The sequence below is a fragment of the Anaerofilum hominis genome (assembly GCF_014287275.1).
GTDB classification, from domain to species: Bacteria; Bacillota; Clostridia; order Oscillospirales; family Ruminococcaceae; genus Pygmaiobacter; species Pygmaiobacter hominis.
Map to the genome: position 1 here is coordinate 114,378 of NZ_JACONZ010000004.1, position 113,998 is coordinate 228,375.

The 113,998-nt window shown below is 60.6% G+C and carries 108 protein-coding genes, 1 tRNA gene, 1 pseudogene and 1 CRISPR repeat array (2 of these 111 only partly in view); of the genes and pseudogenes, 68 read left to right on the forward strand and 42 right to left on the reverse strand.

All coding sequences use genetic code 11. The annotated features are described in order from the left end of the window. The 7 genes from cas3 to cas2 all read left to right on the forward strand — a co-directional run. Positions 1-195: the 3' end of a CRISPR-associated helicase Cas3' gene (gene cas3, locus H8S23_RS11060; protein ID WP_186888405.1), read on the forward strand. It extends 1,932 nt beyond the left edge of the window; only the last 195 of its 2,127 coding nucleotides appear in the window; its start codon lies beyond the left edge, outside the window; it ends in the stop codon at positions 193-195. Between the two features lie 387 nt (positions 196-582). After that, positions 583-1,245 (forward strand): type I-C CRISPR-associated protein Cas5c, encoded by a 663-nt coding sequence (cas5c, locus tag H8S23_RS11065; protein WP_186888406.1) that lies wholly within the window; start codon positions 583-585, stop codon positions 1,243-1,245. Beyond that, positions 1,242-3,008: a type I-C CRISPR-associated protein Cas8c/Csd1 gene (gene cas8c, locus H8S23_RS11070; RefSeq protein ID WP_186888407.1), complete on the forward strand. Its 1,767-nt coding sequence runs from the start codon at positions 1,242-1,244 to the stop codon at positions 3,006-3,008. The genes cas5c and cas8c overlap by 4 nt, the downstream gene beginning before the upstream one ends. Continuing rightward, a complete protein-coding gene (gene cas7c, locus H8S23_RS11075; protein ID WP_186888408.1) occupies positions 3,001-3,891 on the forward strand; it encodes a type I-C CRISPR-associated protein Cas7/Csd2 in 891 nt (296 codons plus the stop codon). Before cas8c ends, cas7c begins: the two co-directional genes overlap by 8 nt. Positions 3,892-3,893: 2 nt before the next feature. Beyond that, entirely contained in the window at positions 3,894-4,550 is a 657-nt protein-coding gene (gene cas4, locus H8S23_RS11080) for a CRISPR-associated protein Cas4 (RefSeq protein WP_423717623.1), read from the forward strand. Then, positions 4,547-5,578 (forward strand): type I-C CRISPR-associated endonuclease Cas1c, encoded by a 1,032-nt coding sequence (gene cas1c, locus H8S23_RS11085; protein ID WP_186888409.1) that lies wholly within the window; start codon positions 4,547-4,549, stop codon positions 5,576-5,578. Before cas4 ends, cas1c begins: the two co-directional genes overlap by 4 nt. 11 nt (positions 5,579-5,589) lie before the next feature. Next, positions 5,590-5,880, forward strand: a complete 291-nt coding sequence (cas2, locus tag H8S23_RS11090) for a CRISPR-associated endonuclease Cas2 (RefSeq protein WP_186888410.1) — start codon at positions 5,590-5,592, stop codon at positions 5,878-5,880. Positions 5,881-6,050: 170 nt separating this feature from the next. Next, positions 6,051-7,432: a CRISPR direct-repeat array (repeat unit 33 nt; unit sequence GTCGCCGCTCGCAAGAGCGGCGTGGATTGAAAC). A 173-nt stretch (positions 7,433-7,605) separates the two neighbouring features. Here the strand turns inward: cas2 and H8S23_RS11095 are convergent. The 6 genes from H8S23_RS11095 to H8S23_RS11120 all read right to left on the reverse strand — a co-directional run bounded on the left by H8S23_RS11095 (position 7,606) and on the right by H8S23_RS11120 (position 13,318). Further along, positions 7,606-8,601 (reverse strand): hypothetical protein, encoded by a 996-nt coding sequence (locus H8S23_RS11095; protein WP_186888411.1) that lies wholly within the window; start codon positions 8,599-8,601, stop codon positions 7,606-7,608. Then, a complete protein-coding gene (locus H8S23_RS11100; RefSeq protein WP_186888412.1) occupies positions 8,598-9,329 on the reverse strand; it encodes an SDR family NAD(P)-dependent oxidoreductase in 732 nt (243 codons plus the stop codon). Before H8S23_RS11100 ends, H8S23_RS11095 begins: the two co-directional genes overlap by 4 nt. A gap of 555 nt (positions 9,330-9,884) precedes the next feature. Then, positions 9,885-10,307, reverse strand: coding sequence for a MaoC family dehydratase (locus tag H8S23_RS11105; RefSeq protein WP_341479919.1), 423 nt, complete (start codon positions 10,305-10,307; stop codon positions 9,885-9,887). Positions 10,308-10,416: 109 nt separating this feature from the next. Then, complete coding sequence (locus H8S23_RS11110; protein WP_186888413.1) at positions 10,417-10,659, reverse strand: acyl carrier protein; 243 nt, start codon at positions 10,657-10,659, stop codon at positions 10,417-10,419. 16 nt (positions 10,660-10,675) lie between these two features. Then, entirely contained in the window at positions 10,676-12,451 is a 1,776-nt protein-coding gene (locus tag H8S23_RS11115) for an HAD-IIIC family phosphatase (RefSeq protein WP_186888414.1), read from the reverse strand. Positions 12,452-13,018: 567 nt separating this feature from the next. After that, positions 13,019-13,318 (reverse strand): hypothetical protein, encoded by a 300-nt coding sequence (locus tag H8S23_RS11120; protein ID WP_186888415.1) that lies wholly within the window; start codon positions 13,316-13,318, stop codon positions 13,019-13,021. A 251-nt stretch (positions 13,319-13,569) separates the two neighbouring features. On the opposite strand from H8S23_RS11120, the gene H8S23_RS11125 reads away from it, so the two are divergent. From H8S23_RS11125 to H8S23_RS11210, 18 genes are all read left to right on the forward strand, one after another. Continuing rightward, positions 13,570-15,891: a transglycosylase domain-containing protein gene (locus H8S23_RS11125; RefSeq protein ID WP_186888416.1), complete on the forward strand. Its 2,322-nt coding sequence runs from the start codon at positions 13,570-13,572 to the stop codon at positions 15,889-15,891. Positions 15,892-16,250: 359 nt separating this feature from the next. Then, positions 16,251-16,685, forward strand: a complete 435-nt coding sequence (locus H8S23_RS11130) for an ACT domain-containing protein (RefSeq protein WP_186888417.1) — start codon at positions 16,251-16,253, stop codon at positions 16,683-16,685. Between the two features lie 117 nt (positions 16,686-16,802). Continuing rightward, positions 16,803-18,032, forward strand: coding sequence for a homoserine dehydrogenase (locus H8S23_RS11135; RefSeq protein WP_186888418.1), 1,230 nt, complete (start codon positions 16,803-16,805; stop codon positions 18,030-18,032). Positions 18,033-18,036: 4 nt separating this feature from the next. Continuing rightward, positions 18,037-18,930, forward strand: a complete 894-nt coding sequence (gene thrB, locus H8S23_RS11140; protein WP_186888419.1) for a homoserine kinase — start codon at positions 18,037-18,039, stop codon at positions 18,928-18,930. 82 nt (positions 18,931-19,012) lie between these two features. After that, positions 19,013-20,218 (forward strand): aspartate kinase, encoded by a 1,206-nt coding sequence (locus tag H8S23_RS11145; protein ID WP_186888420.1) that lies wholly within the window; start codon positions 19,013-19,015, stop codon positions 20,216-20,218. Positions 20,219-20,785: 567 nt separating this feature from the next. Further along, on the forward strand, positions 20,786-21,718 hold the full coding sequence (locus tag H8S23_RS11150) for a M15 family metallopeptidase (protein ID WP_186888421.1): 933 nt from the start codon (positions 20,786-20,788) through the stop codon (positions 21,716-21,718). A gap of 162 nt (positions 21,719-21,880) precedes the next feature. After that, positions 21,881-23,152 carry a M16 family metallopeptidase gene (locus H8S23_RS11155; RefSeq protein ID WP_186888422.1) on the forward strand — a complete coding sequence of 424 codons (1,272 nt, stop codon included), beginning with the start codon at positions 21,881-21,883 and terminating at the stop codon, positions 23,150-23,152. Continuing rightward, positions 23,142-24,461, forward strand: a complete 1,320-nt coding sequence (gene yfmH / locus H8S23_RS11160) for an EF-P 5-aminopentanol modification-associated protein YfmH (RefSeq protein WP_186888423.1) — start codon at positions 23,142-23,144, stop codon at positions 24,459-24,461. The genes H8S23_RS11155 and yfmH overlap by 11 nt, the downstream gene beginning before the upstream one ends. Before the next feature lie 45 nt (positions 24,462-24,506). Further along, the gene (gene lgt / locus H8S23_RS11165; protein WP_186888424.1) at positions 24,507-25,556 is read left to right on the forward strand and encodes a prolipoprotein diacylglyceryl transferase; all 1,050 of its coding nucleotides are present in this window, start codon (positions 24,507-24,509) and stop codon (positions 25,554-25,556) included. Beyond that, a complete protein-coding gene (locus tag H8S23_RS11170) occupies positions 25,543-26,394 on the forward strand; it encodes a bifunctional 5,10-methylenetetrahydrofolate dehydrogenase/5,10-methenyltetrahydrofolate cyclohydrolase (protein WP_186888425.1) in 852 nt (283 codons plus the stop codon). Before lgt ends, H8S23_RS11170 begins: the two co-directional genes overlap by 14 nt. A 404-nt stretch (positions 26,395-26,798) precedes the next feature. Beyond that, positions 26,799-27,110 (forward strand): 50S ribosomal protein L21, encoded by a 312-nt coding sequence (gene rplU / locus H8S23_RS11175; RefSeq protein ID WP_186888426.1) that lies wholly within the window; start codon positions 26,799-26,801, stop codon positions 27,108-27,110. Positions 27,111-27,128: 18 nt separating this feature from the next. Further along, the gene (gene rpmA / locus H8S23_RS11180) at positions 27,129-27,380 is read left to right on the forward strand and encodes a 50S ribosomal protein L27 (RefSeq protein ID WP_186888427.1); all 252 of its coding nucleotides are present in this window, start codon (positions 27,129-27,131) and stop codon (positions 27,378-27,380) included. Positions 27,381-27,536: 156 nt separating this feature from the next. Beyond that, positions 27,537-28,802, forward strand: a complete 1,266-nt coding sequence (obgE, locus tag H8S23_RS11185; protein WP_186888428.1) for a GTPase ObgE — start codon at positions 27,537-27,539, stop codon at positions 28,800-28,802. Positions 28,803-28,834: 32 nt separating this feature from the next. Further along, the gene (locus tag H8S23_RS11190) at positions 28,835-29,251 is read left to right on the forward strand and encodes a Mini-ribonuclease 3 (RefSeq protein ID WP_186888429.1); all 417 of its coding nucleotides are present in this window, start codon (positions 28,835-28,837) and stop codon (positions 29,249-29,251) included. A gap of 99 nt (positions 29,252-29,350) precedes the next feature. Continuing rightward, entirely contained in the window at positions 29,351-29,668 is a 318-nt protein-coding gene (locus H8S23_RS11195; protein WP_186888430.1) for a hypothetical protein, read from the forward strand. Between the two features lie 137 nt (positions 29,669-29,805). Beyond that, a complete protein-coding gene (locus H8S23_RS11200) occupies positions 29,806-31,173 on the forward strand; it encodes an NOL1/NOP2/sun family putative RNA methylase (RefSeq protein WP_186888431.1) in 1,368 nt (455 codons plus the stop codon). A 168-nt stretch (positions 31,174-31,341) separates the two neighbouring features. After that, complete coding sequence (locus H8S23_RS11205) at positions 31,342-32,082, forward strand: YebC/PmpR family DNA-binding transcriptional regulator (RefSeq protein WP_186888432.1); 741 nt, start codon at positions 31,342-31,344, stop codon at positions 32,080-32,082. Between the two features lie 92 nt (positions 32,083-32,174). Continuing rightward, on the forward strand, positions 32,175-33,878 hold the full coding sequence (locus H8S23_RS11210) for a protein kinase domain-containing protein (protein WP_186888433.1): 1,704 nt from the start codon (positions 32,175-32,177) through the stop codon (positions 33,876-33,878). Positions 33,879-34,188: 310 nt separating this feature from the next. Here H8S23_RS11210 and H8S23_RS11215 read toward each other — a convergent pair whose 3' ends face one another. The 6 genes from H8S23_RS11215 to H8S23_RS11240 form a co-directional block, all read right to left on the reverse strand. Further along, the gene (locus H8S23_RS11215) at positions 34,189-34,500 is read right to left on the reverse strand and encodes an EAL domain-containing protein (protein ID WP_186888620.1); all 312 of its coding nucleotides are present in this window, start codon (positions 34,498-34,500) and stop codon (positions 34,189-34,191) included. A gap of 181 nt (positions 34,501-34,681) precedes the next feature. Next, positions 34,682-34,936 carry a 30S ribosomal protein S18 gene (gene rpsR, locus H8S23_RS11220; protein ID WP_186888434.1) on the reverse strand — a complete coding sequence of 85 codons (255 nt, stop codon included), beginning with the start codon at positions 34,934-34,936 and terminating at the stop codon, positions 34,682-34,684. A gap of 27 nt (positions 34,937-34,963) precedes the next feature. Beyond that, on the reverse strand, positions 34,964-35,425 hold the full coding sequence (locus H8S23_RS11225; RefSeq protein WP_186888435.1) for a single-stranded DNA-binding protein: 462 nt from the start codon (positions 35,423-35,425) through the stop codon (positions 34,964-34,966). 12 nt (positions 35,426-35,437) lie between these two features. Further along, entirely contained in the window at positions 35,438-35,722 is a 285-nt protein-coding gene (gene rpsF, locus H8S23_RS11230; protein ID WP_186888436.1) for a 30S ribosomal protein S6, read from the reverse strand. A gap of 171 nt (positions 35,723-35,893) precedes the next feature. After that, on the reverse strand, positions 35,894-36,763 hold the full coding sequence (galU, locus tag H8S23_RS11235) for a UTP--glucose-1-phosphate uridylyltransferase GalU (RefSeq protein WP_186888437.1): 870 nt from the start codon (positions 36,761-36,763) through the stop codon (positions 35,894-35,896). A gap of 71 nt (positions 36,764-36,834) precedes the next feature. Continuing rightward, positions 36,835-37,713, reverse strand: coding sequence for an RING finger protein (locus H8S23_RS11240; RefSeq protein ID WP_186888438.1), 879 nt, complete (start codon positions 37,711-37,713; stop codon positions 36,835-36,837). A 335-nt stretch (positions 37,714-38,048) separates the two neighbouring features. Between H8S23_RS11240 and prfB the strand changes: the two genes are divergently transcribed. From prfB to H8S23_RS11260, 4 genes are read left to right on the forward strand one after another with little or no spacing between them, the layout of a single operon-like run. Continuing rightward, positions 38,049-39,170, forward strand: a complete 1,122-nt coding sequence (gene prfB / locus H8S23_RS11245; protein WP_186888439.1) for a peptide chain release factor 2 — start codon at positions 38,049-38,051, stop codon at positions 39,168-39,170. A gap of 46 nt (positions 39,171-39,216) precedes the next feature. Next, entirely contained in the window at positions 39,217-39,372 is a 156-nt protein-coding gene (locus tag H8S23_RS11250; protein ID WP_186888440.1) for a hypothetical protein, read from the forward strand. An 11-nt stretch (positions 39,373-39,383) separates the two neighbouring features. After that, positions 39,384-39,578: a hypothetical protein gene (locus tag H8S23_RS11255; RefSeq protein ID WP_186888441.1), complete on the forward strand. Its 195-nt coding sequence runs from the start codon at positions 39,384-39,386 to the stop codon at positions 39,576-39,578. A 27-nt stretch (positions 39,579-39,605) separates the two neighbouring features. Then, positions 39,606-40,373: a class I SAM-dependent methyltransferase gene (locus H8S23_RS11260; protein ID WP_186888442.1), complete on the forward strand. Its 768-nt coding sequence runs from the start codon at positions 39,606-39,608 to the stop codon at positions 40,371-40,373. 132 nt (positions 40,374-40,505) lie between these two features. Here the strand turns inward: H8S23_RS11260 and H8S23_RS11265 are convergent, their stop codons facing one another. The 8 genes from H8S23_RS11265 to H8S23_RS11300 form a co-directional block, all read right to left on the reverse strand. Beyond that, positions 40,506-42,050 carry a UDP-glucose--hexose-1-phosphate uridylyltransferase gene (locus tag H8S23_RS11265; protein WP_186888443.1) on the reverse strand — a complete coding sequence of 515 codons (1,545 nt, stop codon included), beginning with the start codon at positions 42,048-42,050 and terminating at the stop codon, positions 40,506-40,508. Positions 42,051-42,232: 182 nt separating this feature from the next. Then, the gene (locus tag H8S23_RS11270) at positions 42,233-43,165 is read right to left on the reverse strand and encodes a ketopantoate reductase family protein (RefSeq protein WP_186888444.1); all 933 of its coding nucleotides are present in this window, start codon (positions 43,163-43,165) and stop codon (positions 42,233-42,235) included. A gap of 269 nt (positions 43,166-43,434) precedes the next feature. Then, positions 43,435-44,832: an aminopeptidase gene (locus H8S23_RS11275; protein ID WP_186888445.1), complete on the reverse strand. Its 1,398-nt coding sequence runs from the start codon at positions 44,830-44,832 to the stop codon at positions 43,435-43,437. Between the two features lie 7 nt (positions 44,833-44,839). Further along, complete coding sequence (locus H8S23_RS11280; protein WP_186888446.1) at positions 44,840-45,424, reverse strand: lytic transglycosylase domain-containing protein; 585 nt, start codon at positions 45,422-45,424, stop codon at positions 44,840-44,842. A gap of 3 nt (positions 45,425-45,427) precedes the next feature. Further along, complete coding sequence (gene coaE / locus H8S23_RS11285) at positions 45,428-46,021, reverse strand: dephospho-CoA kinase (protein WP_186888447.1); 594 nt, start codon at positions 46,019-46,021, stop codon at positions 45,428-45,430. Then, positions 46,018-47,037: an L-threonylcarbamoyladenylate synthase gene (locus tag H8S23_RS11290; RefSeq protein WP_186888448.1), complete on the reverse strand. Its 1,020-nt coding sequence runs from the start codon at positions 47,035-47,037 to the stop codon at positions 46,018-46,020. The genes coaE and H8S23_RS11290 overlap by 4 nt, the downstream gene beginning before the upstream one ends. Positions 47,038-47,049: 12 nt before the next feature. Next, positions 47,050-48,126, reverse strand: a complete 1,077-nt coding sequence (gene prfA / locus H8S23_RS11295) for a peptide chain release factor 1 (protein ID WP_186888449.1) — start codon at positions 48,124-48,126, stop codon at positions 47,050-47,052. Between the two features lie 52 nt (positions 48,127-48,178). After that, positions 48,179-48,367, reverse strand: coding sequence for a DUF951 family protein (locus tag H8S23_RS11300; protein WP_186888450.1), 189 nt, complete (start codon positions 48,365-48,367; stop codon positions 48,179-48,181). A gap of 272 nt (positions 48,368-48,639) precedes the next feature. Between H8S23_RS11300 and H8S23_RS11305 the strand changes: the two genes are divergently transcribed. Then, positions 48,640-49,569, forward strand: coding sequence for a S1 RNA-binding domain-containing protein (locus H8S23_RS11305; RefSeq protein WP_186888451.1), 930 nt, complete (start codon positions 48,640-48,642; stop codon positions 49,567-49,569). 141 nt (positions 49,570-49,710) lie between these two features. Continuing rightward, positions 49,711-50,280 carry a DUF4364 family protein gene (locus H8S23_RS11310; protein ID WP_186888452.1) on the forward strand — a complete coding sequence of 190 codons (570 nt, stop codon included), beginning with the start codon at positions 49,711-49,713 and terminating at the stop codon, positions 50,278-50,280. 256 nt (positions 50,281-50,536) lie between these two features. On the opposite strand, the gene H8S23_RS11315 is transcribed toward H8S23_RS11310, so the two are convergent. The 7 genes from H8S23_RS11315 to H8S23_RS11345 form a co-directional block, all read right to left on the reverse strand. After that, complete coding sequence (locus H8S23_RS11315; RefSeq protein ID WP_186888453.1) at positions 50,537-51,043, reverse strand: P-loop NTPase family protein; 507 nt, start codon at positions 51,041-51,043, stop codon at positions 50,537-50,539. Between the two features lie 111 nt (positions 51,044-51,154). Continuing rightward, entirely contained in the window at positions 51,155-51,739 is a 585-nt protein-coding gene (locus H8S23_RS11320) for a sugar transferase (RefSeq protein WP_186888454.1), read from the reverse strand. A 13-nt stretch (positions 51,740-51,752) separates the two neighbouring features. Continuing rightward, the gene (locus H8S23_RS11325) at positions 51,753-53,651 is read right to left on the reverse strand and encodes a polysaccharide biosynthesis protein (RefSeq protein WP_186888455.1); all 1,899 of its coding nucleotides are present in this window, start codon (positions 53,649-53,651) and stop codon (positions 51,753-51,755) included. A gap of 574 nt (positions 53,652-54,225) precedes the next feature. Continuing rightward, the gene (locus H8S23_RS11330; RefSeq protein ID WP_186888456.1) at positions 54,226-55,203 is read right to left on the reverse strand and encodes an ATP-binding protein; all 978 of its coding nucleotides are present in this window, start codon (positions 55,201-55,203) and stop codon (positions 54,226-54,228) included. Then, the gene (locus tag H8S23_RS11335) at positions 55,203-56,120 is read right to left on the reverse strand and encodes a DnaD domain-containing protein (RefSeq protein ID WP_186888457.1); all 918 of its coding nucleotides are present in this window, start codon (positions 56,118-56,120) and stop codon (positions 55,203-55,205) included. Before H8S23_RS11335 ends, H8S23_RS11330 begins: the two co-directional genes overlap by 1 nt. Before the next feature lie 200 nt (positions 56,121-56,320). Then, positions 56,321-56,396: transfer RNA gene (locus H8S23_RS11340), tRNA-Gly, on the reverse strand. Positions 56,397-56,938: 542 nt separating this feature from the next. Continuing rightward, complete coding sequence (locus tag H8S23_RS11345; protein ID WP_186888458.1) at positions 56,939-58,276, reverse strand: amidohydrolase family protein; 1,338 nt, start codon at positions 58,274-58,276, stop codon at positions 56,939-56,941. A 415-nt stretch (positions 58,277-58,691) separates the two neighbouring features. Here H8S23_RS11345 and H8S23_RS11350 point away from each other — a divergent pair, with 415 nt between their 5' ends. From H8S23_RS11350 to H8S23_RS11360, 3 genes are read left to right on the forward strand one after another with little or no spacing between them, the layout of a single operon-like run. Beyond that, positions 58,692-59,309 (forward strand): TetR family transcriptional regulator, encoded by a 618-nt coding sequence (locus H8S23_RS11350; RefSeq protein ID WP_186888459.1) that lies wholly within the window; start codon positions 58,692-58,694, stop codon positions 59,307-59,309. 5 nt (positions 59,310-59,314) lie between these two features. Beyond that, the gene (locus H8S23_RS11355; RefSeq protein WP_186888621.1) at positions 59,315-60,202 is read left to right on the forward strand and encodes an ABC transporter ATP-binding protein; all 888 of its coding nucleotides are present in this window, start codon (positions 59,315-59,317) and stop codon (positions 60,200-60,202) included. Further along, the gene (locus tag H8S23_RS11360) at positions 60,192-60,992 is read left to right on the forward strand and encodes an ABC transporter permease subunit (protein WP_186888460.1); all 801 of its coding nucleotides are present in this window, start codon (positions 60,192-60,194) and stop codon (positions 60,990-60,992) included. Before H8S23_RS11355 ends, H8S23_RS11360 begins: the two co-directional genes overlap by 11 nt. Positions 60,993-61,652: 660 nt before the next feature. On the opposite strand, the gene H8S23_RS11365 is transcribed toward H8S23_RS11360, so the two are convergent. Both H8S23_RS11365 and guaA (H8S23_RS11370) read right to left on the reverse strand, forming a co-directional pair. Further along, positions 61,653-62,387 carry an MBL fold metallo-hydrolase gene (locus H8S23_RS11365; protein WP_186888461.1) on the reverse strand — a complete coding sequence of 245 codons (735 nt, stop codon included), beginning with the start codon at positions 62,385-62,387 and terminating at the stop codon, positions 61,653-61,655. Between the two features lie 102 nt (positions 62,388-62,489). After that, the gene (guaA, locus tag H8S23_RS11370; RefSeq protein ID WP_186888462.1) at positions 62,490-64,016 is read right to left on the reverse strand and encodes a glutamine-hydrolyzing GMP synthase; all 1,527 of its coding nucleotides are present in this window, start codon (positions 64,014-64,016) and stop codon (positions 62,490-62,492) included. A 244-nt stretch (positions 64,017-64,260) separates the two neighbouring features. Here guaA (H8S23_RS11370) and guaA (H8S23_RS11375) point away from each other — a divergent pair, with 244 nt between their 5' ends. After that, complete coding sequence (gene guaA / locus H8S23_RS11375) at positions 64,261-65,559, forward strand: glutamine-hydrolyzing GMP synthase (RefSeq protein WP_186888463.1); 1,299 nt, start codon at positions 64,261-64,263, stop codon at positions 65,557-65,559. Between the two features lie 177 nt (positions 65,560-65,736). Here the strand turns inward: guaA (H8S23_RS11375) and H8S23_RS11380 are convergent, their stop codons facing one another. Further along, on the reverse strand, positions 65,737-66,294 hold the full coding sequence (locus tag H8S23_RS11380; protein ID WP_004010378.1) for a helix-turn-helix domain-containing protein: 558 nt from the start codon (positions 66,292-66,294) through the stop codon (positions 65,737-65,739). A gap of 166 nt (positions 66,295-66,460) precedes the next feature. Between H8S23_RS11380 and H8S23_RS11385 the strand changes: the two genes are divergently transcribed. The 7 genes from H8S23_RS11385 to H8S23_RS11415 all read left to right on the forward strand — a co-directional run bounded on the left by H8S23_RS11385 (position 66,461) and on the right by H8S23_RS11415 (position 73,965). Next, complete coding sequence (locus H8S23_RS11385) at positions 66,461-66,649, forward strand: helix-turn-helix domain-containing protein (RefSeq protein ID WP_004010379.1); 189 nt, start codon at positions 66,461-66,463, stop codon at positions 66,647-66,649. 13 nt (positions 66,650-66,662) lie between these two features. Continuing rightward, entirely contained in the window at positions 66,663-67,739 is a 1,077-nt protein-coding gene (locus H8S23_RS11390; RefSeq protein ID WP_004010380.1) for a site-specific integrase, read from the forward strand. 3 nt (positions 67,740-67,742) lie between these two features. Beyond that, a complete protein-coding gene (locus tag H8S23_RS11395; RefSeq protein WP_004010381.1) occupies positions 67,743-68,063 on the forward strand; it encodes a plasmid mobilization protein in 321 nt (106 codons plus the stop codon). A gap of 3 nt (positions 68,064-68,066) precedes the next feature. Next, the gene (locus H8S23_RS11400; RefSeq protein ID WP_031474225.1) at positions 68,067-69,221 is read left to right on the forward strand and encodes a helicase RepA family protein; all 1,155 of its coding nucleotides are present in this window, start codon (positions 68,067-68,069) and stop codon (positions 69,219-69,221) included. A 446-nt stretch (positions 69,222-69,667) separates the two neighbouring features. Beyond that, the gene (locus H8S23_RS11405; protein ID WP_228275371.1) at positions 69,668-70,855 is read left to right on the forward strand and encodes a plasmid recombination protein; all 1,188 of its coding nucleotides are present in this window, start codon (positions 69,668-69,670) and stop codon (positions 70,853-70,855) included. A gap of 372 nt (positions 70,856-71,227) precedes the next feature. After that, positions 71,228-73,147, forward strand: coding sequence for a tetracycline resistance ribosomal protection protein Tet(W) (gene tet(W), locus H8S23_RS11410; protein WP_031474227.1), 1,920 nt, complete (start codon positions 71,228-71,230; stop codon positions 73,145-73,147). Between the two features lie 50 nt (positions 73,148-73,197). Further along, entirely contained in the window at positions 73,198-73,965 is a 768-nt protein-coding gene (locus tag H8S23_RS11415; RefSeq protein WP_004010385.1) for a class I SAM-dependent methyltransferase, read from the forward strand. A 796-nt stretch (positions 73,966-74,761) separates the two neighbouring features. Here the strand turns inward: H8S23_RS11415 and H8S23_RS14205 are convergent. After that, positions 74,762-75,736, reverse strand: coding sequence for an alpha/beta hydrolase (locus H8S23_RS14205; RefSeq protein ID WP_186888464.1), 975 nt, complete (start codon positions 75,734-75,736; stop codon positions 74,762-74,764). Positions 75,737-76,132: 396 nt separating this feature from the next. Here H8S23_RS14205 and H8S23_RS14210 point away from each other — a divergent pair, with 396 nt between their 5' ends. The 6 genes and pseudogenes from H8S23_RS14210 to H8S23_RS11450 all read left to right on the forward strand — a co-directional run. Continuing rightward, positions 76,133-76,681 carry a hotdog domain-containing protein gene (locus H8S23_RS14210; protein ID WP_186888465.1) on the forward strand — a complete coding sequence of 183 codons (549 nt, stop codon included), beginning with the start codon at positions 76,133-76,135 and terminating at the stop codon, positions 76,679-76,681. Between the two features lie 109 nt (positions 76,682-76,790). After that, entirely contained in the window at positions 76,791-77,624 is an 834-nt protein-coding gene (locus H8S23_RS11430) for a response regulator (protein ID WP_186888466.1), read from the forward strand. A gap of 346 nt (positions 77,625-77,970) precedes the next feature. Continuing rightward, on the forward strand, positions 77,971-78,189 hold the full coding sequence (locus tag H8S23_RS11435) for a DUF6514 family protein (RefSeq protein WP_186888467.1): 219 nt from the start codon (positions 77,971-77,973) through the stop codon (positions 78,187-78,189). A 451-nt stretch (positions 78,190-78,640) separates the two neighbouring features. Next, positions 78,641-79,447 carry a response regulator gene (locus H8S23_RS11440; protein WP_186888468.1) on the forward strand — a complete coding sequence of 269 codons (807 nt, stop codon included), beginning with the start codon at positions 78,641-78,643 and terminating at the stop codon, positions 79,445-79,447. A 329-nt stretch (positions 79,448-79,776) separates the two neighbouring features. After that, on the forward strand, positions 79,777-81,165 hold the full coding sequence (locus H8S23_RS11445) for an ATP-binding protein (protein WP_186888469.1): 1,389 nt from the start codon (positions 79,777-79,779) through the stop codon (positions 81,163-81,165). A 52-nt stretch (positions 81,166-81,217) separates the two neighbouring features. Further along, positions 81,218-81,376: pseudogene (locus H8S23_RS11450) on the forward strand (DUF6514 family protein); the annotation flags it as partial. Positions 81,377-81,651: 275 nt separating this feature from the next. Here the strand turns inward: H8S23_RS11450 and H8S23_RS11455 are convergent. From H8S23_RS11455 to bcp, 6 genes are all read right to left on the reverse strand, one after another. Continuing rightward, the gene (locus tag H8S23_RS11455) at positions 81,652-82,593 is read right to left on the reverse strand and encodes a hypothetical protein (RefSeq protein WP_186888471.1); all 942 of its coding nucleotides are present in this window, start codon (positions 82,591-82,593) and stop codon (positions 81,652-81,654) included. Between the two features lie 283 nt (positions 82,594-82,876). Continuing rightward, positions 82,877-83,653 (reverse strand): TatD family hydrolase, encoded by a 777-nt coding sequence (locus tag H8S23_RS11460; protein WP_186888472.1) that lies wholly within the window; start codon positions 83,651-83,653, stop codon positions 82,877-82,879. Between the two features lie 183 nt (positions 83,654-83,836). Next, positions 83,837-84,919, reverse strand: a complete 1,083-nt coding sequence (locus H8S23_RS11465) for a hypothetical protein (protein WP_207721160.1) — start codon at positions 84,917-84,919, stop codon at positions 83,837-83,839. Between the two features lie 215 nt (positions 84,920-85,134). After that, a complete protein-coding gene (locus H8S23_RS11470; protein ID WP_186888473.1) occupies positions 85,135-85,311 on the reverse strand; it encodes a DUF4250 domain-containing protein in 177 nt (58 codons plus the stop codon). A 51-nt stretch (positions 85,312-85,362) separates the two neighbouring features. After that, positions 85,363-86,118, reverse strand: a complete 756-nt coding sequence (gene yaaA / locus H8S23_RS11475; RefSeq protein WP_186888474.1) for a peroxide stress protein YaaA — start codon at positions 86,116-86,118, stop codon at positions 85,363-85,365. Continuing rightward, on the reverse strand, positions 86,115-86,579 hold the full coding sequence (bcp, locus tag H8S23_RS11480) for a thioredoxin-dependent thiol peroxidase (protein WP_186888475.1): 465 nt from the start codon (positions 86,577-86,579) through the stop codon (positions 86,115-86,117). The genes yaaA and bcp overlap by 4 nt, the downstream gene beginning before the upstream one ends. Before the next feature lie 469 nt (positions 86,580-87,048). Between bcp and H8S23_RS11485 the strand changes: the two genes are divergently transcribed. The 4 genes from H8S23_RS11485 to H8S23_RS11500 all read left to right on the forward strand — a co-directional run bounded on the left by H8S23_RS11485 (position 87,049) and on the right by H8S23_RS11500 (position 90,434). Beyond that, positions 87,049-87,417 carry an ArsR/SmtB family transcription factor gene (locus H8S23_RS11485; RefSeq protein WP_186888476.1) on the forward strand — a complete coding sequence of 123 codons (369 nt, stop codon included), beginning with the start codon at positions 87,049-87,051 and terminating at the stop codon, positions 87,415-87,417. A 14-nt stretch (positions 87,418-87,431) separates the two neighbouring features. Continuing rightward, positions 87,432-87,650 (forward strand): cation transporter, encoded by a 219-nt coding sequence (locus tag H8S23_RS11490; protein ID WP_186888477.1) that lies wholly within the window; start codon positions 87,432-87,434, stop codon positions 87,648-87,650. Positions 87,651-87,781: 131 nt separating this feature from the next. Beyond that, complete coding sequence (locus H8S23_RS11495) at positions 87,782-89,668, forward strand: heavy metal translocating P-type ATPase (protein ID WP_186888478.1); 1,887 nt, start codon at positions 87,782-87,784, stop codon at positions 89,666-89,668. A 181-nt stretch (positions 89,669-89,849) separates the two neighbouring features. After that, positions 89,850-90,434 carry a methyltransferase family protein gene (locus tag H8S23_RS11500; RefSeq protein ID WP_186888479.1) on the forward strand — a complete coding sequence of 195 codons (585 nt, stop codon included), beginning with the start codon at positions 89,850-89,852 and terminating at the stop codon, positions 90,432-90,434. Positions 90,435-91,064: 630 nt separating this feature from the next. Here the strand turns inward: H8S23_RS11500 and H8S23_RS11505 are convergent. Both H8S23_RS11505 and H8S23_RS11510 read right to left on the reverse strand, forming a co-directional pair. Continuing rightward, the gene (locus H8S23_RS11505) at positions 91,065-91,826 is read right to left on the reverse strand and encodes an SDR family NAD(P)-dependent oxidoreductase (RefSeq protein WP_186888480.1); all 762 of its coding nucleotides are present in this window, start codon (positions 91,824-91,826) and stop codon (positions 91,065-91,067) included. Continuing rightward, positions 91,823-92,419: a TetR/AcrR family transcriptional regulator gene (locus H8S23_RS11510; protein WP_186888481.1), complete on the reverse strand. Its 597-nt coding sequence runs from the start codon at positions 92,417-92,419 to the stop codon at positions 91,823-91,825. The genes H8S23_RS11505 and H8S23_RS11510 overlap by 4 nt, the downstream gene beginning before the upstream one ends. 139 nt (positions 92,420-92,558) lie before the next feature. Here H8S23_RS11510 and dapF point away from each other — a divergent pair, with 139 nt between their 5' ends. The 8 genes from dapF (at position 92,559) to H8S23_RS11550 (ending at position 102,095) form a co-directional block, all read left to right on the forward strand. Continuing rightward, a complete protein-coding gene (dapF, locus tag H8S23_RS11515; RefSeq protein WP_186888482.1) occupies positions 92,559-93,425 on the forward strand; it encodes a diaminopimelate epimerase in 867 nt (288 codons plus the stop codon). Between the two features lie 233 nt (positions 93,426-93,658). Next, entirely contained in the window at positions 93,659-95,035 is a 1,377-nt protein-coding gene (locus tag H8S23_RS11520) for an ABC transporter substrate-binding protein (protein WP_186888483.1), read from the forward strand. A 231-nt stretch (positions 95,036-95,266) separates the two neighbouring features. Next, the gene (locus H8S23_RS11525) at positions 95,267-96,121 is read left to right on the forward strand and encodes a carbohydrate ABC transporter permease (RefSeq protein WP_186888484.1); all 855 of its coding nucleotides are present in this window, start codon (positions 95,267-95,269) and stop codon (positions 96,119-96,121) included. Continuing rightward, on the forward strand, positions 96,121-96,960 hold the full coding sequence (locus tag H8S23_RS11530) for a carbohydrate ABC transporter permease (RefSeq protein WP_186888485.1): 840 nt from the start codon (positions 96,121-96,123) through the stop codon (positions 96,958-96,960). Before H8S23_RS11525 ends, H8S23_RS11530 begins: the two co-directional genes overlap by 1 nt. A gap of 391 nt (positions 96,961-97,351) precedes the next feature. Beyond that, on the forward strand, positions 97,352-98,857 hold the full coding sequence (gene malQ, locus H8S23_RS11535) for a 4-alpha-glucanotransferase (protein ID WP_186888486.1): 1,506 nt from the start codon (positions 97,352-97,354) through the stop codon (positions 98,855-98,857). A 467-nt stretch (positions 98,858-99,324) separates the two neighbouring features. Continuing rightward, entirely contained in the window at positions 99,325-99,714 is a 390-nt protein-coding gene (locus H8S23_RS11540; protein ID WP_186888487.1) for a BlaI/MecI/CopY family transcriptional regulator, read from the forward strand. 14 nt (positions 99,715-99,728) lie between these two features. After that, the gene (locus H8S23_RS11545; protein WP_279289091.1) at positions 99,729-101,729 is read left to right on the forward strand and encodes a M56 family metallopeptidase; all 2,001 of its coding nucleotides are present in this window, start codon (positions 99,729-99,731) and stop codon (positions 101,727-101,729) included. Positions 101,730-101,852: 123 nt separating this feature from the next. Next, a complete protein-coding gene (locus H8S23_RS11550) occupies positions 101,853-102,095 on the forward strand; it encodes a hypothetical protein (RefSeq protein WP_186888489.1) in 243 nt (80 codons plus the stop codon). 66 nt (positions 102,096-102,161) lie between these two features. On the opposite strand, the gene H8S23_RS11555 is transcribed toward H8S23_RS11550, so the two are convergent. Then, positions 102,162-102,431 (reverse strand): hypothetical protein, encoded by a 270-nt coding sequence (locus H8S23_RS11555; RefSeq protein ID WP_186888490.1) that lies wholly within the window; start codon positions 102,429-102,431, stop codon positions 102,162-102,164. Positions 102,432-103,075: 644 nt separating this feature from the next. Here H8S23_RS11555 and H8S23_RS11560 point away from each other — a divergent pair. Next, the gene (locus H8S23_RS11560) at positions 103,076-104,053 is read left to right on the forward strand and encodes a nucleoside hydrolase (protein WP_186888491.1); all 978 of its coding nucleotides are present in this window, start codon (positions 103,076-103,078) and stop codon (positions 104,051-104,053) included. A gap of 216 nt (positions 104,054-104,269) precedes the next feature. On the opposite strand, the gene H8S23_RS11565 is transcribed toward H8S23_RS11560, so the two are convergent. Next, positions 104,270-105,553 carry a hemolysin family protein gene (locus tag H8S23_RS11565; protein ID WP_186888492.1) on the reverse strand — a complete coding sequence of 428 codons (1,284 nt, stop codon included), beginning with the start codon at positions 105,551-105,553 and terminating at the stop codon, positions 104,270-104,272. A gap of 91 nt (positions 105,554-105,644) precedes the next feature. Continuing rightward, on the reverse strand, positions 105,645-106,955 hold the full coding sequence (mtaB, locus tag H8S23_RS11570; RefSeq protein ID WP_186888493.1) for a tRNA (N(6)-L-threonylcarbamoyladenosine(37)-C(2))-methylthiotransferase MtaB: 1,311 nt from the start codon (positions 106,953-106,955) through the stop codon (positions 105,645-105,647). 146 nt (positions 106,956-107,101) lie between these two features. Between mtaB and H8S23_RS11575 the strand changes: the two genes are divergently transcribed. The 7 genes from H8S23_RS11575 to der form a co-directional block, all read left to right on the forward strand. Then, positions 107,102-108,319 carry a D-alanyl-D-alanine carboxypeptidase family protein gene (locus tag H8S23_RS11575; protein ID WP_243166004.1) on the forward strand — a complete coding sequence of 406 codons (1,218 nt, stop codon included), beginning with the start codon at positions 107,102-107,104 and terminating at the stop codon, positions 108,317-108,319. Between the two features lie 173 nt (positions 108,320-108,492). Continuing rightward, positions 108,493-109,821, forward strand: a complete 1,329-nt coding sequence (locus H8S23_RS11580) for a glucose-6-phosphate isomerase (RefSeq protein ID WP_186888494.1) — start codon at positions 108,493-108,495, stop codon at positions 109,819-109,821. Positions 109,822-109,922: 101 nt separating this feature from the next. Then, entirely contained in the window at positions 109,923-110,327 is a 405-nt protein-coding gene (locus H8S23_RS11585; RefSeq protein WP_186888495.1) for a hypothetical protein, read from the forward strand. 205 nt (positions 110,328-110,532) lie between these two features. Further along, complete coding sequence (locus H8S23_RS11590) at positions 110,533-111,024, forward strand: YceD family protein (RefSeq protein WP_186888496.1); 492 nt, start codon at positions 110,533-110,535, stop codon at positions 111,022-111,024. Between the two features lie 30 nt (positions 111,025-111,054). Further along, a complete protein-coding gene (gene rpmF, locus H8S23_RS11595) occupies positions 111,055-111,237 on the forward strand; it encodes a 50S ribosomal protein L32 (protein WP_186888497.1) in 183 nt (60 codons plus the stop codon). Positions 111,238-111,329: 92 nt separating this feature from the next. Then, a complete protein-coding gene (locus H8S23_RS11600) occupies positions 111,330-112,682 on the forward strand; it encodes a DUF512 domain-containing protein (protein WP_279289092.1) in 1,353 nt (450 codons plus the stop codon). 74 nt (positions 112,683-112,756) lie between these two features. After that, positions 112,757-113,998: the 5' portion of a ribosome biogenesis GTPase Der gene (der, locus tag H8S23_RS11605; protein ID WP_186888499.1), read on the forward strand. 84 nt of this gene lie beyond the right edge of the window; 1,242 of the gene's 1,326 nt are visible here — the first part of the coding sequence; its start codon is at positions 112,757-112,759; its stop codon lies beyond the right edge, outside the window.

Consider the following 113,998-nt stretch of genomic DNA (forward strand, 5'->3'; position numbering starts at 1 on the left):
TCCGGCGAGCGCAGCAGGGAACTGCTGCGCCGGGCGGGACGGCATATGGTGAATGTGTATCCGGACCATTTCAAGGCCCTGTTCTGTTTGGAGTTCCTGGAAGAAAATCTGGCAGTGCTGACGGATCTGAGCTGGTATGACCGCGATACGGGTTTGAAAATCTCAGCGGACACGGGCGTCGGCATCTTTATCTGACGCCGGGCCGGGCGGTTTTGTTTTGCAAAAAGAGGACAGCCCCGCCGGCAGCGGAGCCATGCGGCTGCGCAGAGTGCATAAAAGCGCTGCCGCGGCCGCTGTTTTTTTCCTCTGTGTCCACGGAAAACGCTTTTTTAGCGGGCCGGTCTCCCGGCCGGGGGGCAAGCGCCGCCGGACTCTCTCCGGCAGCGCAGCGCTTTCCGGCTTTGGAGGGCGCTGTTTCCAACGCCGGATAGGGGCGCGTTTTCAGCAGCTCGTCCCCGGTACGCCACAGAAAGAGAAAGCGCATGGGAGGTGAAAGATGGCAGTGAAAGGGGGCGGGCCGGGCGTTCAGCAGTCCGCCGGCCCTGCGGCAGAGAAGAAAAACAAAAAACGAGGTGAAAAAGTATGAGCTATGGCGTCCAGGTGGAAGTATGGGGCCCTTACGCCCTTTTCAGCCGCCCGGAACTGAAAGCGGAAAGGGTGAGTTACGATGTCATCACACCCTCGGCAGCCAGGGGGCTGATCGAGGCGATTTTCTGGCACCCCGGGCTCCGATACTGCATAGATGCCATCCATGTGTTGAAGCCGGTCCGGTTCACCAGCATCCGCCGCAATGAGGTCAAAAGCAAGGCGTCCGCAAAGGATGCTCTTTCGGCGATGCGGGGCGGGGACAAGCCGCTGGGCATTGTGGCGCCGCAGGATATCCTTCAGCGCGCCGCGATGGTACTGACGGATGTGCACTATGTGCTGGACGCGCATTTTGAGATGACCGAGCGGGCTGCGCCGTCCGACAACCCGGGCAAGTTCAAGGATATTCTGACAAGGCGGCTGGAAAAAGGGCAGTGCTATCATACGCCGTGTTTCGGCTGCCGGGAATTTCCCGCCAGCTTCCGCGCCTGGCAGGGCGGGCGGATCCCCGTGCCGGAGGGCTGCGAGGGCAGGCGCGATCTGGGCCTGATGCTGTATGACATGGACTACTCCAACCCCAGGGACATCCAGCCCCTGTTTTTTCGCGCAGTGATGGAGGAGGGGACGATCCGGGTCGCGGGTGAGGAGGTGTACCGATGATCCTGCAGGCTTTGGAAAATTACTATCAGGTGCTTGCCGCGCGCGGCGAGATCGCCCTGGCGGGCTGGGGGATAGCCGGGGTATCGTTTGCACTGGCGCTCGCACCGGACGGCGCCCTGCTGGGGGTCCAGCCACTCAAGATCACGTCCCTGGATGGAAAAAAGGAGGTACCGCGCCCGCTGCGGGTCCCTGAGCAGGTAAAACGGTCCTCCGGCGTGGCGGCCAATTTTCTGTGCGACAACAGTTCTTATCTGCTGGGGGCCGACGAAAAGGGAAAACCGGCGCGCACCCTGCAATGCTTTGCGGCGGCGCAGGCCCTCCACCACACCGTTCTCGACGGGGTGGACAGCCCCGCCGCAAGGGCGATCCTGGGTTATTTCGACAGCTGGGACCCGCAGACGGCGCTGAGCCATCCCGCCGTGGCGCCCCTGGCCGATCAGCTGATGGCAGGGGCAAATCTGATCTTTTCGGTGGACGGCGTCTGGGCGCAGGAGGACGCCCGCGTCCGCGCAGCCTGGGACGCCTTCAGATCAGGACATGCGGCGGGCAGGGAGATGGTCTGCCTTGTGACGGGCAAACGCGCGCCGGCCGCGCGGCTGCACGCTTCCATCAAAAAGGTGCACGGCGCACAGGCCACAGGGGCTTCCCTTGTCTCTTTCAACGCGCCCGCGCTGGAATCTTTCGGCAAAGAGCAGGCGGACGACACGGGCCAGGGCTGCAATGCCCCTGTCAGCGAGAGCGCTGCCTTTGCCTACACCACCGCGTTGAATCACCTGCTGGCGGACCGCGATCATGTCCAGCGGATCGGGGACACCACCGTCGTCTTTTGGGCAAAAGACGGCGAGCCTGCCTATCAGGACGTATTCGGCGCATCTGTTTTCGGGACGGCGGGCAGCCGGATAACGGAAGAGGATCTGAAGAGCATCTTCAAAAATCTGGCCGGGGGGAATGCAGTGGATTTTGAGGGCATCCCCCTTGACCCGGAAAACCATTTTTATGTGTTGGGGCTTGCACCCAACGCGGCGCGTTTGTCGGTGCGCTTTTTTCTTCAGGACGAGTTTGGAAAGCTGCTGAAGCATGTGGAGGCGCATTATGAGCGGTTGCAGATCGTAAAGCCCGCGTATGAAAAATTTGAGTCGCTGCCGCTCTGGCGGCTGCTGAATGAAACCGTGAATCAGAAAGCCTCTAAAAAAGAAGCCTCGCCGCCCATGGCTGCCGCCGTCACCCGGGCGATCCTGACCGGCGGCGATTACCCTGCCTCGCTGTTGGAGGCCGTTTTGATCCGCATCCGGGCGGAACGGGAGATCACCTACGGCCGGGCGGCGATCCTGAAAGCCTATTTTTTAAAAAATCGCAGCGTTTCGCTGCCGGAGGAGGTCACACTGGTGAGACTGAACGAAGCGTGCAATTATGTCCCTTATCTGCTGGGACGGCTGTTTTCCGTGTATGAAGCCATCCAGCAGGAGGCAAGCCCCGGCATCAATGCCACGATCAAGGACAAGTATTTCAACAGTGCGGCCGCGATGCCCGCCACGGTGTTTCCCGTCCTGATCGGCCTGGCCGACAAGCATCTCAAAAAGATGGAAAAAGGAAAGCGCATCTATTGGGACCGGGTCCTTACCGGGCTGTGGAGCCGTTTTGAGGAGGATCTTCCGGCGCGGCTTGAGGTCAAGGACCAGGGAACGTTCTATCTGGGATACTACTATCAGACACAGCAGCGCTATACAAAAAAGGAAAACAGGGAGGACAGAGAAAATGGCTGAAGCGATCAAAAACAGATATGAATTTGTGGTGCTGTTTGATGTGGAAAATGGCAACCCCAACGGGGACCCTGACGCGGGCAATATGCCGCGTCTTGACCCGGAGACCGGCTATGGCATCGTCACCGACGTGTGCCTGAAACGCAAAATACGCAACTATGTGGAGACCGTCAAGGAGGGGGAACCGGGATACCGCATCTATATCAAGGACGGTGTGCCCCTTAACCGCAGCGACGCGGAAGCCTATGCTTATCTGGGCACGGACGACAAAAAGGTAAAAGAAGACAAGAAAAAAGACCCGCAGCTGGATCGCAAGATCCGCGATTTTATGTGCTGTAATTTTTATGATATCCGCACTTTTGGCGCGGTGATGACCACCTTTGTCAAAGCCGCCCTCAACTGCGGGCAGGTCAGAGGGCCGGTGCAGCTGGGTTTTGCCCGCTCGATTGACCCGCTGATCCCGCAGGAGATCACCATCACCCGCGTGGCCATCACCACAGAGGCGGATGCGGAGAAAAAGGGGACCGAGATGGGCCGCAAATATATCATCCCCTATGGCCTTTACCGGGCAGAGGGCTTTGTCTCGGCCAATCTGGCGCGCAAGACCACCGGCTTTTCCGAAGAGGACCTGGCGCTTTTGTGGCAGGCCATCATCAATATGTTTGAAAACGATCACTCCGCAGCCCGGGGAAAAATGGCGGTGCGGGAGCTGATCGTCTTTAAGCATGACAGCGAACTGGGGAACGCGCCGTCCTACCGGCTCTTTGAAACAGTAAAAGTGACGCGCAGAGAAGAGGTGGCGGCTGCGCGCAGTTATCAGGACTATGAGGTCACCGTGGACACGCAGGCGCTGCCGGAAGGCGTGTGCTGCACCCGAATGATTTGAAGATGGATGACAGTGATTTTTTGATGCTCTCCGAGCTGCAGCATTTTTGCTTTTGCCGGCGGCAGTGGGCGCTGATCCATATTGAGCAGCAGTGGGCGGAAAATCTGCGCACAGTGGACGGACAACTTTTCCACCGGCGCGCTCACGATGAACAGCAGACAGAGCGGCGCGGGGACCTGTTGATCACACGGGGGCTGCGGGTCGTCTCTCACCGGCTGGGCGTTGCCGGCATCTGCGACGTGGTGGAGTTCCGCCGCGCCGAACCCGGCATCACTCTGTTTGGACAGGAGGGCAGATGGCAGCCCTATCCTGTAGAGTATAAAAAAGGGGAACCCAACGCTTTTGGCGCCGACGAACTGCAGCTCTGCGGCCAGGCGCTCTGCCTGGAAGAGATGCTGGCCTGTGAGATACCGGAGGGCAGCCTGTTTTACGGCGAGACACGGCGCAGAAAGCGGGTGCTCTTTGAGCCTGCGCTGCGGGAAAGGGTGGAGGGCATGCTGGGCGAGATGCGCGCTTTGTACGCGCGGGGGCACACGCCGCAGGCAAAACCGTCCCGCTCCTGCAATGCCTGTTCCCTGAAAGAGATCTGTCTGCCCCGGCTGCAGAAAGCGCCCTCCGCATCCCGATATCTGAAAGCCCATCTGGAGGAAGAGACATGAGAAAATTGCTCAATACCCTGTTTGTGCTCTCAGAGGACAGTTATCTGGCGCTGGAGGGAGAAACGGTCATCATCCTTGCGGAGGAGCAAAAACGCGGGCAGTTTCCGCTGCACACATTAGAGGGCATCCTCAGCTTTTCTTATAAGGGGGCAAGTCCCGCGTTGATGGGGGCCTGCGCGGCGCGCGGTGTGGACCTGTGCTTTTTTACGCCGCGCGGCCGCTTTCTGGCGCGCTGTTGTGGGGAAGAGCGCGGCAATGTGCTGCTGCGCCGGACACAGTATCGGGCGGCCGACGACGAGAGGCAAAGCTGCATTGCCGCGCGCAGCTTTATTTTTGGCAAGGTGTACAACGGGCGCTGGTGCCTGGAGCGCACGGCGCGGGACCACAGTATGCAGGTGGATGCAGGGGCCCTCAAAAGTGCCTCCCGCCAAATGGCGCAGCTGCTGCCTCGCATTTTGGAAACAGAGGACCCCGGTGAGCTGAGGGGGCTGGAGGGACAGGCCGCCACGGCCTATTTCAGCGTGTTCGATGAGATGATCTTAAACCAAAAAGAGGACTTCTTTTTTGCCGGGCGCAGCCGGCGGCCGCCCATGGACAACATGAATGCGCTGTTGTCCTTTGCCTACACGCTGCTTGCATCCGACTGCGCGGCGGCGCTGGAGGGCGTCGGCCTGGATCCTTATGTGGGCTTTTTGCACCGGGACCGTCCCGGCCGGGCGTCGCTTGCCCTCGATCTGATGGAGGAGCTGCGGAGCGCGGCGGCGGATCGCTTTGCCATCACGCTGGTCAACAACCGGGTAGTAAACGAGACCCATTTTCAAAAGAGAGAAAATGGGGCGGTGCTGCTGAATGACGATGGGCGCCGTGCATTTTTGACGGCTTGGCAGAACCGCAAAAGAGAGGAGATCACCCACCCCTATCTAAAAGAAAAGATCCCCTGGGGGCTGGTGCCCTATCTGCAGGCATTGCTGCTGGCACGGTATCTGCGCGGAGACCTGGACGCGTATCCCCCCTTTTTGTGGAAATGAGGTGAAGCGATGTGCTGGTGCTCATAACCTATGACGTCAACACCGAAGATGCACAGGGGAAAAGACGGCTGCGCCGGGTGGCGAGAAAATGCGTAGACCACGGGCAGCGTGTGCAGAATTCAGTATTTGAATGCCTGCTCGACGCTTCACAGTGCAAACTGCTGCAGGCGCAGTTGCTCGAGATCATTGACTGCGAAAAGGACAGCCTGAGGTTCTACTATCTGGGCAACAGTTATGCGGCAAAGGTGGAGCATTTCGGGGTCCGTCCAGGATATGAGCCGGAGGGCATCTTGATGATCTAGTGCGAAAGGGAAGCACTCATGGATTTCCGGGGAGGTTCGCACCGGAAAAAGCTTTTGTTTGAAAGGTGATGGTAAAAAAAGAGGCTGTTTTTTTATGTGAAATGCTGAATTATCAAAAGATTTAAGGGAATGTGCACAAAAACAAGAAAGAAAAAATGTGCATATTCGCAGTCGCCGCTCGCAAGAGCGGCGTGGATTGAAACGCGCAGGGCACCCTTATGTGGCGAGTGCGCACAGTCGCCGCTCGCAAGAGCGGCGTGGATTGAAACAGCGGGCTCACAATAGGCCATGCCGCACCACCTTGTCGCCGCTCGCAAGAGCGGCGTGGATTGAAACCTCAAAAAGCTCCATCTGTCGGAGCAGGTCACCCGTCGCCGCTCGCAAGAGCGGCGTGGATTGAAACGTGGGGCGGTCTGCTGATCGTCTGCATTGGGATGGTCGCCGCTCGCAAGAGCGGCGTGGATTGAAACGATTTCGCGCTGGACTACCGCGTCGCCCGCTCGGGTCGCCGCTCGCAAGAGCGGCGTGGATTGAAACGATGCTGTAAGGTGTAGAGAAAAAAGGATAAATGGTCGCCGCTCGCAAGAGCGGCGTGGATTGAAACCTCGCTCAGCCCGATCCCCATCGCGGCTTCCAGCGCGTCGCCGCTCGCAAGAGCGGCGTGGATTGAAACCTGTCACCGGCGTTTTCCCGGTTTGGGCGGGCAGCGTCGCCGCTCGCAAGAGCGGCGTGGATTGAAACTCTGGGTGGATGGAGCGGACACTTCGGGGCCGTAGTCGCCGCTCGCAAGAGCGGCGTGGATTGAAACTAGGGCTATCATACCACACTGCCTGTGAGCCTGTTGTCGCCGCTCGCAAGAGCGGCGTGGATTGAAACCCCCGACAACCAGGACTTTACGCCCGTCTCGGCGGAGTCGCCGCTCGCAAGAGCGGCGTGGATTGAAACCCGGACACATTCAGCGCATTTCGCGCACTTGACGTCGCCGCTCGCAAGAGCGGCGTGGATTGAAACTGGCCTCCACGTGCAGCCTGTAGATACAGGATTTAAGGTCGCCGCTCGCAAGAGCGGCGTGGATTGAAACGAGCTTTCAGCCACGCGCAACATAAACTTAAACAGGTCGCCGCTCGCAAGAGCGGCGTGGATTGAAACGATGCTCAGAGAATCTGCACAATGGTGCACGGTGGTCGCCGCTCGCAAGAGCGGCGTGGATTGAAACAGGTCATCGGCTCACCTCGCTTTCGGTTTGCCGTGTCGCCGCTCGCAAGAGCGGCGTGGATTGAAACGACGCCATGGCGAGATAGGTCAGGTCATATGCTGGTCGCCGCTCGCAAGAGCGGCGTGGATTGAAACTTGGAATACGGAACGAATCGCTGGTGATCGTAAAGTCGCCGCTCGCAAGAGCGGCGTGGATTGAAACTGCGCGATCGAAACAAATGTATGCCGCATCTCATAGTCGCCGCTCGCAAGAGCGGCGTGGATTGAAACAACAGCACGGCGGTGGGGCGGGAAAAATCGGCGGGTCGCCGCTCGCAAGAGCGGCGCGGATTGAAACGTTTTGTGCTTTGAGCGATGTTGCCGGAGCAGCATGTCGACGCTCTTGCGAGCGGCGTGGGTTGAAATGCGCCCGGGTTGTCGTTTCCGTATCCTTCCAAAACAACAAAAAGGAGCCGTTTTCCTTTCGGAAACAGCTCCTTTTTGTTGTTCCTATCGCCAAAGCAGGATCGGTCAGCATTCAATGTTGGGACGGTCCTGGTCACCGTCGGCACGAAACATCACAAACCCTTGTGGGTCGCTGGTGAACAAATAGTATTCCACGTTCTGGATCAGGGGCGGGACAAGATAGTGCGGGATGATGTTTGCGCTGTTTTCCGTCCGCTCGCAGAGACCGGCGGCAGCCATTGTTTGGGCGGAAATGCCCCAACAATAGCAGTCCATATATTCTGCCGCTGACTCTGCCAGCAGGGCATTGAGCGCATTGCCAAAGCAGGGCAAAAGAGCAAGCTCGCCCACTATGTCCACCAGCCGCAGCACATAAGTACCTTTCACAGATACTTTGCGCAGGCAAAATAAAAGGGGACAACTACTGTCCAAAAAACCGCCATAAACCAGATAGCTTTGACGCGGATAGTGAAAGTATCGGCGTTCAAGATACCAGAGATCCTTGAAAGGGTGTGCGTTTTGGGGCGGAACAAAGTTCTCTTTCAGCTCTTCAAAGGTTTCAAAGCGCTTTAAAAAGCCGCTGCCCGAGACCGGCAGAATGGTCCTGTCGGCAACCTGTGCCACAAGATACTCTCTGCGGGGAGACAAACGATAGAAGTGCCCCATCCGCGCGCCGGTATAACCGAGAAATTCGTAAAACGGGATGGTGTTGGGCCGGATGTTGTTGCAGCTCATCCGCTCTGCGCCGGTGAGGGCGGGCAGCTGCGACATCAGCTCCAGGCCGCTGCCCTTGGCTTTTTTATCGGCGCACCAGATGGAGACCCAGATCTCACGGCCATCCCGCGAAGAGGGAATAAAGCCGCAGAGTGCGGCGATCCGCTCATCCTCCAGGCAAAGGGCAAAGTTGAGCAGCTCCGAGTCAGGGTCGCCGTTTTGATAGTAATAGGTAAAATAGTCCGGCAGGTTGACCAGCGGATGCCGGGAACCCCAGTGAAGATTCATAAATTCGATAATGGCCCCGCGATCGGCAGCGGCGGCGCGGCGAAAACGATACCCGCTCAATAGCGTGCCCCTCCTGTCACCGGCAGTTCCGCGCCGCTGATAAAGCCCGCCTCGTCAGAGAGAAGAAACGCCATGGCGGGGACAACGTCTTCCACCCGCGCGTTGCGGCCCATGGGGTTGGCGGCGGCGGAGGCCTCCACGATCAGATCCGGCGTGTCGGTGAGGAACCGGGTCTCCATCATATAAGGGGCGACACAGTTGACGGTCACCCCGGCAGGCGCCGCCTCGGTGGCAAGGCTGCGCGCAAGACCGCGCAGCGCGTTTTTTGCCACGATATAAGCGGTGGTATTCTTTGGCGGGACACCGATGATATAATCGGTGAGCATGAAGAGGATGCGGCCAAATCTGGCTTTCATCATGTCCGGCAGAAATGCCTTGCAGATGCGCAATGCGCTCATCACCTGCACATTGAAATCCAACAGGAAACGCTGCTCGTCAAAATTTTTGAATTTTTTGTTCACTACCCGCAGCGCCGGCAGATGGACGATATGGGTGGGACAGCCGAAATTTTCCCTGACCTCCGCCAGAAACGCCGCCAAAGGAGCCTCCCCGGTCAGGTCCACATCATAGCAATGCAGGCTCCCGCCGCAGAGAGGCCGCAGCTCTTCGAGCAGTTCCAGATCCCCGGCGCCCTGGGCGATCACGATGTCCCCCGGTTTCCACACCCGGCGGATCAAAGCGCTGCCGACGCTGCTGGTGGCACCGGTGATGAGATAGGTATATGGCATAAAATTTCCCCCTGACGCTTATTTGAAAAAATGAAGATCGAGCAAAGATGGAACTTTTGCAGCCAAAGCGCCGCCCGGATCTTTGACGGACGAAGACAAAGAACAGCGGAAACACGGCAGCGGTACGGCTGACATGCGCACCTCCCATGATCAGCCAAGCGACTGCTGCCGGGCAGTCGTTTGGGCGAAAGAGGTCCCCGTTTTGACTCATGCCGCTCTTGCGAACGGTGATGTATTATATCGACAATCCAGACCAAGATACCCAGTTTCAATCCTCGCCGTCCTTACGGACGGCGACACGTTTTGTTGCAGGAGCCGCCGAATGTGTGCTGGTTTCAATCCACGCCGCTCTTGCGAGCGGCGGCCTTTGAGGCGCAGCAAAAGCAACCACCCTCTAAGTTTTAATCCTCGCCGCGGGAGAGCACTGTCGCCGGTCTGCTTTCCTCCGCCGCAGTGCTTGGACTTATGAAAAAATACCGCTTCACTGTGGGCCTGCGCGTTCGGCCCGCTCCTGTCAGCCCGGCGGCAAAACGGCCCGCAGAGGCGCGGGCGCAGCTATTTTGCCAGCCCGGCTTTGATGACCCCGCGGCAGACCTTTTTTCCGTTTTGGTTGGTGATGGTGCCCTTGATGGTCACCTCGCCGAACACCTCGTTCACTTCCTCCACTACGCCGGTGACCGTGAGGACGTCTCCGATGAAAACCGGTTTTGCGAATTTGCTCTCCACGCTGTGCAGCAGACAGTGCTCGCCGGGCAGGTATACCCCGGCGAGGGTGGAGAAAAAGGCAGCCACCAGCATGCCGTAACAGACCCGGCCGGGATAGCCGCGCCCGGCGGCGTAGGTCTCGTCCATATGGATCGGGCTCACATCGCCGGAGAGCGCGCAGAATTGAGCCATTTTTTCTTCGCTGACCGTGACGGTGAAACTCTCGGTCAGGCCCGGTGTCATCTGGTCCAGCGTATAACTTTTGACTTCCACAGAAAATCTCTCCCTCCCGGTATGCGCGGCGGACAAAAAAACGGGAGCCGGGCCCGCGTTTTTCCCGGCCTCCGGCTCCCGTCCGTGCGCTGCCGCTCTGCGCCTGTCCTCAGGCGACCATCCGCTTGACAAGATCCAGCATTGCGCCCACGTTGGGCAGATTTTTGACGTCGTCAAGCTTGAACTTGACAGAGAACTTTTTCTCGATCGCCACCAGCAGATTGATCTGCTCCAGGCTGTCCCAATCCTCGATGTCGTCCGCGGTCATTTCCCGGGTCAGGACGATGCTGTCGTCGTCGAATACGGTGCGGAAGATCTCCTGCACGCTTTCAAAAATTTCCTGTTCGCTCAAAATAGTCCCCTCCTGTTTATTCTTTTGCCGTCACCGCAAGGATATGGTTTTGCTGTTGATAGGCGGCGACATCGAGCGAAAAGACGGTCTCTGCGTCGCTTTCGCTCACTTTTTCAAAGCCCATGGTAGCATAAATCTCTTTTACCAGCAAGTTTTTGGCGGTGGGCAGATACCGGCCCACGATTTTTCTGATCCCGCACGCTGCGCAGCGGCGGACAAACTCGTCCATCATCGCCTGTTCCAAATTGCGCTTGAAGACGCGGCAGCTCATGATCCACAGATCGACGGTGCACACGCCGTCCTCCACGCTGCCGATCATGGCGGAGACCAGGCCGTTGTCGCCGAACTTGTCGGTGAGGCGCCCGTAAAGCGTGACCGCTGCGGGGCTGCCGATGAGGGCCTCCACCTCCTGGGCGGTGTAGCGCCGGGTGGTCAGGTTGAACTGGTTGGTCTTGTTGATCAGCTGGGTGATGCGCTCGGCGTGGGGCTGATCGAAAGCGCCCAGCTCCGCCGTCATCTCCAGGCTGCGCAGATAGTCGTCATAGCTGCCGAAGTTCTGCTGTACGGCCGCCCGCGCCAGATTCTGGCGGTACATCTCGTTGCGCTTGGCGTCGTCTGCCGAAAGGGTGGTGACCTCGAAATAACCCGCCCGGTCCAGCGACGCGATCATGCCCTCCGGCCCGTCAAAGGCGGCCACCGCCACGCCGGGCAGCTGCTGGCGCACGATCTCGCGCTCGGCGGGGTTGTCGTCCACAAAGACCAGACTTTCGGGCAGGATGTTGATCTCCTGGGCGATCTTGGCGATGTTTTCCGATTTGGGCTCCCAGTTGGCTTTAAAGCAGAGAAAATCCTCCCGTTTCAGCGGGCTGTCCTCCCGGGCAAAGCCGCTTTCCGCGGCGGCCTGCTCGTTTTTGCTGGCCACGTTGAGCAGGATGCCCAAACTTTCCAGCTCTTTCAGATACTGCTGAAATTCGCTGTAGGCCATGCCGCCGGGGGTCTCGGTGGAAAGTTCGACCCCCTCCGGCCCCACCTCGCCGATGACGCCGCCCCAAAGGGTGTTGTCCAGATCCAGCACAAGGCCCTTTTTGTTTTTGCCCAGCAGGCTTTTGATGATGTTGGCGATGCTGTGGCACAGCTCGGGTATGTACTGCATCGACACCGCGTACTTATAAAGGTACCATTCCGACTCGGAAAACCAGTTGTCCAGCCCGAAGCGCGCGGCGAGATACGCCAGATCGTTGAGATAAAATCCGTCGTTTTTCGACACGAATGTAGCAATCCGGGCGTTCAGCTCGTTGATAAAGTGAACGCCGCCGCGCGGGTCCACCGCGTCGCGGCTGCCCATCAGCCGATGGGTGGGGGCGTCGAAGCTGTTGACGATCACCGGGCAGCCAAAGCGGCCGGCCGCGGTAAAAGCCGCTTCAAAGCGGGCCCATTCCGCGTCCAGCTTGGCGGCGGCCGCCTCGGCGCTGTCAGAGGGGACGGGCAGGTCTTTGATGTTTTTGCGGCTGGTATGGATGTAGAGAAAATCCGGTTTGAACGCGGCCAGGCTGCCGTCGTCAAACACCAGATTTTCATAAAACAGCCCATAGCCGCCCACATAAAACTCGGGTTTGATGCCGTGATCCAGGAGAAACAGCTCAAGAATGTTTTTGATCTCGCCGATGGTGCTGCCGCTGAGGATCGCAATTTTCTTTTCCACCAGGCCGGGCCGCTGCAGCAGCTCCCGCCGCAGCGAGCGCTTTTTCTGAAGAAGCGCAGCGCCGTCAAAGGGATAATCAAGAAGGCTCAAAGGAGGATCTCCTTTCTTTTTGCTCTGATGCTTTATTTCCTAAATCATACCACATAATCGGTTGTTTGACAATTTCCAGAATGGGGAACGGACGGGGCGGAGACCGTGGTTTTGACGGATAGGGACCGCAGGCCCGGGCGCAGCGCGGCCGCGCGGCCGGGCCCGCCCGCTGTGTTTTGCCGGACAGGCACCTCTGCGGCCGGCAGGCAAGGGGAAAAAGCGGACGGCTGCAGCGCTGCCCCGGCCCCGCGCCCAAAACGGGGGGCGGCCGTACACGAGCGCGTCATGGTACATGCCCGCCGCCCCGGTCCCGAGCGCCACAAACGGCTGCGGCGGAACGCCCCGGCCAGCCGGCGTCCGCCCCTGGGATGGGCGGCGAAAGATCGGCCGGAATGGGGCTGCGCAGGCCATGGAAGTCGTCTGCCCGCCCCCGCGGGCGCGGCAAAAGAATGGCAGCGGAAACAGGCCCCGCGCGCAGTGGGAGAAAAAACGCCCGGCGCGCGGAGAGCCGCAAACTTGATTTTACCTGTGAGAATGGATATAATGGCCGGGAAGCCGGCGGGCCGCTCAGGCCCCGTAATCCTCGATCAGCCGCTGCAGCTGATCGTCGGAGTAGACGTCGATCCCCGCCCGCAGCATGTCCACGTCCACTGCGGGCAGCAGATGGGTGTAGACGTCGTATTGGCGCAGCAGCGAGCCGCTTTCGGCATCGTAAAGCGCCAGACGCCCGCCGTTGTCCCGCAGGACGTAGACGGGGCCCGAGGGCTCTTTTGCCGCCGCCGGGATCGCCAGCGAAGCCACGCTGGCAATGGTGACCGCAAGGCAGAGCGCCATTAAAAAGAGCATCCATTTTTTTCGAACCGACATGGCATACCTCCCCGGGGCCTTTGGTGTGGCGCAGCCGGCCCCGAACAGTCCTATTGTGGGAAAAAAGCGCGCGTGTTATGCGCGCGGCCGCCGCGCCCGTTTTCATTTTGTAATCTGTGAAAAGTGGAAATGAAAGGGAAAGTTGTGGTATACTATAGAAACCCGGCGAAGCAGCGCGGGGACCTGCGTTTATCCGTTAAATTTACATAGTTCAGACAAGAATGATACGAGAGGAAAGGGGAGGAACCTTTTTGAACGAACAGAACCGAAAACCTGCGCCCCGGCGCGGCGCGTCCGCGCGGGGCAGCGGCAGCTCTTCCGGCGCGTCCGCACGTCCCGCCGGCGCGCAGGGCGGCGCCCCCAAAAAGCCGAAAAAGAAAGGCGGCGCCAAAAGGGTGTGGGCCAACATTGGCCGCGTCCTGGTGGTGCTGGTCAGCATAGGGGTCATCGTGGCCTCGGTGCTGGCGGTCATGCTCAGCCTTTATGTGGTCAAGGTGACGGCGAACGACGCTTCGCTGCTCAACCTGGAAAACCTGAAGCTCAGCTATTCCTCCACCATCTATGCGATCGATCCGCAGACCGGCAAGCCGGAGCCGTACCAGCGCCTGGTGGACAACGCCGACCGCATCTGGGTGGATGGCAACCAGATCCCCGATAATCTGAAAAACGCCTTTATCGCCGTGGAGGACAAGACCTTCCGCGAGAACAGCGGCGTCAACTTCAAGCGCACCATTTCGGCCACCGCCAACCTGGTGCTGAGCCGCCTGACCGGCGGCAGGATCACCCTCTATGACACCGAGCAGGGCGCGTCCACCATCACCCAGCAGCTGATCAAGAACATCACCGGCGACGACGACCGCGACCCGCTGCGCAAGGTGCGGGAGATCTTTCGCGCCATCTCGCTGAACGGCCGCTACTCCAAGGACACCATCCTGGAGGCCTATCTCAACACGGTGGGCTTTATGGGCAACACCTGCGGCGTGCAGGCCTGCGCTTACAACCTGTACGACAAGGACGTGGGCCAGCTGACGCTGGCCCAGTGCGCCACCGTGGCGGCCATCACCAACAACCCCACCAAGTACAACCCCCGCACCGAGCCCGAGAACAATCTGCAGCGCCGCAATATGATTTTGGGCATGATGCTGGAGCAGGGGCTGATCACCCAGGCGGACCACGACGCCGCAGTGGCGGAGCCGCTGAACCTGGTCGACCCGTCTGAAAAGCAGAACACCGCCAAGGTGGGCGGCAACAGCTACTTTACCGACATGGTCATCGACGAGGTCATCACCGACCTGGTGAACGAGGGCATCTGCGAGACCCGCAGCGAGGCCAGCGCCCTGCTGTTCAACGGCGGCCTTGCCATCTATTCCACCGTGGACACCAACCTGCAGTCCATCATGGAGGAGGTCATGGCCAAAGAGCCGGGCAACTATTACCCGGACCAGGAGGTCGAGTACAAGGACAAGGCCACCGGCGAGACCAAGACCCAGAATGTGCAGGGTGCGATGATCACCATCGACTATACCGGCGCAGTCAAGGGCGTGGTGGGCGGCCTGGGCGAAAAGACCGCTGACCGCGGCCTCAACCGCGCGGTAGGCTCGCTGCGGCAGACCGGTTCCACCATGAAGCCCATCGGCGCCTATGCGCTGGGCATCGATTACAACTATATCACCTACTCGGACGGCGGCTTTATCGACGACTGGGTGGAGGAGATCAACGACAACGGCACCATGCGCAAGTGGCCCCGAAATTATAGTGGTAAGTATACCGAACAGCGCATGCTGGTCTGCGACGCGCTGGCCAACTCCATCAACACCATCGCGGTGCGGGTCGGCAAGCTGGTGGGGCCGGACGATCTGTTCGACTTTATGACCAACACCCTGGGCATCACCAGCCTGGTGGAGAACAGGACCGAGGCGAATGGTCTGATCTCCAGCGACATCGGGGTCGGTCCGCTGGTGCTGGGGTCGATGACCGACGGCGTCTCGCTGGCCGAGATGGCCCATGCCTATATGATGTTTGGGGACGGCGGCACCGTCACCCCTCTGCACTCCTACACCACGGTGGAAAATGTGCAGACCGGCGAGATCGTGCTGGACAACACCCTGCTGCCCACCACCCGCGCCATCGGCGAGGACACCGCCATGATCATGAACAAGCTGCTGCGTCAGGTCATCACCCGGGGCACTGCGGCTGGAACCGGCACGAATACGATCGCCGGTATGGAGACGGTGGGCAAGACCGGCACCACCAGCGACGACAAGGACCACTGGTTCATCGGGCTGACCCCTTACTATGTCACCGCCACCTGGATGGGCTACGACCAGCCGCAGGAACTGGCCTGGAAAGCCTATGGCAAACACCCGCCGACGCTGGCCTGGAAAGAGGTCATGGAGCGGGCGCAGGAGGGGCTGGAAGCCAAAAACTTCCCCACTGCACCGGCGAACACCGTGGTCACAAAAACCTATTGCACCGAGTCCGGCGGCGAGGCCGGTCCGCTCTGCCCCAGCACCGCCACCGGCTACTATAAGGCGGATCAGCCGCTGGAACCCTGTGACATCCACGTGGGGTAAGCTGCCCGTGAGACAAGGCGCGGGTCCTGCGGCCGCCCGACGCGGCCGTGCCTCGGCCCGGGGATTTTGACGGATCCCGCCCCGGCCTGCCAGCAGGCAGGGTCCATTTCCCTCAGGACCCCGGCGCGCTTTTGAACGGACTGCAAATTGTATTTGAAAACGCCCTGTGAATGGTTCACAGGGCGTTTTTGTCCATGAACAAAAGACAATTGGATTCGTCAAAATCCCCTTTCGGTCTCGCCGGGGCAGAGCACTTTTGTGCAAGAGGGAAAATCTTGAAAAAGGCGCTTGCCCCCCGGGGGAAAAAGTGATATAGTGACGACGTTACAAACAAATGTTTCTGAAAGGCGGACAAAAACGTGGAGAAAAAATTTCTGATCGTGGATCAGGCTGTCCTCCCCGAGGTCTTTTCCAAGGTGCTGCGGGCAAAAGAGCTGCTCGCCAGCGGCGCGGCGAAAAACGTTTCCGCCGCGGCTAAAATGGTCGATCTCTCCCGCAGCGCGTTTTACAAGTACAAGGACAGCGTTTTTGATTTTGAAAACGCAAAGTCCATCGTCACGGTCAAGGCCGTGCTGCTGGACGAGACGGGCGCGCTGCAGGCGCTGCTCAGCGAGCTGTCCGCCTCGGGCGCCAGCATCGTCACCATCAACCAGTCCGCGCCGGAAAACGGCACCGCCGTCGTCTCGGTCACCCTGCGCACCGATTCGATGCCGATGCCCATCGACGACGTGCTGCTGTCGATCCAAAGCCAGCGCACAGTGGTCAGCATCAGGCGCACGATCAAGGAGCTGTAGCGGCGGCAGCGGCGGCCGGGGCGATCGCGCCCGGCCGCTATTCGCTGCGGGGCGGGGCCCTGCGCTTTTGCTCGGGCCCGGCTTTGGCGGCATCAAGAGAAAGAAAGGTGAGATAGTTTGATCAAGATAGCGATTTTGGGATTCGGCACGGTGGGCAGCGGCGTATATGAGGTGCTGCGCAAAAATGCGGCCAGCGCGGCAAAGCGCGCGGGCGAGCCGGTACAGGTGAAATACATCCTCGACATCCGCGATTTTTCCTCTCATCCGGACGCGGCGCTGTTTGTAAACAGCATCGACCCGATCCTGGAGGACCCCGAGATAGACACGGTGGTGGAGACGATCGGCGGCACAAAGCCCGCTTATTTTTATGTCAAATCGGCGCTGGAGGCGGGCAAAAATGTCTGCACCTCCAACAAAGAGCTGGTGGCCACCCATGGCGCAGAGCTGCTGGCCATCGCGGTGCAGCACCGGGTCTGCTTTTTGTTTGAGGCGTCGGTGGGCGGGGGCACGCCGGTCATCACGCCGCTGCACCAGTGCCTGGCGGCCAATGTGATCAGCGAGGTGTGCGGCATCGTCAACGGCACCACAAATTTTATGCTCACAAAGATGGAGCAGGAGGGCATGAGCTTTGACGAGGCGCTGAAAGAGGCCCAAAACCTGGGCTACGCCGAGACCATCGACCCTTCGGCGGATGTGGACGGCATCGACGCGTGCCGCAAGATCGCCATTTTGGCCTCCCTCGTCTTCGGCAGCGAGGTGCACCCCGAAAATATCCCCACCCGCGGCATCCGCGAGGTGACGGCGGAGGACGTTTACTTCACCCAGAAGATGAAGCTGGCCGTCAAGCTGATCGCCTATGCCCGGCGCAATGAAAAGGCCGGCTTTGCCTGCGGGGTAGAACCCATGGTGCTGCCGGCGCAGAGCATGATGGCGGGCGTCAGCGACGTGTACAACGCCGTGCTGGTGCGGGGCGATATGCTGGGGGACACGCTGTTCTACGGCAAGGGCGCGGGCAAGCTGGCCACCGCCAGCGCGGTGGTGGCGGACGTCATCGACGCGGCCAAGTTCGGCCCCTCGGTACACGACTCGCTGTTTTGGGCCCCCACTGCGCCGCAAAAGGGAAAAATCACCGACGAAGCGGAGCACACATATTATGTGAGAGTGAACAACCTGGACGCCGGGACCCTGAAAGCCGATCTCGGCGGCGTGGTGCTCACGCTGCAGCACCACAATCAGACCGCGGTGCTCACCACCCCCATGACGGCAAAGGAACTGGAAAAGCGAAAGGAAAAACTGGAAAGGGACGGCATCCACGTGGCCATTGCGCTGAAGATGCTGGAAGTGTAAAAACATGGAGCAGGTGATATCGGTAAAGGCGCCGGCCTCGGTGGCGAACCTGGGCAGCGGCTTCGATACCATGGGCATCGCGCTTTCGCTGTTCAACACGGTCGAGATGCGGGAGTGGGACGGCGTTGAGGTGTCCACCACCGACGGCACGGTGCCGGTGCAGGGGGAAGAAAACCTCATCTATCGCACCGTCAAAGCCGTGTACGAGGAATGCGGCCGCACGCTGCCGGGCCTCAAGCTGGTGCAGGCCAGCCCCATCCCCCAGGCCCGCGGCCTGGGCAGCAGCAGCGCATGTATCGCCGCCGGCGTCGTGGGCGCGAACCGGCTGCTGGGCGGGGTGCTGACGGAGAACGAGCAGCTCTCGCTGGCGGCCCGTCTGGAGGGGCACCCCGACAATGTGGTGCCCGCCATGCTGGGCGGCTTTGTCACCAGCGTCATGGAGGGCGGCCGGGTCTACACCGTCAAAAAAAAGGTCAGTGAAGAGCTGCGGTTCTGCGCCTTTGTGCCGGATTTTGAGCTGCTCACCGAAAAGGCGCGGGCGGCCCTGCCGCAGCAGGTACCGCACAGGGACGCGGTCTACAACGCGGCGCGGGCAGCCTTGATGGCGGCCGCTTTCTGCGAGGGCAGGCCCGAGCTGTTTGCGGTGGCGTCGGGGGATAAACTGCACCAGCCGTACCGGCTGCCGCTTATCCCGGGCGCGGGACGGGTCCTTGAGATCGCCATGCAGCTGGGCGCGCGGGCGGCGTTCATCAGCGGCGCGGGGCCGACGATCATGGCGGTCTGCGACGCGGGGGACGACACCTTTGTGCCGCGGGCGATCCTGGCGCTGGCGGAGGACGCCGCCACCCGCCGCTTTGCGGTGCACCGCTATCAGGCGCAAAACGCCAGCATGTTCTAGCGTCTCCCAAAAGCCGGGGACCCGCGCCGTCCGCGGGGCCGGCGGGGAAACAGTTCGAGAGGGGATTTGAGGGAGGAAGAGTATGGCACTGATCGTACAGAAGTTCGGCGGTTCCTCGGTCGCGGACCGGGATCGCCTGTTCAATGTTGCCCGCATCGTCGCGGACACCCACAACGCGGGCAACGACGTGATCGTGGTGGTCTCGGCGCAGGGGGACACCACCGACGACCTGCTTGCCAAGGCGGGGGAGATCACCTGCGACGCGTCCGGGCGCGAGATGGATATGCTGCTGGCCGCCGGCGAGCAGATCTCCTGCTCGCTGCTGTGCATGGCCCTGTCGGAGCTGGGCTGCCGGGCGATCTCGCTGCTGGGCTGGCAGGCGGGCTTTATCACCGACCGCAACCACCAGCGGGCGCGCATCCGCAAGGTGGATACCGAGCGGCTGGAATGCGAGATCGGCAAGAACCAGGTGGTGGTGGTGGCGGGCTTTCAGGGCATCAACCGGGCCGACGACCTCACCACCCTGGGGCGCGGGGGCAGCGATACCAGCGCCGTGGCGATCGCGGCGGCGATGAAAGCCGACCTGTGCCAGATCTATACCGACGTGGAGGGCGTGTACACCGCGGATCCGCGCGTGGTGGGCAAGGCCAAAAAGCTTGCGGAGATCAGCTTTGACGAGATGCTGGAGCTGGCCACCCTGGGCGCCCAGGTGCTCAACAACCGCTCGGTGGAGCTGGCAAAAAAATATGCCGTGCGGCTAGAGGTGCTCTCAAGCCTGAATCCCGTGCCCGGAACAATCGTAAAGGAGGTCGCAGCTATGGAAGGTATGATGATCAAGGGGGTCGCAAAAGACGAGAACGTCTCGGCCATTTCGGTGCTCAGCGTGCACGACGTGCCGGGCATCGCGTTCAAGGTGTTCAGCCTGTTGGCGCAGCGCAAGATCAACGTGGACCTGATCCTGCAGAGCGTGGGCCGCGATGGCACCAAGGACCTGTCCTTTACCGTGCCCTCCACCGACCGCAAGGCCGCTGTGGAACTGCTCACCGAGCAGCTGTCCCGCTTTGGCGGCACCGGCGTGCAGTACGACGACGGCGTGGCCAAGGTGTCGGTGGTCGGCGCGGGCATGCAGAGCCATTCCAACGTGGCCTCCACCATGTTTGAGGCGCTGTACGAGAACAACATCAACATCCGCATGATCTCCACCAGCGAGATCAAGATCTCGGTGCTGATCGACGCGAAAGACGCAAACAAGGCGGTAAACGCCATCCACGAGGCGTTTGTCGGCTGACAGCGGGGCGTAGAGACGTTCTTCCGGGGGTGGAAACGGCCCTGACAATGTGTTGTGAAACAGAAAAAAGCGGCGCCGGCTGCAGCGGCCGGCGGCCGCGTTTTTTCTTTTTTGGGGTACAGCGTTTTGGGCCGCGGTATTGGGGGCGCAGAATGTCCTGCCAGTGGGGGCCTCTCAAAAGAGGCGTCCGGGCGGGGGAACTCTTTCCGCCCGCGGCGTTTCGGTTTTTGGGCCTCCAGCCCGCGGAGCGGACGCGGCGCCTGTGTCATGCGCGCCGGTGTTGTCCGCCGCGGCGGAGCGCGGATCACCTGCTGCAGCCGCGCCCCGCGGCAGTGAACCGGGCGGTCCCCGCGCAGCCCGCAGATGCGGAAAGAACAGAAGAAAACGGTCAGATTGAAATAAAACAGGTGCCGGCGGCGTTCCATAGAAAGACCGGAAAATAGCAGGGGGCTGTTTTTGACGGCCCGGCGGCCTGTCCTCAGGCCACAGCAAAGAAAAATAAAAAAACAGGGCGGTCCGCACCGCGCCGCAGGGCAGGGCGCGGACCGCCTGACAGGAGGTCTTGTTTTGCAGGATCATGATCTTGGGCCCCGCAGAGTGGGGCGCGAACCCAATTTGCCGCAGCGCGCCCCGCAGCCCGGCCCGCGTCCGGCGCTGACGCCGGAGCAGCGCCGCAGACGGGCGCAGGCGCGCCGCAAACGGCAGCGCCAGCTGCGCAACCGGCGGCTGGCGGTGCTGGCGGTCACAGCGGTGCTGCTGGTTTTTGCCGCCTGGGGCATCACGCGGCTGCTGCAGGGCGGCGCGCCCGGCGCGGGCAGTTCGGCGGCCGGTGCATCAAACTCCGCGGCCGGGGTGAGCAGCGTGTCCACGGGCGGGGACGTTGCCGCCTCCGGCAGCGCGGCGCAGGGAACCGGCGCGGGCCCTGCGCTGTCCGGGGACGACGAATGGCTGCTGCGGCTGGTCAATCACACCCACCCTCTGCCGGAAAATTTCAGCGTCGAGACAGGGACGCTGCCCAACGGCAAGCAGTTCGACGCCCGGGCCATCGGCCAGCTGCAGCAGATGCTGGCGGACGGCAACGCTACGGGCCTGCAGCTGATGGTGTGCTCCGCCTACCGCAGCGTCGAGCGGCAGGACGAGCTGTTCGAGGAGATGAAGCGGGATTACATGGCCCAGGGCATGAGCGAGCAGGAGGCCTATGACAAGACCGCCACCATCCGCACCCCGCATGGCTGCAGCGAGCATTCCAGCGGTTTGGCGGCCGATATCGTGGCTGTGGATTATCAGATGCTGGACGACGGGTATGCCGAGACCCCGGAGGCGCAGTGGCTGTTGGAACACGCTGCGGATTACGGCTTCATCCTGCGCTATCCGAAAGAAAAAGAGGAGATCACCGGCATCATCTGGGAGCCGTGGCATTTCCGCTATGTGGGAGTAGAAAACGCCGCCAAGATCAAGGAGAGCGGCCTTTGTCTGGAGGAATATCTGGGCGCGGCATGATCCCGCCAAAAGAGCCGCGCGCGGGAAAATGTATCTGTTCACAAAATAAAATTGTACCGGGGCCCACAATCGTCTATAATAAGAAAAGATGACGGCTGGGCCCCGGTTTTTTGCCCGGCCGGGCAGAAAAGACGGATCAAGATCAGGAGATTGCAAAACGACATGCAGCGAAAAGAACTGCGCGGCGGCGCCGCGCTCACCGTGCTGCCGGCGGACCAGTTCAAGACCAGCCGCATCACGATCAATTTTATCCTGCCGTCCCGGCGCGAGACGGCCACGGCCTTTGCCCTGCTGCCGATCGTGCTGGAGCGGGGCTATGCGGGCTGCCCGGACATGACACGGCTCTCGCGGCGTCTGGCTTCGCTTTATGGCGCGGGGCTGTCGGCCGACACTTCGGTGCAGGGCGGGAACCGGGTGGTGAGTATCAGCATCTGCGGCCTGCGCGACCGATATGCCCTGCACGGCGAGGCGCTGTCGGCGGCCTATGCGGACATCCTCTTCGGCACGGCGTTCGACCCCTATCTGGTGGACGGCGCCTTTGAGCCGCAGGCGGTGGAGATCGAAAAGCAAAAGCTGCGCGAGCTGTTGGAGGGTGAGATCAACAATAAGCGCGCCTACTGCGTGCAGCAGGCGCGGCGCCGGTTTTTCGGCGATTCCCCCGCGGGCATCGAGCGCAACGGTTATCTGGACGACCTGGACGGCGTCACCCCGCAGGCGCTTGCCGAAGCTTATGCCGAGATGGTGCGCACGGCGCGGGTAGAGGTGCTGGTACTGGGCGCGGACGCGGGCGAGGTGGAAACGCGGCTGCTGCAAAAGCTGGACGCGCAGCGCCGGGCCCCGGCCCTGCTTTTGCCCGCCGTGGCCATGCCGGCGGCCGAGGCGCGCAGCTATACCGAGCCGGTGGATGCGGTGCAGGGCAAGCTCTGCCTGCTGTTTACCGCCGGCCGCCCCCTCACGGGGCGGGAGCTCACCCATATGCGGCTGGCGGCGGCCCTGTTCGGCGGGCTGCCGTCCTCCAGGCTGTTCCGCAACGTGCGGGAGCGGCAGAGCCTGTGCTATTACTGTTCGTGCGCGTTTTCCTATCTCACCTCGTCCCTCAGCGTGGACAGCGGGGTACAGCCCGAAAACGCCGCCAGGGCGCAGCAGGCCATCCTGCACGAGCTGCAGGCGCTGGCCGCCGGCCCCATTGGGGAACAGGAGCTGCAGGAGACGAAGCTCTCTTATCTGGGAGCGCTGCGCGCGGTGGGGGACAGCCTGAGCTCCATCGAGATGTGGGCGTTCCGGGAGATCCTGCGCGGGACCTTTGAGGATCCGCAGCAGGTAGAGCATGCGGTGCAGCTTGCCACCGCCGACGATCTTTGCAGCGTGCTGTCCCTTTTTACGCTGTCGGTATCTTATCTGCTCACAAAGGAGGGCGCGGCGGATGGGCAATAAGGTCTTGCGGTCGGAGACGCTGCGCTCCGGCCGGGTGGATTTCAGCTATGAAAAGCTCACGCTGGAAAACGGGCTCACCGTTTTTGTGGCCCCCATGGAGGGGTACCGCGCGGTGCAGGCCTGCCTGGCCGTGGGCTTTGGCTCAGTGGACCGGCGCTTTTTGCGGCAGGGCCAGGAGACGGCGCTGCCAGCGGGCGTGGCGCATTTTCTGGAGCACAAGATGTTCGAGAGCGAGGACGGGGACGCGTTTGACCTTTACGCCCGCATCGGGGCCAGCGCCAACGCCTACACCAGTTTTGAAAAGACCTGCTATGTTTTCGGCGCCACAGACCAGGTGGACGAATCGCTGGACGTCCTGCTGGGCTCGGTGTCCCACCCCTGGTTCACAGAGGCCACGGTGGCAAAAGAGCAGGGCATCATCGGGCAGGAGATCCGCATGTATGAGGACTCCCCGGACTGGCGCATCCTGTTTGCGGTCTTTGATTGTCTGTATCACAACTGTCCCATCAAAGAGGATATCGCGGGCACGGTAGAGTCGATCGCGGACATCACCCCTGAGACGCTCTATGCCTGTACGGACGCATTTTATACGCCGGACAATATGGTGCTGGCAGTGGCGGGCAGCGTCACGCGGGCGCAGGTGCTGGCCGCTCTGGACCGGGCGGAACTGCCCCAGGGCGGCGAGACGGGCCAAAAGCTGCGCCGGCCCGAGCCGGAGGAGATCGTGCATGCGGGCGCTGAGCTGGAGATGGCGGTCTCGCAGCCGGTGCTGGGTATCGGCTTCAAAGAGCGGCCGCGCGGCGCGGACGAGCGTCTGCGCTGGGAGGTGCTGGCAGACCTGCTGGGCGAGCTGCTGATCGGAGACACCACCCCGCTTTATCGCAGGCTGTACGACGAGGGGCTGGTCAACAGCGGCTTTTCCAGCGATGTGTTCAGCGGCGAGGGATATTTCTGCATCCTCTTTTCCGGCGAGACGCGCGAGCCCGAGACGGTGCGCGCCGCCCTGCTGCAGGAGATCGCCCGCCTGCGCGCGCAGGGGATCGCGGACGAGGATTTTCAGCTCTGCCGCAATGTGCTGTACGGCGAGGCGGTGAGCGGTTTTGAGAGCCCGGAGGGCGTTGCCGCCGATCTCGCCGCCTGCGGCCTGCGGGACGAGCCGCTCTTTGCCGAGCTGGAGATCCTGGCGGCCCTGACCGCCGAGGATGTGCGCGCCGCGCTGGAAGAACTGCTGCGGGAAGAGCGCAGCGCCGCGGTGGTGCTGCGGCCGCTGGCCGGGCGCGGGCAGACGGCGCGGACGGCGGAGGAATAGACACCCCTGGGCACAGGGATAGAAAAAGTGAGGCGTTCAGCTTTTATGGTTAATCTGGTTCAGTTTCCCGGTCTTGGCCTCTCGTTCGAGGTGGACAGGGTCGCCTTTTCCATCGGCGGGTTCAATATTTACTGGTACGGCATCCTGATCGGCGGCGGTATGCTGCTGGCCATGATCTACGCGTTCCGCTATGCGCCGCGTTTGGGAATCAATGTGGACCGCATGATCGACGTCATTTTTGTGGGGACGATCATGGCGGTGATCTGCGCGCGGGTGTATTATGTGGCGATGGCGCCCTTTGAGTACGCCTCGTTCTGGCAGATGCTGGATATCCGGGACGGCGGTATCGCCATCTACGGCGCGGTGATCGGCGCGTTCGTGTTTGGCGGGCTGGCCTGCAAATGGCGCAAAGTGCCCATTTTGCCGATGTTTGACCTGACTTCCATCGGCTTTTTGATCGGTCAGGCCGTGGGCCGCTGGGGCAATTTTGTCAACCAGGAGGCCTTTGGCACCAACACCACGGCCCCCTGGGGCATGATCAGCCCGCGCACGGTGTCCTATCTTGCCTCGGTGCAGGAAAAACTGGCGGCCGAAGGCGTGATGGTGGACCCCGCCATGCCGGTCCATCCCACATTTCTGTATGAATCGATCTGGTGTCTGGTGGGTTTTATCGCGCTGGCGGTCTACCTGAAGCACCGCAGGTTCCACGGCGAGGTCGCGCTGCTGTACGTCATGTGGTACGGGCTTGGCCGCGCCTGGATCGAGGGCCTGCGCACCGACAGCCTCTATGTGGTGGGCAGCCTGCGGGCCAGCCAGCTGCTGGCGATCCTGTCCTGCCTGGCCGCGTTTGCCGCCTGGCTGGTATTGCGCAGGAAATACCGCGGCCGGCCGGCGCTGGGCTGGGCGGAGCCCGCCCCCGCCGGTGCGGCGGACGGGACAGGAGCGGCGGACGCCCGGCCGGAGGACGGGGACGGCTGCGGCGCAGAGCAGGAGAGCACCGACAGCGCGGCGGAACCCCGGGACGGGCACTGCGCACCGCCGGCCGCAGATGAGCCGGAACAACAGGAACAGGAGGGGCATCATGGAGAGAATTGACGGAAAAGCGCTGGCCGCAAAGGTCAAGGCGCAGGTGGCGGCAGAGGTGGAAGCGCTGCGCGGACAGGGCGTGGTGCCCAAGCTGACGGTGATCCTGGTGGGAGAGGACCCCGCCAGCCAGGTGTATGTGGGGGGCAAGGCCAAAGACTGCGCGCAGTGCGGCATCGACAGCGAGGTGCTGCGCCTGCCGGATTCCACCACCGAAGCGCAGCTGCTTGCCGAGATCGCGGTGCGCAACAGCGACCCCACCGTCAGCGGCCTGCTGGTGCAGCTGCCGCTGCCCCGGCACATCAACGAGAAAAAGGTCATCGAGGCCATCAGCCCGGAAAAGGATGTGGACGGCTTTACACCGGTGAACGTGGGCCGTTTGGTGATCGGGGAGGACTGCTTTTTGCCCTGCACCCCGGCGGGCTGCATCGAGCTGCTGAAAGCCACCGGCGAGCCGCTGGAGGGCAAGCGGGCGGTGGTGCTGGGCCGCAGCAATATCGTGGGCAAGCCCATGGCATTGCTGCTGCTGCGGGAAAACGCCACTGTGACGGTCTGCCATTCCCGCACCCGCGACCTGCCCTCTGTGGTCCGGGAGGCGGATATTTTGGTGGCGGCGATCGGCAAAAAGCGGTTCGTCACGCCGGATATGGTCAAGGAGGGGGCGCTGGTGGTGGACGTGGGCATCAACCGCGGCGAGGATGGAAAGCTGTATGGCGATGTGGATGAGCCGGGCCTTGCGGACAAGGCGGGCCGCATCACCCCGGTGCCGGGCGGCGTGGGCCTGATGACCCGCGCGATGCTGATGGTGAACACCCTCAAGGCGGCAAAGCGGCAGCACGGTTTGGATTGAAACCCGGTCTCCTTTTACCTTTTGTCTCGCAAAAGCAGGTCGCCGTCCGTAAGGACGGCGAGGATTGAAACACCCTTCGCCGGGCCATAAACGCACATTGCCCGCAGTCGCCGCTCGCAAGAGCGGCGAGAACGGAACGCGCCGCGCCCGATGTGCAGCCGCCGCCACGGGCAGAGGCGTGCCCTTGGGCACGGCCGACCGCTGCTTCCGGGGCGCTCGCCGCGCCGGGGGCAAAAGGAGACGCAGGGCGGGGGAGATCGTCTGCACAGGCACGCCGCGGGCCATTTTTGCTTGACATCCCCGGCAAGGATATGGTATAGTATTAAAGCCGCATGTGCAGGGCTTTTCAAGTGGTGTCGTCACCCGCCCGGGGCAGCGAGACTTAAAAAAAGAGGTTATCCAAAATGTACGCAGTTATCGTTACCGGCGGTAAACAGTACCGCGTCCAGAAGGGCGATGTCGTCTACGTGGAAAAGCTTCCGGCGGAGGCCGGCGCAGAGGTCGTCTTTGACCAGGTCCTCGCCGTGGGAGAGGAGGGCGCAGTCAAGTTTGGCGCTCCGGTCGTCGAGGGCGCCAGCGTCAAGGGCACCGTCGAAAAACAGGGCAAGGGCAAAAAGATCCATGTCCTGCGTTATCGTCCCAAAAAGGGCAGCATGCGCAAGATCGGTCATCGCCAGCCCTTCACCAAAGTCACTATCACCGAGATCGTCGGTTAAGCGGGAGGTGTAAACAGCATGGCACATAAAAAAGGCGTAGGTTCTACTAAAAACGGCCGCGATTCCGAGTCCAAGCGTCTGGGCGTCAAGCGCGCCGACGGCCAGTTCGTTCTCGCCGGCAATATCCTCGTCCGCCAGCGCGGCACTCATATCCATCCGGGTGAGAATGTCGGGCAGGGCAGCGACGACACCCTGTTTGCCCTCGCCGACGGCGTGGTTCGTTTTGAGCGTCTCGGTCGGGACCGCAAAAAGGTCAGCGTCAAGCAGTGATCAGCATCTAAAATGCAGAGGGGGCAAAACGCGGCAGCGTTTTACCCCCTTTTTCTGTTTGCGGGGCGGTCTGCGTATGCGGCGCAGCCCTCAGGGCAAGCTATTTTTGCAGGCCGCGCCATACGGGCGCGGCGATCAAAGCGGAGGTGAAGGCCAGTGTTTGTGGATGTGGCAAGGATCACGGTAAAGGCCGGCAGAGGCGGAGACGGGGCGGTCTCGTTCCGTCGGGAAAAGTATGTGGCAGCCGGCGGGCCGGACGGCGGCGACGGCGGGCGCGGTGGGGACGTGATCTTTGTCGCGGACCCCAACCTGTCCACCCTGATGGATTTTCGCTACCAGCGGAAGTATGCCGCCCAAAGCGGGGAGAACGGCAAGTCCAGCAACAGCTACGGAAAATCGGGAGAGGATTTGGTGATCCGGGTACCCCGCGGCACGCTGGTAAAGGACGCTGAGACCGGCGGCCTGATCGCCGACATCTCCGGGGAAGAGCCTGTGATAGTGGCCAGGGGCGGACGCGGGGGGCTGGGTAACCGCCATTTTGCCACCCCGACCCGCCAGATCCCGCGCTTTGCCAAACCGGGGCTGCCGGGCGAAGAATTTACCCTGCAGCTGGAACTGAAGCTGATCGCGGACGTGGGGCTGATCGGCTTCCCCAATGTGGGAAAAAGCACCCTCATCTCGCGCATCAGCGCCGCAAAGCCGAAGATCGCAAATTATCATTTTACCACCCTCTCGCCCGTGCTGGGCGTCGTGCGGGTGGGGGACGAGGCCAGCTTTGTGGCCGCGGACATCCCCGGTCTGATCGAGGGCGCGGCGGAGGGCGTGGGCCTGGGACACGACTTTTTGCGCCATGTGGAGCGCTGCCGCCTGCTGCTGCACGTGGTGGACGTCTCGGGCTGCGAGGGGCGTGACCCGGAAGAGGATTTTGAAAAGATCAACGCAGAACTGGCGCGCTTTTCCCCTGCGCTGGCGCAGCGCCCGCAGATCGTGCTGGGCAACAAATGCGATATTGCGGAACCGGAGCAGGTGGACGCTTTCCGGGCCTTTGTGGAACAGAAAGGGCTGGTGTTCCTGCCGGTGAGCGCAGCCACCGGCAAGGGGCTGGAGACGCTGCCGGGGCTGGTGTTCAGCCGCCTGCGGGAGCTGCCCCCCGTGGCGGTGTTCACCCCGGACTATGTCAAGCCCGCGGCCCGCGGCGCGCGGGATTTTACCGCCCGCAAAGAGGAGGACGGCAGCTTTTATGTGGACGCGCCCTGGCTGGAGCGCATTCTGGAGGGCAGCGACGTGGAGGACTACGAGAGCCTGCAGTATTTCCAGACCCAGCTGGCGGATTTCGGCGTGCTGGATAAGCTGACCGAGCTTGGGGTCAAAGAGGGCGATACCGTGCGCATCGGCGAGTATGAATTCGACTATCTGTTCTGACCGGCCCGTCATGGGGGAAAGGAGGACGGCAATTGCTGTTCACATCAGAAAATGAGATCGATCTTCGTGAGCGCAGCCCGCTGGCCCTCGCTTTTGTGGGGGACGGGGTCTACGAACTGCTGGTGCGCGCGCGCGAGGTCGAGCGCACCCGGCTGAAGCCCAACCGCCTGCACAGCGGCGCGGTGCGCTTTGTCAGCGCCAGGGGCCAGTTTGAGGCGCTGCAATACCTGGAACCCATGCTCACCGAGGCGGAAAAAGATCTGGTGCGCCGCGGCCACAACGCCAGCAAGGCCACTGTGGCCAAAAACGCTTCGCCGGAGGAATATCGCGCCTCTACCGGCTTTGAATGCCTGCTGGGATATCTCTATCTGGAGGGCAGAAACGACCGCATCGAGGAGCTGTTCAACGCGGTGTGGGAGCACTTTTCCCCCCAATGGGCCGTGGGCTGAACAAAAAGGCAAACAGCCGCTTTGAACCCGGTGTTCCGGTTTCAAAACGGCTGTTTGAAAAAACAGTCCGACGCGCCGGCTTAGCGGCAGTTTTTCGCGTTGCGGCTGTTCTGCGAAGCATTCTGCGCGCGGTTGTTGGAGCTGTTGCGCGAGCTGGTGCTGTTGCTGGAGCGATTGCTTGAACTGTTGCTGGAGCTGTTGTTCGAACGGTTGCTGGAACTGTTGTTGGAGCTGTTGTTCGAGCGGTTGCTGGAGCTGTTGCGCGAGCTGGTGCTGTTGTTGCTGGAACGGCTGCTCGAACTATTGCTGGAACGGTTCGAGGCGTTCTGCGCCTTTGAATTGCAGCTCGTGGCCTTGTTCTGGCTTTTGTTTTCCATGATCAAAGGGCCTCCTTTCCGTAGGATGATAGTCGCCTGACCGTCGGGCCGGGCGCAAAGAGCCCGGCTGGCCGTACGCTGTAAAGGTGCGCGCCGTTCTCTTTGATTTTATTATCTGCCCGGACTGCGGCTTTATTCCGGCAGGAAAGAATTTGTAGAAAGGGGGCGGCGGCCCTTATGGACGCACTTTTCATCGAGCGCTGCGACCGGCTGCTGCCGGGCGGCTACCGCGCGTTTTTTCCCCCCGCGGGGGCGCCGTTCCGCGGGGTCACCGTCAACACCCTGCGCCTGCCGACAGAGGCGTTTGGGGCGCACGCGCCTTTCCGGGTGGAAAAAAGCCCTTTTTGTCCCGCCGGCTTTTACCTTTTGGAAGAGGGCGGGGCGGGGCTGCATCCCTACCATCACGCAGGCGTATACTATGTGCAGGAACCGTCCGCCAGCGCACCGGCGGCGCTGCTGGGGGTCCGGCCCGGCGAACGGGTGCTGGACCTGTGCGCCGCGCCCGGGGGTAAAACGGCCCAATTGGGGGCGGCGCTGCAGGGCAAAGGCCTGCTGGTGGCCAACGAGTTCGTCTCCAAACGCGCTGCGGTGCTGCTGTCCAACATCGAGCGCATGGGCATCGCCAACGCGGTGGTCACAAACGAGAGCGCCGAGCGGCTGGCAGAGGCTTTCCCCGGCTACTTTGACCGCATCCTGGTGGATGCGCCCTGCAGCGGGGAGGGGATGTTCCGCAAGGAGCCGGAGGCGCTGCGCCAGCACAGCCAGCGCCTGATCGACAGCTGCGCCGCCCTGCAGCGGGAGCTGCTGGCCTCGGCCGCGGCGGCCCTGCGGCCCGGCGGCGTGCTGGTCTATTCCACCTGCACCTTTTCCCCGGAGGAAAACGAGGGCACGGTGGGTGCGTTTCTGCGCGAACATCTGGATTTTGTGCTGGAGGATACGAGCGCGCAGTTCGGCTGCCCGGGGCATGCGTCCTGCTGCGGCGAGGGGCTGATCGAGGTGGAAAAGGTGCGGCGCATCTATCCCGTACACGGCGGCGAAGGGCAGTTTATGGCCCGCCTGCGCAAAGTGGGGGAGGGGGCTGCGCTTGTGCCGGGCAGGGGCAGGCTCGCGCCGGAAAAACTGCCCCGGGAGGCGCAGCGCTTTTTGGAGTCCAGCTTCCCGGAACTGTGCGGGGCGCCCGCCGCGCGGCACGGCGCAAGGGCGCTTTTGCTGCCCTGGGAGCCGGTATTTCTGCCCAAAAACCTGCGGGTGCTGCGGGCAGGGGTGCTGGCGGGCGAGCTGGTGCCGGGCCGCGGCAGGGACGCCAGGTTTGAGCCGCACCACAGCCTTTATATGGCGTTTGGGGGAAAATGCGCCAACCGGCTGGAACTCCCCGTCCTGGACGCCCGCGTCGCCGCCTGGCTGAGGGGAGAGCAGATCGCAGCCCCCGGTCAGGCGGCGGGCTATGCGGCGGTCACGGTGGACGGGTTCCCGTTGGGATTCGGCAAAGCCGGCGGCGGAAGCTTGAAAAACCACTACCCCAAGGGCCTGCGAAATTTGAAATAATCTGCAGTTTGTGATAGACTAATAAAGTTAAGATGCTATCGGCCGGGTGGCGCGAAAACCGCGTCCCGCGGCCGGTGTTCGGCAGTCTTTTTGTCTTGTGCGCCGCCCGGGGCGGCGGTTTAAATCTGTCCGCCGCGACTGCGGCCGGAGTTCATACGGAGGAAGATTATGTCAGGTCATTCGAAATGGAACAACATCAAGCGCAAAAAAGAAAAAACAGACGGCGCCAAGGCAGCCATCTTTACCAAGATGGCCCGTGAGATTGCGGTGGCGGTCAAAGAGGGCGGCGGCCCGGACCCGGCCAATAACGGCAAGCTGCGCGACGTGATCGCCAAGGCCAAGGCCAACAACGTGCCCAACGACAATATCGCCCGCGCCGTCAAAAAAGCCAGCGACGACGATAAGACCAACTATGAGAGCATCCTGTATGAGGGCTACGGCCCCTCGGGCGTTGCGGTGATGGTGGAGACCCTGACCGATAACCGCAACCGCACGGCCTCTAATGTGCGCCATGCGTTTGACAAATACGGCGCCAGTCTGGGCACCACGGGCTGCGTCTCTTTTCTGTTCACCAAAAAAGGCGTGCTGGTGATCGAGGCCGAGGGCAGGGACGAGGACGCGGTCATGGAGGATTGTTTTGACGTGGGCGCGGAGGACTTTGAGGTGAGCGAGGAGTTCATGCAGATCACCACTGACCCGGCCAATCTGCACGACGTCCGCGAGGCGCTGGAGGCCAAGGGATATAATTTTATCTCGGCAGATGTCCAATATCTGCCATCCACCACCGTCGCCCTGTCCGCAGAGGACGATCTGAAGCGGATGGGACAGCTGCTGGACTTTTTGGAAGAGGACGAGGATGTGCAGAATTTCTGGCACAATCTGGAGAACGAAGAGGACCTGGACCGCTGAACCGGCAGATAAAACCGGCCGGGCGGACCGCTTTCCCAGGCGGGTGTGACGAGGAAAAGAGAAACCCCGTGCAAAGAAAGGGCTGAAGAGTTATGAGCTACGAAAAATACTGCGCCGGCTGCCACGGCACCTTCCCGGCGGGGGAGACCGTCTGCCCCGCCTGCGGGACCGAGCGCCCCAACGACAACCCCGGCGGCACCCTGCCCGCAGGCCTGTTTCTGGCGGAACGCTATGTGATCGGCCGGGTGCTGGAGGTCGACGGAGAGGGCGTCACCTATGAAGCCATTGACCGGGAATCCGGCCTGCCGGTGGTCATCAAGGAATATCTGCCGGTCACGCTCTGTTCCAAACGGGATGAAAACGGGGCGGTGGTGGTAAAATCGGGCAGCGAGGTGCCCTATAAGACCACGCTGGTCGATTTTGTCGATCTGTACAAAAAACTGATGCAGATGGCCGGCAGCCAGGGCCTTACGCGGGTGCAGGCACTTTTTAAGGCGAACAACACCGTTTATGCGGTCTCAGAATATCAAAAGAGCATCTCCCTCACAGACTGGCTCAACCGGCAGACGGAGCTGCTGTCTTTTGAGCGCTGTTACACCCTGCTGACCCCGGTCTTTGCGGGCCTGTCGGCGCTGCACAGCGCGGGGGTCATACACCGCGGCGTCTGCCCGGACAATATCCGCATCACGCCGGACGGGCGCTCGTTTTTAACCGGCTATGCCACCCTGGCCCTGCGTACCCTCAACTCAGAGCTGAAGCCCTGCCTCTATGAGGGCTATTCCGCCCCGGAGCAGTACTCCACCACCGAGTTCCAGGGGCCCTACACGGACGTTTACTCTCTGGCCGCAGTGTTGTATAAGATGCTGGCGGGCACCGCGCCGGTGGCCACTGCCGGACGGGTGGACGGCTGCCCCACCCTTAAGCAGATCGGGGCCGAGGTGTCGTCCCAGGTCTCCCGCGCCATAGATCACGCCATGTGGGGCGATGTGAACCAGCGCACACAGTCGGTCGCGGAACTCCGGCAGGAGCTGGACGGGGACGCCAGATCCGCCGGTTTGGGGGCCACGCGGGTGATGAAGCCCGCGTCCGCGCCGCGTTCCGGGCGCGGGGGCAGCTGGACCGATAACAAGGGCCTGATCGTCGGCGGCTGTATCGCGCTGGGCCTGGTGGTGGTACTGCTCATCTGGATGCTGATCCGCGGCATGGTCCCGCAGGCGAATTCTTCCTCCAGCCTCTCGGGCTCCTCTTCGGCGGCCTCATCTTCCGCTTCGGCCACGCCGCAGCCCTCGCAGGCGCCGGCCCAGACAGTGCCGAACTTTGTGGGACAGCTTTACAGCGACCTGCAGGACAACGCGGAGTACCAGCAAAAATATATCTTCAATGTGACGGAAAAATATTCCGACAATGTGGAAAAAGGCAAAGTCATCAGCCAGACGCCGATCTCCGGCGACGACCTGCCCGCCGACCACAGGATCGATCTGGTGGTCAGCAAGGGCAGGCAGGCGGTGACCATCCCCGAATACCGCAATTACACCCGGGGAGACGTGGTCAACGTGCTCACCGGCGCGGGGATCAAGGCGGAGAATATCAAGTTTGCCGAGGTCGCAAACGACGGCTCCATGGTGCCCGGCGAGTCGGTGAAAGGCGACCGCGAGGTGGGGTCCACGATGAACCCGGAGACCGATACCATCACCGTCTATATGGCGGGGCCGCTGCCGACCCCGACCCCGGCGCCCACGCCGGAGCCGACGCCGGAAAAGATCCCCGACGCCACGCCGGAGCCCCCGCAGGGCTGACGGCTGACTCAAGGGCGGCAGAGGCTGCGGGGAAAGGGCAGGCCTATGTGGGGCCTCCAGGCCCGCAGCAAAAATACCGCAGCAGCAAAAAACAAAGAAAAGAAGCGTTTTTTCGGTTGGCTCAGCCGGAAAAACGCTTCTTTCTGTATAAGGAAAACCACACGCCGGGCAAGGCATTCAAAAGAAGCCTCAGGGCGCTGATGCGGGCAGGAAAGAATTCCTTTGCAAAATAGAAAAGAGTTTGCCAACCGCACAAAAAGCAAAGGGCGGTCCGACAATGAATGGCGCAGACGGTTTATCTCATAGGGAATCAAGCATCCTGGTGCAGAGGGGACAGATTGACCGATACGGGCGGCGGGGCCAGCCCTCCGTCCAGCCAGCCGCGCAGCAGCCTGCAGACGGATTCGAAAACGAACGCATCCAGCCGCAGCACAAAGCCGTTGCGCTCAAACAGCGGGATAAAATCGGCGGGCGGGATCATGCCGCCGTCGGGCCCGCGCCAGCGCATCAGGGCCTCGGCCCCGACCAGGCGCTCTCCGCAGGCGCTGTACTTGGGCTGCAGGCAGGCGATTTCTCTCGACAGACAGGTTCTACCAACGCGGGGCGGCGTGCGTGCCGGTATTCCCGGATTTTACCCGCCTGTGAAAAAGACCTGGCGCTGTCGGAAAATATTTTTTGTGCCGCCCGGGGCCGCCCGCGCGCACCGTGCGGCGGTATCGCGATTGTGCGGCGCGCGTTTTTATTTCGGGAAAACGGCAAAAAAAACCGCCGCGCACACAGCGCGGCGGTTTTTGAAAACTTTTTTAGTCGCTCACAAAGGGGAGCAGGGCCAGATGGCGGGCCCGCTTGATGGCAACGGTCAACTCACGCTGATGCTCGGCACAGGTGCCGGTCACACGGCGGGGGATGATCTTGGAGCGCTCAGAAATATATTTGCGCAGCTTGACGACATCTTTGTAATCGATGTGATCGACGCGGTCGACACAGAAGCTGCAAACCTTTTTGCGGCCCCTTCTCTGGGGACGGCCGCTTCTCTCAGGCCTTTCGGTTCTTTCCAAAGTTCTTACCTCCTTATAAAAGTGGGATCAAAACGGCAGATCCTCGTTGTCATCCACCACGGCAAAATCGTCGGCCGAGCCCTGCGAGAAAGAGGGGGCGGCCGGAGCCGGGGCAGAGGAGTAATCGGGCGCACCGTAGGAGTTGTTGTGCTGTCCGCCCTGAGAAGAACCCTTGGAGTCCGCAAAATAGACGTTATCAGCCGAAATCTCGACAGCCTTGCGCTTATTGCCCTGCTTGTCCTCATAGGAACGGGTCTGGATGCTGCCCTGCACGGCGATCATCTGGCCCTTCCTGAAATATTTGGTGATAAACTCAGCGGTGCTGCGCCAGGCGACCACGTCGATAAAGTCGGTCTGACGCTCTCCGCCCTGCTTCACATAGCTGCGGTTGACCGCAACTGTGAAAGTGGTGACGGAAACGCCGTTGGGGGTCTTGCGGAGCTCGGGGTCCGCCGTCAGGCGGCCGAGCAGTGCCACAACGTTCAGCATAAAACTTCCTCCTTACTCGTCCTTGGCAACGATCAGGGACCGCAGAACGCCGTCGGTGATCTTGTACACGCGGTCGAGCTCAGCCGGGAAATCGGGCTCGCAGCTGAAGTTGACCAGCACATAGTAGCCGTCGTTCTCATCGTTGATGGGGTAGGCCAGACGGCGCTTGCCCCAATCGTCAACAGATTCGACAGTACCGTTTTTCGCGATGAGGTTCTTGAACTTTTCGACCAGAGCCTGCGTCTCCTCCTCAGCGATCGCGGTGGAGAACACCATCACAGTTTCGTACTTCTTCATTCTGTACACCTCCTTTTGGACATATGGCCCCCTTGCGGGGGCAAGGATCGCTGTGCGGGCAAAAGGACGCCTTTGCACAGCACTTTATTATACCCCGGATGGGCAAACAAAGTCAAGAGAAAAAACAAAAGCGGACGAAGAGAAAGAGGGCGGCGGACACGGCGCCGCGTGTTACAGTGTGCGGGAAAGCTCTTTCAGGTAGGCGTGAAACTCTGCCCCGATGTCCGGGTGGGACAGCGCGGTCTCCACCTGGGCCTGCATGACCCCCAGTTTGGAGCCCATGTCATAGCGCTTGCCGGTAAAATCCACCCCCACCATGCCGGAGGTGCGGGCCAGTACGGCCATGGCGTCGGTCAGCTGTATCTCGCCGCCGGCGCCGGGGGCGGTATGGTCGAGGATCTCGTAGATCTCCGGGGTCAGCAGGCAGCGGCCCAGGATGGAGAACAGGCTGAACTCTCTGCCGGGCGCCGGTTTTTCGATCATGTCGGTGATGTTGTAGAGGTTGTCCTGCAGAGGGTCCACTTTCATGGAAGAGTATTTGACGATCGCCTCGGGGGAGACCTCTTTGATGCCGACGCAGGCTTTGCCGTAGGTCTCGTAAGCGCGGATGAGCTGCGCCGCCACGGGGTCCTCTCCCATGATGACGTCGTCGCCGTAAAGCACCACAAAGGGCTCGCCGCCGGTAAAGCTGCGCGCCTTGCTGATGGCGTGGCCCAGGCCCTTGGTCTCCCGCTGGCGGATATAACTGATATTGGCCAGATTGGCGATATCGATGCAGTCGGCCAGCATCTTGTCTTTGCCCCCGTGGGCCAGATTGGCCTCCAGCTCCGGGTTGCGGTCGAAATGGTCCTCAATGATCTCCTTGTTGCGGCCGGTGATGATGAGGATGTCCTCGATGCCGGCGGCCACCGCTTCTTCCACAATATACTGGATGGCGGGCTTGTCCACAATGGGAAGCATCTCCTTGGGCATCGCCTTGGTGGCGGGCAGCACACGGGTGCCAAGGCCCGCGGCAGGGATAACGGCTTTCCTTACTTTCATGAGCAGCTCCTTTTAATGATCGAAATATTGCGCTCCCGCACAGGCAGAAAAGGCGGGGCGGGAAAAGGGCGTCACAGGGCGCCCGCGGCGACAAAGGTGAGAATGGTGGTCAGCGCGTAAAAAACCACCAGGCCGATGAGCACGGCTTTGCTGGGGCCGCCGCGCCTGTGCAGGCGCTCGCGGTAAACGGTCTCGCCCGCGTCCCCGGTCTCCTGACGGATGCGGCGGATGCGGCGGGCGCAGTGCCGCCGGTAAAACCAGGAGGCGAACATGCCCCAGCCCACGATCTGCAGGGCGCCCAGCAGGGCGGAGCAGACCGAGGCGATCACGCCCAGGGTCGCATAGCTGACGGGCAGTGTGAACAGGATGCCGAACTCCGCCAGCATGATCAGGGCCGCGGGCAGGTTGAGCAGCAGATTAAGGGCCGCGGCCAGGATGCCAAGGCCCCACATTTTGCGGTAGAGAAAGTAGATGGGCGCGATAAAGGCCGCGCTGAACACAAAGCCCACCTTGTGCCCGGTGGCGTCCATCCGCTTGAACTGATAAAGATAATAAGGCGCGCTGGGACCGATGAACGCGGCCCAGTCGGCGACGGGGATGCCGTCGATCTCGCCGCTCATCTCTTCGGGGGAAGAGAGCGGGACAGCCCCCTGAACGCCGGGGGAGGGGCGCGGCTCCTCCGTGTGCAGCGGCACGCCGCACTGCTCGCAGAAGATCAGATCGCCGGTGTAAGACGCGCCGCAGTTTGGGCATTTGCCCGGTTTGGGCGCGCTGGCCGGGCGTTTCCACTCAAACCCCGGGCCGTGCATCTCCTCAAAGACGCAGGCTCCCTTGAGCTGGTAACAGGCGCGGTGGTAGGGCGCGCCGCACTCCGGACAGACGACGATATCGTCGGACGGCAAGAATGGTTTCTTGCAGACCGGACAGCTGCAGCCCTCATAAGTGTGCATAGATAGCCTCCCCAACGGTGAAGATAGTTCCGATGCTTGTAAAAGGTATTGTACCGCAAAATGGAAGAAAATGCAAAGGCGACGCGGCGGACAGAGAGAACGTGTACAAACCCGCCGGACAAAAGGACCCGGCCGGCGCGCCGCACGCAGAGGGCAGGGGGAGAGCCGGGCAGAGAAGCCGCAGCTTTTGCCCCGCGCAGGCCGCGCGCCTCTTTACAACCGCCCGCAGGGCCTTTATAATAGTATAGTTAGATATAGCCAGGATAAAACGCAAGCCGGGGCCAGGGCCGCGGCAAAAATACGCACGGCCCCGGGCCGGCATCGGAGTGAACAGCATGATCATTTTGGACGAAGTAAAACACGATCTCTCGGTCTTGGGGCCGGAGGTAACGGATATGGGCGACGCGCTGGCCATCCCCGCCAACAGCCAGCGCTATGAAGAACTGACCCAGAAAAGCTCTGAGCCGGGCTTTTTTGACGACGCCGAAAACAGCCGCAAAGTATTTGCGGAGATGAGCGGCATCAAGGAAAAGCTGGACAAATACGCCGAGCTGCAGCAGCTTTATTCAGACGCCGAGACCTTTGCCGAGCTGGCGCAGGAGATGGGCGACGAGGAGCTGCTGCCCGAGGCGGAAGAGCATGTGGAAAAGGTGCGCGAGAAACTGGAAGAGCTGCGCCTGATCGCGCTGCTTTCGGGCGAGTACGACGACCACAACGCCATCCTCACTTTTCATGCCGGCGCGGGCGGCACCGAGGCGCAGGACTGGGTGGGCATGCTCTACCGCATGTACACCCGTTTTGCGGCCCGGCACGGCTTTGAGGTGGAGGTGCTGGACTATCTGGACGGGGACGAGGCCGGGATCAAAAGCGCCTCCGTCATGGTCAAGGGGACCAACGCCTATGGCTTTTTGAAAAGCGAAAACGGCGTGCACCGGCTGGTGCGCATCTCGCCGTTTGACTCGTCCGGGCGGCGGCATACCAGCTTTGCCTCGCTGGAAGTGATGCCGGAGATCGACGACACCATCGAGATCGATATCCGGCCTGAGGATATCAAGATGGAGGTTTACCGCTCCTCGGGCGCAGGCGGCCAGCACATCAACAAGACCTCCTCGGCCGTCCGTCTGATCCACATCCCCACCGGCATCGTGGTCGCCTGTCAGAACGAGCGCAGCCAGTTCCAGAACAGGGATATGGCGATGAAGATGCTCAAAAGCAAGCTGTTCCAGGTCAAAGAGCGGGAGCATCTGGCCCATATCGAGGACATCAAGGGCGAGCAGCTCCAGATCGCCTGGGGCAGCCAGATCCGCAGTTATGTCTTTATGCCCTATACGCTGGTCAAAGATCATCGCACCGGCTTTGAAAACGGCAACGTCAATGCCGTGATGGACGGCGAGCTGGACGGTTTCATCAACGCCTACCTGAAAGCTGCCAGCCGGGGCGAGCTGGAGGGCAGATGACCCGCTGACCGGCACAACGACACCGCATCCGCGCCTGAAGGCCGGGATGCGGTGTTTTTATAAAGATGAAACGATGATGGCAGGCAGCTTTGGCGGCGGCTCCCGCGAGATCATCACCCCGGCGGACGCCTGTGGCGCGGGCGGGGACTGGTACAGCGTTTGCGTGCTGACCTTTTCCCGGGCCGCGCTGGAAAAACGCTGAAAAGGCTGCCGATGGAAGAGATCACGCGCGTCGTGGACACGAATGGGGCCTCCCCGGTTTATCTGCTGCAAAGAGAGGGCAAAAAATCGTCCTTGCCATGGCGTCGGCCGGGGCGCCCGCAGCAGCGGCTCCTGGGTGAAGAGCCGGAACACGGCCTGCAGTTTGACTGTCTTTGTCCGGCGCTGGAGCTGGCAGCCGCGCTTTGAGTGCGGGGGCAAAAAGGAGGGTGCAGGATGGACCCACGGCTGATCTTTGACGAGGATGCGGACAATTACGACCGGGCGCGGCCCGGCTATCCCGCGGAGCTGTATGCCGCGATTTTTGCTTATTCCGGCGCGGGGGCCGGTGAGCGGGCGCTGGAGATCGGCGTCGGCACGGGGCAGGCGACCCCGCCTTTTCTGGAAAAGGGCTGCAGCGTGACGGCAGTGGAGCTGGGCGCGCGGCTCAGCCACCGCGTGAAACAGAAATTTAGGGACCGCCCGGGCTTTCAGGTGCTGCAGGGAGATTTTCTTGACTGCGAACTGCCCGCCGCCTCTTTTGATCTGGCCTACTGCGCCACCGCCTTTCACTGGCTGCCGGGAAAACGCGCTTACCCCAGGCTGCGGGAGCTTCTGCGCGAGGGGGGAACGCTGGCTCTGTTCTGGAACCATCCGTTCCCCAACCGCGAAGAGGATGAGACCAACCGGGCGAACCGCCGCGTCTACCGCAAATACCGCCCGGACGCAGAAGAACAGCGGGAGTTCTGTGAGGCGGACTGCGCCAAAAGGGCAGAAGAGCTGCGCGCTTATGGCTTCTGCGACGTGCGCGCGTCTCTTTTTCACCGGGTGAGACGGCTCACGGCGGCGGAGTATATCGACCTGCTGAACACCTATTCCGACCACCGGGCGCTGCCTCCCCGGACGCGGGCGGCGTTTGAACAGGATATGAAAACAGCGCTGGGAGCCGCAGGCGGCTTTGTCAATATTTACGACACCGTCGACCTGTATCTGGCGCGGAAATAGCGGAACAGGCCTGCGGCCGGGAGAGATTTTTACAAAGAGAGAGGGCGCGAAACGGTAAACGCTTCGCGCCCTCTCTCTTTTCCGTGCCGCGGGCAGGAGGGGAACGGGCCCCGGACGGCTCCCCAAAATGATTCAGGCCTTTTCACAGCCAATGGAGGCCATGAAGCGGTCGAAAGCCGCAAAGCCGGCCTCGTCCTGCTTGAAGACGCCGGCATGTTCCAGACAGGTCTCAAACTTTGCGCCGATCTCAGCGCGCACCGCCTGTTCTGCGGCTGCGTCCTCCAGGCTGGTACCATACTTTGCGGTGAGAAGATCGATCCATTCCGCATGTTCCGGCGCTTCTTTTTTGACCTCTTCCGCCGCGCGCGCGCCGGTGAGCACCTGGCGGATGGCCTCGCCCTGGGGCTTGAGGCGGCTGGGCAGAATGGCCAGCCCCATGACCTCGATCAGGCCGATGTTTTCCTTTTTGATGTGGTGGATCTCCCGGTGGGGATGGAAGATCCCCTCGGGATGCTCTGGGCTGACGGCATTGTTGCGGGGCACAAGGTCCAGCACATAGTCCTCTTCTGCGGTGTGATGCAGAATGGGGGTGACCGTGTTGTGCGGCACCTGCTGGCCGTTTTCCGTGGTGTAGGCGCGGATCTCAACGCTTTCATCGCTGTAGTCCCGCCAGGCGTCCAGCAGCCGGTCGGCAAAGGCCATCAGCTGGGCGGGGGCGTCGCCCGTGCAGCGCACGGTGGAGACGGGCCAGCAGATGCGGCCGATGCGGATGTCGGGAAAGTCCGCGCAGCGATAGGCCTGCTGCAGCCGGGCGCGCTGCATGGGAAAGGCGTAGTTGCCGCCCTGGAAGTGGTTGTGGGACAGGATGCTGCCGCCCACGATGGGCAGGTCGGCGTTGCTGCCGCAGGTGTAGTGGGGAAATTGGCCCACAAAGTCAAAAATGCGGCGGAAAGTCTCGTGGGTGATGGCCATGGCCTCGTGCTTTTCTCCAAAGACGATGCAGTGCTCGTTATAATAGACATAGGGGGAGTACTGCAGGTACCACTGTTCGCCCATCAGTATGACCGGCACGACCCGGTGTACCTGCCGGGCGGGAAAATTCACGCGCCCGGCATAGCCGATATTTTCAAGGCAGAGCATGCACTTGGGATAGCTGGACGCGGGCTGCAGCCGCTCCAGAGCGATGGTCTTGGGGTCTTTTTCCGGCTTGGTGAGGTTGATGGTCACCTCCAGCGTGCCGTATTTGCAGGGATGCTCCCACTGGATGTTCCGGGCGATCTGAGCGGTGCGGATATAATTGCTGACGATGCACAGATGATAAAAATAATCCGTGGCCGCTTTGGCCCCCTGCGTGCGGCGCAGCTCTTCAAAACGGGCGCAGACCTCGCTCTCACGCGGCATCAGCGCGCCCATAATCCGCGCTTCAAAATTTACCCGCAGCGCGTTTACCTCCCGGTCGTACAGGCCCTGCTCACCGGCAAGGTCCAGCAGCGGCTCCAAGATCGCGGACGGCGTGTCCAGCGCCTCGTCGGGCAGTTCCCCCACATACGGCTCAGCCAGACCGAACAGGTCCAGCAGCGTGTTGCGGGCAACCACGGCGTCCAGCTTGCCCACCAGGCCCTGCTGCAGGCCAAAGCGGATCAGGCGCTCGATGTCGCAGGCGGCGCGTTGATTCATTTATGATTCCTCCCCCTGTAGCGCTAAAGCTTTTCCGCCTTTTATTATAGTGCTTTGCGGGAATGGGAGACATGCAAAATTGTTGCAGCCGCATGAAAGAAACGGGAAATAAAAAGGCCTCCCGACAGATGCCGGGAGGCCTTTGCACAGATTGCACAAAATTTGTTTCGTCTCTTTGATGGTCAGGACAGCACCTGGCCGTCGTAGTTCTGTTCAATGGTGCGGATGAGCAGGTACATCGTCTCATTGTAGGGGACCGGGATCCCCAGCGCCCGCGCTTTCTGCACCACGCCGCCGTTGATGGAGCCGATCTCGGTGGGCCGCTTTGCCAGAACATCCTGCTCGGTGCTGGTCAGGTGGGTGCGCATCTCCGCCATCAGGGAGAAAATACCGCTTTTCAGCTGTTCGCCGTCCAGCGCGGTGCCCTCCGCACCGGCCACGGCGACGATCTCATCCACGATATGGCAGGCCAGTTCTCCGGCCTCGGGGGTGTCCACAAGCACGCCACAGCGCAGCCGGCAGACCGCCGTGATGCTGTTGGCGGTGGCGTTCACCGCCACCTTGCTCCAGATGGTCTTCATGATATCGGGCGTGATGGTGCAGCCCAGCCCCGCGCCGTCAAAAAGGCTGCAGACCTGCTGCAAAAAGGGCGTTTCGCCCCCCTCGGCGGTCATGATGGAGGTGTGGCCGTCTCCCAGTGAGCGGATGTGCCCGATCGAGATGAGATCGCTGGGAAAATCCGTGGTGCCCAGAATGATGCGCTTTCTGGGCACGAATTCACTGACCCGCTCCAGGTTGCCCAGCCCGTTCTGCAGGCTCATCACGACCGTGCGGCTGTCCATAAAGCGCCGTGCGCTCTCCAGCGCCGCGCGGGAGTAGAGCGACTTGGTGAACAGGATCACCAGATCGGCGATAAAGGGCACGTCCTGCGCCAGATACGCTTCCACCGGGGCCCGGTGTACGCCGTCCTGCAATTCCAGCACCAGTCCGTCCCGGCGCATGGACTCCACCGCTTCCGGCACCACGTCCACCATGGTCACTTCCGCGCCCGCAAGGGCCAGTTTGCCGCCGAAGAGCGTACCCATCGCCCCGGCGCCGATCACTACGATTTTCAATGAGATCCCCTCCTGGATGGGCGGGGCGGCGTTTGCAATGCGCCCTGCGCCCCGCTCTGTTTGCCGCCGCGCGGCCGCGGCGGGCAGAAAAAAGGGTACAGGGGTTTTTCTCCTGTACCACATTGTACCCTGTATATTATAGCACACGGCCGCAAAAATACTACCCGTCTCAAAAAAATCGCGGCCGCCGCAGGCCCGCGCTTCAAAAGCGCCCCTGAGGCGCTTCGGCGCGGACAGCGGCAGCCGCTGTCATTTTTTTGGGCTGTGTTTTATTCCGCAAAAGCGCTGAAAGCCAGATAGCACATATAGATATCTGCCTTGGCGGCCACCTCATAGGGCGCGTGCATCGACAGCAGGGGGACGCCGATATCCACCACGTCGATATTGTGGTTTGCCACATATTTTGCCACCGTGCCGCCGCCGCCCAGGTCCACCTTGCCCAGCTCGCCGGTCTGCCACAAGACGCCGTGGCTGTCCAGGATATCGGCAAAAAGCGCCATCGTCTCCGCCGAGGCGTCTGAGGTGCCGCTTTTGCCCCGCGCGCCGGTGTACTTGGTCACCACCACGCCCTTGTTCAGCCGGGCGACGTTGTTTTCCTCAAACACATCGGAGAAAGAGGGATCATAGGCCGCATTGACGTCCGCGGACAGGCATTTCGAGTTGGCCAGCACCGCTTTGGAGTCCACGCCCTGGGCCTCGGCCAGATATTCGAGATAATGCAGCAGATAGGCGGAGGCCAGGCCGGTATTGCCGTCCGAGCCGGTCTCCTCTTTGTCAGTCAGGCAGGTCACGGTGGTGTGACGCGGCGCCTTGGCGTCGATCTCGGCGCGCAGCGCCGTATAAGCGCAGACCCGGTCGTCGTGGCCGTAAGCTGCGATCATGCTGCGGTCAAAGCCCAGGTCCCGCGCCGGAAATGCCGGCACGATCTCCAGCTCAGCGCAGGTGAAATCCCGTTCCGTGACGCCGTATTTTTCATGGAGCAGCTGCATGGTGGCCAGCTTGACCCGGTTTTTTACCTCTTCATCCGGGTAGGGAAGCGAGCCGATGAGGATATTCAGCTCTTCTCCCCGCACCCCGTCCGCCAACGGACGGCGGTCCTGTTCTTTGGAGAGGTGGGGCAGTAGATCGCTGATGGTAAAGACGGGGTCGCCCTCCTCCTCACCGATGCAGACCGGGACCGTCTCGCCGCTGCGGCGCACAAAGACCCCGTGCAGGGAAAGGGGGATCGCCGTCCACTGATACTTGCGCAGGCCGCCGTAATAGTGGGTCTTGAAGTAAGAGAGGCCACCTTTTTCGTAAAGCGGGTTCTGCTTCAGGTCCAGGCGCGGAGAATCGATGTGGGCGGCATTGATGCGCACGCCCTCGCTCACCGGCAGGGTCCCAAAGGTCGAGGCCAGCAGGGCCTTGCCGCGGTTGACGCAGTAGACCTTGTCCCCGGGCTGGTAGCTGCGGCCCGGTTCGTACAGGGTATAGCCCGCCTCCTGCAGCAGGGCCGTCGCCCCGGCCACAAATTCGCGCTCTGTTTTTGCCCGGTTGAGAAAGCGGCGGTACTCCTCACAAAAAGCCCAGGCGGGTCCTTTCAGCTCCGGCCTCGCCTCAAACACGTCCGGCGCCTGATAGAGCAGTTCGTCTGCGAGCTGCTGCGCCTGACTTTTTTCCTTTTTCATCCTTTGCTCACTCCTGTTTCTGGCGGTAAAGCCGCTCATATTTTTCAAATGCGCGCCCGACCTTCTGCACATAGCGGGACATCTGCGGGTAGGGGAACTCTTTCAGCGTGTTTTCCCCGTCCGCATAGGTGGGGTCGGCCAGCAGGCTGTCCACGGTCCCCCAGCCGCTGTGATAAGCGGCGCTGGCCGTTGCGAGATTCCCGCCGTAGCGTTCCAGGCAGCGGGACAGGTAGTAGCTGCCGAAGCGGATGTTGACCGACGGGTCCCACAGGTCCTCAAAGGTCAGCGGCTCGTCGTTTGCGATCTTCAGCTTGATCCAGGCAAAGGTCTCCTCGGTGATCTGCATCAGGCCGCGCGCCCCCACGGCGGATTCCGCCGTCTGGTCAAAGCCGCTTTCGGTGCGGATGATGGCGTAGATCATCAGCGGGTCCATCTCAAACTCAGCGGCATAGTGTTCCACCGTGTCTTTGTAGCGGAGAGGGAAGCTGTGCTCTTCAATAACGCGGATCGCCTTGGGCGCCGTCAGCAGGCCCAACAGGCCCACGGCCAGCAGCACCGCCAGCACGATCAGATTTTTTCCTGTTTTTCTCATTGGTCATCCCTTTAGCTGTTGAAGAAGTCGCCCGGCCTTTTGCAGCAGTTCGTCCCTTGTGCCGGTGTTTTCCAGCACAAAGTCCGCCCGGGCGCGCAGCGTCTCAGGCGCGGCCTGCCGGTCCAGACGGTCCAGCGCCGCTTGCTGCGACACGCCGTCCCGCAGGGCGATGCGCCGGGCCTGGGTCTCCCTGTCGCTGAGCACCGCCACAATACTATCACACAACGGCTCGAAAGGCGTGTCGATTATCAGAGCCCCGTCCAGGAACAGCAGCGCGGCCCCCGCCGCCCGGGCGGCGGCGATCCGCCCTTTGATCTCCCGCAGGATCAGCGGCATGGTGACGGCAGTCAGCCGTTTTTGCCCGTCCGGCGTCGCAAAAGCCCGCTCGCCGAGGCTTCGGCGCAGCAGGTTTCCCTGTTCGTCGCAGACCGAGGCGCCAAACTCTTTTACCAGCGCTTTCACATAAGCGCTGCCGGGCGTCGCCAGCTCCCGCGTGACGGCGTCCCCGTCGATGACCGGATATCCCTGGGCGGCCAGCCAGGCGCTCACCGTGCTTTTGCCGCTGCCGGAGGTCCCGGTGATGCCGACCACCCTCACAGCTCGATCACCTGAAAAGCGGCGGCGCGCACCAGCCGGTTATAGACCGCCATGGAGACCCCGTCCTGGGCCGGGCTGTGGGCATACACCACCTGCGCGCCGCGCTCGTCCGCCTCCCGCAGGGCGGCGAACAGCGCGTGCGCCTGGCTGTCGGGGTCGCCTGCCCGGCCGCAGGGGATGCAGGGCACCCCCAGCAGGGGCTGCTCCTCCTCGTAGCACATCGCAAAAACGCCGGCGCCGGCATGCGCCTGCACATATTCTTTATAAGCGGAAAACGGCCCCGACAGCAAGATCACGTCCGCGCGGGGAGAATAATGCTTGTACTTCATGCCCGGCGAGGCCGCCACCTCGCCCTCTGCCAGCTTGTTGAGAATGGCGGAGGAAAGCGCCACCTCGCACCCCAGCGCGGCTTCCAGCTGCTCGCGGGTGATATAGCCGGGGCGCAGCAGGGTAGGGACCTCGCCCGCCACGGTGATCACGGTGGACTCCAGCCCCACCTCGCAGGGGCCGCCGTCCACGATCAGCGGGATGCGGCCGTTCATGTCCTGAAAGGTGTGCCGGGCCGTGGTGGTGCTGGGCAGGCCGGACAGGTTTGCGGAGGGCGCGGCCAGCGGCAGGCCCGCGGCCCGGATGATCTGCCGGGCCACCGGGTGAGAGGGCATGCGCACCGCGACGGTGTCCAGCCCGGCGCTGGTGGCCATGGGGATGGCGTCGCTTTTTTTCATGATGATGGTCAGCGGCCCGGGCCAAAAGGCCTGCGCCAGCTTTTGGGCAGCCGCCGGGATCTCCCGCACCACGGCGGGCAGTTCTTCCATGCCGGCGATGTGCACGATGAGCGGGTTGTCCTGCGGGCGGCCCTTGGCCTCAAAGATCTTTTTCACCGCCGCGGCGTTGGTGGCGTCTGCGGCCAAACCGTAGACGGTCTCGGTGGGGATGCCCACGGCCTCTCCCGCGCGCAGCAGGCGGGCGGCCTCGGCCACAGCCTCGGGCCCCGCGGCAAGCAGTTTTGTATCCATGGTATTCGTCTCCTATTCCTCTGCGGAGGACTTGAGTTTTTCCGCCTGGTCTGCAGTCACAAGCGCGTCGATCACCTCGTCCAGATCGCCGTCCAGCACGGCGTCCAGCTTGTACAGCGTCAGGCCGATGCGGTGATCCGTCACCCGCCCCTGGGGGTAGTTGTAGGTGCGGATGCGGCCGCTGCGGTCGCCCGTGCCCACCTGGCTTCTGCGCTCGGCAGAGATCTCGGCGTGCTGTGCCTCCTGTTTTTGCTGCAGCAGGCGGCTGCGCAGCACCCGCAGGGCCTTGTCCTTGTTTTTGTACTGGCTGCGCTCGTCCTGGCACTCCACCACCATGCCGGTGGGCAGATGAGTCACCCGGATGGCGGAAGAGGTCTTGTTGATGTGCTGGCCGCCCGCGCCCGAGGAGCGGAAAGTGTCGATTTTCAGGTCTTTGGGGTCCAGCTCCAGCTCCACCTCTTCCGCCTCCGGCATCACCGCTACGGTGGCGGCCGAGGTGTGCACCCTGCCCTGGGTCTCGGTCTCCGGCACCCGCTGCACCCGGTGGGTGCCGCCCTCAAACTTCAGCCGGCTGTACGCGCCCTCACCGTTTACGGTGAAGCTGATCTCTTTGATGCCGCCAAGTTCGGTCTCGCTGACGCTGTTGACCTCGATGTTCCAGCGGCGGGCCTCGGCGTACATGGTGTACATGCGGTAGAGGCTGTGGGCAAACAGGGCCGCTTCCTCGCCGCCGGTGCCGCCGCGGATCTCCATGATGATGTTTTTGTCGTCGTTTTCATCCCGCGGCAGCATCAGCACCTTCAGCTCCTGCGCCGCCTGCTCGCAGTGTGCGCGGTTCTCATCGTACTCCGCCTGCACCATCTCTTTGAAATCCGGCTCCAGACCGCCCTCTTCCAGCAGGGCTTTGGCCTCATCAAACGCCTGTTTGGCCCGGCGGTACTCGTCGTATTTTTCTATGAGCGGGGTCAGGTTTTTGTGCTCTTTCATCAGGCTGCGGTAAAGGTTGTTGTCCCGGATCACCCCGGGATCCGTGAGCTGGTTGCCGATCTCTTCATAATGGCGTTTGACCTCGTCCAGTTTGTCCAGCATATCTTTGCGCTCCTTTTTGTTCTGTTCTCAAAACGATACGAAAAGGGCCGCGCTACCGCTCTGCCTCCCGGATGATCTTTTTGATATTGCGCTCGATCTTTGCGCGGGGCGCCATGACCTCCCGCCCGCACTTGACGCAGCGCACGCGGAAATCCATCCCCACCCGCAGCACGGCAAACGAACTGCCGCCGCAGGGATGCGGCTTTTTCATCTGCAAAACGTCTCCTACCTGCACGTCCACGCGCTTCACCCCGACTGTGATTTTCCGCGCCGGACGCGCCCTCAGGCCGCCCGGCAGTCTTATATATTATAGTACATTCGCCCCGCTTGTGCAAATATTCACCGCCGGTGCGGCATATAGTTTAGACGACGGGCAGGGACGGGGATGCCCTCACACGGGCGCGGGCGCTTTCGTGTGAGGGTTTCCGGCTTCCGCCCTTATCACCGGCGCCGCGCCCGGGCATGAGGCCTTTTTCGCCCCGCAGACCGCGCGCTTTTAAGGAGGAAACAAAAATGATCTACGCTGCGGAGGACCGGCTGCCCTGCTGTACCGACTTTACCCTGCGCGAACTGATGGAGGCTGCGGAAAAGCACACGGTCCTGCAGAGCACGGCCCTGCTGTACGACACCGATAAAAGCCTGCACTTCTGTCTGGGCGGCTATCCCGCACTGATGCCCCATGAGGAGTGCGCCGAGGGGATACGCACCGGGCAGGTGCGGGATATTGCAGTGATCACACGGGTGGGGCGCGCCGCCTGTTTTGTCATCACCGAGGCCGTTGGGGGACCGCGGCCCCGGTTCGTCCTCTCCCGCGCAGAGGCCCAGCGCCGCTGCCGGGAGGAGTATCTGGACCGGTTGGAGCCGGGCGACGTCATCCCCTGCACCGCCACCCACATCGAGCCTTTCGGCGTGTTCTGCGACGTGGGATGCGGCATCAGCGCGCTGCTGCCCATCGACTGCCTTTCGGTGTCCCGCATCGCTTCGCCCGCCGACCGGGTGCGGACCGGCCAGCCGCTCACCTGCGTGGTGCGCCAGAGGGACGAGCGCGGGCGCCTGGTGCTGAGCATGAAAGAGCTGCTGGGCAGCTGGCAGGACAATGCCGACCTGTTCCGGGTGGGCATGAGCGTGATGGGCATCGTGCGCAGCGTGGAGGACTACGGCGTTTTTATTGAGCTGACCCCCAATCTGGCCGGCCTTGCGGAGTATACCGACGCCCTGTCCCCGGGGGACGCCGTCAGCGTGTACATCAAAAACATCCTGCCCCAGAAGATGAAGATCAAGCTGGTGGTGCTCAGCCGCCTGCCCGCCCCGGCGGCCCCGGCCCCGCTGCATCTTTTTATCAGCGAGGGGCATCTGGACGAATGGGTCTATTCCTGCCCCGGCGCACGCCGCCTGGTACGCACCGTTTTTTCAGAAGAGATGCCGGCGCGCGGCGGCAGTTGAGTAACCCGCGGGACTGTGCTATACTTAACTCATCCCCCTGATCGCCCCGCGCCGCGTGTGATGTGCGGCGCCGCGTCTCCCGGAAAAGGCGGGGACGGCGGGCGAAAAAAGCAGCTTTATCAAAGGAAGGAGGCCGAACCGATGTCGAACCGGGCATTTACCGGCGGCGTGCGTCCGGGCGGGCTGACGACCTCGACCGAGATCCGCATCCTGTTGTGCTACCTGCTCAAAAGCATCGGCACGCCCCTTACCCGGCAGGAGATCGAAAATGCACTGCTGGGAGAGGAGCTGGTCAATTATTTTGAACTGTCCGATGCGCTTGACAAGCTGTGCGCGCTGGGGCATCTGAAGCTGGAGGACGGCGCGTACCAGGTGACGGCCAGCGGCTCGGACCTGGCGGATACCCTTGAGGGCGAGGTGCCCCGCTCGGTGCGCGAGAGCGCCGTGAACGCGGTGCTCACAGCCCAGCAGTACAAGCGCAAACAGGCGCAGCACAAGGCAGAGGTGACCAGGACCACAGACGGCTGGCAGGTGCGCTGTACCATCGAGGATCTGGGAGAGCAGGTCTTTTCCTTTGAACTTTATCTGCCCGACGAGCTGACCGCAAATGCGGTAAAAGAAAAATTCATCGCGGACGGCGACACGGTGTTCCGCTGCATGCTGGGCCTGCTGACCGATAACCGGCAGCTGCTGTCCGACCTGTTGAAATGAAACCGGCTCTGCCGCAGGGCAGAGATGTAAAAAAGCGCCGCGGCAGGGGAGAGTCTCCCCGCCGCGGCGCTTTTTGTTGCTTTATACTATTTTAAACAGACTTGTTTTCATTCGCCGCGGCCTGAGGACGGGCTGCATAACTATAAAAAGCGAGTTATTTTGCTGGCCTCGCCCTTACCGCTTTGCGGCGGGGGGCGTATGGTTACTAAAAAATATCTTATCTTAATGGCCCCGCCATCGCCGCAAAGCGCGCATGTCACGGACAATGACACTTTATATAGCGCTCCGCTTCCGCCCTGCTGTGCAGGGTGACGGTCTTATCCGGATAGGCCGCCAGCATCTCCTGGATCTCGGGAAGATTGTTCTTTTCAAACGCCGCCGTCCACCGCAGCAGGTCTATCAGCGAACCGAGGGTCTCCCGCTTGCCGCCCTCAAGCCCCAGCTTCCTCTTGAAAAAGCGGCGGATGATCCTGCTCTGGCACACCCTTGCCGGCATTTCCAGCACAAGGATGACGTCCGCCTGCCGGAAACTTTCGGCCAGCCAGGAACAGTAGGCGCCCTCCACGATCCAATCATCCGTGCAGAGGATGTCCCTCAGCAGCCGGTCCCGCTTTTCCGCCGGCATCTTTACGCCGTACCGGCCGGCTGCGTTGTCCCAGAACAGATCGTCCAGCTCATAAACCGGGAGCAGGTATCTGTCCGCCAGCCGCTTTGCCAGATAAGTCTTTCCGGAGCCGCTCCCGCCTATGATGTGGATCTTCACCTTTGCGCCCCCTCCCGGCCCAGGCCGCCGCGCGCGCACCGCAGGCCGAAAAGCGGCCCCTCTGTGCCGCGGCCGCCCCTGCGCCGGGGCAGTCTCAAAAACGGGGGCCGCTCAGTGCTTGCCCTCGACGATCCCTCTCCCGAAAAGCACGTTGGAGATGGTCCTGAAAAAGATCTTCACATCCAGCCAAAAGCTGATGTGGACCGCATAATAGCCGTCCAGCTCCGCTTTGACCGGGATGGGCAGCTCGTCGCGGCCATTGACCTGCGCCCAGCCGGTCAGGCCGGGCGTGAGGGCGTTGACGCCGTATCTGTCCCGCTCGGCGATCAGGTCGTCCTGGTTCCAAAGCGCGGGGCGCGGCCCCACGATGCTCATCTGCCCGGCCAGGATGTTGAACAGCTGGGGCAGTTCGTCCAGGCTGGTCTTGCGCAGAAAGCGGCCCACCGGGGTGATGGCGCTCTCTGCGTTCTGCAGCAGGTGGGTGGGCACGTCCTTTGGGGTGTCCGCCCGCATACTGCGGAATTTCAGGATCTCAAAGTAAGTCTTGTTTTTGCCCACCCGCTTTTGACGGAACAGCACCGGCCCGGGGCTGCCGCACTTGACCAGCAGCGCCAGCACCAGCAGCAGCGGGGAGAGCAGGATGACGCCGAGCAGCGAACAGACAAAATCAAGGATTCGTTTGACGACCGGATACATATGGGCACCGCTCCTAAATCTCGTGATCAAAAGTGGGCACCATCTCGCTGATAAAGGCGAGCAGGCGCTTGCTGTCGTTGGAATAGGCGATCTCTTTGAGGCGGGCCAGATGGGTGAAGAAATTGGGTTTGTCCATCTTGAGCGGCGCGCCGACAAAAATCTTTTTGTTCGCGGTCTTGTGCACGCTCTCCTCGTCCATGGTCAGCTCTTCAAACAGCTTTTCGCCGGGCCGCAGGCCGGTAAAGACGATATCCACATCCCGGTAGGGGATGAAACCCGCCAGCTTGATCAGGTTTTCAGCCAGATCCAGGATGCGCACCGGTTCGCCCATATCCAGCACGAAGATGTTGCCCTTGCCGCTCATGCTGGCGGCCTGCAGCACCAGGCTGACCGCCTCGGGGATGGTCATAAAATAGCGCACGATGTCCGGGTCGGTGACGGTCAGCGGGCCGCCCTCCGCGATCTGTTCCTTAAAAAGCGGCAGCACCGAGCCGTTGGAACCCAGCACGTTGCCGAACCGCACAGCCACAAAATCCGTTTTGCTGGTCTCGGCAATGGTCTGTACGATCATCTCGCAGATGCGCTTGGTGGCCCCCATCACGTTGGTGGGGTTGACCGCTTTGTCGGTGGAGATCAGCACAAACCGCTCAGCGCCGTATTTTTCCGCCGAAAGGGCCACGTTATAGGTGCCGAAGACGTTGTTTTTGACCGCTTCCTCCGGGCTGGTCTCCATCAGGGGCACATGCTTGTGCGCCGCGGCGTGAAACACCAGCGCGGGGCGGTACTCGGCAAACAGGCGGTCCACCTTTTTGCTGTCCCGCACAGAGGCGATCTGGACCTCCAGGTCCAGCCGGTCTGCGTATTTGCGGATCAATTCCTGCTGGATGGAATAGGCGTTGTTCTCATAGATATCCACAATGACCAGCTTGCTGGGCCCGGCCGCGGCGATCTGGCGGCACAGCTCGCTGCCGATGGAACCGCCGCCGCCCGTGACCATGACCACCTTGCCGCTGATCAGGGTGTTGGTGGCCGGGTCCATCTCGATGACCTCGCGGCCCAGCAGATCTTCCACCTTGACGTCGCGGATGCGGGAGGAAAGATCGCGCCCGTCCGCGATCAGCTTGACAAGGTCCGGCATGATGCGCAGGTTGCAGTTGGTCTTGGAGCAGATCGACAGGATGCGGCGCTTGTCGTTTTCTTCAATGGTGGGGATGCACAGCAGGATGGTCTCGATCTCGCAGCGCTCTACCAGGTCCGGGATATCCGCCGTGGTGCCCATGATCTGCACGCCGAGAATGGTGCGGCCGACCTTTTGCGGGGAGTCGTCCACCGCGCAGATGATGTTCATCTCGTCGCTGGGGTTGCGGTTGATCTCGTGCAGCAGCATGCTGGCCGCGTCGCCGGCCCCGATCAGCAGCACCCGGCGGCGCTGCTTGCGGCTGCTTTTGATCTTGGTGTTGCGGTACATGCGGTAGGTCAGGCGCGCCATCAGGGTGAGGATGGTGGCGAACATCGCGCTCATCAGATACACGGCCATGGGGATGCGCCGCTCGGTAAAGATCAGCTGGGAAAGGGTGACAAAGGCCGCCACCGCCAGAAAAGAGGCCACGCAGACGCGGAAGAACTCGATGATCTCCGCGTAGCGCCAAAGGCTGTCGTACATCCCCATAAAGGCATAGATGATAATGTAGCAGCTGACAAACAGAAAGCAGCTGGAAGCCATAAGGCTGAAATACTTTTTGTAAGGGCTGGTCATGACCGCCATGCCCACCATGCTGTCTCCCAGCAGGTCGCTGCCCTGCAGCGTGAGCATCCAGGTGCCGATATAGGAAGCCGCGACCGCCGCCATGTCGAACAGGACGAGAAACAGCCTGCGGTAACGGCGCAGGATCTCGCCAATAGCTCTTGACATCGTATCACCAATCTCTAAATGATGGAAGCGGGATCGCCCGTGAGGCCCGCTTCCATCACTTGAATTTCGACTTTTGAGGCGCGGACGGCGGCCGCTGCCGCTTTCCGCGCTTTTTATTTCTCACCCATTTTACAACATCTTGCGACAATAAGCAAATCCTGATTGCGCGCGCGGGCGCTTTGCGTGCGGTTTGTTTCAGTATGGACCCGCCCCTGCCGCTCTATGCAGCGCCGCGGCTGTGGGGGACGAGCCTCCCTTGCCCGGCCGCCGCAGAGCGAAAAAAAGCGCGGAAAAGCGTTTTCTGCCGCGGCGGGTCGCGGTATCGGAGGCGGGTCCAGTCCGGGCAGAAGCAATGCCTTTGCCCGCAGAACGGCGTGCCGGTGCGCGCAAAAACAGCCGTCTTCTCTGCCGCTGCTTTGGGATGGGCTGCGGCGGCCGTCTGCCGCGGGGATATCCCAGCAGGCACAAACACCCCCGGCAAAGCCGGGGGTGTTTGTGCCTGCTGGCCGGGACGACTGGATAAAAGTCCGGCCGCGGCGGCAGCGGGGGAGAAAGCCTTGCCGCTGTATGGGGCTTATTCGCCGATGCGTCTTTCGGTCAGACGCAGATCTTCCCCCCGAAAATACAGTATCTCGCAGTCGCCGAACAGACGGCTGCCGACTTTTTCCGTGTAGCGGGCGTTCAGGGTCTGCTGGGTCTGGATGTTGCTGGTATAGATGGTGGGCCGGTGGGCGGTCAGGCGGGTGTCCACCAGCCGGTAGATGCAGCTGGAGATATAGGGGGTGAGGTATTCGGTGCCGAGATCGTCCAAAATCAGCAGTTCAGCCTCCAGCATGGCCTGCAGCGTCTCGCCCCCGTCGTCAAAGCGGTCTTTCTCAATGACGCCGAAAGCACTCTGGCTGCTGACGTACAGCACATTGAAGCCCCGCGCCAGCACCACGCCGGCGATGGAGAGCGCCAGATGGGTCTTTCCCAGCCCGGTGTTGCCGGTCATGAAAACACTGGGGCAGTCGGCGCCGAAGTTGTCCGCGTATTGACGGCAGTAATCCAGATTACTGCGCATGACCTCGCGGGGGCTGGTGCGCCGGGGCGGCGTGATGATATCCGGGTAGCGCAGCAGGTCAAAGTTGTCAAAGCGACATTCGGACAGGGGGGCCACCCCCAGCAGCTCCTGCCGGCGCAGGGCGCGGATGCGCTCTTCCACACAGCCGCAAAGGCCGTTTGCGGTGGAGCCGGTGTCCTGGCAGAAACGGCAGTGGAAATGCGGCTGCAGAAAATCGGCCGCAAAGCCGTTTTCGGCCAGCAGCGCGGCCCGCTCGGTCTCGATGGCCTCCAGCGCGGCCCGCTTCTCGGCCAGCAGGTTTTCCGGCGCGCGCGCCGCTGAAAGACGGGCCAGGGCAAGGCCGGTCTCAATGGTCAGGTTGTCCAGCACCAGCAGCCGCGGCACCTTGTCATAGGCGCGCTGTTTGTCGCGCTCGGCCAGTGTGATGGCTCTCTGCCGGCAGGCGCGCACGTCCTCCATGGCTTTGGCGAGCAGTTCTGCGCGGCGCATCAGCGTTCACCTCTTTTTTTGAATTTGGGCATGTGGTCCGGCTCACGCAGCAAAAGGTCGTCTTCCCGGGTGACGATCCTGCCCTGCTCATGGGTGTTGGAGGGGCCTTCCGCGATCAGCTCACCCGGCGAACGGTATCCTTTGGCATTCCACTTTTTCAGCATGGCGTTCAGATAGCGCACCGTGTTTTTGTCCCCGGCGCGCTGACTGGCGGCGCGGATCATCTCGCCGCCATAGCCGTACTCCTCATACCAGCGGGCGATCAGAGTGCGCTCGCTGGAGGTAAAACCCGCGGCGTCCACGCCCAGGATATGCGCGGTCTCCTGCTCATATTTTTCGCGCTGGGCCAGCGTCGACAGATAGCGCTCCATATCCGCGCCGGTGCGGATGCCTTCTTCCCGCCAGGAGAGCAGCACCCGGGCGATATACCGCACGCTGCGGTTGCCCTTGGTCACAAAATGCGCGATCCCGGTGAGGATCAGGTCCACCGGCAGTTTGTCCTGCAGATACAAAGAGGCGAGGACGTTGCCGTCGCTCTCGTTGAGGACGGTACCGAACAGGTTCTGGCTCTCGGTGATGAGAACAGCAACCTGAGGGTCGTTTTCGGCTGCGGCCGTCACCTCCCGCGTCGAGAGGCGGGGCGGACGTTTTTGCAGCGGGCGCTTGGGCGCGGCGGCGGCAGGGCCGGTGGTGGACAGCAGGCCCGCGCCCGCCCAGTAGATCAGATGCTTTTCCAGCGTATCGGCATTGCCCAGGGCGGGAAACTCGGCCAAAAGCGCCTCGGGGCACACCTTGCCGTCCCGCAGGATGGCGAGCGCCACCCGCAGCTGATCCCCGCTGGCCGCCGCGAGACGGCGCAGCACAAGAGAGGGCACCGGGACGGCGTCGCCATTGTTTTTGAGCAGCTGATACTCCATGAAAAGTTCCCCCGGAAATCAAGATAAAAGACACGCCAGGGCGGGCCTGGGCGAAAGGAAAAGATCGGATGCGGTGTTGGTACAGATTTGGTGCAGGCGAGGCCGCTCCGGGCCCGTGCCGGCCCGCGCGGGAGCGGGACAAAAGGATAAGCAAAACGCCCACAAAAGGCCTGTGAAGCCACTTTGTGGGCGTTTTTCTGTGGAGCGGGTTACGAGGCTCGAACTCGCCACCTTCTGCTTGGGAAGCAGACGCTCTACCAGATGAGCTAAACCCGCATCTCCGACATTCAGAGTGCCTTATTATTTTAGCTCGTCCAAACGAAAAAGTCAACGGTTTATTTTGCAGAAAAATGCCGCGCCCGCTTTGGCCAGACCCGGCTTTGGCGGGCAGGACGGTGGAGGCGGGGGAGAAAAGCCCCTGCTTTTGTGCCGGACTGCGGGCGGCGGCCGCTCCAGGCATCTCAGGCCGCCCGCAGAGTCGACGCGAATTGAAACCCACTGCCCATATTTTATAACAGCGGGACGCCGGGACAAAGGGCTGACGCTCCGGCCGGGAAAAAACAGCCGGCGCGGAGGCGCGCGGCCCGCGACCCGTGGGAAAGCGGCAGGCCGCGGGAAAGCGTGCTGCGGGGCCCGTGTCTATTCTGTTTACGCCCATAAATTAAGTCCATAAGTTTTTGCGGCGGGGCCGCCCCGAAAGGAAAAAAACAGCGGGGAGGTCGGCGGAAGAGGGACGATCAAAAAAACAGAGCACGGAAAATGACTCTCCGCACCCTGTCCCCGATCGTTTTTTTTGCGTCCTTTTGCGTCCCCCGCGTTCAGGACAAGGTCGCCACATGGCGGCCGTACACGTCATAAGCGACTTTTTGACCGTTTTTCATGACCTCTTTTACATCCACGGTCTGCAGCGCGCGGTCGCGCACGGTAAATTTGCCCGCGACCATCACGTCGCTGACGTCGCGGCGGCAGGCATTGTAAACGAGGGTCACCACCGGGTCGTGGAACATGGGGGTCAGGTTCGGCCCGGTGATATCCATCAGGATCACGTCCGCCTGCTTGCCTGCTTCCAGGCTGCCCACCTTGTCGCCCAGGCCCAGGGCGCGGGCCGGTTCGATGGTAGAGCGGCGCAGCATGCCGCGGGCGCTGGCCGTCTCATAGTCCACCCCGTGGTGGCGGTTGAGGGCCACGCCGAAGCGCATATTGGTCCACGGGTCCATAGTCAGCCAGTCGGTGCCCAGCACGACGTGGACCCCGGCGGCAAACATCTCTTTCATCGGCGGGAAGTCCCCGTTGCGGCCCAGCCCCTCGGTGCAGTGCAGCAGGTGGGTGCCGCTCTTTGCCAGCAGCTCCACATCCCCGGGCGTGGTATAAATGCAGTGCGCCGCCATCAAATGGTCGCCCAACAGACCGGTCTCCCGCAGAAATTCCACCGGCGTGAGCCCGTAAGCCTCTTTGAGCAGCGCGACCTCACGCTGGCTCTGGGCCACATGGGTGTGAAAACCCACCCCATGCTTTTTGCCCAGTTCCGCGCACTTCTTTGCCAGTTCCATCGAGACGGTATCGGTGGCGTGCGGGCCGAAGCGGCAGGTGATCCGGCCGTTGTCTTTGCCGTGATACTCTTCGATCAGCCGGATATTGTCCTCGACAAAGGCCTCCCCTTTGGCGGGATAACGGGTGTAGTCGTTATAGCGCAGCGCGCCGATATCCACATCCACGATGTTCTGGCTGATGACGGCGCGCAGCCCCACCTCGTCCACTGCCTTTGCCACCGAGAGCACATAGTGATAGATCTCGTTGATGGTGGTAACGCCGGCCTGCATGCACTCCCAGGCGCCCAGGCGGGAAAGATGATAGACGTCTTCCGGCGTCAGCTGGCCCTCCATCGGCAGGGCAAAGCCATAAAAGCCGTTGGGATCGTCCTCCAGCAGGCCCTTGAACAGGCTGCCCGCGACATGGGTGTGAGCGTCCACGATGCCGGGAAGCACCGCCTTGCCGTCCGCATCCACCACGGCGATGCCTGTGCGGTCGCCGGTGTAATCGCCCTCGCCTACGGCGGCGATCCGGTCGTCCTCGACCAGAAGATAGCCTCTGCGGTAAACGCTGTCCCTGTCGTCCACCGTGATGATCAGCCCGTTTTCAAACAATGTTTTATTCAAAAAAGCACCTCCTGAAAAAAGCGCGCCTCCCGCGCCGGACAAAAGGCGCGGAAAGCTGTCGTCTGCACTACCAGTATGTCATAAAAGCGCGCCCGGCGCAAGGGCAAGACCGATTTTCTGCAGCAGGGAATTCAGGAAAAACGCGGGATGCAGGGGCGAGCCATAGAAACAAGGTGTTTTTAGCAGCCATGTGGCCTGTCCTCAAGCCGCGGCAAATGGAAAAAATAGGCGGAGGCTGTTTTTTTCAGCCATCCGCCCAGCTGCCGCACAGCGGCGAGGACAAGGGCATTGAGATAAGTCGTTTTTGATTGCAAAGAAATAAAAATTTGCAGGGGCCTTGCAAATTTGAGTCAATGTATTATGATGGGACCATCGGCCGACCGAATCGGTCAATCGGAGAGAGGGGAGAGCGGCGGTGAACGAAAAGTTTTTTGCCCTGCCGGAGGAAAAGCAGCGGCGCATCGTGAACGCGGCCATGGAGGTCTTTGCCAAAAATGAGTACAAGCGGGCCTCCACCGACGATATTGCGGCGCGGGCGGGCATCTCAAAAGGGCTGCTGTTCCACTATTTCGGCAGCAAAAAGGAACTCTATTTTTATCTGTACCGGTATGTGGAGCAGATGGTCGCGGAGCAGGTGACAGACAAGAAGTTTGCAGAGATCACCGACTTTTTTGAGATGATGGCGCACGGTGCGGAAAAAAAGCTGAAGCTGGTGGCGGAAAGCCCCTATCTGATGGAGTTCACAGTGAGGCTCTGTTCCTCCCGGGATGAGGGGCTGGCCCCCGAACTGGATGCGCGGCTGCAGCAGACGCTGGACAGCGCGGCGAATTATTTTAAAAACATTGATTTTTCCAGGTTCCGGCCGGGGGTCGACCCCATGGAGCTGCTGCGGATGCTCACCTGGATGACGCTGGGGTATCTGGAAGAACTGCGGCGGCGGGGCCTGCCGGTGGAGGTGGACCAGGTGATGCGGGATTACCAGCGCTGGTCGGAGATGTTCCGCAGCATGGCCTATAAGGAGGAGTATTTGTGAGCAGGATGATCGAGGCAGAAAAACTGACCAAAGATTATGGCGGCGGGCGCGGGGTGTTTGACCTCAGCTTTGCGGTGGAAAAGGGGGAAGTGATGGGCTTTTTGGGCCCAAACGGCGCGGGCAAGACCACCACCATCCGGCAGATGATGGGCTTTATCCGACCCGATCAGGGATCGGTGCGGATCGGCGGGCGGGACTGCTTTGCACACGCGGCTCAGATCCAGCGGGAGCTGGGCTATCTGCCGGGCGAGCCCGCCTTTATGGAAGACATGACCGGCGAGGCATTTTTGCATTTTCTGGCGAAGATGAAAGGGATTTCAGATTTTGGCCGCGCGCGGGAATTGATGGAACGCTTTGAACTCGACGGCTCGGCGCGCATCAAGCGCATGTCCAAGGGCACAAAGCAAAAAGTGGCCATCGTGGCTGCTTTTATGGGCGGCCCGGAGCTGCTGATCCTGGACGAGCCGACCAGCGGCCTGGACCCCTTGATGCAGAACCGATTTATCGACCTGGTGCTCGGTGAAAAGCAGCGCGGCGCGACGATCCTGATGTCCTCGCATATCTTTGAGGAGGTGGAGCGCACCTGTGACCGCACCGTCATCATCCGTGAGGGGCGCATCGCCGCCGTCGAGCGGCTGGAAAAGCTGAAAAAAACCAAGCGCAAACTGTTTTCCGTACAGTTCGAGCGCCCGCAGGACGCGGCGGCGTTCGCCGCGTCCTGGCAGAAAGGGGCGCGGCAGCAGGGAGACACGGTACAGGCGGCGGTGACCGGCAGCCCGGACGCTTTCCTCAAGGCTGTGAGCGCCTATTCAGTGAGGGATATCGACCTGCACCGCGAGACGCTGGAAGAGCTTTTTCTGCATTTTTACGGGGGTGAAGCAAATGATCAATAAAACGCTTTTTGCAAGGGAAGTGCGGTCGTCCTACAAACTGCTGCTTATTTTTCTGGCTGTGCTGGCCCTGTACGGCTCTATGATCGTGGTCATGTTCGACCCCAAACTGGGGGACAGCTTGAACCTGATGGCGGAGAGCATGCCCCAGCTTTTTGCCGCCTTTGGGATGCTGGATGTGGGCGCGACGCTGACCCAGTTCATCGTCAATTATCTTTATGGATTTTTGCTCATCGCTTTCCCGCTGGTGTTCATCGTGCTGCTGTCGAACCGGCTGGTGGCGCGGTATGTGGACCGGGGTTCGATGGCTTATCTGCTGGCCACCCCAAACCGGCGCGGCCGGCTGGCCCGCACCCAGGCGCTGGTGCTGCTGCTGGCCTGCCTGTGCATGGTGCTCTGGATGACGGGCCTCTGCTGGGCGCTGTCGTCGGCGCTGTTTCCCGGCGAGCTGGATACCGGGCGGTTTTTGGCCGTCAACGCCGCCCTTTATGCGCTGCTGATCTTTTTGTCGGGTGTGTGTTTTTGCGCTTCCTGCTGCTGCAATGATACCCGCTGGTCCTGCGGCATCGGCGCCGGCGCGGGCATCGCCTTTTTGCTGATCCAGATGATCTCCCAGGCGGGAGAAAAATTTGAGGGGCTCAAGTATATCGACCCGTTGACTTTATTTGCGCCAAAAGAGCTGGTGGCCGGGGAGAGCTGGCCCATATGGGGAGCGCTGGCCCTGGCGGTTTCCGGCCTGGCGCTGATGGGCGCAGGAATCGTGGCATTTTCGCGGCGCGACCTGCCGGTATAAACAAGACGGGGACAGCGCGTTCCATAGATGGGGCATCCACCCCGCGCGCAGGGGCACCCCGCCTGCCCGCCGGCACGGATAAAAACGTGAAAGGGCCGCGCAGAAAGGCCGGAGCAGCCCGGGCGCTGCCTGCCGGGGCAGAGGAAAAGGAGTCAGGGGCAGGAGTTCCGTCCGCAGAGAGGGGGACGCAGGGAGGAGGGCGACAGGGCAGGGGGGCCAAGCTGAAAAGACGAGGTCTTTGCAAAAGCGCGGTTTTGACCTGTGCAGCTCATGCGGGCGACAGCCCGTCATTTCAGCAGATATGTACAGGATGCTTTGTATTTTGATTCATCCATCCCTGCGGACAGCGGCCCAGATCGGGGTGCTCACCGAGCTGGCGCGCTCGTTTTGATCCACGCCGCTCTTGCGAGCGGCGACCAGGCACAACTTGACAAGGAGGTGCAAGCACTTGTTTCAATCCTCGCCGTCCTTGCGGACAGTGACGGGAGAAATATCATTCTGCCGGGTGTCAGTACCTGTTTCAACCCGGTACAGAGCTTTTAAGGGGACTTTTTCACCTCCGCACGGCCGGAAAACGGCGGCCGGGAGCGGCCTGCTGAAAAAGAATATAAAAAGGGCAGGGGAGACTTTTTGAAAAAGCGTCCCCTGCCCTGTATTTTATTAGATGTGGGACGGCGGTTGTTCGTCCAGCCGTTCGCCAAACCAGGCAAACAGCTCGCTGCGCGGCATGGGCATGCCGTGGCCGATAAAGCAATGGGTGAAATCCATCTGCTCCAGTTCCCGCAAAAAAAGTTCCAGCCGGTCCCGGTGGTCCACCCAGTCGTTGCCCACCAGTTCCTGATAAGCTGCGTCCCCCACAAAGAGCGTGCGCTCCTCAGGTAGATGGACCACGACGCCGTCTGGCGCGTGCGGGTTTACCAGCTGCCGCAGCACGGCGCAGCAGCCCCCCAGATCCAGCTGCAGAGTGCCCTCAAACGTGATCTCGGGCAGCGCGACGGTGATCTCCTCCAGCTGTGGATATTCCACCCGCATATGCTCTTCACAGAACTGGGGCACAATGCCCTCGGCCCCATAACGGCGCAGGTCGTCGCTGCTCCAGGAGAGGGCGGCGTCCCGTTCCAGATCGCGCAGGGTGGCTGTGCAGGAGATGGACACGGCGTCCAGCGCGTGCAGCCCATAGCAGTGATCCCAGTGAGAATGGGTCAGCGCCACAAGGCCCGGGCGGGGCAGCCGGGACCGCTCAAGCTGGGTAAGAAACTCCTCGGCGTGCCTGCGCGAGTTGCCCGCGTCGATCATCAAACAGCGGCGGTCGCCGCGCACATAGCCCAGCACAGGCCGGTCGCTGGCCTCATCATGATCCATATACCAGACGCGGCGGGAAAATTGATGGAACATAACGCCTCCTTTGCAAAATAGAGGGTCGGAAATAGAGAGAAATAAGGCTTCCTCCGTCCGAAATATCTATCTTTTGAAGACAAGAAAGTGAATAACGGATTTTCACTCCCACTCGATCGTCGCAGGCGGTTTCGTTGTGACATCGTATACCACGCGGTTGACACCCGGTACTTCGTTCACGATACGGCTGCTGATCTTTTCCAGTACCTCGTAGGGGATGCGCGCCCAATCGCTGGTCATGCCGTCCACGCTGGTAACGGCACGGATCGCCACCGCGTGGCTGTAGGTGCGGCTGTCGCCCATTACACCCACGCTGCGAATATTGGGCAGGACGGTAAAATACTGCCAGATCGCACGGTCCAGCTTTGCGCGGGCGATCTCTTCCCGCAGAATGGCATCCGACTCGCGCACAATAGCAAGCTTTTCCTCCGTCACCTCGCCCAGACAGCGGATCGCCAGGCCCGGCCCCGGGAAAGGCTGCCGGTTGACGATGTGTTCGGGCAGCCCCAGCTCACGGCCCGCGCTGCGCACCTCATCCTTGAACAGCAGACGCAGCGGTTCCAACAGCTTGAACTGCACATCCTCGGGCAGGCCGCCCACGTTGTGGTGGCTTTTGATCACCGCAGCGTCGCCCGCCCCGCTCTCGATCACGTCGGGATAAATGGTCCCCTGCAGCAGATAATCCATCTTGCCCAGCTTGGCCGCTTCGGCATCAAAGACGCGGATGAACTCTTCGCCGATGACCTTGCGTTTGGCCTCCGGCTCGGTGACCCCGGCCAGCTTGCCGAGAAACAGTTCGCGCGCGTTTACCCGGATGACGTTCAAATCAAACTCCCGGGTCAGGGTATCCATCACCTGATCGCCCTCGTCCTTGCGCAGCAGGCCGTGATCCACAAATATGCAGGTCAGACGATCGCCGATGGCCCGGTGTACCAGCACCGCTGCCACGGTGGAATCCACACCGCCCGACAGCGCGCAGAGGACCCGGCGCTCCTCGCCGACCTCAGCGCGCACCGCGGCCACCGCCCGCTCCACAAAACCAGCGCTGGTCCAGTCCCCGGTGCAGCCGCAGACATCGTACAAAAATGCGTGCAGCAGCTCGCGGCCAAAGGCAGTGTGCTGGACCTCGGGATGGAACTGCACCGCATACAGGCCCGCCGCAGCGTTTTCCATCGCCGCCACCGGACAGGTGTTGCTGGTGGCCGTCACAGAAAAGCCCTCGGGGATGGCCTCGATCTGGTCCCCGTGGCTCATCCAGCTGGTGCCCTCGCGCACGACTTTGGCCATCAGGCCGCCGTTGGACTGGATGCGCACCCGGCCATACTCCCTTGCCACCGGGGGCACGACCCGGCCGCCCAGCAGATGGGCCATCAGCTGGGCCCCATAGCAGATGCCCAGCACCGGGATGCCGAGCCCGAAAACTTCCCGGTCCACTGTGGGGGCACCCTCTTCATAAACACTGGCCGGCCCGCCGGTGAAGATGATGCCCTTGGGCCGTTTTGCCTTGATCTCTTCCAGGGCTCTGCCGTAGGGCACGACCTCGCTGTAAACATTGTTTTCCCGCACCCGGCGGGCGATGAGCTGGTTGTACTGGCCGCCGAAATCGACGATGATGACTGTCTCCGACATGGCATTGACTCCGTTTCGTTGATTCAGTGTAAAAGCTACCTCGTTAGTATACCATATTCGCGGCAAAAGCGCACAAAAAATTTTACATTTTTTTGGTCTTTTTGCGAAAATTCGGCTCCCTGCAAAACAGAGGTTTCTTTGTCGCTTGTCGGGCTAAAAACGCTGTGCTATACTGAAAAACAGAAAAAATGATTCGCGCCTTTGCGAAAAAAACGGAAAAGCGCAGGCAGAAAGCAGGAGTAGTATGAAACAGGATATGATCGCGATCCTTGATCTGGGCAGCACCCGCAACACCGACGCGGCGCGCGCGGTGCGGGCGCTCGGCGTTTACAGCGAAATCATCAATTACGACATCACGGCCCAGGAATTGGCAGCGCTGCCCAATCTGCGCGGCATCGTGGCCTGCGGCGGGCCGAACGACATGGTCGACGGCGTGAAGATCCGCTTGGGGGAGCCCGTCCGGAAATCCGGCCTGCCGGTGTTCTTTTTTGACTGCGAGGATGAGGGCGCCAGCATGCCGATGCCCGCAGAAAGCGTCAACATCGAAAACGCGCTGCGCGCTTTCGTGTTCGACCTCTGCCATGCGGAGGCCAACTGGAACATGGAAAATTTCATTGCCGACCAGGTGGAACTGGTGCGCCGCCAGGTGGGGAAGAAAAAAGTGCTGCTTGCCCTTTCGGGCGGTGTGGACAGTTCAGTGGTGGCGGCTCTGCTGCTGCGCGCGATCGGGGAACAACTGACCTGCGTGCACGTCAACCACGGCCTGCTGCGCAAAGGGGAGCCGGAGCAGGTGGTGCAGGTCTTCCGGCACGAGCTGGGGGCCAACCTGGTCTATGTGGATGCCAGCGACCGTTTCCTGGATAAGCTGGCCGGTGTGGCTGATCCGGAGGACAAACGCAAGATCATCGGCGCAGAGTTCATCCGCGTTTTTGAGGAAGAAGCCCGCAAGCTGGACGGCATCGAGTTTTTGGCGCAGGGCACGATCTATCCGGATATCGTGGAAAGCGGGACCAAAACCGCAAAGATGGTCAAGAGCCACCACAACGTGGGCGGCTTGCCCGAGGATCTGCAGTTCTCGCTGGTAGAACCGCTCAAACAACTGTTCAAGGACGAGGTGCGCGCCTGCGGCGTGGCGCTGGGCCTGCCGGATTCCATGGTTTATCGCCAGCCGTTCCCGGGTCCCGGGCTGGGCGTGCGCTGCCTGGGCGCGATCACCCGCGACCGGCTGGAGCTGGTGCGCGCCTCCGACGCTATCCTGCGGGAGGAATTCAGCCGTGCAGGTTTGGACAAGACCGTGTGGCAGTACTTCACGGTGGTACCTGACTTCAAGTCTGTGGGGGTGCGGGACAACGCGCGCTGTTTTGAATATCCCGTTATTCTGCGCGCAGTGAACACTGTGGACGCCATGACCGCCGAGGTGCCCGAATTGGAATGGAAAGTGCTGCGCCGCATCACCCGCCGCATTATGGAAGAAGTCCCGGGCATCAACCGGGTCTGTTTTGATCTGTCGCCGAAGCCCAACGCGACGATCGAGTGGGAATGACGCTCGAAACGGCGAAAACCCGCATGAATACAGGCTTTTTTGCCCGTCCATACTGCTCTTGATACTGGATTGATACTATTTGTGTCCGCCCGGTATTCTCAAGAGAAAAATCCCAAAAGGACAAGCAAAACCGCCCTGCTGAACGACAAATTCAGCAGGGCGGTTTTTTTGCTTGTCTTATTTATTTTTCCGCCAAGGGATATAATATTCGCTTTCCAGGCCATCGTCGCAGGTATGGGGCCAGTTGAGTTTCCATTCAAAATACTCTTCCCTGGTGATCTCCCCGGCGTGTAACTCCTGCTGACGAAAAAGCCATTCCCGCATGAACTCGTCCACAAGGCCATACTGGAAGTACATACCCACGGGAGGGTGTGCGGGCCAGTCATCGCTATCATTGTACCGTACAGCGGTATCATCAGCGGCCCCTGCTCTGCCCGGATTGCGGACAAGTTGGAACAGGCGGATAGCGCCAGGGCTGTCCTCGTCCAGCCAGAAGAATGTCCGCATGAAGTCCTCGGCAGAGCCGGGGGCGATGGTGTAGAAGTTCTGGCGGTCTACCCGCAGCGCCTCGGCCATCTTGTCCAGCAGTTCCCGTTTCGGAACACGGTAATTCGTCTCATACTGGGCGATCCGGTTGTCCGCTCCCTTTTCCTCAAAGCCGATAGCAAGCCCCAATTCCTTTTGTGTCATGCCTCGAAAGGTGCGGATTTTCTTTATCTTGTCTCCGACTGTCATAATATCCCACCGCCTTTGCCAATAGTATAGCGCAAAAAAGCGAAAGATGCAAGATAATCTTTAACAAAAATGCGAAATAAATTCTTGACATTAACACTTATGTTAATGTATAATGAAGATGGTGACATTAACATATTTGCGAAACTAAAATAAGGAGGTGCTGACCATGGAAAAGGAGCTGTTTGTGAGAGCAGAGGAGGTCGCCAGGGAGCTGGGCATTTCCAAGCCCTACGCCTACAAGCTGGTGCGGGAGATGAACGAGGAGCTGAAGAAAAAAGGCTTTCTCACCATTCCCGGACGGGTAAGCAGGCGCTACTTCGAGGAAAAATTCTATGGGCTGCGGGACAGACAATAAGGAGGGAACCACAATGCCGGCATACAAAGACAAGGCAAAGGGCACATGGTATGCGTCCTTTTACTACGAGGACTGGACGGGCAAGAAAGTAAAGAAAATGAAACGGGGCTTTCCCACCAAGCGGGAGGCTCTGGAGTGGGAGCGGACATTCCTGCAACAACAGACCGCCGACCTGGAAATGACCTTTGAAAACTTCGTGGCTGTCTATGTGGCGGACATGAAAGGCCGTATCAAGGAAAACACCTGGGGGACGAAAGAGCATATCCTCTACAAGAAGTTGGTGCCGTACTTCGGCAAGCGGAAGATGTGCGACATTCACTCCAAGGAGGTCATCGCCTGGCAGAATGAAATGCTGGGTTACCGGGACAAGAACGGCAAGCCCTACTCTCCGGTGTACTTAAAAACGCTGCACAATCAGTTGAGCGCCGTGTTCAACCATGCGGTACGGCACTACAATCTAAAGGTCAATCCCGCTGCCCAGGCGGGCAATATGGGAAAGCCAAAGGGACGGGAAATGCTGTTCTGGACAAAGGCGGAGTATCTGAAATTCGCCGAGGCCATGATGGACAAGCCCCTTTCCTATTACGCCTTTGAAATGCTCTACTGGTGCGGCGTCCGGGAGGGGGAGCTGCTGGCCCTCACTCCTGGCGACTTCGACTTTGAGAAACAGACCGTCACCATCTCCAAGTCCTACCAGCGGATTAAGGGCAAGGATGTGATTACCGACCCCAAGACCCCTAAGAGCAACCGGGTCATTCAAATGCCCGCTTTCCTCTGTGAAGAAATGCGAGACTATATCAAGAGCCTGTATGGGGTGAAGCCCACCGACCGCATTTTCACGGTGACAAAATCCTACCTCCACCGGGAGATGGACAGGGGTGCGAAAGAGGCCGGGGTAAAGCGGATCAGAATACACGACCTGAGGCACTCCCACATTTCGCTGCTCATTGACATGGGCTTTACGGCCCTGGCAATCGCTGACCGGGTGGGACATGAAAGCATTGATATTACCTACCGCTACGCCCACCTGTTCCCCACCCGGCAGGCGGAGATGGCGGACAAACTGGACATGGAGCGAAAGGGGGCCTAAATCATGTCAGTGAAAAATCTTGACCGACACAACCGCTGGAGAAACAAAACTGTGGCTTTCCGGGTGTCCCCGGATGAGGACAGGGAAATTGAAACCGCTGTGCGGCTCTCCGGCCTTACCAAACAGGACTACATCACCCGACGGCTGCTGTGCCGGGATGTGGTGGTACAGGGCAACCCCAGGGTGTATAAGGCCCTGCGGAACGAGCTGGCCGCCGTTCTGGAAGAACTGGAGCGTATCGAGGCCGGGAATGGCGTGGATGGGGAGTTGCTGGACACCATCCGGCTGATCGCCGCCATCATGGACGGCATGAGGGAGGATTGATAGATGGATAGATTGCAAGAGAAAACGACTGCCCCATATCCGCCTGTTGGCGCAGACGGGGGACAGTCGCTCTCACAAAAACCTAACCAAAGTATAGCAGAGGGCGTGACAGAACACAAGCCCCCGGAAAGAGATTTGGAGGAAATCCTGCGGCAGATAAGCCGGGTCAATGACCCGGCCTATCTGCCTACCGTGTCTATGAATGACCTCTACGAACAGGTGTACCCCGGCAGACCTCCTGTGGTAGACGGTCTGCTCTATGCGGGGACATATCTCTTTGTGGGCGCTCCCAAGGTGGGCAAGTCCTTTCTCATGGCCCAGCTTGCCTATCATGTGAGTATGGGCCTTTCCCTGTGGGGGTATGAGGTGCGCCAGGGGACAGTCCTCTATCTGGCCCTGGAGGACAACCACCGTCGCTTACAGGAGCGGTTGTACCGGATGTTTGGAGTAGAGAGTACCGGAAACCTGTTCTTTGCCATCGGAGCTAAGCAGCTCGGCGGTGGCCTGGAGGAGCAGCTAAAGGGCTTTGTCCGGGAACACACGGACACCCGGCTTATTATCATCGACACCCTGCAAAAAATCCGGGAGGCCGGGGCAGAGAAGTACAGCTATGCCAACGACTATGAGGTAATCACCAAACTGAAACGGTTTGCCGATATAAGCGGGGTTTGCCTCCTGGTTGTACATCACACCCGCAAGCAGCAGGCCGATGATAAGTTTGATATGATCTCCGGCACCAACGGCTTATTGGGTGCGGCAGACGGGGCCTTTCTGCTCCAAAAGGAGCGGCGGGCAGACAACGCCGCCACCCTGGACATTTCTGGGCGGGATCAGCAAGACCAGCGCCTCTACCTCAAGCGGGACGAGGAACGGCTTGTGTGGGAGCTGGAGCGGCGGGAAACGGAGCTGCGGCAGGAGCCGCCTGACCCGGTGTTGGAGGCTGTTGCCGCCCTGGTAACGGCGGAACGGCCAGAGTGGAGAGGGACGGCCACGGAACTTGTCGCCGCCCTGGGGCTGGATATGAAACCCAATGCCCTGGCTATGCGGCTGAATGTCCGGGCGTGGCGGCTGTCCTATGAGTACCACATCCACTATGAAAGCGCCCGAACCCATGCCGGGCGGAGTATCAAGCTCACGTTGGAGGAACCCCAGGCGTGACGACCGTGACAGCTGTGACAGCTTTTCGGAGTGCGGAGGCGGTGTGTAAAACATCGTCACGGTCGTCACGGCTGTCACGGGGAGCGGGGGCGAAAGTCAAGGGGGGCATACCTGCGGGTGGAGATTGCCGCAAGTCAATACAACCCGTACCCCTTGACTTTCGGCCCACGGAAAACACTTGCCGGGCGGTGGAAAGGCCCCTGGCCTTTCCACCCTGCCCAACGGCGAGTGACAAAGTTTAGGCGGGGTGCAGGGTGCCCTTTTCAAAGGGCGGCCCTGCTGGGGGAGGCAACCGCAGTTGCCGGGGGCAAAGCCCCCACACCACCCCGTAGGGCGCAAATGCGCTTTTGATGGCCGTCAGGCTGTCAAAAGTGCTTTTGCGTTACTTTCGCAGAAAGTAACAAAGGCTCGCCGCTTGCGCGGCGGAAAAGGGAGGAGGGATTGATTTGAAAAGGACAATCAGCGCCATGGTGGGCCAAGGATCGGTGAACCATAACAGTAGAAAATTCCACGCCAAGAACACTGACCCGGAACGCTCCCACTTGAATATAACCTACTGCCAGGAGAATATCAAGGCGGTGTACCATGAACTCTTTGACGAGGCTCTGGAACGGTACAACGCTAAACAAACCAGGGCCGACAGAAGGATAGAGGATTACTATGAGAAGATCCGCTCCGGCAAGCAGGAAAAGCCGTTCCATGAAATCATCCTGCAAGTGGGCAATCGAGATGATATGAGCGCCGACAGCGAGGAGGGACAGCTTGCGGCAGCGGTTTTGGACGAGTACATGAAGGGCTTTCAAGAGCGCAACCCCCAACTCCGGGTGTTCTCTGCCCACCTCCACATGGACGAGGCTACGCCCCATCTGCACATTGACTTTGTACCATTCACCACCGGGAGCAAGCGAGGGCTGGACACGAGGGTATCTTTGAAACAGGCGTTAGCGGCCCAGGGTTTCCAGGGCGGCACCAGAGGGGACACAGAGTGGAGCCAGTGGGTGCGCTCGGAAAAGGAGCAGCTTTCCCTGGTCATGGAGCGCCACGGGATTGAGTGGGAGGACAAAGGCACCCACGACAAGCACTTGTCTGTGCTGGACTACAAGAAAGAGCAGCGGGCAAAGGAGATCGCCGTTCTGGAGACGGTCAAGGCGGAGAAAGAAAACCAGGTGGAGAGCCAGGAACGGCGGCTCAAAGAACTTGCCCCGGCGGTGAAAAATATGGAGCGGTTGGCAGCGGATTTCTCCGCCAATCCGGAGGAGATTTTGCCGGAGCCGGGAACGCTGGAAACAGGCCGGGCCTACCGAGAGAAAAAGGCAAAGCCCCTGCTGGCCCAAATCGTCAAGGTGCTGCGCTCCCTGTATCTGGCCTATGTGGAGCTGCGGGGGAAATTTGAGCGTCTGCAAGGGGACTATGGCCGGGTGAGGGAGAGCAACATCCGCCTGTCTGATCGATTGCAGGAGGTCAAGTTGGAAAACAAGGCCATGCGGCAAGTCTCCGCTGACTATGAGCGGGTCAAAAGGGCCTTTGGCCCAGAACAAGTGGACAGAATATTAGAGGCAGCTTACCAGCAGGAACATGCCGAAAAGGAACGGAAACGGGCCGCAAAGTCAAAAATTCGGATAGACGCACGATAATCACCAAAACCGGAGGGTATTCCAGTGAATACCCTCCGATTTTATTTGTGGAATCGGTAAAATGATTTCTTGTTTTTTAGAGCGTACTATGATATACTGCTATTATCCTGATTTGAGGAGTCTATCAAATATGCGGCAAGGTATTCTTAAATAAAATTTGATAATGGGCGCAAAAATGATTGCCCCTTGCAGGGGCTTGGTTTTTGTACCCAATTTTAAGAATACTTTTGCCTTTTTAGTAAATATCGTGACGGACCGCGGCTTATGTAAGTCGTGTATGTTTCTGTGTGTCCGAAGTCATGATCCCCAGCGGTAAAAGTATTAGCCGCTGGGGATTTTTGCGCCCATTCGGGCCTTGTATGGAGGATAGACATGAACATTATCAATATCGGGATTCTTGCCCATGTAGACGCTGGAAAGACGACCTTGACGGAGAGTCTGCTATATGCCAGTGGAGCCATTTCAGAACCAGGGAGCGTCGAAAAAGGGACAACGAGGACGGACACCTTGTTTTTGGAGCGGCAGCGTGGGATTACCATTCAAGCGGCAGTCACTTCCTTCCAGTGGCACAGATGTAAAGTTAACATTGTGGATACGCCCGGCCACATGGATTTTTTGGCGGAGGTGTACCGCTCTTTGGCTGTTTTAGATGGGGCCATCTTGGTGATCTCCGCGAAAGATGGCGTGCAGGCCCAGACCCGTATTCTGTTCCATGCCCTGCGGAAAATGAACATTCCCACCGTTATCTTTATCAACAAGATCGACCAGGCTGGCGTTGATTTGCAGAGCGTGGTTCAGTCTGTTCGGGATAAGCTCTCCGCCGATATTATCATCAAGCAGACGGTGTCGCTGTCCCCGGAAATAGTCCTGGAGGAAAATACCGACATAGAAGCATGGGATGCGGTCATCGAAAATAACGATGCATTATTGGAAAAGTATATCGCAGGAGAACCAATCAGCCAGGAAAAACTTGCGCGGGAGGAACAGCGGCGGGTTCAAGAAGCCTCCCTGTTTCCGGTCTATCATGGCAGCGCCAAAAAGGGCCTTGGCATTCAACCGTTGATGGATGCGGTGACAGGACTGTTCCAACCGATTGGGGAACAGGGGAGCGCCACCCTATGCGGCAGCGTTTTCAAGGTTGAGTACACCGATTGCGGCCAGCGGCGTGTCTATCTGCGGCTATACAGCGGAACGCTGCGCCTGCGGGATACGGTGGCCCTGGCCGGGAGAGAAAAGCTGAAAATCACAGAGATGCGTATTCCATCCAAAGGGGAAATTGTTCGGACAGACACCGCTTATCCGGGCGAAATTGTTATCCTTCCCAGCGACAGCGTGAGGTTAAACGATGTATTAGGGGATCAAACCCGGCTCCCTCGTAAAAGGTGGCGCGAGGCCCCCCTCCCCATGCTGCGGACGACGATTGCGCCGAAAACGGCAGCGCAAAGAGAACGGCTGCTGGACGCTCTTACGCAACTTGCGGATACTGACCCGCTTTTGCGCTGCGAAGTGGATTCCATCACCCATGAGATCATTCTTTCTTTTTTGGGCCGGGTGCAGTTGGAGGTCGTTTCCGCTTTGCTGTCGGAAAAATACAAGATTGAAACAGTGGTAAAGGAACCCACCGTCATTTATATGGAGCGGCCGCTCAAAGCAGCCAGCCACACCATCCATATCGAGGTGCCGCCCAACCCGTTTTGGGCATCTATCGGACTGTCTGTTACACCACTCCCGCTTGGCTCCGGCGTACAATACGAGAGCCGGGTTTCGCTGGGATACTTGAACCAGAGTTTTCAAAACGCTGTCAGGGATGGTATCCGTTACGGGCTGGAGCAGGGCTTGTTCGGCTGGAACGTAACGGACTGTAAGATTTGCTTTGAATACGGGCTTTATTACAGTCCAGTCAGCACGCCGGCGGACTTCCGCTCATTGGCCCCGATTGTATTGGAACAGGCATTGAAGGAATCGGGGACGCAGCTGCTGGAACCTTATCTCTCCTTCACCCTCTATGCGCCCCAGGAATACCTTTCCAGGGCTTATCATGATGCACCGAAATACTGTGCCACCATCGAAACGGCCCAGGTAAAAAAGGATGAAGTTGTCTTTACTGGCGAGATTCCCGCCCGCTGTATACAGGCATACCGTACTGATCTGGCCTTTTACACCAACGGGCAGAGCGTATGCCTTACAGAGCTAAAAGGGTATCAGGCCGCTGTCGGCCAGCCGGTCATCCAGCCCCGCCGTCCAAACAACCGCCTGGACAAGGTGCGCCATATGTTTCAGAAGGTAATGTAAAGATACATAATCGTCAAGACGGCAACAATCAGAAGTTATGGAGGGTAACAATGGAATATCGTAAGGAAGATTTAATGGAAGCAAAAAAGCAAATTTTGGGAGTGGGAGAGAACATGGGAACAGAGGAAAGTAAAAAAATCTGGGAGGAGAACGCACAATTTTGGGATAATGCAATGGGTGACGAATCTAATGAATTTCACAGAGAGGTAGTGCGTCCCAAAGTAACGGAACTTCTATCTCCTAATCCTGCGGATTATATTTTGGATATTGCGTGTGGCAATGGAAATTATTCTTCGTATCTTGCACAAAGAGGCGCTTCGGTTGTCGCTTTTGATTACAGCAAAAAAATGATAGAATTGGCTAAAAGACGGCAATCACAATATGCAAAACAAATTGAATTTTGTGTGGCGGATGCGACCAATAGAAAAAGTATATTAGAATTAAAAAGAAATCGAGCCTTTACGAAAGCAGTTTCTAATATGGCAATTATGGATATTACGGATATTGAACCACTTCTTATGGCTGTTTATGAACTGTTGCAGGAAAGCGGAATTTTTGTCTTTGCAACGCAACACCCTTGTTTTGTCACGTTGACTGAAAAATATATGACACCGCACAGTTACTATGATATAGCGATTGAAGGGCAACCGAAAGAGCAGATTTATTATCATCGTTCCATACAAGATATTTTTAACCTTTGTTTTAGAGCTGGATTTGTCATTGATGGATTTTATGAAGAATGTTTCAAAACCAACAAAGAAATTCCTATGGTAATGATAGTAAGGCTTAAGAAGGTAAAACGTGATACCTTACAATAAATTCAAGTTTGTCGGGTAAATAGCAAAGCCAGCCGAGCCAGCGGGCGGTCAAGATGAACGGGCTTCGCCCACCGTTGACAGCCCCGCCCGGTTTCGCAGTTAGGCAGTCAAGGAGCGACAGCAAGGAGTGCTGCCGCCCCGCACTATTATTCAGAGAGAGGGAATTTCCATGACAGACCAGAAAGCCTATCAAGAATATATCCAGCGCAGGTACAACGCCTCTTGCAAGGCTGTTATCCGCTGTGCCTGACAGCGTCCGTCCGTGCCGGAATTATGTAGAGCTCCACATAATTCTGTTGTATTTCCCAGCCTTTTGTGATACTATTTTGATACTAATAAACTTTACAGCCGAAAATAGCAGGTGGAATATTAACATATTTGCGAAAGTTTTTCCTGCGAAATCACCTCAAATACACCCTACTATATCTGAATTTGCCGAGTGGGAGTGATCTCCCTCTCTTAGGCCACTTTACAGAGGGCCGATAGTTCTATTTTGCAAAGCTTCTAAAGCAGAAAACCACTCGCCCGGCGAGTGGTTTTCTGCTTTAGAAGAGTCTTTATATCAGGCTGCTGATGTGGTCAACGCAGGCAAAAAGAGAACGCCGGCACGGTCCCTCGGGTGAATATACCGCTTTGCGCTGCCAGCAAGTTTGACTGTGCAGGGCATACGGCGTTTCCGGCGCTTTTCTCCGGGAGAGAAGTAAACTCAGTCTGTGCCGTTCTTTTGCGGGACGCCCAATGTCCGGCCTCATCCCTGCAGAGGAGAAGCGCCTTGCCGCGTCGGGAGCGGGGCTGGTCAAAAGTTCAAACTGGCGGCAAACGCCGAGACTGCTTTTTCATAGGCATCCGGGTCGGTGAGGTAACTGTTCGCGTGGATCGCCCCGCGCGCGATCATCAGCCGCTTGGGGGCGCAGCATGCCTCGTACAGCCGATACCCCATCTCAGTGGGCACATAGGTATCCGCGTCCCCGTGGATGAACAGCACCGGCACCCGTATTTTTTTCACCTGAGCCAGCGTATCAGCCTCTTTAAAGCCATAGCCTGCCCGCCAGCGGCAGAGCAGATCTGCGCCATAGAGGAAAGGGAACGGCGGCAGATGGAAATTGCGCCCCATCTGATAGACGAACTCGTCCCAGGCCGAGGTATAGCCGCAGTCCGCCACGATGCCTTTCACCTGTGGGCACAGCGCGCTCTCCCCGCCCGCCATCAGCACGGTGGCGGACCCCATCGAGATGCCGTGCAGCAGGATCTCACATTCCGGCCCAAAACGCCCGCAAAGATATTCGGTCCAGCGCAGCACGTCAAGCCGGTCCAGCCAGCCAAAGCCGATGTATTTGCCCTCGCTCTCCCCGTGGGCGCGGTTGTCAGGCATCAGCAGGTGGTAGCCGCGCCGGTGGTAGTGATCCGCGTAAAGACCCCACTCTTTCAGTCCATCGCACTTATAACCGTGCACGGCGAGAACGACCTTGCCTGTGGGGACTTGAGCCGGCAGCAGATATCCGTGCAGACGAAGACCGTCCCCGCTGCGGATCTCTACATCCTCCAGCGCGGTCTGGGCCCGCAGCCAGGCTTTGGCACGCAGCTGCGCCTGCTGCTTTTCCTGAAAAGAGCCGCGCGCCGGCGGTGCGTCCCCGTGTTCGGCCGCGGCCGCATGAGGTTTTTGCTTCCGCTTTCGGCGCGGGCGCAGGATCACGAAACAATACATGAAAATGCTGCCTGCTGCCAATACCAGCGCCAAAAGGACGATCACGCCCCATAAAATGACTGTCACTATGCGCCTCCCGCCCGGGGCTTGTGGGGGACCCTGTGGTCCACACTGCGGACCCGGCAGCGCTGCGCTCCGGCACGGTGCCAGGACCCGGGACGCAGTTGTCTGTCCCGCATTCTTTGCTCCTGCCCATTCCCCAAAGCGCTCCTATTTACTGCAGCGCCGGTGCGCGACCGCCTGTCTGCGGCACAAAACCCTTGTTTTTTTCATCATACCATATCCCGGGCTTCTTTTCCACAGGCCAAAACGGCGGCGGGTACAGTCAGGCTGTCCATGCGCCGCGGCGTCCAACGCCCGTTTTCACAGTCGGGTGAAACACACGGGTGCGGAAGAAATTTGTTTTTCCGCTGTTCCTGTGGTAAAATAGCGCCGTCGCGCCCCGGCGGGGCGGACGGTCTTGTGAAAGGGTGGTATCTCATGGCGGCGGTGGACTGGTCCTGCAACTCGCAGCAGGATATGGAACGTTTTCTTTGCTGGTATCTCAAGGGGTTCAACCGGGAATCAGGGGATATTTATTCCCTGCTGCATCCGCATTTTCTGCGCTGCGACTATGCGCAGAAAAGCCTTACCGTGTTTTTTAACGTCAAAGACTGGGCCCTCAACCCGGAGGGCACCATGCACGGCGGCCTGATCTCCACCGTCTTTGACGGCACTTTCGGCGCGCTGTGTCACTATTGGGGCAAACAGCGGTTCATCACGACGGTCAGCCTCTCCACCACCTTTTTAAAGCCGGTGCTGCCCGGTGATACCCTGGTGGTCACCGCAAAGGCCACCTCCATCGGGCGCACCCTGATGAGTATGACCGCAGAGGGCACCACCCGCGGCGGCGAACGCCTGGCGGCAACCTCCTTTACCACTTTTATGTTTTTGGATAAGGAATTCCCCCAAAACGCGTGGGCTACCATCCCGGACGAAAATAGAGATGATCTTTTGCAGCCGCGTGGATGAAGAACCGATTTTTGGTTCCGGGAGGTCTTGCCGTCCGCTTTCAGCCTTTTTTGGCGCGTGTCGGAGGGTCGCCCGCAATGTTTTGCTTTAAGGGGAGGGGAGGACTGTTTTGGCGCCGCATACGATATTGCTGATCGAGGACGATGAAAAGGAATGCAGCCTGTTCGCAGATTACATTGGCAGTATGGAGGATTTTGTGCTGGTGGGTGTTGCGGACGGGCAAGCCAGCGGGCTGACTTTGCTGGTGGAACAGCACCCTGAGATCGTGCTGCTTGATTTAAGGCTTCGGCAGGGAGACGGCACCGGCTTTCTCGCTGCTCTGAAACAGCTGCGTCTGCCTTTCAAACCGCTGGTGATCGTGGCTTCCGGCCTGCTCACCTCGCGCACAGAACAGGCTGTTCTGCGCCTGGGGGCGGACTACTGTATCGGCAAGGACAACAGGGACTGGTCGCCGCGCGGGGTGATCGGCATCCTGCGTAATTTTTTGCCTCTTGTACCCAGCGGCGCGCAGCTGCGTGCCAATGAAGGGGCGATCTCTCCCGACCTGCAGGAGGCCGAGCTGCGGCGGCTGATCTCGCTCACCCTGGCCCGTGTGGGGATCTCCACCGGCGACAAGGCCAACAGGGTCCTGGTGGAGATGATCCTTCCCGTTCGCGAGGCGCTGAAAAAAGGGGCGCCTCCGCCCGACCTCAAAAATACGGTCTATCCTCTGGCGGCCAAACAGCTCGGCAAAAGCCCGGCCACCATGGAGCGCAGTATCCGCGCCGCCCTGAAAAGCGCGTGGAAGACCATCCCTCCCGACGATCTGCGGCAGTATTATGATTTTCCGCTCGGCACATTAGAGGACTATCCCTCCCCGCGGGACTTTATCTTCAATTTTACCAGCGCAAATTTTTGCGGCTGCGCTGTTGCTTCTCGTGCTCCGCAAGACAAAAAAGATTAAGCGGCCGCTGTCTGCGGCTGTCTGTGCCTGTTCACTGCGGTGGACAGGCATTTTTTTATTTAGGTTTTAGTCACGAACACCAATTTTCGATCGCTTTTTACAAATTTTTCTTTACTTTTGTGGGCTGTACGCCAAATTCATTTCGAGTTTTTTCTGGTTATCGTGCATTTTTGCACTTATCCGCGCAAAAACGACAGAAGCCGTTATTTTTGATCCACTTTTATCTTTCATGCATTTTTTGATAGGGTTGGGATGTCTCCCGGAACCAGATGCGTCAACCTTTGTCCCGCTGGTTTTTATATGCGCAAGAAGAGCCAAAAAAGATCAAGAAAAAAGGGGAATGCCGATGTTTGAGTTGGTGTGGGAAATTTTTGAGGATGAAGATGGGCGGCGCACCGCCTGTTACAGCGTGATCAACGCGGCCCTGGGGATACGTGTTCAGGCGCTGTGTACCGACCGTCCCACGGCGGAGAGACTGACAGACCTGCTTAATTCCGGGCAGGTCGCCCGCTGCCATGTCAGGGATGTGATTGAGGATTTTATACAAAAGCTGTATATGATATGACCGGCAGGCCATAAGAGAACGACGCTTTACGGGAGACTGCCGGACTCCTGCGCGGCTGCCGGCGCCGCGCAGCGGGTTCGACTTTTTTGGCGCGAAAAGAGCGGAAAGGCAGCCCTGTACCGTATCGAGGCGGCAGCGGGAACCGCAAAGCCGCCTGAGACGCAGATCGCTTGTTTTGCGCCTTGATCGGGGAAAGCAGTTGTTTCAAGTTTTTACATTTTGCCGTTTTGTACGATGGAAAAATGCTGTGTCGGAAAATGAGAACCCGGATGAGCGGAAAATTCAAAAAGGGTTCTTTTTGATACGGTTTTCATAAAAAGTATTCTTTTTAGACAATATCTTTCCCGTTTTGTACCAGAATGCAGCAAGAATATGGTAAAATATCTGCGTCCGTCTTCCTCCATTTCTGTGTTTTGTGACGGATAAAAAACGGAGAAGGATGTAGGTGCAAGTGAAAGTTTTGCTGTTAGAGGACGACCTTGAAGAAGCAAAGGCGATGGAAGAGTATTTTGAGCAGCTGGAGGATATGGAGCTGCTTGCAACTACCGGCAGCGCGATGCAGGGGTTTACCCTCGCGCTCAAAAACCGGCCGGAAGCCATCATTGTAGATATCCAGCTGGGAGAAGCCATGGACGGCCTTTCTTTTCTGGAAGCACTGGAAGAGGTAAAAAAGGAGTATCGCCCCTTTATCGTCGTTACCTCTTGTGTAAACTCTTTGACAGTGGAACAGAGATGCTATAAACGTGGGGTCCAGTTTTATTGCCGCAAAAGCATGAAAGGATACGGCCCCGCCTATGTGGTGGGAAAAATACGGGAACTGATGCCTTTTATGGACTGCTGCGACGCGCCCCCCTACCTGCTGTACGACCCGCTCCAGGATGAGCGCCGCTTTCGCGCAGAGGCGGAGTTTGTCCTTGCGGAGATGACCATGGACACCGGGAAAGAGGGACCTCGCGCTATCCTGTGCATGCTGCTGATGCTGCTGCGCGCGGAACTGGAAAGCCCGGACATAGCGCCGCCCGATCTGAATGCGATGGATCTTGCTCTGGCGCGCAGGCAGGAAAAAAGCGTCGGGGCCTCCATAAAAGCCGTGCAGTATGCCCTTTCGCAGGCCTGGGCACACTGTTCTGACAGTGTGCTGAAGATGTATTATCCTTTCCCGCTCGCTCCCGACCAGAATTGTCCCTCTGCCAAAGAATTTATCCATAAATTCTACACCGTTATCAAAAAGCGGTTGCTCGATAAAGTGCATTCCTGATGCAGCGTCCTGTCTCCATGCGGCTCCCTTTTTAAATAGGGGGCCTTTCTCTTTGTCTTATTCTGACAAAAAAGGAGAAAAAACCCTGCGGAGATACGCCTATCAACTCCCAACCCGTTCCTGATATCTTGTAGCTATCAAGAAACGGGAAGGGGGCAAGGGACATGAGCTTCTGGGATCGCATTGCTGAGCTCTGGGTCATTCTCTGGAGCTGAGATGACTCCTGCTGTAAGCGTCCCCCCAAATAAGGGGAGGATGCTTACAGCAGGAATCATCTCAGGGAAAAAGGTAATGGTGTGGAATGAAAATATTTAAGGGAGGTTCCCACCATGACAATGTTATTTCCTGTTCTTCGCGCTTTTATGACCCGTTTTGCTTTTTCTATTTTCTTATTTCGAGCAATATCTCTATCGAAACTATCCGCTTTAAAGGTAGTCAAACTTTTTCTTTTGAACGCTGTATTTTCAATTGTAATCGCGGCTTCGCCGGTACATATTCCGAATAATATTAGCTTTCTATTTTTATTCCCCATTTTGGCATTTATACTTTCCAGAGAATTGTCAAAGACTTTTCACTTCATTCTTGCAGAAACGGGGATTTTGTTTATACTTTTTCTTCCACTCTGTATTTGTGAAGTGTTTCTTGCTTTAGCTGTAGAAGTGCTTTTTAGCTCCTATATAACAAATCCAGAACTCCACCATATTATCGCTCTGATTATATTTTGTCCTATTGCTTATTTTGTCGGCTTTCTATTTCCAAAGACTAAACTGGATATGCTCCTTTTTAGAAAGTCGGGAAAAGTTTCCGTATTTTGTGCGGCCATTATAGACGTACTTCTTTTGATACTATCTATTTCCGTGGCGAAAGAAAAACTAATTCGGGATATGTTAACAACTTTTGTTCTCATACTCCTTTCTGCATTTTATGCAATAATTGTCTGGAAACAAACCGTCGAAGATATTGAAGAAATTGCGAAACGCGATGAGGAGATCGACAAGAGCGCCGCTGAGATCCACGACATGAAAAATGCCATGATGGCGCGTGCCCGTGAGGCGGAACGCCTTGCGGGCGATCTGGACGTGTCTCCCGCCGAGGAGATGGCGGCCATCCAAAATCCCGACGACCCGGAGGAAGAGCGAAAGATCATTTTTAATTCTACCGGGTTATTGTTTTTCAACAGCCTGCTTTACAACCACGCCCGCAAGGCGCGCGAGCGCGGCGTCACGCTGGACATCAAAGTCCTGGCCCGGGCAACAACGCTGTTTCTGCGTTACCTGCCGATATGGAAATTCATCCATTATGCCATTGGTAACCTGCTGGAGAATGCCGTCAGCTCGGCGGCTGAAACGGAGCATCCAAACCCGGAGGTCCTGTTTCTTTTTGGATGTTCGCCCAGCGGCGTTTATCAGGTGCTGGTCTCGGACAACGGCCCGGATTTTGAAAAAGAGGTTCTTGAACATTTGGGCGAGCGGGGCAACACCACCAAGGGAAGCGGCCACGGCAACGGCTTTTACAGCATCTTGAAAGTGGTGCGCCTGGCGCGCGCTTCTTTTGTGCTGAGGGAAGGACCGGAAAAGCTTTATCCCTATACCAAACAGATCGGTCTCATCTTCGACGGCGCGGGCCGTATAGAGATCCAAAGCCGGCGGGCGGGAAACCTGCGCCCAAAGGACCCACAGATCATTCTCACGCAGACAGGAGAGGAAGCGTACGTTTAAGGTCACAGAAAGTTTTTTTGAAAGCGGCGAGGGCCGGCGTGTCCGCTGCTACGGTGTGCAGAGCGCCGCATACGGTATCGCTGTACCGCAGATCAGCACCGATCCCCACACCGCTGTCTGCCTGGCTGAACTGCTGAACACCCGCGACGTCTCTCCGTGTCACTTTCGTGATATCATCCAGGATTATATCACGGCCCTCTATCTTGCCTGAATTTTAAACGAATAAGGCCCCCATGCCGGCTGCGGTATGGGAGCCTTGTTTTTTGTATTGGCGATATGGCGGGGCGTTTCGCGGCAGCTTGGCTGCGGAAAAGCGCGCTCGCGTGCGGAAAGGGGCATACCCCCCAAAAACGGGTGTTCCAAAATATTGTTTGGATGATCCTGCTTTTTTGCCGCCGCAGCTGGGACAGGGAAAAGAAGTGATCTTATAGGAGCATCTCTTTCGGCGTCGTGAAAACCATAAAAAAGGGAGGTTCCCGCGGAAACTCAGCACAGCCGCACCAGCAGCGCATAGGTCGGCCCCAGGGCCAGGTAACCGGCCAGCCAGCTGGCAAGGTTGGCCGTGATGCCGTAGGCGGTGCGCCGGGCAGCGGTGCCGCCGTGCAGAAAATGCCGGTAAAGCGCGGTCTCCGCAAGCAGGATGACCAGCTCCATGGGAAAACGCACAAGGTGGGCGGAAAGCGGGCCGCTTGCGAGCAGGACAAAGTGGACGGCCAGCGTGAGGACGGTCTGGGTGGAAAGGTTCACCCACAAAAAAGGCCGCCAGTTTTTTTGCAGGGAAAAGCGGAACAGCAAAAGCAGCACGCCCTCGATCACCAAAGTGGGCAGCAGCGTGAGAAGAAAAGACATCCCCAGCGCGGCGGCGGCAGAGGGCTGCGTCAGAACGCCGGAGGCACAGTCAAAGGTAATGCTTCCCTGCAGCACTTTGCGCTCAAAGGGCTCGGAGATCAGCGTTTTGCCGCTCCCGGTCACCAGGATAAGGCGGCAGACCCGCGGCAGGCCCACATAGCTGAACACATGCACCCGTCCGCTCCCGTCCGCACGGCCCTCCAGATCGCCCCAGAGCGGGGCGCGGGTGCCGCCGCTCAGCGCGGGCGACCAGCCCTCCGGCGCTTCGGCAAAGAGGCGGTCCAGCAGCGCACTGCTGAGCTCCTCCCGCTCCGTTTCACTCAGATTGTCATACAGCTGCTGTCCGTCCGAAAGCTCCGGCTGCCAGAGCAGGTCCAGATAATAGGGTTCTTCGGGCGGGTTTACCAGCCGCACGGTGAGCTGATCTTTGGGCCCCATGTCGGCGCCGACGACCAGCAGGCAGGACAAAAGCAAAAAGATGGAAAAAAGAGCAAGACATTTTTTTCGGCCAAAACCCCAGCCGTCCCGCAGGGCCGCGAGGCAGGCTGCAGAAACAAATTGTTTTTTATGGAAGAGCAATGAAAACACCTCTGATCAGCGGGACGTAAGAAAGGGCGGACCGTGTGAGAGCGATCGATCGTTCCGGGAGCGCGCGGCCCCTGCGCCGGAAGAGCGCTGCAGCGGGGCCGTTTTTGACGGCAGCAGGACAGCCCGAGGCGGCAAAACCGCGCAGACAACGGGAACAGGGGAAGATGAAAGGGCAAAAACTGTCCCGCTGCAGCCGGCCCAAAAGGGAACAGGACGGCATTTACATTTATAAAGGGATAAACAGGGGGAACACAAAATGGACGGCAGGGGTGCCTCAGCAGGAGATCGAGAACAGGCGCATCGCGTTTTCACGCGCGATGTCGGCGACCTGCTGCGGGGTGACGTCGCCCCGCGCCTGCGCCACGGCCTGCACTACATCCTCCAGCATGTCCGAGGTCGCCGTCTCGCCCTCCAGCCGGCAGGGCGGCAAAAAGGGGCAATCAGTCTCCAGCAGCAGCAGCGAGAGCGGCATCTCCCGCACCAGCTGGATGAGTTCGCCCGCGTCCGGGTAAGTGATGGCGGGGCCGATCCCCAGGAAAACGCCCTTTTCCAGAAAGCGCCGGCCATACTCCAGGCCGCTGAAAAAGCGGTGGATCATGGCCCTGGCCGGATATTGCTCCAGCGCGGCGAGCACATCCTCGTCTGCGAGGCAGTCGTGGATGACCACCGGCATGTCCAGCCGCTGGGCAAGCTCCAGCTGGGGCAGGAAAACCGCCTTTTGGGCAGCCTTGTCGGTCTCCGGCAGGCGGTAGTCCAGCCCGATCTCGCCGATGGCAACGGCCCGCGGGTGCGCGGCCATCGCCTCGATCTCCGCCAGCCAGCCCTGCGGCGCCGCGGCGGCACAGAGCGGGAACACGCCGACAGAGGCCCAGATAAAGTCATACTCCTCCGCCAGTGTCAGTGAGCGGCGGGAAGAGGGCAGGTCAGACCCGGAGTTGATGATGGCGCACAGGCCTTTTTCCCTCATGCGCAGCAGGGTCTCGCGGCGGCAGCCGTCGAAGACGGCCTCGTCATAGTGGGTGTGTACGTCGGTCAGATGTGGGATCGTCATGCCTGTCTCCTTTTTTTCAGCAGGCGGCGGCGCGGCACAGGCCGCCCCGGCACGATACCTGCCGAAACCTGTTTTTTTTCAGTATAGCAAGCGCGCGGCCGCGCTGCAAGGGCACCAGGCAAAAAACGCTGCGCCCGCCCCCACGGAAAGGGAGACGGGCACAGGCGTCTGTTGAAAAAAGTGTCAGCAGTACCGCTCGATGATCGCGGCGGTCACTTCGTCGATGCGGGGAAAATCGGCGGCGGCCTTGTAGTACTCCTCAAGCTGGTCATGGTTCTGCTTGGCCTCGGCCTGCAGTTTGGACGCCTGCTGGAACAGATCCATCGCCGCCTTGTGGTTGAACCGCAGGCGGCTGCGGTGCGCGCGCAGCAGCTCGTTGTCGCAGAAACGGGTGCAGTGGATGACCCGCGCGTGTTCGAACGCCATGGGGTGGAAGCGGTTGGAGGTGACAAAGGCCAGCTTGGCCGAGGGGATCAGCAGATGGTCGATCTTGTCGTGCGGGGCCATGGGGCAGTAGCAGGTAATGACGTCATAGCCCTTTTCCACAGCGGCGTCCCGCAACACCTTCATCATCGCGCGGCTGACCGCGCCCCAGTCGTCCTGCAGCACCACAATGGTGTCGGCCACCTTTGCGACGGTGTCCCGGTAGCAGACCGGCCCCTTGAGGGTGTTGGCGGAAAGGATGCGCAGCTCCTCGCTGCCCTCGCCGGAAGCGCCTGTGCGCGGCAGGTATTTCAGCGCCAGATGCGCCGCAAAAGAGCGGGCCGCGGGCAGGTTCGCGGCGGCGAAAGCCACCCGGGCGCTGTCGCTGATCAGGCTGCCTGCGGCAGTGATATAGCGGGCGGCGCGCTCCTGCAAAACGCCGCAGCGGCCGAACAGGTCAAAGACTTCATTCTGATGTTCGCGCATGGCCTCCTCGTCGATGCAGTCGTAGAGGGAAACGACGGTCTCCACCGCCACAGGGCATTTCGGCTCCAGCGAATGGGGGGCCGTGGCGTCCACGATGCTGAATTTGCGGGCGCTGCAGACGACCCCGTCCAGCGAGTCCGGGTCGGAGGAGCAGTGGATCAGTTCCACGGTCTCGCCCTGGCCGGTCAAATGGCCGGCGATCTTGCCCATCATGGTGGATTTTCCGCACCCGGGCCCCGCCTTGATGAGCAGGCTGTGCCAGCCGCTGCGCAGCTTCAGCATCTGGTCAAAATACCCGGCGAACCCTGTGGGAGAAACGGCCCCCAACAGAAAATCCAACTTTTGCCGTTCATCCAAACAAATCACTCCCTTTTAGAAAAACAGGCAAAAGCCCGAAAACGCGCCTTTTTCATTTGCCTGGTTGAACCATGGTATTCTGCAAAGGGGCGGCTTGTTACCGGCGCCCGCCCGCAGCGAACGCCTCAAAAACAAAAAAGCCCGGCCTTTCCGCTTTTTTGCCTGCAGGGCGGAAAGGGCGGACTTTTGACCGGACGGCACAGGACGGGGGACGCCTATCTAAAACGGTTGTGCGCGGGATCGTAGACATAGCCGATCTCCGCAAGACGGCGCACCAGCGCGGCCTTGTCCAGGCCAAGGGTGAGACACAGCTCGTCCAGATCGCTGTGAAAGTCGCGCAGCTGGGTGTTGATATAGCTGAGCAGGATGGCAGGGTCGCGGGGCAGAGACATGACAAACCTCTTTTCCGGGGCGTTTTTTCGCGGGGGAAACGCCCTTTCAGTTCATTCTGCGCCGGCCGGCTCCCGCACAAAGGCCCACCGCGCACAGGTGGAGAGGGCAGGCGCAAAGCGATAGCCGTTCCAGTAGAATTCTTTCAGCTCTTCGGGGTCGCCGGCCCGGCGCCGGGCGATAAAGCGGGCCATCCGCCCGCGGGCCATCTTTGCCGCAGTGGCCCGCATCGCCAGCTTGCCGCCGGGCTTCGGCTCCAAAAAATCCACCGTGATAAAACGGTCCTCTGCGCGCAGATAAGGGGTGAACGCCTTTGTGTATTCCCCTGAACTCAGGTTGATCACGGTCTCACCCGGCGCAAACAGCGCCCGGTAAAGCGCGTCGCCCCAATAGCCGTAAAGATTTTGGCCGAAAAACCGCAGCTTGCCCCCCAATTCCAGCCGGTAGGGCCAGATGCCGTCCAGCGGCCGCAGCAGGCCGTAAAAGCCGCTTACAATGCGCAGATGTTCCTGCAAAAACAGCAGTTCCTCCGCCGAGAGCGTCTCCGGCGCCAGATTCAGATATTGCAGCCCGTGATAGGACAGCAGGGCAGGGGTGCCCGGCTGTGAGAGATCCATATCCGCAAAGTCGGCAAAGGCCCGCTGGGCCAGGGCGTCGTTGATGCGCATCTCGTGCGCCAGCTGCCAGGGGCTGTAACCGCGCAGTTCGGCCAGCAGCTGCCGCGTCTGGGGCAAAAACTGGGGCTCGGTGGGCGGCAGCACGCCGGAGGCCCGGCGCATATTCTTTGCGGGGGAGATGACGGCGATCACGCCTGCCCCTCCAGATAGGCCAGGATCTCAGCGGCGTTGGTGTCGGGCTTGGCGCGCGGGAACACCTTTTCGATCACGCCCTCTTCATTGATGATAAAGGTGGAGCGCACCACCCCCATCGACACTTTGCCGTAGAGCTTTTTTTCCTGCCAGACCCCAAAGGCCTCGATGGCCGCGCGCTCCGGGTCGCTCACCAGCAGAAACGGCAGCGCAAACTTTTCGGCAAATTTCTGATGGCTGCTCTCACTGTCTTTGCTGATGCCGATCACGACGACATCCGAGGAGCGAAAGCCCTCGTAAGCGTTCCGGAAAGCGCAGGCCTGGCGGGTACAGCCGGGCGTGTTATCTTTGGGGTAAAAATAGACGACTACTTTTTTGCCCCGGAAAGCGGCAAGGCTGACCGGGTTGCCGTCCTTGTCCGGCAGGGTGAAATCGGGTGCTTTTTCTCCGGCTTTAAGCATGCTTATGACCTCCATTGTCCGCAAATTTTTGTAATGTTTTGTTACAGGATAGCACAGATAAGACGAAAAGTCTACTAAAAAAGTATTGTTTTAGAGCGGCACAGCAGAGATGCTCCCTCCCCGCCGGTCTGAGCCTGTCGGGCGGCCGCGGGGACGGCTTTGGTTGAGGCGGCGCCTATGCGCCGGTTTGAGAGGCGGCCGTTTCCTGCGGCGCCCCTGCCCTCTGCGATACCCCTCAGCCGCAGCATGATCTGGCCCGGACAAAGGCGGCGCGGGGAACGCCCCTGCCCTCTGCCGCGCCCGCCGGTCCACACGGTTGAAATGGCCGCCGCAGCGCTTTTCAGGAACGCCCTGCGGCGGCCCCATAAAAAGCTTGAAATTTTTGTCCCCGTCCCCCTTGACAGGGAACGAAGATCTGGTATAATGAATACATGAACAGTTGTTCATATGTTGAAAAGGAGGCGCCGCAATGCTGGACAAAAACGGGATCGAACGCTGCGATTATATCCACGCCCACCCGGGCATCATCGAGGCCGCGCAGGCAGCCATGCCGGATGAGGAGCTGCTCTATGACCTTGCAGAGCTGTACAAGGTGTTTGGCGACTCCACCCGGATCAAGATCCTCTATGTGCTGTTCGAGGCGGAGATGTGCGTGTGCGACATCGCCCAGCTGCTGGGGATGACACAGTCCGCCATTTCGCATCAGCTGCGGGTGCTCAAGGGCTCCAAGCTGGTCAAAAACCGGCGGGACGGCAAGACTGTGTTCTACTCGCTGGCCGACGACCACGTGCGCACCATCCTGGGACAGGGCATGGGACATATCACCGAAGAAGATTGAAGGAGTGTTGTCGTATGAAAAAGACCTTTAAGCTGCAGGACCTGGACTGCGCCAACTGCGCGGCAAAGATGGAGAACGCCATCAAAAAGCTGGACGGCGTGACCGACGCCAGCGTCAGCTTTATGACCCAGAAACTGATGCTGGAAGCGGACGATGCGCGTTTTGACGCCATCCTGAAAGAGGTCGTCAAGACCTGCAAAAAGGTAGAGCCGGACTGCACGATCCTGCTGTAAAAGGTTTCTTGCACCGTTTGTGCTGAGAAAATGCAGAAAAAAGCGCGGCCGGCGGAGGGGCCGCCGCGCGGAGAACGCCGGTGCGGGCAGGCGGACGCTGCGCCCGCAGCGGAGAAAAGGGGAATGATCCGATGACCAGAAAGCAGAAAAAGGCATTGCTGCGCATCCTGATCAGCGGGGCGCTTTTTCTGGCGGGGGAACTGCTGCCGCTGGGGGGATGGTGGAAGCTGCTCTTCTTCCTGCCCGCATACCTGATCGTGGGCGGGGATGTCTTGCTGAAAGCCGCGAAAAATATTGCCCACGGCCAGATATTTGATGAGAACTTTCTCATGTGCATCGCCACGGTGGGGGCGTTTGGGCTGGCGCTGTACGACCAGATCACGGGCGCCGAGTCGATGGTGGGCTACGACGAGGCGGTCGCCGTCATGCTGTTCTATCAGGTGGGCGAGCTGTTCCAGAGCTATGCGGTGGGCAAATCCCGCGCTTCTATCGCCAGCCTTATGGATATCCGGCCGGATTACGCCAACATCCGCCGGGACGGCGCGCTGGTGCAGGTGGACCCCGAGTCGGTGGCCATCGGCGACGTGATCGTGGTCAAGGCGGGGGAGAAGATACCGCTGGACGGCACCGTGCTGTCGGGCGAGACCACGGTGGACACCGCGGCCCTCACCGGCGAGTCGGTGCCGCGGGACCTGGGCCCGGGCGGCGAGGCGGTCAGCGGCTGCATCAATCTCACCGGCCTGATCGAGGTGCGGGTCGCCAAGCCCTTTGGCGAGTCGACGGTGGCAAAGATCCTCGATCTGGTCGAAAATGCCAGCAGCAAAAAGGCGAAAGCGGAAAACTTTATCACAAAGTTTGCCCGCTATTACACCCCGGCGGTGGTCCTTGCGGCCGTGCTGCTGGCGGTGGCGCCGCCTCTGTTTTTGGGCGGCTGGGGCGAGTGGATCCACCGGGCGCTGATCTTTTTGGTGGTGTCCTGCCCCTGCGCGCTGGTCATCTCGATCCCGCTGAGCTTTTTTGGGGGCATCGGCGGCGCGTCCAAGCGGGGCATCCTGGTCAAGGGAAGCAACTATCTTGAGGCCCTGGCCGGGGCAGAGACCGTCGTTTTTGACAAGACGGGGACCCTTACCCGGGGCACCTTCAACGTCACCCGCATTGTACCGGAGGCGGGGGTGGAGCCCGCGGACCTGCTGGAAGCGGCGGCCCTGGCGGAGAGCTATTCCGACCATCCCATCTCGCTGTCGCTCAGGCGCGCCTATGGACGGGAGGCCGACGCCGCGCGGGTGGGCAAAGCCGAGGAGATCTCGGGCCACGGGGTGCGCACGCTGGTGGACGGCGCCGAGGTGCTGGCGGGCAACGCCAAGCTGATGAGAGCGGAGGGGATCGACTTTTCCGCCCTGCAAGAGCCGGGCACCGTGGTCTATGTGGCGCGGCAGGGAAGATACCTGGGCGCGATCCTGATCTCGGACGAGGTCAAGGAAGACGCGGCCGCGGCGGTGCGCGCCCTCCGGGAGGCAGGCATCCGCAAAACAGTGATGCTGACCGGGGACGCGAGAGCGGTGGGCGAGGCTGTGGCCCAAAGCTTGGGGCTGGACGAGGTACACGCCGAGCTGCTGCCCGCCGGAAAGGTGGAGGCGGTGGAAGTGCTGCTGGCGGAGAAAAGCGAAAACGGGCGGCTGGTCTTTGTGGGCGACGGCATCAACGACGCGCCGGTGCTCAGCCGCGCGGATATCGGGGTGGCCATGGGCGGCCTGGGCAGCGACGCGGCCATCGAGGCGGCGGATATCGTGCTGATGGACGACAAGCCCTCCGAGCTGGCGGTGGCGATCCGCATTGCGAAAAAAACGCTGGGCATCGTGCGGCAGAACATCGTTTTTGCCCTGGCCGTCAAGCTGGCGGTGCTGCTCCTGTCGGCGCTGGGCATGGCGGGCATGTGGCAGGCCGTTTTTGCGGACGTGGGGGTGTCGGTCATCGCCATCCTGAATGCCTCCCGCGCCCTGAACACAAAAAATCTCTGAAGCACATCCCAAAAACGGCGGACCAAGGCCCGTGGCGGGGCGCGAAAGACCGGGGCCAAAGCCGCCTGGGACCAGAGGGATAAAACGCGGGCCGACGCGCCGGAAGAGCTGAAAAAACAGCCCGGCGCAGCGGCCCGCGTTTTGGCGGACGACAAAAAAGCGAAAGTAGAGGAAAACGGCTTTGGACAGACTGCTCAACTGGATGGGACTGACGGCCTGGGCGCTGTTTTATCTCATTTATTTTGTCAAAAACCTGCTTTTGCGCCGGCACGGCATCCGCGCAAACCGCATCGGCAAGGGGCAAAAAGGCCGCACGGCAGCCCGGGTGGAGCGCCTGCTCGGCCCTGTGACCCTGATGCTGGGCGTCCTGCAGCCCCTCAGCTTTCAGCCGGGCCTGCTGAAGCCGCTGGCGCTGCCGGAAGCGGTGCGCGGGGCGGGGCTTCTGCTGGCCTTTGCGGGGGACGCGGTTTTTCTGCTTTCGGTGATCTGCATGGGGGCAAACTGGCGCGCCGGCGTGGATGCGACCCAGCGCACCGCGCTGGTGACCGGCGGCGTCTATGCCCGCAGCCGCAACCCGGCGTTTCTCGGCTTTGATCTGCTCTATCTGGGGCTTGCCCTGGCCGCGCCGGCCCCGCTGCATCTGGCGCTGGCGGCGCTGGGCGTTTTGGTCCTGCATCTGCAGATCCTGCAGGAGGAGGCTTATCTCACGGCGGTTTTCGGGGACGCATACGAACAGTACCGGCGCAGGGTGCGGCGGTATCTGTAGCAGTCCCGGAAAGCGTTTTGTTTCAGCGATCCGCATGGGGACAGCAGATGTGCCGGCACAGCTGCGCCCTATGCGCCGCAGAGGCACAAAGCAAGGCTACGGCAGAAAAGAGGCGGACGAAAACAGCGTGCCGGGGCGCGCGTCGGCCCTGTGCGCGGGCTGGGCGATGCGGCCCCTCATTTGTGCGGGAAACAGACGGCTGCCTCCAGGCCCTGGAGGCGCTTTGTTTCCGATATCGGAACGCGTTGCAGCCCAAGTCCCCGCCGCTGCCGCGCGGACAGGGCCGGCGGGGCAGCTAAGACCCGCGGTCGGCAAAACGCCCCTGGATGCAGGAGAACATGAAGCCTGCATCCGGGGGCGTTTTGGTTTGTCTGCACAAAATGCAGCGGCATGGGCCCGCTGCCGGTCTGGGAAGGAGGCGCTGGCCCATCTAAGCGGGCTGAGAAGCGTTTCCCCTCTGCGCGCGCAGGCGGACCGCACCCGAAGCATCGTCGGATTTTGGGCGGGAGATGACGGTCTCCCTTGGCGCACGCAGGCGGACCGCATCGCCCGGCACCGCGCACTTTGCGGGACGCGTGCCCCGGACGGCCCGCAAAGCGGGCCCGGCAAACGGAGACGGGCATCTGCGGTTTATTTTGTCCCGCCTGCAGCGCGGGCGATGGCGCGGTCCATCATCGCGCCCATCCGCAGGGGAAACAGATAATTTACCCTCATCAGCAGCTGCTGGCCGGCGCTGTGGCAGAGCAGAAAACTCTTTTTGCCGATGCGCCGCGCCAGACCGGCGCCCACCGTCTCCGGCGGGGTCATAAACTCCGCGGGCACGGGCAGGGGGGCGGCGGAAGCCGTGCGGGTCAGGGGAGGGTGGATCAGATGTACGCTGACGCCGTCCGGCGCGTATTCCAGGCGGAGGCATTTGGCCAGCGCTTCGATCGCGCCCTTGCTGGAGGCGTAGGGGGCGATGCCGGGAAAGCCGGTCACCCCGACGCCGGAACTGGTGAACACCAGCCTGCCGCGGCTTTTGCGCAGATGGGGCAGCGCGGCGCGCGCCAGGTGCAGGGCGCCGAAATAGTTGGTGTCCAGCACCTGGCGAAATGCGGTTTCCCCTGTGGCGCTGAAAGGGCCGAACGTGCACAGGCAGGCGTTGTGTACCGCGCAGTCAAGGCCGCCGAATTCCGCTGCGGCCCGCTCCACGCAGCTGGCCGTCTGCTCCGGGTCCCGCACGTCGCACTGCAGCGCCAGCAGGCCGGGGAACGCTTCTCCCTGACGCTGCAGGGGGGAGAGGTCGAGATCCAGCACCGCCACCCGGCATCCGCTTTGCAGCAGCCCGCGGGCGAGATAAAAGCCGATGCCCTGCGCACCGCCGGTGATCACAAAATTTTTCAGCGTTTTCATGGATGATGCTCCTTTAAAAAATCTTCCAGGTGGCGGCGCACCGCCTCCAGCAGCCGGGCCCGGGCCTCGGCGCTGTCCAGCGGAAACTCCCGCTCATAGAGAAAAAGGATGGGGGCCAGATACAGCAGGGCCAGCCGCTGCTCCTGCCCGGCGGGGAAGCGGCCCGTCTGCGACAGGCGGGCGAACATGCGGGTCTGGAACTGAAGCGGACGGTCAAAATACCATTCCCGGTACAGCGCGGCCAGCGCCGGGTCGTGCTCCCTTTCAATGCGCAGCATCCCAAAAAAAGCGAGGATCTCCGGGTCCAGCAGATAGCCCTGCACATAGCCGGTCCCCACGCGCAGGAACACTTCGTCCTCCAGTTCCGTCAGCTGCGCCATGCCCTCGTCCAGCAGGCTGGTAAAGCGGCCCGCTTTTTCCGCAAAGCGGCCCAGCAGCGCGTCCAGCAGCGCGCGCTTGTTTTTGAAGTGATAATAAAGCGAGCTTTCCCGGATGCCCACCTCGCCGCAGATGTCCCGGATCGACACGGCGTGGTACCCGCGGCGCGAAAACTGCCCCAGCGCCGCCTGCAAGATCTGTTCCCCGGTGTCCATTCTCTGCTGCCCTCATTCTTTTGACCTAACGATCGTTAGGTTCATTGTACCTAACGGTCGTTAGATTGTCAAGCACACATCTTTTATTCTTTTTCTGCGTAAAGATAAAGGGCGGAAAGATCACGGGGGAGGGGTCACTGTGCTGGAGTTTACCAAGATGCAGGGGGCGGGCAACGACTTCATCGTCTTTGACGGGATGGCGCGCACTCTGCCGGAATACGGGCTGTTGGCGCGGGCGGTGTGCAGCCGGCGTTTTGGGATCGGGGCGGACGGGATCCTCGTGGCCCGGGCCAGCGACGATGCGGACCTGGCTATGGTCTATTACAATGCCGACGGCAGCCGGGCCGCCATGTGCGGCAACGGCATGCGCTGCTTTGCCAAATTTGCACGGGAAAACGGCTTGACGGCAAAAAACGTCTTTACGGTCGAGACGCCGGACGGCGTCAAAAAGGTGCGGACCGCGGTGAGCGGCGAGGGAGTCGTGACCCGTGTGACCGTCGACATGGGCAGGCCGGTCTTTTTGCCCTACGAGCTGCCGGTGCTGCTGCCCGGCGAGCGGATCGCCGACCGTCCCCTGGAAGCGGCGGGACGGCGGCTGCGCGTCACCTGTGTGCGGGTGGGGGTGCCCCACACCGTGATCTTCGTGCCCGCGCTCTCGCGGGCGGAGGTGGAGACGGTGGGGCCGGCCGTGGAGCGGCACCCGGCTTTTCCCAGCGGGACCAATGTGGATTTTGTGGAGGTGACGGGCAGAGACCGGCTGAAGATCGCCACCTGGGAGCGCGGCGCCGGCCACACGCTGGCCTGCGGCACCGGCTGCTGCGCCGCGGCTGTGGCGGCGCGCACCGGCGGCAGGGTCATCGGGGACCGGGTGCGGCTGGACACGGAGGGCGGGCCCCTGCAGGTCGGTTTTTTGCCGGACGGCTCGGTGCGGCTGACCGGCGGGGCCGAGACGATATGCACCGGCGTGCTGTCGCCGGGCCTGCTCTGCCGCCGTCCGCGCCCCTGACGCCGCGGCCGCCCGCGGGCTTTTCCGCGCGGTATTCCCGCCGCCCTGCGCCCGGCGCGGCGGACGGGGACGGGCGGCGGGCTGCCCTGTTTGCGGGGCAGGAAATGACAGCTTGATGAAAAAGCGTGCCCGGACCGACTAAAAATTTTTTTTTGTCCCATCCTAACATCGAATCCAAGCGCCGGGCCGGCGAAGACCGCAGACCCGGCAGCGAATGAAATGGGAGGATGGCTATGAACAAGGCAAAAAGGCTCGCGGCCCTGGCTCTGGCGCTGACCCTGGCGGCCGGCGCATTTTCCGGCTGCTGGAACAAGGACGACTCCTCGTCTTCCAGCGGCTCCGGCTCGGCATCGGGCGGGTCGGGCAAAGTTTATTTTTTGAACTTCAAACCGGAGGTGGACGGCGTCTGGCAGACCATCGCCAAGGAGTACACGCAGAAGACCGGCGTGCAGGTCAAGGTGACCACCGCGGCTTCGGGCACCTATGAAGAACAGCTCAAATCGGAGATGGCAAAAAAAGAGGCGCCGACCATCTTTCAGGTCAACGGCCCGGTGGGATACGCCTCCTGGGCGGACTGGTGCGCGGATATCTCGGGCAGCGAACTGGCCGGGCACCTGCGCGAGGGCGTCGGGGTGCTGGGCGACGGGGAAAAGATCTACGGCATCCCCTACACGGTGGAGGGGTACGGCATCATCGTGAACACCGCCATCATGGACCGCTATTTTGCGCTGGAGGGCGCAAAGGCAAAATCGCTGGAGGAGATCAACGGTTTTGAAAAGCTGAAAGAGGTCGTCGAGGACATGCAGGCGAAAAAAGCCGAGCTGGGCATCGACGGCGTGTTCGCCTCCACCTCGCTGCTCTCCGGCGAGGACTGGCGCTGGCAGACCCACCTGGCCAACGTGGCCCTTGCGCCGGAATTCGATGAGCTGGGCGCCGATATGACCGACGCCAAGACCGCGCCCGAGATCTCGTTCAAGTACAGCGAAAATTTTAAAAACCTGTTCGACCTCTATCTGGACAACTCCACCATCGACGCAAAGCTGTCCGGCAGCAAAACGGTGAACGATTCGATGGCGGAGTTCGCCCTGGGCAAGTGCGCCATGGTGCAGAACGGCAACTGGGGCTACAGCCAGATCGCCGGCGTGGACGGCAACGTGGTGAAAGAGAGCGACGTGACCTTTCTGCCCCTGTATATGGGCCTGCCGGGAGAAGAGGACCAGGGCCTTGCCATCGGCACCGAAAACTTTTTGTGCGTCAATGCCCAGGCCTCCGCAGAGGACCAGAAAGCCTCCCTTGATTTTCTCAACTGGCTGTTCACCTCGGACGAGGGCCGCGCCTATGTGAAGGGCGAGCTGGGCTTTATCGCCCCCTTTGACACCTTTACCGCAGAGGACGCCCCGGCCGACCCGCTGGGCCGCGCGGTGGTGGAGTGGCAGAACCGGGACGGCGTCAAAAACACCCCGTGGGACTTCACGATCTTTCCCAGCCAGACCTTCAAGGACAATTTCGGCTCGGCCCTGCTGCGGTATGCTCAGGGCAGCCTCACCTGGGACGACCTGATCGGGTCGGTCGTCGCGGACTGGAAAACGGAAAAAGCCAATATCGCCTGACGGGAGTTTGCCAAAGCGGCCCCGCGCGCTTTGTATTTTTGCGCGGGAACTGTCAAAGATAAACAGCGGGTGCGATGAGGGCGTCGGCGCCCGCGCGCCCGCTGTTTTTTCGCGGCGCCCCTCATGGCCGGCCCGGTCAAAGCCGGGGTCCGGCCGCAAGCTGCGGCCGGCGGCGCGGCGGCAAAAGCCGCCTGCAGCCGGCCATGAAAAATCCGTCTCCGGAGGTCCCCTATGCAAAAAACGCTCAAAAAAGCGCGCTGGTTCACCATTTTCGTCGTCCCCACGCTGCTGGCTTTTCTGGCGTCGTTTCTGGCGCCGTTCCTCATGGGCATCTATCTCTCTTTCTGCAAATTTACCACCGTCACCAATGCCCGCTGGGTGGGGGTGGACAATTACCTGAGGGTGTTTACCGACCCGGGTGGAGACTTTGTGCGCGCGCTGAGCTTTACGGCGCTGTTCACAGTGGTGTCGGTGGTCACGGTCAATCTGTTCGCCTTTGCGCTGGCGCTGCTGCTGACGCGCGGGCTGCGGGGCACCAACCTGTTCCGCACCGTGTTTTTCATGCCAAACCTCATCGGCGGCATCGTGCTGGGTTATATCTGGCAGATCATCATCAACGGGGTGCTGCTGGGCTTTGGGGTGGACATCACCTTTGACGCGAAATACGGCTTTTGGGGCCTGGTGGTGCTGATGAACTGGCAGCTCATCGGCTATATGATGATCATCTATGTCGCCGGGCTGCAGAACGTGCCGCCCGAGCTGATCGAGGCGGCCGAGATCGACGGCGCGTCCGGCTGGCAGACGCTGATCCACGTCACGCTGCCCAACGTGATGCCCTCGGTGACCATCTGCACTTTTCTCACCCTGACCAACAGTTTCAAGCTGTTCGACCAGAACCTGGCCCTCACCGGCGGCGCGCCGGGCAAGCAGACGGCCATGCTGGCGCTGGACATCTATAACACCTTTTATAAGCGCACGGGCTGGGAGGGCGTGGGCCAGGCCAAGGCGGTGCTTTTCTTTTTAATGGTGGGCGCCATCGCTTTTATCCAGCTGCGCCTTACCCGCTCAAAGGAGGTGGAGAACTGATGGAAAGGGATACAAAGGGCCTGCGGGTCCTGCTGACAGTGCTGCTGCTGGCCATCGCGGCGCTGTTTATCGCGCCGGTGGTCATTGTGGTGATGAACTCTTTCAAGGGCAACCTGCATATCTCCAGCGCTCCCTTTGCGTGGCCCACGGCGGAGTCCTCGGTGGGGCTGACAAATTATCTCACCGGCTTTGTGAAGATCGGATTTTTGCGCGCTTTCGGCTGGTCGCTGTTCATCACCGTGTGCAGCGTGGCGCTGATCCTGCTCTTTTCGGGCATGGCCGCCTGGTATCTGGCGCGGGTCAAAACATGGTACGCCTCGCTGCTCTATTATCTGTTCGTATTCAGTATGATCGTGCCGTTCCAGATGGTCATGTTCCCCATGAGCAAGCTGGCAAACCTGCTCTCGCTGAGCAACCCGCTGGGCATCCTGTTCATTTATCTGGGTTTTGGGGCGGGGCTGTCCATCTTTCTTTTCACCGGCTTTGTCAAAAGCATTCCGCTGGAGATCGAAGAGGCGGCCACCATCGACGGCTGCGGGCCCTGGCAGACCTATTTTCTTATCGTGCTGCCGATCTTGAAGCCCACCTCCATCACTGTGGCCATCCTCAACGCCATGTGGGTCTGGAACGACTACCTGCTGCCCACGCTGGTGCTGGGGGGAGGGTATATGACCCTGCCCCGGGCCATCCAGGGCGTGCTCACCGGCAGCTACGGCGGCCGGGACATGGGCGCGCTGATGGCCATGCTGGTGCTGTCCATCCTGCCCATCATCGCTTTTTATCTGGTCTGTCAGAAATATATCATCCGCGGCGTGGTGGCAGGGGCGGTGAAAGGTTGACAAAGCGGCGGCTTTGGGTCAAAATGAGTTTATGAGCAGCCGCGGCGCAGGACGGCGCGGCGCGCGCCTTTGCAGCGGCGGAGCTAAAAAAGCCGGCCCCGGACGGGAGCGGCCGGCGCTTTTTGACGGGCGCGCGGGACCACGCGCCCGCTGGCCCCGCGCGGGGTCGGACCAGGAGGCGCAGGTGAATGGCAGCTCTCCCCACAGCGGACAGACCGGCCCCGGCCAGCCTGCCTGGCGGGAGCGGGCGGCCGGGGCTGCACGCCCCGGAAAGGCGCGCCCTTTGGCGGCCTCGGACCGGCGGGGGCGGACTGCCGGAAAAGATAAAATCGGCGCGGCCGTGCAGGGAAACAGGGCGTTTTCCGCACGGCCGCGGTCAGGAGGTACCTTTATGCGCAGCAGCGGTATTCTGCTGCCGGTGAGCAGCCTGCCCTCGCCCCACGGCATCGGCAGCCTGGGGCGGGAGGCCTATGGCTTTGTGGACTTTCTGCGGGAGGCTGGCCAGCGGTACTGGCAGATCCTGCCCATCGGCCCCACCGGCTATGGGGACAGCCCCTATCAGAGCTTTTCCGCCTTTGCGGCAAACCCCTATTTGATCGATCTGGACCTGCTGGCGCAGGAGGGGCTGCTGACAGAGGCGGAGATCGCGGCGGAGGACTTTGGCAGCGACCCGGAGCGGGTGGATTACGGCAAGCTGTTCCAGCGCCGGTTCGCGCTGCTGGAAAAGGCGGTAAGGCGGCTGGACCCGCAGGATGCGGCGCTTCTCGCCTTTTGTGAGGAGAACGCGGTCTGGCTGGAGGACTACGCCCTCTTTATGGCCCTGAAAGGGGAGCGGGGCATGGTCAGTTTTCACCACTGGCCGCGCGCGCTGCGGCTGCGGGAGGAAAAGGCGCTCGCCGCCGCCCGCCGCAGGCTGCAGGACGACGTGTTTTTCTGGCGCGCCGTGCAGTATCTGTTCTATCGCCAGTGGGACGCGCTCAAAGCCTATGCCAACCGCAGCGGCGTGGCCATCGTCGGGGACCTGCCCATCTATGTGTCGCCCGATTCCTCCGACCTGTGGGCGGACAGCGCCCTGTTTCAGGTGGACGCGCAGCGCCGCCCCACCGAGGTGGCGGGCGTGCCGCCAGATGCCTTTTCTGCCGACGGGCAGCTCTGGGGCAACCCGCTGTACAACTGGAAAAAGCACAGGGCGGACGGATACGCCTGGTGGCTGAGGAGGCTGCGCCATGCGGCGCGGGTCTACGACGTGGTGCGCATCGACCACTTCCGCGGTTTCGAGAGCTACTACGCCATCCCCGCGGCGGCAAAGACCGCGGCCCATGGCCGCTGGCGAAAGGGGCCGGGCATGGACCTGATCGGCACGATCCGGCGCGAGCTGCCTCAGCTCGGGGTCATCGCGGAGGACCTGGGCTATCTGACCCCGGCGGTGCGCAGGCTGCTGGCAGAGAGCGGCTACCCCGGCATGAAGGTGCTGCAGTTCGCGTTTGACTCCCGCGAGGAGAGCGACTATCTGCCCCACAACTACCCGCGCAACACGGTGGTCTACACCGGCACCCACGACAACACCACCACAGAGGACTGGCGGCACAGCGCCGCGCCGGAGGACGTGGCGTTTGCGTGCCGGTATCTGGACGTCACCCCGATGAGCAACTTTACCTACAGCTTTATCCGTGCCGCGCTGGGCAGTGTGGCCGATACCTGCATCATCCCGCTGCAGGACTATCTCTGCCTGGGGGCGCAGGCGCGCATCAACACCCCCAGCACGCTGGGAGAAAACTGGGTCTGGCGGGTGCGCGGGGAGGCGCTCACCCCACAGCTGGCTGCCGGGATCCGTGAGCTGACCCGCATGTACGGCAGGCTGCCGTCACGCGGCGGCAGAAAGCGCAAAGACGGCTGAGAACGAGACGGCCGCATGCGGCTCTCTTTTCTTCTGCCCGTCCGGCGGCGCAGGGGCTCGCGGCGCGGCAAAATGCGGCGGCCCGCAAGCTTGGGGACCGCTGCCGCCGAGAACCCGCGGACCGCATTTCCGCTTTCAGGGGCAGCGAAAAGATTTTTTTGGGACATCGGCAGAAAGTAGCGGCGCAGCCACAGTTTTAGCGCATCCCCCGCCGCGCCGGGTCTCTCACGGACAGCCCCCACGGCGCGGACTGCGCCCCGGGCGCGGCCCGCGGGCGGCCGTTTTTCGGGGGTCCGTCAAGCAAAGTTATCAAAAAAAGCAGCTGCGGCGCAGCTGCTTTTTTTGATGCGGGAAAGGGGTTGACTTTTGGGTCTAATGGGATTAGACTTAAAGCGGAAAGTCTATTGCTGTTAGACCGGATCCGGCGGGCAGAGTTTTGCCGGCGCAGGACACAGCGGGAGGATAAAATGGAAGATTACCGGCTGGGAGAGATGGAACAAAAATTTGCAGACCTGATCTGGGAGCGGGCGCCGGTGGCCTCCGGCGAGCTGGTGCGGCTGTGCGCGGCGGCTTTCGGCTGGAAAAAATCCACAACCTACACCATGCTCAAGCGTCTGTGCCAGCGGGGATTGTTTGAAAACCGCGGGGGCAGGGTGCAGGCGCTGACCTCAAAAGAAGAGTTCTGCGCGCGGCGGGGGGAACAGTTTCTGGAAGAGAGCTTCGGCGGCTCGCTGCCGCGCTTTTTTGCAGCTTTCACCCGGCATAACCGGCTCAGCGGCGCCGAGGTGGAGGAGCTGAGGCAGATGATCGAGGCTTATGGTGAAATAGACGGGGCCAAAACCCGGGAGGAGGGATGACCATGTTCGGACAGATGGCGGACAGATGGTTTTTAGAGCTGCTCAACGCCGGCTTTGCGGCCAGCGCGGCGGTGTTGGTGGTCCTGCTCCTGCGCCTGCCGCTGCGGCGGGCGCCGAAGCTGTACTCTTATCTGCTCTGGGCCCCGGTGCTTTTCCGGCTATTGTGCCCGTTTCCCATTGAGAGCGTGTTCAGCCTGCTGCCGGCAAGGGCGCAGCCCATCCCGCAGGATATCCTGACCGCCCCGACGCCGCGGATAGAGACCGGGGTAGCGGTGCTGGACCGCACGGTGAACGCTGCGCTGCCCGCCGGAGAGGCGGCGGCCAGCGTCAACCCGCTGCAGGTCTGGCTGTGGGCCGCGCAGATCGTCTGGCTTGTCGGGGCGGCCGGGCTGCTGCTGTACAGCGTCATCGCCGCCCAGAGGCTGCGCCGCAGGCTGAGGGGCGCTGTGCGGGAAGAAAAGAATATCTACAGCGCGGCGGGCCTGGAAACGCCTTTTGTGATGGGGCTTTTCCGCCCCCGCATCTACCTGCCCGCAGGCCTTGCGGATGCGGAGCGGCGATATATTTTGCTGCATGAACAGACCCACATCCGGCGCGGCGACCATCTGTGGCGGCTGCTGGGCTTTTTGGCGCTCTGCCTGCACTGGTACAACCCACTGGTCTGGCTCGCTTTTTCCATGAGCGGCAGGGACATGGAGATGTCCTGCGACGAAGCGGTGCTTCGGGTGCTGGGAGAGGACGTGAAAAAGCCCTATTCGGCGTCTCTGCTGGCCCTGGCGTCGGGCAGACGCTGGGTGGGGGGCACCCCGCTGGCTTTCGGCGAGGGGGATACCGGGGCGCGCATCAAAAATGTGCTGCGCTATCGGCGGCCCGCTTTCTGGGTCTCGCTGGCGCTGCTGGCCGCGGTGGCTGCGGCGGCCGTCGGGCTGGCGCTGAGCCCGCGCTCCGGCCGGGAGGGGGAGGACGCTTCGTCCTCACCGCCTGCCCAGGTCTCTTCCTCCGGGGCACAGGCGCAGCCGGAACCGTCCGCCAGCGCCTCCACAACTGCAGAATCTAAGTCTGTTCTTCTCACCGAAGAAACAGCAAATGGATTCATCCGCCAAACGCTGAGTACCCTTACTCTTGGCTCAGACGATACGGTGTCCTTTCGTCTGCCACCATCCATCCCCGCCGATGAAAACAAAAAAACAGAGCTTTTTATTTCACTTAGCGCGACCTTTTCGGATGAGGTTGCCACGTATAGTATACAAAATATATTTGATACAAAAAGTGGATGGCAGGGCGGCGAACAGCGTATAGAAAAGCTTGATGTCGGGCGGGGAAAACTCACACGGGTATTTATGCGTGTTGCATTTATGACAAAGGTCAGTGAAACAGCCCATGAAATCTATGCTGCAGATTATGTAGAGCTTTCAGAGCCGTTTCAGTTTGACACCCCTGTGAACATTGTTGAACGGAGCGTAGAAATAAGTGGTGCGGGAGCGACCTCAACTTTGCATTACACGATGCAAAATGGGGATAGCTTTAAGGTGTCGCTGTCTCTGCCTGAAGGCGTTGCTCTTTCCACAAGCGAAAATTACCCGGAATATGCCGCGACCCCGGATTATGAAATGCCTGCAGTTGTGGCAGTGAAAGCCGGAGTTCCCATTGGGATATTAACATTGGGCGAATTTGGGACGGATGATAAAGATACCCTTGCACAAATTGACACCACTAAAAATGAACTTCCTATGCCGATTTTTTCAGGGATAGCACTTCCAAACCATGTTGCCTATGAAAATTATAAGGTTTGCAGATCTTCTTTTTCAGGTGCAAATGCCACGGCAAAATATCTATGGCAAGATTTAACGGGTTATGGCGGCAATGCACCTGACGCACCTTGGTTAAAATCTGATTCTATTTTAGCGTACGATTATGAAAAAATTCCGTTTTTTATCAGTTTGAATTTAACGGACGGCAGTCTTAGTGCTGCAGAACTTGAAAACTTGGCTGAAAGCATAGTGATCATGAGTTGAGTTTACAAATAGGAAACAGCAATTCTATTTGCCTTAGTGCTCTGCATACAGGGATAAATGGAGCGCACCTTGATGGCTGGATGCTGTGCCTTTTCACATCATAAACCAAGGATCGTCCGCGGGATGCAGGGCTCTGTTGTGAGCAGGGACAACGACTACACCGAGGTGAAGCGGGAGGGCTGCCGTCGCCGCCACCTGCCGCGTGTCCTATCAGGACGGGGCGCGGGCGGCGGCACCAGCTATAAACTGGGGGTGCTGGCCCGGGACGAGGCGCTGGGCCGTTATATCGCGCTGCAGCTGGAGCCGGATGCGGTGACGGGGGAAGAGCTGGAAGCGATCGCCCGCAGCGTGAGATTCAACCCCTGAAGAGCGCCCGCAGCCGCGGCGGCGCACAAAGACCCCCATTCCAAGGAATGGGGGCCTTTGACGATTTTACCGCAGAATGGACCGGTCTTTGTTTAGAAGATACTCCGCTTTTTCGAAATCGTCTTTATGCACGTAGATAAGGTATTCATAATTGTAGTCCATGTTCATCCCAAACGTGCCGGTGTTTGCATGGCGCGAAGAAAACAGGGCTGGGCCGCTCATGCTTCTGGTCTTGATCTTGTACGCGATGCCGTTCGCATTCAGCGCCTCCCGGATCTGCGCCTGTATTTTCAGCGAAAAAGTTTGAAAAAGAAGTTTCCGATTAAATATCGTCATTTGTATTTTCTCCGATGGATGAGTTTACCGGCAAGCGTTTTCACGGCCTGGGACGGCCCCAGTCCCGCCCCCCGATGACGAAATGAGGAACGATCTTTCCCTGCCGGAGACCGCTTCCAGGCGGCGGTTCGTCCGCCTGAGCGGACGGCTCTGCAACGCTGTTCCGGCCGCTGCCGCCGTCATCATCGCCGTCCCGGCCGACCGTCTGACCGCGCGCAAGCTGCGCGGTGCACAGGGGCTTGGGGAAAGGAGGAGCCTGCGCGCTGTTCTCTGACCGCGCGTCTTTTTCTCATTAAACACCTTTGAGAGGCGTTTTTCTATGCGCAGAAAAAACAAGAAGCCGCTTGCTGTTTTGGCATGATTTTTCCTCGTGAAGATCAGGAATTTTTATACATGATTCAGGAACTTGACGCCTCCGTTGCCCCTTTGGAAAAATATCTTATGCCGCCAGCTGCCGCCGGGCTGTCCCCAGTGCTTGGCGGCGGCTTTTTTTTCGTCTTTTTTCGCCGTTTCCGCAGGCCGACCCAGGCGGGGCCCCGCGCTTTACAGCCGCAGGGGAAAACGGTACAATGGAAAAAAAGAAAGGCTCTGCGTCCGCTTTCTGTCCCCGCGGCGGGGAGGCGGGCGAGGGGAGGAGAGAAAAGATGAAAAAGATCATTCTCGACTGCGACCCCGGGCATGACGACGCTTTTGCCATTATGCTGGCGGCAAAGCATCTGGATGTGCTGGGGGTCACCACCGTGGGCGGCAACGGTTACCTGCCCAATGTGACCCGCAACGCGCTGCAGGTGCTGGACCAGATCGGCCGCGCGGATATCCCGGTCTATGCCGGCCACGCGGGGCCCTCCACGCTGCCGCTGGTCATCGCCCCAAACGTCCATGGGGAGAGCGGCATGGACGGCCCTAGCCTGCCGCCGCCCAGCCGCCCGGCCGAGGGGCGGCACGCGGTGGATTTCATCGTGGAGACGGTGATGTCCGATGCGGAGGTCACGCTGGTCGCCACCGGCCCTTTGACCAATATTGCGGCGGCATTGAACCGTGAACCACGCATCGCCCAGAAGGTGCAGGCGCTGTATCTGATGGGGGGCGGCGCTTATTGCGGAAACTGGACCCCGGCGGCGGAGTTCAATATCTGGGTGGATGCCGAGGCGTCCTATAAGGTGTTCCACAGCGGCATGCCCCTTTATATGGCGGGCGTCAACCTGACCCGGCAGTGCCCGGTGCTGGCGGAGGATATCGAGGCCATGCGCGGCTTTGGCAACAGGGCGGGCGTTTTTGCCGCCGAGCTGCTGGACTTTTTTGCCCATGGCGGGGACGCCCATCTTCACGACCCCTGCGCCGTGGCCTGGCTGATCGACCCGTCTTTGGTGCGCTCGGCGTTTTTGCATGTGGATATCGAGCTGACCGGCACCCTGACCCGGGGGATGACGGTGACCGACCTGCGCCCGCTGCAGACGCACCATCCCGAGAGGGATCTCGATCTGGATTCCCCTCATCGCTGGGACGACGCGCCGGAGGGGGCGCCGTTCCGCGGCAGCGCGCCCAACACCCATGTGGGGCTGCGGCTGGACTTTGCGGGGTTCCGCCGGCTGCTGCTGGACACGGTCCGCAGCTATGACTGAGAGGTCTTGAAAAGGCGGCGCACAGTGCCCGCGTGCGTGCTAAAGAAGCAGAGGGCGGGCTCAAGGCCCTGGTCGGGCACCCGGCGCACAGTGCGCACATAATAAAATAAAAGAAGAGTGGGAGAACGCGGACAGCCGCGTCCTCCCACTCTTCTTTATATGCCGATCCGCTTGCGGGCCCGCAGGGAGCGCAGGTGCCGCGCGTCCCGGCCAGGGCTATCCGTCGTTTTCCTGTCCCGGCGCAGGCGGGGCCGCGCGCTCGACCCGCAGCTGGGCAATGCGCTGGTCCTCCATTTTTTCCACCGTGACTTTCAGGTCTTTGTAGGTGAAAGATTCCCCCTCGGCGGGGATATGCTCCAGCACCTCCAGCGCCCAGCCCGCCACGGTGGAATAGCTGCATTCGAAGTCACGGTCCTCAAAGCCGATCTCTTCAAAAAAGTCCTCTACGTTCTGCTCGCCCGCGACCTCCCAACAGTGGTCGGAAAGGCGGCGTACCGGCGGTTCTTCCCGGTCGGTCTCGTCCCAGATCTCGCCCACCAGCTCTTCCAGGATATCCTCCATGGTCACCAGGCCCATCACGCCGCCGTAGTCGTCTGTGACCACGGCCATATGCTGCTTTTCACGCCGAAATTCTGCCAGCAGGGCGTTGATGTGCTTGGTCCGGTACACGTACAGCACCGGGCGCATCAGCGCGCGCACTGCGACCGGCCGCCGCTTGACCATGCATTCCAGCACATCCTTGGCATACAGGATGCCGATCACGTTGTCGATGCTGCCCTCATAGACGGGGATGCGGCTGAAGCCCTCGTCCACACAGGAGGCCAGCACCTCTTCCAGCGGGGCGTCCACGTCCACGGCCAGCATGTCCACGCGGGGCACCAGGATCTCCTGCACCGTCGTGTCGTCAAAGTCGATGGCGGATTGGATGATGCCGGTCTCCTGCGGGCTCAGCACCCCCTCGTCCTCTACGGTGTCCACGATGGTTTTCAGCTCGTCCTCTGTTACCGACGGCTGCACGTTCAGCTCGCTGCTGCGCCTGCCGGTGAACACGCGCTTGATCTGCACGAACAGCCAGACCAGCGGCGTGAAAATAAATTTGATCCAGGACAGCGGGCGGGCGGTGGCAAAGGCCACCCGTTCGGCGTTGTCCTTGGCGTAGCTTTTGGGCAGGATCTCGCCGAAGATCAGCACCAGCACGGTGGTCACAACGGTGGCGACCGCCGCCCCAGCGTCCCCCAGCAGCGCGGTGGCCACCAGGGTGGCGATGGAGGAAAGGGTCAGGTTGACCACGTTGTTGCCGATCAGGATGGCGGAGAGGGTCTTGTCGTAATCCTCAGCGTTTTTCAGCGCCACGGCGGCTTTTTTGTCGCCCTCCTCCGCCCGGTTTTTGACCCGGATCTTGTTGATGGAGGAGATGGCCGTCTCACTGGCAGAGAAAAAAGCGGAAAATGCCAGCAGCAGCACCAGGGCGACGAGCATACTGGGACCAGGGGTATCCAAATGAAATCAACTCAACTTTCTTAAAATTTATATCCTTATTTTGCTTGAAAAAACAGGGCGCGGGAAGCGAGGGGGGAGAAAGGCGTCCCGTTCAGGGGCGGGGCGCGGTGGGGGCGGCGGCCTCGCAGCAGCAGCGGCTGCCGTCGAACGCGCCCACCTGCACCTCCACGATCTCTCCCTGCACGGCGCCGGGGGCGGCCACGGCCACCGGGATATAACGGGAGGTGTAGCCGGTATACAGGTTTTTGCTCACCGGCTGTTCCAGCAGCACGGTCTCTTGCCGGCCGGCCCAGCCGGCGATGACCTGCGCGCGCACGGCGTCGGCGGCAGCGATCATGCGGCGGCTGCGTTCCGCCTTTACGGCCTCCGGCACCTGCCCCTCCATCTTCGCAGCGGCGGTGCCGGCCCTGCGGGAATAGCTGAACACATGGACCTTCAAAAAGCCGAGACTTTCCACAAAGCGCAGGCTTTCACAGAAGTCCTCTTCGCTCTCGCCGGGAAAGCCCACGATCACGTCGGTGGTGAACAGGGGGCGGTCAAACAGGGCGCGCATCCGCTCCACCACGGCGCGGTAGTCCTGCGGCGTGTAGTGCCGGTTCATGGCCGCCAGTGTTTTGGCGCACCCGCTCTGCAGGGAGAGGTGAAACTGGCAGCAGAGCTTTTTGACCCGGGACAGGCGCAGCAACGTCTCTTCCGGCAGCAGGTCCGGCTCCACCGAGCCCAGACGGATGCGGTCGATGCCGTCGATCTCTGCGGCGCGCTCCACCGCCTCGGCCAGCGAGGAGCCGGTGTCCTGGCCGTAACAGCACAGGTTGATGCCGGACAGCACCACCTCGCGGTAGCCCTGCGCCGCCAGGGAGCGCAGCTCCGCCAGTACGCTGTCCAGCGGGCGGCTGCGCACCCGGCCGCGGGCATAGGGGATGATGCAGTAGGCGCAAAAGCGGTTGCAGCCGTCCTCAATTTTCAAAAAAGCGCGGGTGTGGCCCAGCGGCTGTTCCGCGGGCAGCTCTTCAAAAGCCGCGCCGGCGGCGTGGGGCCGGATATCCACCACCCGCTCGCCGGTGGCCAGAAAGCGCTGTACGTCTGCGACGATGCTGCCGCGGGCGTTGGTGCCGGTCACCACGTCCGCCTCGGCGGCGGCCTGCGCCTCCTGGGGGAACGCCTGCGGATAACAGCCGGTCAGCACCGTGACGGCGCCGGGGTTTTCCCGCTTGCAGCGGCGCAGCCACTGGCGGCTTTTTTTGTCGCCGCCGGCGGTGACGGTGCAGCTGTTGACCACATAGACGTCGGCGGCGTCGCCGGGGCCGACGATCTCAAAACCGTTTTCAAAAAAAAGCTGCTGCAGCGCCCCGGTCTCGTTCTGGTTCACCTTGCAGCCCAGGGTATAAAAACTCGCTCTCAAAAAACTACCTCTTTCTGCCTGAAACATGGTGGTGCTCTGGCCTTTTATTATACAAAATTTAGCGCCGCAGCACAAGGAGAGGTCAAAATCGCCGCCGGGGGACATATAGATTGGGATAGGAACACAAAAATGGGAGGTTTCGGACCATGACCCGATTCAAAAGGATGACCGCGATTTTTCTGCTGCTCTGCCTGCTGCTGGCGGGCGCGGGCAGGGCCTTTGCCGCAGGCGGGGGAGAGGAAGCCCGCCCCACGGCGGCCGAGCCGCAGCAGACGGCGGAGGGGCGGTTTGCCATGCCGTCCTTCGACGTGCCGGCCAAGGAGGCGATCCTCATCGCCCAGGACACCGGCGACGTGCTGTACCAGAAAAACCCGGACGCGCGGGTGCCCATCGCCAGCATCACCAAGGTCATGACGCTGCTTCTCACCTTTGAGGCGATCGACGCGGGCAAGATCAGCCTGTCGGACATCGTGCCGGTCTCCGAGCACGCCTATTCCATGGGCGGCAGCCAGATCTGGCTGGAGCCGGGTGAACAGTTCACGCTGGACGAGATGATCAAGGCCATCTGCGTATCCTCGGCCAACGACGCGGCGGTGGCGGTCGCCGAGTTTGTGGGCGGCTCTGAGCCGGTGTTCGCCGAAATGATGACAAAGCGCGCGCAGGAGCTGGGGATGGAGAATACCAGCTTCAAAAACGCCTGCGGCCTGGATACCGAGGGGCATTTTTCCAGCGCACGGGACGTGGCCATCATGTCGCGCGAACTGCTGAGCAGGCACCCCGGCATCACCGCTTACACCACCATCTGGATGGACAGCCTGCGCGGGGGCGCCACCCAGCTGATCAACACGAATAAGCTGCTGCGGAACTATCAGGGCATCACCGGCCTCAAGACCGGCACCACCGGCGGCGCAGGCATCTGCATCTCGGCCAGCGCCACCCGGGACGGCCTGTCGCTGATCGCGGTGGTGCTGGGCAGCTCCACCAGCGAAGAGCGCTTTGCGGCCGCCACGGCCCTGCTGGACTACGGCTTTGCGAACTACGAGGTGGCCGGCATGCCGGACCTGTCCGCCCAGCCCGACAGCCTGCCGGTCACCGGGGGCGCAGAGCAGGAGGTGGAGCTCGTCTACACGCTGCCCGAGCACCTGCTGCTGAAAAAGGGCGAGGGCGCGGCGCTGGAAGCCGCCGTCACCCTGCCCGAGAGCGTCGGGGCGCCGGTGCAGGCCGGGGCCGAGCTGGGCAGCGTGCGGCTGGCCGTGGGCGGCGAGGAACTGGGCGTTTATCCCATCACGGCAAAAAACACGGTGGAGGCCATGACGTTCGGCATTGCTTTCGACCGGCTCTGGCAGGCCCTGACCAGCCTGTGACAGGGCTGTGAAGACCGGGTTAATTTTTCGTGGCCCGGGGGTTTTTAACTTGACAGCCGCAGGGGAGTAATATATCATTAATACAAGGAAAGCGCGGGGAAAATCTCCCCGCCGCGCCGCGCTGAAATACGGCGCCGACACTTCCCCAATGTATACGGTTGGAGGCAATTGCTATGTCCGTGACCTTGAGTACGAAACATCTTTCCGGCTTTGTCCGCGACGAAGAATTCGACTATATCTGGCCCCAGGTCGAGCTGGCGCACAAGCAGCTGACCGAACGCAGCGGGGCGGGCAGCGACTTTCTGGGCTGGGTCGATCTGCCTGTCGATTACGACAAAGAGGAGTTCGCCCGCATCAAAAAGGCGGCGGAAAAGATCCGCAGCGACAGCGACGTGCTGATCGTCATCGGCATCGGCGGCAGTTATCTGGGCGCCCGCGCCGCCATCGAGGGCATGACCAGCCAGATGTACAACGAGTCCGCGTCCACCAAGATCTATTTCTGCGGCAACAGCATCTCCTCCAGCTACCTCAAAACGGTGCTGGCCCTGTGCGAGGGCAAGCGGGTGTCGGTGAACGTGATCTCCAAGTCCGGCACCACCACCGAGCCCGCCGTGGCGTTCCGCGTATTCAAGGAGTACCTGGAAAAGACCGTCGGCCCCGAAGAGGCGCGCCGCCGGATCTATGCGACCACCGACGCGCGCAAGGGCACCCTGAAAGAGCTGTCCGACCGCGAGGGCTACGAGACCTTTGTCGTGCCCGACGACGTGGGCGGCCGGTATTCGGTGCTCACCGCCGTGGGCCTGCTGCCCATCGCCGTGGCGGGGCTGGACATCGACCAGCTGATGGCCGGCGCTGCCGCTGCCCGCGAGAAGCTGTCGGTCTGCGACCCCTCGAACGACTGCTACCGCTATGCGGCGGCCCGCAATATCCTGTACCGCAAGGGCAAGTCGGTGGAGCTGATGGTCAGCTACGAGCCCGCTTTCACCATGATGAACGAGTGGTACAAACAGCTGTTCGGCGAATCCGAGGGCAAGGACAATAAGGGCCTGTTCCCGGCGTCGGTGGTCTTTTCCACCGACCTGCACTCCATGGGCCAGTTCATCCAGGACGGCGCGCGGGTGATGTTTGAGACCGTGGTGGACGTCAGGCACCCGAAAGAGGAACTGTACATTGAAAAAGCGGCTGAAAACTTTGACGGGCTGAATTTTCTGGCCGGGCAGGACATGTCCAATGTGAACCGCAAGGCCATGGAAGGCACCCTGCTGGCGCACACCGACGGCGGCGTGCCCAACCTGATACTGGAAACAGACAGCCTGGGCGAGTTCGATTTCGGCTATCTGATCTATTTCTTTGAGCGCGCCTGCGCCATCAGCGGCTATCTGATGGGGGTCAACCCGTTTGACCAGCCGGGCGTTGAAAGCTATAAAAAGAATATGTTCGCGCTGCTGGGCAAGCCCGGCTACGAGGACGCAAAGGCGGCCCTGGAGGCAAAGCTGAAATAAAGCCGCGGCCGCCTGATTAACAGGGCGGACGTCCAGCCAGAATCAAGGTAGACAACATCAGGCACCGCCCTGCTGATGTTCAAAATAAAGGAGGAATTCCAATGATAAAGCTTATTGTTGGTGGCAAAGGCTCCGGCAAGACCAAAAAGATGATCGAGATGATCAACGAAAGCGCTACCACCACGCCGGGCAATATCGTGTGCATTGAAAAATCCATGAAGCTGACCTACGACGTCTCCCACGCCGTGCGTCTGATCGACGTGGATGAATATAAGATCTCCGGCTACGAGACGCTGTACGGGTTTATCGCGGGCGTGCTTGCGGGAAACTACGATATCGTCGAGGTCTACCTTGACGGCGTGCTGAAGATCGGCAACCATGACCTGGCCGGCCTGGGCGGCCTGCTGGCAAAGCTGGACGCCATCGCGGGCGACAATATCAAGATGGTGGTCACCGTCTCCTCCGACGAGGCGGACCTGCCCGAAGACGTCAAAAAGTATATCTGACTGCAGACGGACAAAAGCGGGGCGCAGAGCCCCGCTTTTTTATTCTCCACAGGCGCGGCGGCGTGAAAGCGCACCCGCGGACACAGGCGGGCGAATGGCTGAAAATTTGCCTTTTTATGTTGACAAACCGCGCGCCAACCCTTATAATAATCAAGCGGCCTTTTGTCAAAGGGGGATTTTTGTCCCAGCCGCAGCGAGGTCTTTTATGGTCATAGACATCAAAAAGCTCATCACCGGCAGGGAAGAACGGGCTGCAGGCACGTTCGAGGCGGACTTTTCCGGCGAGGGGTTTCCGGCGGGCTTTTCCCTGAAAGGCCCGGTGCAGATCGCTTATGACGCGCAGCGTCAGGGCGACGGCGCACGGCTCCGGCTGGACATCCTCTGCGAAGCGGTCATCCAGTGCGACCGCTGCCTGGAACAGGTCGACCGCACTTACCGTTATACGCCGGATTACCTGCTCTTTGAGGGGGATTGGACCGGCGAGGATCCCGAGCTGCCCTTTACTTCATCCGGTAAACTGGATCTGAAAGAGCTCAGCTATGACGAGATCCTGCTGAATCTGCCCAGCAGCCTGCTGTGCAGACCCGATTGTCAGGGATTGTGCCCGGTATGCGGCAAGCCGGCTTCTGCCGGATGCGGCTGCCGTCAAAATGTCGGCGACGACAGGCTATCCATATTAAAACAACTGCTGTCTTAAGTTTTACACATTTAGAGGAGGTGCTTTAAAGTGGCAGTACCCAAGAGAAAAGTTTCCAAGGCCAGACGGGACAAGAGACGCTCCTCTGTGTGGAAGCTGGAAGCCCCTGTCCTGGTAAAATGCGACCAGTGCGGCGAGCTGAAACTCCCCCATAAAGTATGCGGCAATTGCGGCTACTACAAGGGTAGGATGATCGTCAAAAAGGAAGCGTAAGCGCTTCGAAGCGCGGGGGAGGAAATGTTTCCTCCCCCGTTTTTCATGTCACAGAGGCGGGCCCTGCCTGAACGGGTCAAAAATGCGGCATACTGAATCCGGGCCGCAGAACTGCAGGGGAGGGAAAAGCGCGCATGGCGGTAAGGGTCACGCAGGTGGAACCGGGCAGCCCGGCGGCGCGGGCGGGCATCCGGCCGGGGGACACCCTGGCGCAGATCGACGGCGGCGAGATCAACGATATGCTGGACTATGAGTTTTACACCGCAAAGGGGGAATTCCCCGTGCTGGTGGACCGGGACGGCGCGCGGATCGAACTGCAGGTCAAAAAAGAGGAATATGAGCCCCTGGGATGCGATTTTGAGACCTATCTGATCGACAAGCATCACTCCTGCAAAAACAAATGCATTTTCTGTTTTGTCGATCAGCTGCCGCGGGGGATGCGGCAGAGCCTGTATTTCAAAGACGACGACGAGCGGCTCTCTTTTCTGTTCGGCAATTATATCACCCTGACCAACCTCTCCCGCAGAGAGCTGGACCGCATCAAGCTGATGCACATCTCTCCCATCAACATCTCGGTGCATGCGGTGGACCCCGCGCTGCGGGTGCGCATGATGCACAACCGCTTTGCCGGCGAGCTGATGCCCCGCATGCGGGAGCTGGCCGGTGCGGGCATCGAGATGAACTGCCAGCTGGTGCTCTGCCGGGGGATCAACGACGGCCCGGCTCTGCAGCGCAGCATGGAAGAGCTTGCCGCCCTTTGGCCCCAGGTGCGCAGCGTGGCGGCGGTGCCCATTGGGGTGACCCGCTACCGGGATGGGCTGGAGCCGCTGGAGGTCTACGACCAGGAGACGGCGGCCCAAACGCTGGATCAGCTGGTGGCCTTTGGCGACAGGATGGAGCAGCAGCACGGCGAAAGGCTGGTCTATCCGGCGGACGAATGGTATTTTCTGGCGGGCCGGCCCCTGCCGCCGGCGCACTTTTACGGCGATTATTTTCAGCTGGACAACGGCGTGGGCATGTGCCGCAAGTTTTATGATGAGTTTGCCGCAGAGCTGTCCCGCCCTCACCGCGTCCATCTGCCCTGCCGGGCCGACACCGTCTGCGGGGAGTCGGTCTATCCGCTGATCGTTTCGATGGCCGATGCGCTGATGAAAAAGTACCGCTTTGTGCAGCTGCGGGTACACTGCATCAAAAACGATTTTTTTGGCGGAAACGTCACGGTGACAGGTCTGCTGACCGGGCAGGACATCGCGGCCCAGGCGGCGGGCCGCATGCTGTCCCACCGCCTGCTGCTGCCGGGCACGACGCTGCGCAGCGAACAGGACGTGCTGCTGGACGATATGACGGCGGAGGAGCTGGGCGCGCGGCTGGGGGCAGAGGTGACCGTTATCCCGCAGGACGGCGCGGCGTTCGCGCGCGCGGCGCTGGGGCTGCCTTTGGAGTAAGGCCCGGCGGGGCACGGCTTTCCGTCAGGGCGTTTTTTTCGGCTGCCGCAGGGCGGCGAAAGGAGTTGTAAGCTATGGCAAAACCGATCGTGGCCATTGTGGGCCGCCCCAATGTGGGCAAATCGACCCTGTTCAACAAGCTGGTCGGTCAGCGGCTCTCCATCGTGGAGGACACCCCGGGGGTCACCCGGGACCGCATTTACGCGACCTGCGAGTGGCAGGACCGGCAGTTCCTGCTGGTGGATACCGGCGGCATCGAGCCCGACAGCGACGCCGGTCTGCTGGGGCATATCCGCAGGCAGGCGGAGCTTGCCATCGAGACGGCCCAGTGCATCATCTTTGTCACCGATATCCGCGGCGGCGTGACGGCCAGCGACGAGGATATCGCGCGGCTGCTGATGCGCAGCGGGAAACCGGTGGTGCTGGCGGTAAACAAGTGCGACTCGCTGGGCGAGCCGCCCATGGAGCTGTATGATTTTTATGCGCTGGGCATCGGCGAACCGCACCCCGTCTCTTCCGTGCACGGGCACGGCACCGGCGATCTGCTGGAAGAGGTGTGCAGCCATCTGGTTTTTGAGGAGCAGGATGCGCAGGACCCCGACCGCATCCCGGTGGCGGTCATTGGGCGCCCCAATGTGGGCAAGTCGAGCCTTGTCAACCATATCCTGGGGGAAAAGCGCATGATCGTGGCGGACGAGGCGGGCACCACCCGCGACGCCATCGACGCCGAGGTGGACAACCAGTACGGCAGCTTCACCTTCATCGATACGGCGGGCCTGCGCAAAAAGGGCCGCGTGGAGGACGGGGTCGAGCGCTATGCGGTCATCCGCAGCCTGGCGGCGGTGGAGCGGGCCCGGGTCTGCGTCATCCTGATCGACGCCACGGTGGGCTTTACAGAGCAGGACTCCAAGGTGGCGGGCTTTGCCCATGAGCAGGGCAAGGCGTGCATCATTGCGGTCAACAAGTGGGACGCGGTGGAAAAGGACGACAAAACCATGGACGCGATGCGCAAAAAGCTGATGGATGACTTCAGCTTTATGTCGTATGCCCCCATCATCTTTATCAGCGCCCGGACCGGCCAGCGGGTGGACCGGCTGTTTGAGCTCATCAAATATGTGGACGGGCAGAACGCCCTGCGCATCACCACCGGGATGCTCAACGACCTGCTGGCGCGGGCGACCGCGCGGGTGCAGCCCCCCTCGGACAAGGGCAAGCGGCTGAAGATCTTCTATATGACCCAGGCCTCCACCCGGCCGCCCACGTTTGTGGCTTTTGTCAACTCGCGCCAGCTGTTCCACTTTTCCTATCAGCGGTAT

What these genes read in the sequence shown, in the direction of transcription:
- H8S23_RS11260 (WP_186888442.1), top strand. Translation starts at nt 39,606, where the DNA reads ATGGACCCACGGCTGATCTTTGACGAGGATGCGGACAATTACGACCGG.
- H8S23_RS11100 (WP_186888412.1), bottom strand. Translation starts at nt 9,329, where the DNA reads ATGCCATATACCTATCTCATCACCGGTGCCACCAGCAGCGTCGGCAGC.
- H8S23_RS11485 (WP_186888476.1), top strand. Translation starts at nt 87,049, where the DNA reads ATGCTGGACAAAAACGGGATCGAACGCTGCGATTATATCCACGCCCAC.
- cas1c (WP_186888409.1), top strand. Translation starts at nt 4,547, where the DNA reads ATGAGAAAATTGCTCAATACCCTGTTTGTGCTCTCAGAGGACAGTTAT.
- H8S23_RS11385 (WP_004010379.1), top strand. Translation starts at nt 66,461, where the DNA reads ATGGAAAAGGAGCTGTTTGTGAGAGCAGAGGAGGTCGCCAGGGAGCTG.
- rpsF (WP_186888436.1), bottom strand. Translation starts at nt 35,722, where the DNA reads ATGAAGAAGTACGAAACTGTGATGGTGTTCTCCACCGCGATCGCTGAG.
- cas7c (WP_186888408.1), top strand. Translation starts at nt 3,001, where the DNA reads ATGGCTGAAGCGATCAAAAACAGATATGAATTTGTGGTGCTGTTTGAT.
- guaA (WP_186888463.1), top strand. Translation starts at nt 64,261, where the DNA reads ATGAAACAGGATATGATCGCGATCCTTGATCTGGGCAGCACCCGCAAC.
- H8S23_RS11265 (WP_186888443.1), bottom strand. Translation starts at nt 42,050, where the DNA reads ATGAATCAACGCGCCGCCTGCGACATCGAGCGCCTGATCCGCTTTGGC.
- H8S23_RS11200 (WP_186888431.1), top strand. Translation starts at nt 29,806, where the DNA reads ATGGACGCACTTTTCATCGAGCGCTGCGACCGGCTGCTGCCGGGCGGC.
- H8S23_RS11310 (WP_186888452.1), top strand. Translation starts at nt 49,711, where the DNA reads ATGTCGAACCGGGCATTTACCGGCGGCGTGCGTCCGGGCGGGCTGACG.
- H8S23_RS11395 (WP_004010381.1), top strand. Translation starts at nt 67,743, where the DNA reads ATGTCAGTGAAAAATCTTGACCGACACAACCGCTGGAGAAACAAAACT.
- H8S23_RS11355 (WP_186888621.1), top strand. Translation starts at nt 59,315, where the DNA reads ATGATCGAGGCAGAAAAACTGACCAAAGATTATGGCGGCGGGCGCGGG.
- H8S23_RS11210 (WP_186888433.1), top strand. Translation starts at nt 32,175, where the DNA reads ATGAGCTACGAAAAATACTGCGCCGGCTGCCACGGCACCTTCCCGGCG.
- H8S23_RS11545 (WP_279289091.1), top strand. Translation starts at nt 99,729, where the DNA reads ATGGCGGACAGATGGTTTTTAGAGCTGCTCAACGCCGGCTTTGCGGCC.
- rplU (WP_186888426.1), top strand. Translation starts at nt 26,799, where the DNA reads ATGTACGCAGTTATCGTTACCGGCGGTAAACAGTACCGCGTCCAGAAG.
- H8S23_RS11275 (WP_186888445.1), bottom strand. Translation starts at nt 44,832, where the DNA reads ATGAAAAAGGAAAAAAGTCAGGCGCAGCAGCTCGCAGACGAACTGCTC.
- cas8c (WP_186888407.1), top strand. Translation starts at nt 1,242, where the DNA reads ATGATCCTGCAGGCTTTGGAAAATTACTATCAGGTGCTTGCCGCGCGC.
- H8S23_RS11460 (WP_186888472.1), bottom strand. Translation starts at nt 83,653, where the DNA reads ATGACGATCCCACATCTGACCGACGTACACACCCACTATGACGAGGCC.
- H8S23_RS11590 (WP_186888496.1), top strand. Translation starts at nt 110,533, where the DNA reads ATGGTCATAGACATCAAAAAGCTCATCACCGGCAGGGAAGAACGGGCT.
- H8S23_RS11400 (WP_031474225.1), top strand. Translation starts at nt 68,067, where the DNA reads ATGGATAGATTGCAAGAGAAAACGACTGCCCCATATCCGCCTGTTGGC.
- H8S23_RS11540 (WP_186888487.1), top strand. Translation starts at nt 99,325, where the DNA reads ATGGAAGATTACCGGCTGGGAGAGATGGAACAAAAATTTGCAGACCTG.
- H8S23_RS11120 (WP_186888415.1), bottom strand. Translation starts at nt 13,318, where the DNA reads ATGTCGGTTCGAAAAAAATGGATGCTCTTTTTAATGGCGCTCTGCCTT.
- H8S23_RS11335 (WP_186888457.1), bottom strand. Translation starts at nt 56,120, where the DNA reads ATGGAGTATCAGCTGCTCAAAAACAATGGCGACGCCGTCCCGGTGCCC.
- H8S23_RS11330 (WP_186888456.1), bottom strand. Translation starts at nt 55,203, where the DNA reads ATGCGCCGCGCAGAACTGCTCGCCAAAGCCATGGAGGACGTGCGCGCC.
- H8S23_RS11205 (WP_186888432.1), top strand. Translation starts at nt 31,342, where the DNA reads ATGTCAGGTCATTCGAAATGGAACAACATCAAGCGCAAAAAAGAAAAA.
- H8S23_RS11145 (WP_186888420.1), top strand. Translation starts at nt 19,013, where the DNA reads ATGGCACTGATCGTACAGAAGTTCGGCGGTTCCTCGGTCGCGGACCGG.
- H8S23_RS11415 (WP_004010385.1), top strand. Translation starts at nt 73,198, where the DNA reads ATGGAATATCGTAAGGAAGATTTAATGGAAGCAAAAAAGCAAATTTTG.
- H8S23_RS11170 (WP_186888425.1), top strand. Translation starts at nt 25,543, where the DNA reads ATGGAGAGAATTGACGGAAAAGCGCTGGCCGCAAAGGTCAAGGCGCAG.
- H8S23_RS11320 (WP_186888454.1), bottom strand. Translation starts at nt 51,739, where the DNA reads ATGTATCCGGTCGTCAAACGAATCCTTGATTTTGTCTGTTCGCTGCTC.
- H8S23_RS11445 (WP_186888469.1), top strand. Translation starts at nt 79,777, where the DNA reads ATGACAATGTTATTTCCTGTTCTTCGCGCTTTTATGACCCGTTTTGCT.
- H8S23_RS11550 (WP_186888489.1), top strand. Translation starts at nt 101,853, where the DNA reads ATGCAGGGCTCTGTTGTGAGCAGGGACAACGACTACACCGAGGTGAAG.
- galU (WP_186888437.1), bottom strand. Translation starts at nt 36,763, where the DNA reads ATGAAAGTAAGGAAAGCCGTTATCCCTGCCGCGGGCCTTGGCACCCGT.
- H8S23_RS11580 (WP_186888494.1), top strand. Translation starts at nt 108,493, where the DNA reads ATGTCCGTGACCTTGAGTACGAAACATCTTTCCGGCTTTGTCCGCGAC.
- malQ (WP_186888486.1), top strand. Translation starts at nt 97,352, where the DNA reads ATGCGCAGCAGCGGTATTCTGCTGCCGGTGAGCAGCCTGCCCTCGCCC.
- H8S23_RS11575 (WP_243166004.1), top strand. Translation starts at nt 107,102, where the DNA reads ATGACCCGATTCAAAAGGATGACCGCGATTTTTCTGCTGCTCTGCCTG.
- H8S23_RS11360 (WP_186888460.1), top strand. Translation starts at nt 60,192, where the DNA reads ATGATCAATAAAACGCTTTTTGCAAGGGAAGTGCGGTCGTCCTACAAA.
- H8S23_RS11390 (WP_004010380.1), top strand. Translation starts at nt 66,663, where the DNA reads ATGCCGGCATACAAAGACAAGGCAAAGGGCACATGGTATGCGTCCTTT.
- prfB (WP_186888439.1), top strand. Translation starts at nt 38,049, where the DNA reads ATGATCATTTTGGACGAAGTAAAACACGATCTCTCGGTCTTGGGGCCG.
- H8S23_RS11585 (WP_186888495.1), top strand. Translation starts at nt 109,923, where the DNA reads ATGATAAAGCTTATTGTTGGTGGCAAAGGCTCCGGCAAGACCAAAAAG.
- H8S23_RS11280 (WP_186888446.1), bottom strand. Translation starts at nt 45,424, where the DNA reads ATGAGAAAAACAGGAAAAAATCTGATCGTGCTGGCGGTGCTGCTGGCC.
- bcp (WP_186888475.1), bottom strand. Translation starts at nt 86,579, where the DNA reads ATGCTTAAAGCCGGAGAAAAAGCACCCGATTTCACCCTGCCGGACAAG.
- H8S23_RS11495 (WP_186888478.1), top strand. Translation starts at nt 87,782, where the DNA reads ATGACCAGAAAGCAGAAAAAGGCATTGCTGCGCATCCTGATCAGCGGG.
- yfmH (WP_186888423.1), top strand. Translation starts at nt 23,142, where the DNA reads ATGGGCAATAAGGTCTTGCGGTCGGAGACGCTGCGCTCCGGCCGGGTG.
- guaA (WP_186888462.1), bottom strand. Translation starts at nt 64,016, where the DNA reads ATGTCGGAGACAGTCATCATCGTCGATTTCGGCGGCCAGTACAACCAG.
- H8S23_RS11530 (WP_186888485.1), top strand. Translation starts at nt 96,121, where the DNA reads ATGGAAAGGGATACAAAGGGCCTGCGGGTCCTGCTGACAGTGCTGCTG.
- H8S23_RS11470 (WP_186888473.1), bottom strand. Translation starts at nt 85,311, where the DNA reads ATGTCTCTGCCCCGCGACCCTGCCATCCTGCTCAGCTATATCAACACC.
- H8S23_RS11560 (WP_186888491.1), top strand. Translation starts at nt 103,076, where the DNA reads ATGAAAAAGATCATTCTCGACTGCGACCCCGGGCATGACGACGCTTTT.
- rpmA (WP_186888427.1), top strand. Translation starts at nt 27,129, where the DNA reads ATGGCACATAAAAAAGGCGTAGGTTCTACTAAAAACGGCCGCGATTCC.
- H8S23_RS11325 (WP_186888455.1), bottom strand. Translation starts at nt 53,651, where the DNA reads ATGTCAAGAGCTATTGGCGAGATCCTGCGCCGTTACCGCAGGCTGTTT.
- thrB (WP_186888419.1), top strand. Translation starts at nt 18,037, where the DNA reads ATGGAGCAGGTGATATCGGTAAAGGCGCCGGCCTCGGTGGCGAACCTG.
- H8S23_RS11365 (WP_186888461.1), bottom strand. Translation starts at nt 62,387, where the DNA reads ATGTTCCATCAATTTTCCCGCCGCGTCTGGTATATGGATCATGATGAG.
- H8S23_RS11520 (WP_186888483.1), top strand. Translation starts at nt 93,659, where the DNA reads ATGAACAAGGCAAAAAGGCTCGCGGCCCTGGCTCTGGCGCTGACCCTG.
- H8S23_RS11525 (WP_186888484.1), top strand. Translation starts at nt 95,267, where the DNA reads ATGCAAAAAACGCTCAAAAAAGCGCGCTGGTTCACCATTTTCGTCGTC.
- H8S23_RS11250 (WP_186888440.1), top strand. Translation starts at nt 39,217, where the DNA reads ATGCGGTGTTTTTATAAAGATGAAACGATGATGGCAGGCAGCTTTGGC.
- cas5c (WP_186888406.1), top strand. Translation starts at nt 583, where the DNA reads ATGAGCTATGGCGTCCAGGTGGAAGTATGGGGCCCTTACGCCCTTTTC.
- H8S23_RS11555 (WP_186888490.1), bottom strand. Translation starts at nt 102,431, where the DNA reads ATGACGATATTTAATCGGAAACTTCTTTTTCAAACTTTTTCGCTGAAA.
- H8S23_RS11290 (WP_186888448.1), bottom strand. Translation starts at nt 47,037, where the DNA reads ATGGATACAAAACTGCTTGCCGCGGGGCCCGAGGCTGTGGCCGAGGCC.
- H8S23_RS11255 (WP_186888441.1), top strand. Translation starts at nt 39,384, where the DNA reads ATGGAAGAGATCACGCGCGTCGTGGACACGAATGGGGCCTCCCCGGTT.
- H8S23_RS11225 (WP_186888435.1), bottom strand. Translation starts at nt 35,425, where the DNA reads ATGCTGAACGTTGTGGCACTGCTCGGCCGCCTGACGGCGGACCCCGAG.
- H8S23_RS11305 (WP_186888451.1), top strand. Translation starts at nt 48,640, where the DNA reads ATGATCTACGCTGCGGAGGACCGGCTGCCCTGCTGTACCGACTTTACC.
- H8S23_RS11155 (WP_186888422.1), top strand. Translation starts at nt 21,881, where the DNA reads ATGCAGCGAAAAGAACTGCGCGGCGGCGCCGCGCTCACCGTGCTGCCG.
- lgt (WP_186888424.1), top strand. Translation starts at nt 24,507, where the DNA reads ATGGTTAATCTGGTTCAGTTTCCCGGTCTTGGCCTCTCGTTCGAGGTG.
- H8S23_RS11510 (WP_186888481.1), bottom strand. Translation starts at nt 92,419, where the DNA reads ATGGACACCGGGGAACAGATCTTGCAGGCGGCGCTGGGGCAGTTTTCG.
- H8S23_RS11240 (WP_186888438.1), bottom strand. Translation starts at nt 37,713, where the DNA reads ATGCACACTTATGAGGGCTGCAGCTGTCCGGTCTGCAAGAAACCATTC.
- prfA (WP_186888449.1), bottom strand. Translation starts at nt 48,126, where the DNA reads ATGCTGGACAAACTGGACGAGGTCAAACGCCATTATGAAGAGATCGGC.
- cas4 (WP_423717623.1), top strand. Translation starts at nt 3,894, where the DNA reads ATGGATGACAGTGATTTTTTGATGCTCTCCGAGCTGCAGCATTTTTGC.
- H8S23_RS11380 (WP_004010378.1), bottom strand. Translation starts at nt 66,294, where the DNA reads ATGACAGTCGGAGACAAGATAAAGAAAATCCGCACCTTTCGAGGCATG.
- H8S23_RS11435 (WP_186888467.1), top strand. Translation starts at nt 77,971, where the DNA reads ATGTTTGAGTTGGTGTGGGAAATTTTTGAGGATGAAGATGGGCGGCGC.
- H8S23_RS11505 (WP_186888480.1), bottom strand. Translation starts at nt 91,826, where the DNA reads ATGAAAACGCTGAAAAATTTTGTGATCACCGGCGGTGCGCAGGGCATC.
- H8S23_RS11490 (WP_186888477.1), top strand. Translation starts at nt 87,432, where the DNA reads ATGAAAAAGACCTTTAAGCTGCAGGACCTGGACTGCGCCAACTGCGCG.